Source organism: Allorhizobium sonneratiae, assembly GCF_023700755.1.
GTDB lineage: Bacteria > Pseudomonadota > Alphaproteobacteria > Rhizobiales > Rhizobiaceae > Allorhizobium > Allorhizobium sonneratiae.
Genome location: NZ_JAMKOJ010000010.1, coordinates 113,578 through 198,996, shown reverse-complemented (window position 1 = coordinate 198,996; position 85,419 = coordinate 113,578). Strand labels below are relative to the sequence as shown.

Annotated in this window: 75 protein-coding genes and 1 pseudogene (1 of these 76 only partly in view); 48 read left to right on the top strand and 28 right to left on the bottom strand. The window is 58.6% G+C overall.

The window, feature by feature from the left end; genetic code table 11:
- Positions 1-2,586: beta strand repeat-containing protein (locus tag NAC44_RS17685; protein WP_250942877.1), on the bottom strand; the 2,586-nt coding region annotated here is incomplete at its 3' end.
- 64 nt (positions 2,587-2,650) lie between these two features.
- On the opposite strand from NAC44_RS17685, the gene NAC44_RS17680 reads away from it, so the two are divergent.
- A complete protein-coding gene (locus NAC44_RS17680) occupies positions 2,651-2,965 on the top strand; it encodes a hypothetical protein (protein ID WP_250942876.1) in 315 nt (104 codons plus the stop codon).
- A 73-nt stretch (positions 2,966-3,038) separates the two neighbouring features.
- Here the strand turns inward: NAC44_RS17680 and NAC44_RS17675 are convergent, their stop codons facing one another.
- The 3 genes from NAC44_RS17675 to NAC44_RS17665 all read right to left on the bottom strand — a co-directional run bounded on the left by NAC44_RS17675 (position 3,039) and on the right by NAC44_RS17665 (position 5,994).
- Positions 3,039-3,506 carry a hypothetical protein gene (locus NAC44_RS17675; protein WP_250942875.1) on the bottom strand — a complete coding sequence of 156 codons (468 nt, stop codon included), beginning with the start codon at positions 3,504-3,506 and terminating at the stop codon, positions 3,039-3,041.
- Between the two features lie 26 nt (positions 3,507-3,532).
- The gene (locus NAC44_RS17670) at positions 3,533-4,390 is read right to left on the bottom strand and encodes a phage tail protein (RefSeq protein ID WP_250942874.1); all 858 of its coding nucleotides are present in this window, start codon (positions 4,388-4,390) and stop codon (positions 3,533-3,535) included.
- A 938-nt stretch (positions 4,391-5,328) separates the two neighbouring features.
- A complete protein-coding gene (locus NAC44_RS17665; protein ID WP_250942873.1) occupies positions 5,329-5,994 on the bottom strand; it encodes a GntR family transcriptional regulator in 666 nt (221 codons plus the stop codon).
- A 140-nt stretch (positions 5,995-6,134) separates the two neighbouring features.
- Here NAC44_RS17665 and NAC44_RS17660 point away from each other — a divergent pair, with 140 nt between their 5' ends.
- From NAC44_RS17660 to NAC44_RS17625, 8 genes are all read left to right on the top strand, one after another.
- Positions 6,135-7,709, top strand: a complete 1,575-nt coding sequence (locus tag NAC44_RS17660; RefSeq protein WP_250942872.1) for an ABC transporter substrate-binding protein — start codon at positions 6,135-6,137, stop codon at positions 7,707-7,709.
- 57 nt (positions 7,710-7,766) lie between these two features.
- On the top strand, positions 7,767-8,708 hold the full coding sequence (locus NAC44_RS17655; RefSeq protein WP_250942871.1) for an ABC transporter permease: 942 nt from the start codon (positions 7,767-7,769) through the stop codon (positions 8,706-8,708).
- Positions 8,705-9,562 carry an ABC transporter permease gene (locus NAC44_RS17650; RefSeq protein WP_250942870.1) on the top strand — a complete coding sequence of 286 codons (858 nt, stop codon included), beginning with the start codon at positions 8,705-8,707 and terminating at the stop codon, positions 9,560-9,562. Before NAC44_RS17655 ends, NAC44_RS17650 begins: the two co-directional genes overlap by 4 nt.
- Positions 9,559-10,581 carry an ABC transporter ATP-binding protein gene (locus NAC44_RS17645; RefSeq protein ID WP_250942869.1) on the top strand — a complete coding sequence of 341 codons (1,023 nt, stop codon included), beginning with the start codon at positions 9,559-9,561 and terminating at the stop codon, positions 10,579-10,581. The genes NAC44_RS17650 and NAC44_RS17645 overlap by 4 nt, the downstream gene beginning before the upstream one ends.
- Positions 10,578-11,564 carry an ABC transporter ATP-binding protein gene (locus NAC44_RS17640; protein ID WP_250942868.1) on the top strand — a complete coding sequence of 329 codons (987 nt, stop codon included), beginning with the start codon at positions 10,578-10,580 and terminating at the stop codon, positions 11,562-11,564. The genes NAC44_RS17645 and NAC44_RS17640 overlap by 4 nt, the downstream gene beginning before the upstream one ends.
- Positions 11,557-12,183, top strand: a complete 627-nt coding sequence (locus tag NAC44_RS17635) for a GDSL-type esterase/lipase family protein (protein ID WP_250942867.1) — start codon at positions 11,557-11,559, stop codon at positions 12,181-12,183. The genes NAC44_RS17640 and NAC44_RS17635 overlap by 8 nt, the downstream gene beginning before the upstream one ends.
- A gap of 135 nt (positions 12,184-12,318) precedes the next feature.
- Positions 12,319-13,578, top strand: a complete 1,260-nt coding sequence (locus NAC44_RS17630; RefSeq protein WP_250942866.1) for a malonyl-CoA decarboxylase — start codon at positions 12,319-12,321, stop codon at positions 13,576-13,578.
- Positions 13,571-15,085, top strand: coding sequence for a malonate--CoA ligase (locus NAC44_RS17625; RefSeq protein WP_250942865.1), 1,515 nt, complete (start codon positions 13,571-13,573; stop codon positions 15,083-15,085). The genes NAC44_RS17630 and NAC44_RS17625 overlap by 8 nt, the downstream gene beginning before the upstream one ends.
- A 170-nt stretch (positions 15,086-15,255) precedes the next feature.
- On the opposite strand, the gene NAC44_RS17620 is transcribed toward NAC44_RS17625, so the two are convergent.
- Both NAC44_RS17620 and NAC44_RS17615 read right to left on the bottom strand, forming a co-directional pair.
- Positions 15,256-16,014, bottom strand: coding sequence for a GntR family transcriptional regulator (locus tag NAC44_RS17620; protein WP_250942864.1), 759 nt, complete (start codon positions 16,012-16,014; stop codon positions 15,256-15,258).
- Positions 16,014-16,286 (bottom strand): hypothetical protein, encoded by a 273-nt coding sequence (locus NAC44_RS17615; protein WP_250942863.1) that lies wholly within the window; start codon positions 16,284-16,286, stop codon positions 16,014-16,016. Before NAC44_RS17615 ends, NAC44_RS17620 begins: the two co-directional genes overlap by 1 nt.
- A gap of 152 nt (positions 16,287-16,438) precedes the next feature.
- On the opposite strand from NAC44_RS17615, the gene NAC44_RS17610 reads away from it, so the two are divergent.
- The 4 genes from NAC44_RS17610 (at position 16,439) to NAC44_RS17595 (ending at position 21,159) form a co-directional block, all read left to right on the top strand.
- Positions 16,439-17,797, top strand: a complete 1,359-nt coding sequence (locus tag NAC44_RS17610) for a glutamine synthetase family protein (protein WP_250942862.1) — start codon at positions 16,439-16,441, stop codon at positions 17,795-17,797.
- Positions 17,798-19,102, top strand: a complete 1,305-nt coding sequence (locus tag NAC44_RS17605; RefSeq protein WP_250942861.1) for an NAD(P)/FAD-dependent oxidoreductase — start codon at positions 17,798-17,800, stop codon at positions 19,100-19,102.
- A gap of 159 nt (positions 19,103-19,261) precedes the next feature.
- Positions 19,262-19,801, top strand: a complete 540-nt coding sequence (locus NAC44_RS17600) for a hypothetical protein (RefSeq protein ID WP_250942860.1) — start codon at positions 19,262-19,264, stop codon at positions 19,799-19,801.
- Complete coding sequence (locus NAC44_RS17595) at positions 19,723-21,159, top strand: NAD-dependent succinate-semialdehyde dehydrogenase (protein ID WP_250942859.1); 1,437 nt, start codon at positions 19,723-19,725, stop codon at positions 21,157-21,159. Before NAC44_RS17600 ends, NAC44_RS17595 begins: the two co-directional genes overlap by 79 nt.
- Before the next feature lie 166 nt (positions 21,160-21,325).
- Here NAC44_RS17595 and NAC44_RS17590 read toward each other — a convergent pair whose 3' ends face one another.
- The 6 genes from NAC44_RS17590 to NAC44_RS17565 form a co-directional block, all read right to left on the bottom strand.
- Positions 21,326-23,050, bottom strand: a complete 1,725-nt coding sequence (locus tag NAC44_RS17590) for an amidase (RefSeq protein ID WP_250942858.1) — start codon at positions 23,048-23,050, stop codon at positions 21,326-21,328.
- Positions 23,051-23,055: 5 nt separating this feature from the next.
- Positions 23,056-24,096 (bottom strand): agmatine deiminase family protein, encoded by a 1,041-nt coding sequence (locus tag NAC44_RS17585; protein ID WP_250942857.1) that lies wholly within the window; start codon positions 24,094-24,096, stop codon positions 23,056-23,058.
- A gap of 134 nt (positions 24,097-24,230) precedes the next feature.
- Positions 24,231-25,265 carry an extracellular solute-binding protein gene (locus NAC44_RS17580; protein WP_250942856.1) on the bottom strand — a complete coding sequence of 345 codons (1,035 nt, stop codon included), beginning with the start codon at positions 25,263-25,265 and terminating at the stop codon, positions 24,231-24,233.
- Positions 25,266-25,278: 13 nt separating this feature from the next.
- Entirely contained in the window at positions 25,279-26,088 is an 810-nt protein-coding gene (locus NAC44_RS17575) for an ABC transporter permease (RefSeq protein ID WP_250942855.1), read from the bottom strand.
- Positions 26,081-26,914 (bottom strand): ABC transporter permease, encoded by an 834-nt coding sequence (locus NAC44_RS17570; protein WP_250942886.1) that lies wholly within the window; start codon positions 26,912-26,914, stop codon positions 26,081-26,083. Before NAC44_RS17570 ends, NAC44_RS17575 begins: the two co-directional genes overlap by 8 nt.
- A gap of 56 nt (positions 26,915-26,970) precedes the next feature.
- A complete protein-coding gene (locus NAC44_RS17565; protein ID WP_250942854.1) occupies positions 26,971-28,035 on the bottom strand; it encodes an ABC transporter ATP-binding protein in 1,065 nt (354 codons plus the stop codon).
- A gap of 97 nt (positions 28,036-28,132) precedes the next feature.
- On the opposite strand from NAC44_RS17565, the gene NAC44_RS17560 reads away from it, so the two are divergent.
- Genes NAC44_RS17560 through NAC44_RS17550 form a run of 3 tightly spaced genes read left to right on the top strand, consistent with a single transcriptional unit; the run spans position 28,133 to position 30,946 of the window.
- Positions 28,133-28,822 (top strand): TetR/AcrR family transcriptional regulator, encoded by a 690-nt coding sequence (locus NAC44_RS17560; protein ID WP_250942853.1) that lies wholly within the window; start codon positions 28,133-28,135, stop codon positions 28,820-28,822.
- A complete protein-coding gene (locus tag NAC44_RS17555) occupies positions 28,819-30,468 on the top strand; it encodes an amidohydrolase (RefSeq protein WP_250942852.1) in 1,650 nt (549 codons plus the stop codon). The genes NAC44_RS17560 and NAC44_RS17555 overlap by 4 nt, the downstream gene beginning before the upstream one ends.
- Positions 30,458-30,946, top strand: coding sequence for a DUF3237 family protein (locus NAC44_RS17550; RefSeq protein ID WP_250942851.1), 489 nt, complete (start codon positions 30,458-30,460; stop codon positions 30,944-30,946). The genes NAC44_RS17555 and NAC44_RS17550 overlap by 11 nt, the downstream gene beginning before the upstream one ends.
- Positions 30,947-31,509: 563 nt before the next feature.
- On the opposite strand, the pseudogene hutC (NAC44_RS17545) reads toward NAC44_RS17550, so the two are convergent.
- Positions 31,510-32,283 (bottom strand): annotated as a pseudogene (hutC, locus tag NAC44_RS17545) (histidine utilization repressor).
- Positions 32,284-32,445: 162 nt separating this feature from the next.
- Between hutC (NAC44_RS17545) and NAC44_RS17540 the strand changes: the two are divergent.
- The 6 genes from NAC44_RS17540 (at position 32,446) to solA (ending at position 38,309) form a co-directional block, all read left to right on the top strand.
- A complete protein-coding gene (locus tag NAC44_RS17540; RefSeq protein ID WP_250942850.1) occupies positions 32,446-33,282 on the top strand; it encodes a transporter substrate-binding domain-containing protein in 837 nt (278 codons plus the stop codon).
- 112 nt (positions 33,283-33,394) lie between these two features.
- Positions 33,395-34,120, top strand: a complete 726-nt coding sequence (locus NAC44_RS17535) for an ABC transporter permease (RefSeq protein WP_250942849.1) — start codon at positions 33,395-33,397, stop codon at positions 34,118-34,120.
- Positions 34,121-34,131: 11 nt separating this feature from the next.
- Positions 34,132-34,851, top strand: coding sequence for an ABC transporter permease (locus tag NAC44_RS17530; RefSeq protein ID WP_250942848.1), 720 nt, complete (start codon positions 34,132-34,134; stop codon positions 34,849-34,851).
- 11 nt (positions 34,852-34,862) lie between these two features.
- The gene (locus tag NAC44_RS17525; RefSeq protein ID WP_250942847.1) at positions 34,863-35,633 is read left to right on the top strand and encodes an ABC transporter ATP-binding protein; all 771 of its coding nucleotides are present in this window, start codon (positions 34,863-34,865) and stop codon (positions 35,631-35,633) included.
- A 3-nt stretch (positions 35,634-35,636) separates the two neighbouring features.
- On the top strand, positions 35,637-37,127 hold the full coding sequence (locus NAC44_RS17520; protein WP_250942846.1) for an HAL/PAL/TAL family ammonia-lyase: 1,491 nt from the start codon (positions 35,637-35,639) through the stop codon (positions 37,125-37,127).
- Between the two features lie 24 nt (positions 37,128-37,151).
- Positions 37,152-38,309, top strand: a complete 1,158-nt coding sequence (solA, locus tag NAC44_RS17515; protein WP_338022099.1) for an N-methyl-L-tryptophan oxidase — start codon at positions 37,152-37,154, stop codon at positions 38,307-38,309.
- Between the two features lie 24 nt (positions 38,310-38,333).
- Here solA and NAC44_RS17510 read toward each other — a convergent pair whose 3' ends face one another.
- The 5 genes from NAC44_RS17510 to hutI are packed head-to-tail and all read right to left on the bottom strand — an operon-like array spanning position 38,334 to position 44,225.
- Positions 38,334-38,936 carry a HutD/Ves family protein gene (locus NAC44_RS17510; RefSeq protein ID WP_274706941.1) on the bottom strand — a complete coding sequence of 201 codons (603 nt, stop codon included), beginning with the start codon at positions 38,934-38,936 and terminating at the stop codon, positions 38,334-38,336.
- A 14-nt stretch (positions 38,937-38,950) separates the two neighbouring features.
- Positions 38,951-40,624: a urocanate hydratase gene (gene hutU / locus NAC44_RS17505; protein ID WP_250942845.1), complete on the bottom strand. Its 1,674-nt coding sequence runs from the start codon at positions 40,622-40,624 to the stop codon at positions 38,951-38,953.
- A gap of 10 nt (positions 40,625-40,634) precedes the next feature.
- On the bottom strand, positions 40,635-41,441 hold the full coding sequence (gene hutG, locus NAC44_RS17500; RefSeq protein WP_250942844.1) for an N-formylglutamate deformylase: 807 nt from the start codon (positions 41,439-41,441) through the stop codon (positions 40,635-40,637).
- A 1-nt stretch (position 41,442) separates the two neighbouring features.
- Positions 41,443-42,978 (bottom strand): histidine ammonia-lyase, encoded by a 1,536-nt coding sequence (gene hutH / locus NAC44_RS17495; protein WP_250942843.1) that lies wholly within the window; start codon positions 42,976-42,978, stop codon positions 41,443-41,445.
- Entirely contained in the window at positions 42,975-44,225 is a 1,251-nt protein-coding gene (gene hutI, locus NAC44_RS17490) for an imidazolonepropionase (RefSeq protein ID WP_250942842.1), read from the bottom strand. The genes hutH and hutI overlap by 4 nt, the downstream gene beginning before the upstream one ends.
- Positions 44,226-44,324: 99 nt before the next feature.
- On the opposite strand from hutI, the gene NAC44_RS17485 reads away from it, so the two are divergent.
- From NAC44_RS17485 to NAC44_RS17470, 4 genes are all read left to right on the top strand, one after another.
- Positions 44,325-45,668, top strand: coding sequence for a formimidoylglutamate deiminase (locus NAC44_RS17485; RefSeq protein WP_250942841.1), 1,344 nt, complete (start codon positions 44,325-44,327; stop codon positions 45,666-45,668).
- Positions 45,669-45,679: 11 nt separating this feature from the next.
- Positions 45,680-46,408, top strand: coding sequence for a histidine utilization repressor (gene hutC / locus NAC44_RS17480; RefSeq protein WP_250942840.1), 729 nt, complete (start codon positions 45,680-45,682; stop codon positions 46,406-46,408).
- Positions 46,409-47,195: 787 nt separating this feature from the next.
- The gene (glpK, locus tag NAC44_RS17475) at positions 47,196-48,695 is read left to right on the top strand and encodes a glycerol kinase GlpK (protein WP_250942839.1); all 1,500 of its coding nucleotides are present in this window, start codon (positions 47,196-47,198) and stop codon (positions 48,693-48,695) included.
- Between the two features lie 391 nt (positions 48,696-49,086).
- Positions 49,087-49,863, top strand: a complete 777-nt coding sequence (locus tag NAC44_RS17470) for an MIP/aquaporin family protein (RefSeq protein WP_250942838.1) — start codon at positions 49,087-49,089, stop codon at positions 49,861-49,863.
- A 69-nt stretch (positions 49,864-49,932) separates the two neighbouring features.
- On the opposite strand, the gene NAC44_RS17465 is transcribed toward NAC44_RS17470, so the two are convergent.
- Positions 49,933-50,634, bottom strand: a complete 702-nt coding sequence (locus NAC44_RS17465) for a L,D-transpeptidase (RefSeq protein ID WP_250942837.1) — start codon at positions 50,632-50,634, stop codon at positions 49,933-49,935.
- Between the two features lie 53 nt (positions 50,635-50,687).
- Positions 50,688-51,470, bottom strand: a complete 783-nt coding sequence (locus NAC44_RS17460) for a L,D-transpeptidase (protein ID WP_250942836.1) — start codon at positions 51,468-51,470, stop codon at positions 50,688-50,690.
- 79 nt (positions 51,471-51,549) lie between these two features.
- Between NAC44_RS17460 and NAC44_RS17455 the strand changes: the two genes are divergently transcribed.
- Positions 51,550-51,711 (top strand): hypothetical protein, encoded by a 162-nt coding sequence (locus NAC44_RS17455; RefSeq protein WP_250942835.1) that lies wholly within the window; start codon positions 51,550-51,552, stop codon positions 51,709-51,711.
- A gap of 40 nt (positions 51,712-51,751) precedes the next feature.
- Entirely contained in the window at positions 51,752-52,384 is a 633-nt protein-coding gene (locus NAC44_RS17450) for a DNA-3-methyladenine glycosylase I (protein WP_250942834.1), read from the top strand.
- Between the two features lie 331 nt (positions 52,385-52,715).
- Here the strand turns inward: NAC44_RS17450 and groL are convergent, their stop codons facing one another.
- Entirely contained in the window at positions 52,716-54,350 is a 1,635-nt protein-coding gene (groL, locus tag NAC44_RS17445) for a chaperonin GroEL (protein ID WP_250942833.1), read from the bottom strand.
- Positions 54,351-54,420: 70 nt separating this feature from the next.
- Positions 54,421-54,717: a co-chaperone GroES gene (groES, locus tag NAC44_RS17440; protein WP_250942832.1), complete on the bottom strand. Its 297-nt coding sequence runs from the start codon at positions 54,715-54,717 to the stop codon at positions 54,421-54,423.
- A gap of 269 nt (positions 54,718-54,986) precedes the next feature.
- On the opposite strand from groES, the gene NAC44_RS17435 reads away from it, so the two are divergent.
- From NAC44_RS17435 to NAC44_RS17345, 19 genes are all read left to right on the top strand, one after another.
- Positions 54,987-55,838, top strand: a complete 852-nt coding sequence (locus NAC44_RS17435) for a TIGR01459 family HAD-type hydrolase (protein WP_250942831.1) — start codon at positions 54,987-54,989, stop codon at positions 55,836-55,838.
- 12 nt (positions 55,839-55,850) lie between these two features.
- Entirely contained in the window at positions 55,851-56,831 is a 981-nt protein-coding gene (locus NAC44_RS17430; RefSeq protein WP_250942830.1) for a bifunctional riboflavin kinase/FAD synthetase, read from the top strand.
- Between the two features lie 155 nt (positions 56,832-56,986).
- On the top strand, positions 56,987-57,238 hold the full coding sequence (locus tag NAC44_RS17425) for a hypothetical protein (RefSeq protein WP_250942829.1): 252 nt from the start codon (positions 56,987-56,989) through the stop codon (positions 57,236-57,238).
- A gap of 187 nt (positions 57,239-57,425) precedes the next feature.
- Positions 57,426-57,623, top strand: coding sequence for a DUF3311 domain-containing protein (locus NAC44_RS17420; protein WP_250942828.1), 198 nt, complete (start codon positions 57,426-57,428; stop codon positions 57,621-57,623).
- Entirely contained in the window at positions 57,616-59,088 is a 1,473-nt protein-coding gene (mctP, locus tag NAC44_RS17415) for a monocarboxylate uptake permease MctP (protein WP_250942827.1), read from the top strand. Before NAC44_RS17420 ends, mctP begins: the two co-directional genes overlap by 8 nt.
- Before the next feature lie 293 nt (positions 59,089-59,381).
- Entirely contained in the window at positions 59,382-62,357 is a 2,976-nt protein-coding gene (ileS, locus tag NAC44_RS17410) for an isoleucine--tRNA ligase (protein ID WP_250942826.1), read from the top strand.
- 138 nt (positions 62,358-62,495) lie between these two features.
- A complete protein-coding gene (locus NAC44_RS17405; protein WP_250942825.1) occupies positions 62,496-63,119 on the top strand; it encodes a hypothetical protein in 624 nt (207 codons plus the stop codon).
- 15 nt (positions 63,120-63,134) lie between these two features.
- Positions 63,135-63,623 carry a GNAT family N-acetyltransferase gene (locus NAC44_RS17400; protein WP_250942824.1) on the top strand — a complete coding sequence of 163 codons (489 nt, stop codon included), beginning with the start codon at positions 63,135-63,137 and terminating at the stop codon, positions 63,621-63,623.
- Position 63,624: 1 nt separating this feature from the next.
- Positions 63,625-64,173: a regulatory protein RecX gene (locus NAC44_RS17395; RefSeq protein WP_250942823.1), complete on the top strand. Its 549-nt coding sequence runs from the start codon at positions 63,625-63,627 to the stop codon at positions 64,171-64,173.
- A gap of 81 nt (positions 64,174-64,254) precedes the next feature.
- The gene (locus NAC44_RS17390) at positions 64,255-65,001 is read left to right on the top strand and encodes a 4'-phosphopantetheinyl transferase family protein (RefSeq protein WP_250942822.1); all 747 of its coding nucleotides are present in this window, start codon (positions 64,255-64,257) and stop codon (positions 64,999-65,001) included.
- Positions 65,002-65,148: 147 nt separating this feature from the next.
- Positions 65,149-67,830, top strand: coding sequence for a winged helix-turn-helix domain-containing protein (locus NAC44_RS17385; RefSeq protein WP_250942821.1), 2,682 nt, complete (start codon positions 65,149-65,151; stop codon positions 67,828-67,830).
- A gap of 380 nt (positions 67,831-68,210) precedes the next feature.
- Positions 68,211-69,893, top strand: coding sequence for a hydantoinase B/oxoprolinase family protein (locus NAC44_RS17380; RefSeq protein ID WP_250942820.1), 1,683 nt, complete (start codon positions 68,211-68,213; stop codon positions 69,891-69,893).
- 4 nt (positions 69,894-69,897) lie between these two features.
- Positions 69,898-71,961, top strand: coding sequence for a hydantoinase/oxoprolinase family protein (locus NAC44_RS17375; RefSeq protein WP_250942819.1), 2,064 nt, complete (start codon positions 69,898-69,900; stop codon positions 71,959-71,961).
- Position 71,962: 1 nt separating this feature from the next.
- The gene (locus NAC44_RS17370) at positions 71,963-73,042 is read left to right on the top strand and encodes an ABC transporter ATP-binding protein (protein ID WP_250942818.1); all 1,080 of its coding nucleotides are present in this window, start codon (positions 71,963-71,965) and stop codon (positions 73,040-73,042) included.
- A 45-nt stretch (positions 73,043-73,087) separates the two neighbouring features.
- Positions 73,088-74,266 carry an ABC transporter substrate-binding protein gene (locus NAC44_RS17365; RefSeq protein WP_250942817.1) on the top strand — a complete coding sequence of 393 codons (1,179 nt, stop codon included), beginning with the start codon at positions 73,088-73,090 and terminating at the stop codon, positions 74,264-74,266.
- A 74-nt stretch (positions 74,267-74,340) separates the two neighbouring features.
- Positions 74,341-75,201, top strand: a complete 861-nt coding sequence (locus NAC44_RS17360) for an ABC transporter permease (RefSeq protein WP_250942816.1) — start codon at positions 74,341-74,343, stop codon at positions 75,199-75,201.
- 11 nt (positions 75,202-75,212) lie between these two features.
- Entirely contained in the window at positions 75,213-76,004 is a 792-nt protein-coding gene (locus NAC44_RS17355) for an ABC transporter permease (protein WP_250942815.1), read from the top strand.
- A gap of 278 nt (positions 76,005-76,282) precedes the next feature.
- Positions 76,283-77,380, top strand: a complete 1,098-nt coding sequence (nspC, locus tag NAC44_RS17350) for a carboxynorspermidine decarboxylase (protein WP_250942814.1) — start codon at positions 76,283-76,285, stop codon at positions 77,378-77,380.
- Positions 77,381-77,418: 38 nt separating this feature from the next.
- Entirely contained in the window at positions 77,419-78,657 is a 1,239-nt protein-coding gene (locus NAC44_RS17345; RefSeq protein WP_250942813.1) for a saccharopine dehydrogenase family protein, read from the top strand.
- 125 nt (positions 78,658-78,782) lie between these two features.
- Here the strand turns inward: NAC44_RS17345 and NAC44_RS17340 are convergent, their stop codons facing one another.
- Genes NAC44_RS17340 through NAC44_RS17325 form a run of 4 tightly spaced genes read right to left on the bottom strand, consistent with a single transcriptional unit; the run spans position 78,783 to position 83,041 of the window.
- Positions 78,783-79,673 carry a dihydrodipicolinate synthase family protein gene (locus NAC44_RS17340; protein ID WP_250942812.1) on the bottom strand — a complete coding sequence of 297 codons (891 nt, stop codon included), beginning with the start codon at positions 79,671-79,673 and terminating at the stop codon, positions 78,783-78,785.
- Positions 79,674-79,696: 23 nt separating this feature from the next.
- Positions 79,697-80,827, bottom strand: coding sequence for an iron-containing alcohol dehydrogenase (locus NAC44_RS17335; RefSeq protein WP_250942811.1), 1,131 nt, complete (start codon positions 80,825-80,827; stop codon positions 79,697-79,699).
- Positions 80,824-81,876: a 4-hydroxythreonine-4-phosphate dehydrogenase PdxA gene (gene pdxA / locus NAC44_RS17330; protein ID WP_250942810.1), complete on the bottom strand. Its 1,053-nt coding sequence runs from the start codon at positions 81,874-81,876 to the stop codon at positions 80,824-80,826. The genes NAC44_RS17335 and pdxA overlap by 4 nt, the downstream gene beginning before the upstream one ends.
- Positions 81,866-83,041: a four-carbon acid sugar kinase family protein gene (locus NAC44_RS17325; RefSeq protein ID WP_250942809.1), complete on the bottom strand. Its 1,176-nt coding sequence runs from the start codon at positions 83,039-83,041 to the stop codon at positions 81,866-81,868. Before NAC44_RS17325 ends, pdxA begins: the two co-directional genes overlap by 11 nt.
- Before the next feature lie 416 nt (positions 83,042-83,457).
- Here NAC44_RS17325 and NAC44_RS17320 point away from each other — a divergent pair, with 416 nt between their 5' ends.
- Positions 83,458-84,237, top strand: coding sequence for a FadR/GntR family transcriptional regulator (locus NAC44_RS17320; protein ID WP_250942808.1), 780 nt, complete (start codon positions 83,458-83,460; stop codon positions 84,235-84,237).
- Positions 84,238-84,325: 88 nt separating this feature from the next.
- Here NAC44_RS17320 and otnC read toward each other — a convergent pair whose 3' ends face one another.
- Both otnC and otnK read right to left on the bottom strand, forming a co-directional pair.
- Positions 84,326-84,964 carry a 3-oxo-tetronate 4-phosphate decarboxylase gene (otnC, locus tag NAC44_RS17315; RefSeq protein ID WP_250942807.1) on the bottom strand — a complete coding sequence of 213 codons (639 nt, stop codon included), beginning with the start codon at positions 84,962-84,964 and terminating at the stop codon, positions 84,326-84,328.
- Positions 84,961-85,419, bottom strand: the 3' portion of a protein-coding gene (gene otnK / locus NAC44_RS17310; RefSeq protein ID WP_250942806.1) for a 3-oxo-tetronate kinase. 804 nt of this gene lie beyond the right edge of the window; only the last 459 of its 1,263 coding nucleotides appear in the window; the start codon falls outside the window, past its right edge — the gene reads right to left on this strand; its stop codon occupies positions 84,961-84,963. The genes otnC and otnK overlap by 4 nt, the downstream gene beginning before the upstream one ends.

Genomic DNA, 85,419 nt, shown 5'->3' with positions numbered 1-85,419 from the left:
TGATGTGTTGAGAGACAGGCCCGCCGGCAGACTTCCGCTGGTCAGTGCATAAGTGTAGGGGGCTGTGCCGCCGGATGCCGCTATGGATTGGCTATAGGCGTTGCCCACTGTGGCGTTTGGCAGCGTTCCGGCAGCAGGTGTCAAGGCGATAACGGGGGCCGCATTGACGGTCATGGCATAGCTTGCCGAGCCGCTTGCCGTGTTGGCATCCGTTGCGGTTATGGTGAAGTTGAAGCTGCCGCTCGTTGTTGGCGTGCCGGAGAGTGCGCCGGTTGATGTGTTGAGAGACAGGCCCGCCGGCAGACTTCCGCTGGTCAGTGCATAAGTGTAGGGGGCTGTGCCGCCGGATGCCGCTATGGATTGGCTATAGGCGTTGCCCACTGTGGCGTTTGGCAGCGTTCCGGCAGCAGGTGTCAAGGCGATAACGGGGGCCGCATTGACGGTCATGGCATAGCTTGCCGAGCCGCTTGCCGTGTTGGCATCCGTTGCGGTTATGGTGAAGTTGAAACTGCCGCTCGTTGTTGGCGTGCCGGAGAGTGCGCCGGTTGATGTGTTGAGAGACAGGCCCGCCGGCAGACTTCCGCTGGTCAGCGCGTAGGTGTAGGGGGCTGTGCCGCCGGATGCCGTTATGCTCTGGTTATAGGCTGTGTGGATGGTCGCCGCTGGCAAAGATCCTGATGCCGGAGAGAAGCTGAAGCTTGGTGCCGAAATGGTAATGTTCACTGTGGCTGCTGACGATGTTCCTGCTGTATTGCTTGCCGTGTAGGTAAAGCTGTCGGAACCGGAAAAGCCTGATGTGGGTGTATAGCTGATTGATGTGCCTGATGCCGTTGCTGTGCCATGGCTGGCTTGGGTTGCTATGGCAACCGAATTGGCTGTCCCGCCCGTAATGTTCAGCGTGATGGGATTGGAGGATGAGTTTGCCGCAACTGTTACGGAAACGGAATTGGCAACCGGTGCCTGAACCGCAGCCGTTGGCGTAACCGTGTTGGACGCAGCCGAAGCACTGCCGGTTCCGGCGCTGTTTGTGGCGGTGACGGTGAAGCTATAGGTGACACCATTGGTCAGGCCTGACACCGTGATCGGACTGGTTGTTCCGGTTGCCGTGATGCCGCCGGGGCTTGAGGTGACGGTATAGCCGGTAATGGTGGTGCCGCCCGTGTCCGTCGGCGCGGAGAAGGTGACACTGGCTTGTGCATCCCCTGCGGTGGCCGAACCGATGCCGGGCGCACCGGGAACGACTGCATTGACGGTGAATGTTTGAGAAACTGTGCTTGCCGCAAGATAGCTGGCATTGCCCGCCTGATCTGCATTGATGGTGCAGGAGCCCGTTGAAATGAAGGTCAGAAGACCGCCACTTGTGACGGTGCAAATGCTGGTGGTTGATGAGCTGAAGGTGGGCGTCAGGTTTGAGCTTGCCGAGGCGGTCAATGTCGGTGTCGTGCCGAAATTTTGTGCGCCGGGATTGTTGAACGTGATGGTTTGGCTGCTTTTGGGCGTGACCGTGTTTGACGCAGCCGAAGCACTGCCTGTTCCGGCGCTGTTTGTGGCGGTGACGGTGAAGCTATAGGTGACACCATTGGTCAGGCCTGACACCGTGATCGGACTGGTTGTTCCGGTTGCCGTGATGCCGCCGGGGCTTGAGGTGACGGTATAGCCGGTAATGGTGGTGCCGCCCGTGTCCGTCGGCGCGGAGAAGGTGACACTGGCCTGTGCATCCCCTGCGGTGGCCGAACCGATGCCGGGCGCGCCGGGAACGACCGGACTGACGGTGATCGAATAGGCTGCCGAGCCCTGAACATTATTCTGATCGGTCGCGGTGATGGTGATATTCGAGGTTCCTGCCGCCGTTGGGGTGCCGGTGATCGCGCCTGTTGACGCATTCAACGAGAGCCCGTTGGTCAGGGCGGGGGAGACACTATAGGTATAAGGTCCTGTGCCGCCGGAGGCAGACACATTGGCATTATAGCTTGCGCCGACTGTGCCGTTCGTCAATGCGCCAGCCGAGGGAGATAGCGTCACGACGACTGGCGCTGCCCTGTTAACTGTAATCGTATAGCTCCGGGTTGTCGTGCCATCCTGAGCGGTTACCAGAACTGTGATCGTGTTATCGCCGGTGGTGAGTGAAATTGAATTCGACGCCGAACCGGACGCAACAGAATTGCCTTCGACCTTGATCGAGGCATTGGCGTCGGCAACTGTAGGCGTGACCTGGATCGACGTGACGGAGTCAGCGACGGAAGCGGAATAGCTGGTGGTTGCCGGGTCAAAGGAGGGGCTCAGCGTACCAGTGGAAAGGGTGAGGTTGCTGAGGCTGGCATTTGTTGATGCGCTGCTGCCCGATGTGCAGGTGATCGTGGCCGTTACGCTACCAGAACCGCTACGTCCACCCCAAGCGTATAGAACATAGCCGTTGTCCGGCGTCGCTGGAACCGTGAACTGACTATGCATATTCAATTCATTACCGCTGCTGGCGTATGTTTCGGGAATGATATAGCTCCCGCCATCACTTCCATAGATGACAAAGCCTGCGCCATTGGTTGTGCCGGTATTTGTGCTGCCTGACGTGGTTACCGTATAGGTCACGACATCCCCTGGGGAAAGCGCAATGCCGTCATCATAATTCTCGGTACCTGCAACATAGGTAACGTTGTTCCATGTGGAATTTATACCAGAACAAGTTCCTGATACCGCAAAAGCCTCTGATGATAAGAATATAAAAAGAATTATTGAAATAAGAATGTGTTTCAGAGTAAATGAAAATCTCATTTCATTAAGTATAGCGCATTTAAAGCATGATAAAATATTGGAATTGTTGGTGGAAGAAAACTTCATTTTCTCTGAAGGCCCCGGTGTTGTTGTCCGTTGCAGAAAACCGTTCTTCCCCACGAAGGACGATATCCCCTGTATCGGGCCTGCCGCTATGAAAGCGAGCATTGCCCTATTTTCGTTCTACGCAAAGTAATAAAAAACAACCACTGCTACATTAGAATGAAGCAGTGGTTAAAATACATTTCTTATTGGTTGTGGCGTATTAGTCACACCTGATTGTCTGGGCTGCTCCCTGGCACCGTATCCAGGCTGACATAGCAGCCGCTGGAACTGGAAAAGCTGACATACATATCCTTGTCGGAACCATCGATTCGCAAGAGAACATTGCCGTCATCGCTGGAGCTGATGTAGCAATAGAAATTGCCTTTGCAGCTATAGACCGTACCGTTCGACAGAACGAACTTGATCCACCAGTAATCGAAGGGACTGCCCGCGCCTGTGGTATAGGTAATGGGCATTGGTCCAACTTTGGCACCGGCCGGAACATTGTTGAAGGTCATTTCCTCCTGCTTGTTTGGATCGTTGCTCCGGCGATGGCGAATCGTGGCGGAATATAGCTCTGCCCCCCAATCGTTCTGGAGATAAACCTTGCCGGCATGATCGGTGCCTGTGATGGCGTCTTCGCCGATCTTTGTCTCATGACCGCATTTTTCGTTGGTGAAGCCGTCTTTCATCATTGAATCTCCTTTGTGTTCAAACGTCATGGTCTGGAGGGATAAAGGCCGTTCGTCGCTATGCAGGCGGTCATGCCCAATCCGGGTGACTGCGTCGATACGGGCGTTGATGGATAAATCGGTGCTGATGCCGCGACCGTGACGTTGCCTCCGGTAATGCCGGTGTTAACGGTAAAATTGATCGGGCCATTACCAGCCTCACCGGTCAGTTTCGCTTCAAGACCGGAAAGATCGAACTTGGTGCCCACGCTGCCGCTTGGAACGTAAATCGGGGCCTGGAGGGGGCCGGTCTGACCTTGGCCCAGATAAGCGTCGTTTGTTATGGTATTCTGACCGCTGGCCGAGGTTCCCTGCAATTTGGCCGTGATGCCGAGACTGCCGGCGTTGGCTGGAATCTTGATTGTCTGGCTGCCACCGCCCGTGGGGCTGAAAACCGCTAAATGCGTGTGCGGTATCAGCGGAACCTGGGACATATTCAATGTTAACTGTTGCTGGCCCACCTTTTGCGCCAGATTGATGTTGATCAAGCCTGGCCCCTGACCCTGACCGATGACGGATCGCCCCCGCAGATCCGGCAAGTTGAAAACATTGACGTTGTCTCCGCCATATTTAAAGCCAATCAGGGCAAAGAGTGCCTGGTACTCTCTAAGGTTCACTTGCCTGCCATCTGCGGGGAGGAAGTCGCGCGGGCACCAGTCGAATGAAAAGGTACAAATTTCGCCGATATAGGTATCCGGACCACAGGCGGCGGCTGGTGTGGCACTGGCGACAACGGCGATCCCCGTCATCAAACCCAGTCCGCCTGTCAAACCCAGTCCGCTTGTCAATCCAAGGCTGGCGACCCCCGCCGTCAGACCTCTGGCTATTTTCTTGACGATGTTCATATTTTCTCTCCTTGCAACAGTATTGAAAAGCCCCGGTAAAAGATTGGCATAGTGAAACGACCCGGCTGTTTGTCTCAGCAGGCTTGGTGGTGTCTTACGGCGTGGTTGTAAAAAAACAGCGCGCCTGGATAGGTAGAGGTATGGTGGTCAGAAACCTCATTTTCTGAGGTGTATTAAGTTGAAACCCCGTGAAGCGGCGATCTCTTCGGCATCAAAGCAAGAGAGTGCCTATCTCATTCATCAGCTGACGATTAAGTTGTATCACAATGAAAAGTTGTTAGAACCTTGTTTTGAGATGCGACAGTATCAATCTTTGATTGTAGTAAATGATGTGCTAATTTATGTTAGGTTGTATCATTTTGAATTGTCGCTTACGGTTTTAGCGTGTCAATCGCACAGGCGCGCGCACTTCAGGGCGCCAATGGCTTCATCCATGACAACATGTCGCGGTTTATTGTCCTCGATGAAGCGATAGCGCATATGCGGAAACTGAAATGCTCTAATTCCTTGTTTTTAGGCATTTCCAGACAGAAAAGTGGGCAGCGGTTTTCCGTCCGTCGATGACAGGCTGCGGCAAGCGTTCACGGGTCGAGATCGGGATCGACCCTTCTACATGATGATGGGTCGTCGGCTGCAGGCACGAATATTGGCTGGGCAACAGATGCAAGTTGCCACCGGCTGTGCAAGCCTCAATCGAGTGCTGGCATGCGCATATCCGCACTCCGTTCCCGGCAAGGTCGCTGCCGTATAAGCAGCATCAAAGATGGAAATAGCTTGTTGCCTGACCCCTGGCCCCTGACCCAACACCGAAGACCGCGCGAATGATACGATGTTGACCAGATCGATGAGAGGCCCCGATATTGCTTTTGCTATTCCAAGCGATCCCGGCTGACCTAGACGGGTCAGCTCATCCGGCGATGTTTAGCGAACTGTCGTGTTCAGATCTTTGTGCTTCTTTCCAGCCCGGCCAGAAAGTCGTGGAAGCGGTCCGCCTGTATCGTAACATGATCCCAGAGCGCCTGCTCCGCTTCCTGACTATCGCCGGTGAACAGTGCCTTTACGATCCGCTCATGCTCGGAAAAAGAGTGCTCAATGCGGTTCAACGAACGCAACTGAATGCGGCGATACGGTTTAAGACGTCGATGCAATGCACGGGCTTGCTCTTCAAGAAACGGGTTGGCACTTGCGCGGTAAATCGCCATGTGGAACCGCTCGTTCTCATAATAATATGCGTCCGAGCCATTCTTGACTGCTGCTCTGCACGCTTCATGAATTTCCTGAATTTCCTCCTTGGATTTCTCATCGAGCCTGCGGGCCGCCAGACGACCGGCAATGGCTTCCAGCCCGCCCATTACCTCGAACATATGAATGAGATGGGTCGGCGTCACCACGCTGACGGCTGCCCCCCTGCGCGGTTTGATCTCGATGAGGCCCGCCTCCTGCAACTGCCTTAACGCTTCCCTGACAGGGGTTCGCGAGACCCCGTACTGTTCCGCGAGTGTGACTTCTTCAAGCCGGTCTCCCGGACGAAACTGCCCGGAGACGATCGCCTCCTCAATGCGGTCACGTAGTGAAGGTCCTGAATTTGCTAGAATTTTCGCCATGCGGATACCTTGATGGTTTTCATGTATGCAAAATATTGACACCTGCATACAAAAGAAGCTATTAACACTTAGCATTTTTGATACGCTGCATGCAATCACCGAGGAAGATCAGTGTGGCGTAGGTTCATGGGAGGGACCAGATGTTCTCGAAAGCCTTTAAGACGCTCGCCGCCGCAACCGTGCTTTCGGCAGCGATGACTTTTGCCGCGCACGCCGAGAGCGTTCTGCGCATTCGCGATGTTGGCGACATTCAGCAAATGGATCCGTTGCTGAGCACGAACTATCCTATGCGTGACATGGCATATCTGATCTGGGACACGCTTTTTGCCATGGACGATAAATTCCAGGTGCAGCCCCAGATGGTTGACACCTACACCATCAGTCCGGACAAGAAGACCTATGATTTCACGCTGCGCAAAGGGCTTCTTTTCCATGACGGAACGCCCGTTACCTCGGATGATGTCATTGCGTCTATACAGCGCTGGATGGGCAAGGATAGCCTGGGTCAACAGATTGCGCAGCGCCTCGACAAACTCGAGGCAACCGGTCAGACTTCGTTTCGTATTGTTCTGAAGGAGCCGTTCGGGCAATTGCTGAATGGCCTTGGCCGGATGACGGCCTATCCGCTTTTCATTATGCCCGCGCGCATTGCCAGGACACCCATCGGCCAGAAGTTGCCGGCCCTGATCGGCTCTGGCCCTTTCAAGTTCGTCGAATGGCAGCCGGGTGTCAAATTTGTTGTCGAGAAGTTCAAGCGCTACATTCCGCGCAATGAACCTCCCAGCAATCTGGCTGGAGGCAAGATCGCGAAAGTCGATCGGATCGAACGTATCACCATCCCCGATGACACAAGTGCGGTGAACGCGCTTCTGGCCGGAGAGATAGATTATATAACGGAGGTGCCGTACGATCAGCTTCCTCTTGTCGAGTCTGATCCGAACTTAACCGACGCAGCCAAGCCTCAGCTCGGCAAGAGCCTCCAGATCGTTCTCAACCACTCGCAACCCCCGTTTAACAATATCAAGATCCGCCAGGCGGTTCAGCTTTCCCTGAACCAGCAGGATTTCATGGCCACGCTCCTTGGCGATCACAAGGATCTTTATCAGCTTTGCCCTGCAATCTTCATGTGCGGCGGGCCGTATGAGACAGACGTTAATAGCGATCGGTACATGCACCCGAACATAGAAAAGGCAAAGGCCTTGTTGAAAGAGGCCGGATATGACGGCACCCCCATCACTTTTCTGCACCCGACAGACCAGCAGTTTCAGCGCGACATGGGAACGATCCTTGTTCAGGCTCTCCGCAAGGTTGGCTTCAATGTGAATGATGTGCAGATGGATCTGGCAACAATGTTCTCGCGGCGCAACAACAAGGGCACACCCTCTGAGGGGGGGTGGAGCATGTTCCTCACCGCTTTTGGTGGTGATGCGATGATGGACCCCTTGACCAATCCTTACGTTACGGGCGCCTGTGACAAAGCTTTTGTCGGCTGGCCGTGCGACACCGAACTCCAGAACCGGTGGAAGGCCTTTCTGCTTGCCGATAGCCCGGAGGCGCGCAAGGAAGCAGCCATCAAGATCCAGGAGCGGTCAAACGAGATCGTGACCTTCATTCCGATGGGGCAGTATTACGGCAAGTCGGCCTGGAATAAGTCTCTCAGTGGAATGATCAAGAGCCCCTTGCAGATTTACTGGAATATCGAGAAGAAGCAGTAAAGATGAAACAAACGGCGCCGTTTTGGCAATGGCGTTGTTTGCCATCAGGAGACATCCATGTCTAATTTTGTTTTCCGTCGGCTCGTATCGGTCATCCCCATTGCATTGATCGTACTGATTACCGTGTTTCTTCTGCTCCATATTGGTCCGGGAGATCCGGCAACCCTGATTGCCGGCGAGAATGCCACGCCCGCGCAAATTGAACAAATCCGCGAACGGCTCTTCCTTGATCGCCCTTTGTGGGAACAGTTTTTTCTCTATATTTCTCACGTCGCACGGCTCGATCTCGGCAAATCCGTTTATTCGGGTTTTCCTGTTTTGACCCTGATTATGCAGCGTGCCGAGCCGACGATCGTGCTGGCTGTGTCAACGCTGACGCTTTCCGTGCTGATTGCAGTGCCGACTGGCGTTTGGGCCGCCTGGCGCTCCGGATCGGCGGTTGATACCATGCTGATCATTGCCTCTGTTCTCGGATTTTCTGTTCCGGTCTTCATCATAGGCTATATTCTTGTCGATGTTTTTGCCCTGCGTGCTGGCTGGTTCCCTGTTCAGGGTTACAAGCCCTTATCGTCCGGACTCTGGAACTGTTTCCGAAGCATCCTCCTTCCGTCTGTCAGTTTGTCGCTGCTCTTTTCCGCGCTTGTCGCACGCATCACGCGCGCCACTATGATTGAAGTTCTCTCCGAGGATTACATACGGACAGCCCGCGCGAAAGGTGCTGCGAACGGTCGAATTCTCATGGTGCACGCCCTGAAAAATATTGGCGTTCCGGTCGTTACTGTTGTTGGCACCAGTTTTGCCGCCCTGCTGGGTGGCGTGGTTATTACAGAATCCGTTTTCAACATTCCCGGCATGGGGCGGCTAACAGTTGATGCCATTCAGACCCGTGACTACCCGGTCGTGCAAGGTGTGCTCATCGTGTTTTCGTTCGTTCTCATCTCTGTCAACCTTCTGGTTGACCTGTCCTACGCGCTTTTTGATCCCAGGGTTCGTCAATGACTGTCAGGTTGCTGAAAATGCTCGCACCGATGAGAGTGGCGCGCCAGGGTATTGCCGTGCCGCTCAGTGTGCTGGTGCTGATCGCTATCTTCCTGATGGCCATCTTCGGTCCGCCGCTTCTCGGTCTCGGGAACGATATAAATCCAATCATGCGTCTCAAGCCACCCAGCGCGGCTGCGTGGTTCGGCACCGATAATCTCGGGCGCGATGTCTTTATCCGTACGATTTCCGGCGCCCGCAATTCAGTGATGGTTGGCCTGTTTACCGCGGCTGTCGTCCTGATCATTGGCGGTTCTCTCGGGGTCCTTGCCGGCTACTTCAGATGGGTGGACCGTATTGTCATGCGGCTTGCGGATGGATTGATGGCCATTCCCGGTATCCTTCTTGCCATCGCGCTGGTTTCCGTGCTGGGCGGCGGGTTGTCGACGGTCATTATCGCAATCTCCGTGCCTGAAATTCCCCGCACCGCTCGCTTGATGCGCAGCGTTGTTTTGAGCATCCGGGAATTGCCGTTCATCACCGCAGCCGTTTCCGTCGGCTCATCCACGCCCAAAATCCTGTTGCGCCATGTCGTGCCCAACGCCATCGGTATGCTGAGCGTTCAGGCAACCTATGTCTGTGCGGCAGCAATCCTCGGCGAAGCGGCGCTGAGCTTTCTCGGTGTCGGCACACCACCCGATGTGCCCAGCTGGGGCAATGTCATTGCCAGCGGCAAGGAATACTTCCGACTGGCGCCGTGGATCATTGCGTTCCCTGGGACCCTGCTGTCCATCATGGTTCTCTCCATCAACATCATTGGCGACAGACTGCGCGACCGTTTTGATCCGCGTCTCGCGGCAAGGAAGGCATCATGATCGCCCAGCAACCGTTTCTCAGTGTCCGCAATCTGTCGGTCGGTTTCGGCCCGCAGGGCGCCGTAAGGGCTGTGCGGGACGTCTCCTTCGATCTCGAAGCCGGCAAGACGCTGTGCCTTGTCGGTGAATCCGGCTCCGGCAAGAGCGTGACAGCGACATCCATCATGGGCCTGCACAAGCCCGGAAGCGCCGTGGTGACGGCCGATCGTCTCCGTCTCGACGGGATCGATCTTCTCTCCTGCGACGAGGCGCACCTGACAGCCTTGCGTGGTTCCCTGATGGCGATGATCTTTCAGGACCCGATGTCCTCGCTCAATCCGGCGCTGACCATCGGCTTTCAGCTGCGCGAGGCGCTTCAGTTGCATGAGAAGGTCAGCCGTAAAGCTGCCGATGCGCGTGTTCTGGAAATCCTGCAATGGGTTCGCATCCCCGACGCCGCGCGCCGCATGAGCGCCTATCCGCACCAGCTGTCCGGGGGCATGCGCCAGCGTATCATGATCGCCATGGCGCTGATCTGTCGCCCCCGCCTGCTGATCGCCGATGAACCGACAACGGCGCTCGATGTGACGGTGCAGGCCCAGATTCTCTGGCTGCTTTCCGAATTGCAGCGCGAGTTCGGCACGGCGATCATCTTCATCACCCACGATCTCGGCGTGGTCGCCGAAATCGCCGATGACGTGGCGGTCATGTATGCCGGCACACTGGTGGAGCGCGGCTCGGTTCACGATATCTTCGAACGGCCCTCGCATGGCTACACGGCCGGTCTCCTCCGGGCGACGGCCGAATTCGTGCCGGGCGAGGAAAGTCCTGGACGGCTGGAGGAAATCCCCGGCAATGTCCCGAGTTTTTCCATGCTTCCCAAGGGATGCAGCTTTGTCGAGCGCTGTCGCTTCGCTGCGCCAAGCTGCAGCGCGCGCACACCTGACTGGCGCCGCATCGCCGACGGTCATGACACACGCTGCGACCAGCCGATCGACAATGCCAGAAATGCCCCGGCCCTGCGGGAGACCTTGATATGACGGACACATCTCCTCTCCTCGTCGCGGAAAATCTGGTCCGCCACTTTCCCACCGGCAAGGGCCAGATCGTCCATGCCGTCAACGATGTGTCCCTTTCCATCGCGCCCGGCGAAACGCTGGCGCTGGTGGGCGAAAGCGGCTGCGGCAAGTCGACACTCGGTCGCATGATCATGGGCCTCGATCGCCCGGACAAGGGCTCGGTACGGCTTCTGGGGCAGGATCTTGCGCGCATGGGCCGGAAAGAACTTCATGCGGCCCGGCGCTCGGTGCAGATGATCTTTCAGGATCCCTCAGCCTCGCTCGATCCACGATGGTCTGCGGAATCAATCGTGCGCGAACCGCTTGACAATTACCGGATCGGCACCCCGGCCGAACGTCGGGACCGGGTGCTCTATCTGCTGGAAAAGGTCGGTCTGCGCCCCGATCAGGCAAAACGGTTTCCCCATGAGCTGTCCGGCGGACAGCGCCAGCGCCTCGGCATTGCGCGTGCGCTTGCGACACAGCCACGGTTGATCGTAGCGGATGAGCCGGTTTCGGCGCTGGACGTCTCAATCCGTGCGCAGGTCATCAATCTGCTGTGTGATCTGCGCGACGAGATGGAGCTGTCGCTGCTTTTCATTTCTCATGACATTGGTGTCGTGTCGCATATCAGCGACCGCATCGCCGTGATGTATCTTGGGCGCATCGTTGAAGAGGGCGAAACTGCGGCAGTTCTCAACGCGCCACAGCATCCCTACACGGCCGGACTTCTGGAATCCGTTCCGCGTCCGCGTCCCTCCCAGCGCCGTCAGCGTGCGCCGCTGGAAGGCGATCCGCCGAGCCCGATCACCTTGCCCTCCGGCTGTGCCTTCCGTCCACGCTGCCCGATTGCAGTCGATCTGTGCCGCCAAGCCGTGCCTCTGCTGGCAGCGACGGCAACAGGGCGCAGGACGGCCTGCCACCGCGCAGGCGAAACGACCATTCAGGAGACTGCCCATGTTTGATTTTCCCGCACCGCTGGCCACCAACCGCTTCGAAGACGATATCGTCGCCATTCTCGCGCGCCTTCAGCGTGGACCTTTGCCGAAGACGCCGATCGCCTTCTACGGCTCGTCCTCCTTCCGCCTCTGGGGGACGATGGTGCAGGATCTTCAGTGCCTGGATGTGGTCAATCTCGGCTTCGGCGGCGGCACGAACCTTTCCGGCCGTCACTATCTGGACAAGCTGCTCCTGCCGCTGAAGCCGGAGCGCGTTGTCCTTTATTTCGGCGAGAACGATATCGCCAATGATGGCCTGACGGGGCTCTCGACATTCCGCAATCTCGAGGCGCTTGTCGGCGATATCAGCAACGGGCTTCCGCAGGCGCAGATATTCATCCTGTCCACCAAGCAAAGCCCGACCCGCTGGATCTACGCCGATGAGGTGGATCGCTACAACAGCCTCACCGCCGACTGGTGCAGGACATCCGGGCAGGCAACATTTGTCGATGTCGCCACGGTTCTTCTGGGTGAGAATGGCAGGCCTATGGGCCGCTATTACCAGTCTGATTTCATTCACCTGAATGCCGGCGGCTATGCGCTTTGGGCCGATATCCTGCGGCGGACGGCGGGCTTGCTGTCCTGAGCCCGTCGCCCGCACACCCGTCAAGCGGATTTGCCGTGACGTTATGCGAGACAAAAAAGATGCAAGGCGTGCGCGCGGTTCGAGATCATCGCGACAGGCCGATTCCATGCCAGACACATGCAAGAGTGTGACGCCATGAGTGTATTGTCAGATGTTCTGGATCTGGTTTTCCGTCGAGCGATGAAGGGCCCGGTCACGCCTGCGCGTGAGAGCCGCTCGATCCCATCTCTGGTCGAGGAACTTCTATCCTCCAAGGGGGAAATTTCCGGCCTCGTGACGGCGCAGCGGATCCTGGATGCTTATGCGGCCATGAACGACACCGAAAAGCTCGATTTCTTCAGCTACCTCGCCGAGGATCTCGACATTGACCCTCTCCGGGTCGAGCAAACGCTTGAGGTTCTGAAAGCCGTGCCCGACCAGCGTAGCTACGATGTCTTCCTGAAGGCTGTGGAGCCGCGTCGGCAGGAACTTGCGCGCCGGCTCAACCGTGTACCGAACGCGACGCGGCAACTGGTCGACATGCGTGCCGACCTTCTGCGGCTTCTGCCATCGAACGATCCCCGCATGCGGATTGACTGTGATTTTCGCCACCTCTTTGCCAGCTGGTTCAATCGCGGCTTTCTGGTTCTGCGGCGGATCAACTGGGAAAGCCCGGCCAATATCCTCGAAAAGATCATCCGGTACGAAGCCGTGCATGCCATTTCCTCGTGGGAGGATCTGCGCCGGCGCGTCGCTCCCGAAGATCGCCGATGCTTTGCCTTTTTTCATCCTGCCATGCCGGACGAGCCGCTGATTTTCGTGGAAGTGGCCTTGACCAAAGGCATCGCGCGTTCCGTTCAGGCACTGCTATCGGACGAGCGCACGCCGCTTGCCGCGCATCAGGCGGATACGGCGATCTTCTATTCGATCTCCAATTGCCAGGCCGGACTTGCTGGCATCTCCTTCGGCAATTCGCTGATCAAGCAGGTGGTGAACGATCTGGCGGCAGAACTGCCGGACCTTGCGACATTCGCAACGCTGTCGCCCATGCCGCTCTTCAGCCGGTGGCTCGCTGAGCAGCACCTTTCGCCCTCGCGCCTGACGAAGCCGCAATTGCTGGCCGCTGCCGCTCATTATCTGACGTCGGCGCGTCGTGACGCAGGACAACACTACGATCCCGTCTCGCGCTTTCACCTTGGCAACGGCGCTCTCGTCCACGCCGTCCATGCCGATGCAGACCTGTCTGACCGCGGCCAGAGGGAAAGCTGCGGCGTGATGACGAATTATCTCTACGATCTGGCAAGCCTTGAGCAGAACCACGAGAGTTTTGCCAATCAGAAGCAGGTCATCGCATCCCCTCAGGTGCGAACGCAGGCACAATCATTTCAGTCTATCGAGGGTCTTCAAGATGCCTAATCCGCTTTACGACACACTGTTCGCCCCGGGCCGCGAGAGTGACCGTGCCTTTCTGATCAAGGCTGACGGCGCGACCTTGACCTATCGCGACTTTCACGCCCTTGCCGCGCGGCAGGCCAATGTCCTGAAATCCGCCGGGCTTGTTGCGGGCGACCGGATTGCCGTTCAGGTGGAAAAGACGCCGGAGGCGCTGGCACTTTATGCGGCCTGTGTCATGTCTGGTATCGTCCTGCTGCCGCTGAACACGGCCTATACGCTGGCGGAACTGGACTATTTCATCACCGACAGCGGCGCGCGTGGCGTCGTTTGCGATCCCGCCATCGGCCCTCAATTGCAGAAGCTTGTGGGTGCGGGACGGGTAATGCTGACGCTGGATGCCGCCGGCGCTGGAAGCCTTTCGCACCAGGCAGCGCAACAGCCTTCGGATTTCCCGATCGCAGACAGACAGGGCAATGACCTCGCGGCACTGCTTTACACATCCGGCACGACGGGCCGTTCGAAGGGGGCGATGCTCACCCATGCGAACCTCCTTTCCAACGCACAAACGCTTGCGGATCTCTGGCGCTTCAATAGCGACGATGTTTTGTTGCACGCACTGCCGATCTTCCACACGCACGGGCTTTTTGTGGCGTGTAATGTCACGCTGATGGCCCGGTCATCGATGATTTTCCTGCCGAAATTCGACCTCGCAGCGATGCTGCGGCTTATGCCGCAAGCAACGGTTCTGATGGGGGTTCCCACCTTTTACACGCGCCTGCTGGGCGAGCAGAGCTTTAACCGCAAGCTGGTGGCCCACATGCGCCTGTTCGTTTCCGGATCAGCACCGCTTCTTGCGGAAACGCATATGGAGTTCGAGGCACGCACGGGCCACCGCATTCTGGAACGCTACGGAATGACGGAGACGAACATGTCAACCTCAAACCCCTATGAAGGCGAGCGCAGGGCAGGAACCGTCGGCTTCCCCTTGCCGGGGGTTGATCTTCTGATCACCGATCCGGAGACCGGTGTGCCGCTGAAGCAGGGCGAGACCGGCATGATCGAAGTGCGCGGTCCCAATGTGTTCCAAGGATACTGGGGCATGCCCGAAAAAACAAAGGCCGAATTGCGCGAAAACGGCTTCTTCATCACCGGCGACATTGGCCGCATCGATGACGATGGCTATGTCCATATCGTCGGTCGTGCCAAGGATCTGATCATCTCGGGCGGCCTGAACATCTATCCCCGCGAAATTGAGCTTCTTCTCGATGAGCAACCGGGCGTTCTTGAAAGTGCTGTCGTGGGTGTTCCTCATCCAGACTTCGGCGAAGCCGTGCTCGGTTTCATCGTTCCCAGAAGCGGCGCTCGACCTGATGTTATCGCGATCAGGGATGTTGCAGCACAACACCTCGCACGCTTCAAGCAGCCGCGCGAACTCATTCTCCTTGAAGAACTTCCCCGCAACACGATGGGAAAGGTCCAAAAGGCGGCTCTACGGGAGGCATACAAAAGTCGTTTCATGGCAGGTTAAAGCATGTCGCGTTCAATTGCCGTCAATTGAACGATAACATACATGCGACCACACAAGAGCGACAGCGCGTGCGCCCAATAAGGCGCACAAAATCGCTGTCACACGTTTCATCTGCTGCATCATTTTCACCTTAAATCCTACCCGATTTCAGGAATGATGCAGGTGAGGCGTCATGCTGACGGCTTGGCTCCGCCTTCTGGTGAGCGCGGCTTGAGCGGTGTTGCGGGATGGTCGATCTTGGACTTTGCGACATCAAGCAAGCGTTGACGTCCGGCTTGCCCTGCGCCGTCCTGGATATCGGCGGTGATCGCCTCCCGCAGCGCTTGGGCGTCCCGGCGCTTGATCGCTTCGATTGCCTCTACATGCCGGTCAACCTGATAGCTTTGTTCGAGATGTGCGACGGCTTCGCGCATGAAAGGCCCCATGCGCAGCCAGACGGATTCGATCAGCGGCAGCAGCACGAATGACGGCCTGACCTCATACATACAGCGGTGAAAGGTGAAATTGCGCTCAATGCCAAGCTCGATATCGCCGGCCTGATAGGCTTCGTCGATCATGCCATCAAGCAGCATCAGCCGTTCGATCCTGATGTAGTCGATGAAATGCATGGCCCGTTCGGCGGCCACGGTTTCAAGCGCGATCCGGGTCGCGATCAACTCGTCGAAGCGTTCGGGTCCGATATCGGGAACGCGCACCCGCCTGTTGTCGAGATATTCGAGCGCGCCGTCAGCGATCAGCTGGTCCAGCGCGCCACGCACCGGCATGGTGCTGACCCCCAGACTTTCCGAGAGACCCGAAATGGTGACTGGCAGGCCGGGCGGAAAGCGGCCTGACATGATCGCCCGGCTGAGGGATCGGTAAACCCATTTCTTGGTGGATTCGCCCTTCTGCTTTGGCTCGCTGACGAGTGAGACCTGCCTTACGTCCATCAACCAGATCCTGCTCTTTCCCTCGATGCTGAATGTCCACAGATCCTGGAGCGTTCCAGTGTTTCGTGTATACGCTCTAACTCTTTGTTCTTACGCATTTCCAGATGGAAAACCGCTACGCATTTTTCTCGGAATAAACCTCTAGCATAGCGAAAACGGCTTTGCAGGTAATTTTTCCGGTTTACAAACATGATCATAACAAATAAAAATATGATCATATTAAGGAGCTGATGATCAAATTCAGCCGGGGAGACTTCGATGCGATGCTGCATGAAGATTGATGAAGGGCCGCTGGCCGCTTTCTAAACCATGTTCCGCGCAGGCCATGTGTCGGCGCAACTCATTTTAGCCTGATTTGATAATTCGGACCCGATTTTGCGGCGCATCCGCGCTTCTATCGCCGCGTCTGAAGCCATGGTGATGTATGATCAATGAACAGGAAGCGCGGGATTTCCTCGACCGGAATACCGATATCGAAGTGCTGGAAGCCTTTGTGATTGATGTGAACGGCGTGCCGCGTGGAAAATGGATTCCGCGTGAACGCGCTGTGGACGTGCTGGTCAAGGGCATGGCGATGCCGCGCTCGGTCTATGCACTGGATATCTGGGGTCGCGATGTCAATGAGGCTGGCCTCGCCGAGGGCACCGGCGATCCCGATGGCGTCTGCCGCGCCGTGCCCGGCACGCTGGCCCGCGTCGGCTGGCTGAAGCGGCCGACCGCACAGGTGATGCTGAGCATGCAGAACGCCGCCGGCGAGCCGTTCCATGCCGATCCGCGTCATGTGCTGAAGACTGTTCTCGCCCGTTTCGAGCGCCTGAAGCTCAGACCGGTGGTGGCGACCGAGCTTGAATTTTATCTGATCGATCCTGTGAGATCGGCGCTTGATCCTGTGCGTCCCCCCAATACGCGCGAAGGCCGCTGGCATACGGGCCAGACACAGGTTCTGTCAATCGAGCAATTGCAGGACTTCGAGGATGTCTTCATGGAGATCGCCGCCGTCTGCCGCGAGCAGGGCGTGCCAGCCGACACCACGCTGCGTGAGAACGGCCCCGGCCAGTATGAGATCAACCTCAACCATCTTCCCGATGCCATGCGTGCCGCTGACAATGCGGTGCTCTTGAAGCGCATCGTCAAGGGTGTCGCGCGCAAGAATGGGCTCGACGCGACCTTCATGGCCAAGCCTTACGGTACTCAGGCCGGCAGTGGCATGCATGTGCATTTCTCGATGATCGATGATCAGGATATGAACATCTACGCCGATGATAAGGGGCCGTCGGAAGCGCTGATGCATTCGGTCGGCGGTTTGTTGAAATATATGCATGAAAGCACGGCGATCTTTGCGCCGCATGCCAATTCCTTCCGCCGGTTGACGCCCAGCGAGCATGCGCCGACCTATGCCTCCTGGGGCCTCGACAACCGTTCGGCGGCTGTGCGCGTCATCACCGCCGGACGGTCCGCCACGCGCATCGAACATCGCGTCGCCGGTGCCGACACCAATCCTTACCTCGTTCTCGCGATGATCCTGCAGGCGGCCTATATGGGCATGATCGAACGTGTCGATCCGGGCGGCCCCGTGACAGGCGACTATCATTCCCCCGATCTCGAGCCCTTGGAGCGCAGCTGGCACGCTGCGGTGCATAGCTTTTCCCATTCCGGTTTCGCCTTTGCCGCCTTCGGTCCGGAGTTCCGCCAGCTTTACGCCGCCTGCAAGCGACAGGAATTGCAGGAATTCGCCCTCAGAGTCACTGACGTCGAATATGACGCTTACATCAGGACGGCTTGAATGACCCTCTCGACAGCACAACACAATCCCGGCCATGTCGCCTCCTGGTATGCGGCCACGGCACACGACAAGACCATCCGCCCCGTGCTCGATGGCGCGATTGAGGCGGATGTCTGCATCATCGGCGCAGGTTTCACTGGCGTCTCTGCTGCGCTTGAACTGGCCGAGAAAGGCTTCAGCGTCGTGGTTCTCGAAGGCGAGCGCATCGGCTTCGGCGCCTCGGGCCGCAATGGGGGCCAGATTGTCAACGGCTATAGCCGCGATTTCGAGACCATCGAAAGACGCTTTGGTCCCGCGATTGCCCACACACTCGCCATGATGTCGCGCGAGGGTGGCGAAATCATCCGCAACCGTGTGGCAAAGCATGGCATTGACTGCGACCTGCGCCAGGGCGGCTTCTTTGCTGCCTTCACGCCGAAACAGTTGCGCGAGTTCGAAGCCGTCAAGAAAAGCTGCGAGAGCTACGGCATCAGCGGCATGGAAATGGTGTCCAAGGCGGATGTCGGCCGCTATGTCGCAAGCCAGCGCTATGTCGGCGGCATGATCGACACCCGCGGCGGTCATATCCATCCGTTGAATCTCGTGGTGGGCGAAGCCCGTGCCGCCGAAAGCTTCGGTGCCCGCATTTATGAGAACTCTCGCGTCGTCCGTGTCAACATAGAAGGTAAGCGCGCCGTGGTGAACACAGCCAAGGGCCGCGTGGAATCCCGCTACCTGCTGGTCTGCGGCAATGCCTATCTCGGCAATCTCCTGCCCAGGATCACTGAACGCATGATGCCGGTGTCGAGCCAGGTCATGGTCACGGAAAAGCTTGATCCCGCACTTCTCAACCGGCTGCTGCCGGCAGATTACTGCGTCGAGGACGCCAATTACGTTCTGGATTATTACCGGCGCACCAGCGACAACCGCCTGCTTTATGGCGGCGGCATCGGTTATGGCGGCCAGGACCCTGCCAATCTCACCGGCATCATCCGTCCCAACATGATCAAGACGTTCCCGGAACTCGCCAACACACGAATCGACTATGCCTGGAGCGGTAATTTCGCCTTGACGCTAACCCGTATTCCGCATGTTGGCCGTCTCTCGGATACCGTCTATTTCTCGCATGGCGATAGCGGCCATGGCGTCACGACCACCCATCTCCTCGGCAAAATCCTGGGCGAAGCGGTGGCGGGCCATGCCGAACGCTTCGATGTCTGGGCCTCGTTGCCGAGCCTGCCTTTCCCGGGTGGACGAGCCTTCCGCGTGCCGCTGACGGCGCTTGGGGCCTGGTGGTATGGACTGCGTGACAGGCTTGGCGTGTGACGCCATGGGCATCGGCATTCTTCAGACGGGACCCGCTCAAGCCGCAATTCGGTGATTGTGATCTTTTCTTCCGGGGGCTTGGTTGCAGGCACGAGTGCCCTATCGCAGTCAAGATGGCGAAGAGGATCGCATACTCCTCGCTTGGCATAGGAGCAGGTTTTGAAGCTGCCTGATGACGGTGCCCAAATCCTGGCAGGGTCGCAAACCTGTCCCTTCGCGATCTTGAGATATGGCGCCGCCGCCCTTATTTATCAGGCTCATCGGGAATTTACCGCCGACTTCATCCGGGGGCTGGTCGTCACACGTGGTCAGGGGCTTTCAGAAGAGATCAAGGCACGGGTTAGAGCAGTATCCCGAGAAAAGTGTGAAACGGTTTTCCGACCGGAAATGCGGAAAAAACAAAGCGTGAGAGCATTTCACTGTTTCCGTGAAACGATGAAATGCTCTAACGCCGCAAACGAGGCCGATATCGCCCGTGCCCGGACCGTCGCAGACGTCACCGCCTGTCTGAAGGTCGGCGACCTGGTCGACGAAAACATGTTTTGCTGGCGTCCATCCTCTGAGGGGTCGCCTTTTGACGTGATCGCTTTGGCGCCGCGTTCCATGAACAGGAGTAGCAGATGCAGAATTATCCCGACGTCAAACTTTTCATCGACGGCGAATGGCGCGATGCGATGGCGGGCGAAACGATCCCGGTGATCGATCCCGCGACCGAAGAGACGATCGGCAAGATCGCCCATGCCCGCCATGCCGATCTTGATCTCGCGCTCGCCGCCGCTGACAAGGGCTTCAAGCATTGGCGCGACGTATCCGCCTATGAGCGTTCCAAGATCATGCGCAAGGCCGCCGATCTCTTGCGTGAGCGGGTCGATGCCATCGCCTATATGATGACCCGCGAGCAGGGTAAGCCGCTCGCCCAGTCGAAAGGCGAGATCCTCGCCGGCGCGGAGGTGATCGAGTGGTTCGCAGAGGAAGCCCGTCGCACATACGGCCAGATCATCCCCGCCCGCTCCGGTCGGGTCGCGCAGATGGCGATCAAGGTTCCGGTCGGCCCTGTGGCGGCCTTCACACCCTGGAATTTTCCGATCAACCAAGTCGTTCGCAAGCTCTCTGCGGCGCTGGCCACCGGCTGCTCGATCATCGTGAAGGCACCCGAGGAAACCCCGGCGTCGCCGGCTGAACTGATCCGCGCCTTCGCCGATGCCGGCATACCGGCTGGCGTCATCAACCTCGTTTATGGAACGCCTGCCGAGATTTCCGAATATCTGACCGCCCATCCGGTCATCCGCAAGATTTCCTTCACCGGCTCCACGCCGGTCGGAAAGCAGCTTGCTGCGCTGGCAGGGACCCATATGAAGCGGGCAACGATGGAACTCGGCGGCCATGCGCCTGTGCTCGTCTTCGATGACGCTGATATTGAGAAGGCGATTGCCGTGTCCGCGCCGTCGAAGTTCCGCAATGCTGGCCAGATCTGTGTCGCGCCGACCCGTTTTCTGGTGCAGGATGCGGTGGCCGACCAGTTCCTCGACGGCTTTGCCGAGGCCGCGCGGAAAATCGTGGTGGGCAACGGCCTCGATCCAAATTCGGGAATGGGTCCGCTGGCCAACGAACGGCGCATTCCTGCGTTGGAAGGCTTCCTGCAGGACGCCGTCGCTCAGGGCGGTCGTATCGTCACTGGCGGCAAGCGTATCGGCAACAAGGGCTATTTCTTCGAACCGACTGTCATCGCCGACGTGCCGATCACTGCGCGGGTGATGAACGAAGAACCTTTCGGTCCCCTCGCGATCGTCAACCGCTTTTCGAGCTTCGACGACGCGGTCGTCGAGGCCAACCGCCTGCCTTTCGGGCTCGCAGCCTACGCATTTACCCGCTCTGTAGAGACAGCGCATGCGCTGGCGGCCCAAGTGGAAGCCGGTATGCTGACCATCAATCACAATGGTCTGGCGCTGCCGGAAGTGCCATTCGGTGGCATCAAGGATTCCGGATACGGCACTGAGGGTGGTTCGGAGGCGACGGAAGCCTATCTGGAAACCCGTTTCGTGACCCAGATGAATTGATCGCACGATGCTCTAGAGCATATCCAGGAAAAGTGCGTAGCGGGTTTCCGTCCGGAAATATTTGAAAACAATGAGTTAGAGCGCTTCGATGTTTCCGTCAAACAATGAAGCGCTCTGGCGGAAATTCCGGTTCGGCTTCTTTTCGTGTCTGGCACCCGCTTCGATGTCAGAGCCGTGGCGTGCGCGGTGGTGGCGTCCGGCGCTGGCCGGTCTTTTCGAAGGCGGCGGCGAGCGCCAGCAGTCTGTTGTCGTCATAGGCGCGGCCAGCAAAGGTGAGGCCGATGGGCATGCCGGTGTCAGTCATGGTTCCCATGGGCACGGTGACCGTGGGTATGCCGAGGTGACGAATGACGAGATTGCCGTTTGCGACCCAGACGCCGTTGCGCCATCCGAGATCGGCATGTTCGAGGTTCACATCCATGTCGGCATGGCCGATATCGGCGACGGCGGGAAAAAGCACCGCGTCGAGTCCGAGCTCATACATCCACAGTTCCAGATCCTGCCGCCGCGTTTCTTCAAGGCCAGAGAGCCCTTCTTCGAGTGTCGGGATATCAACCAGCGAGCGATAGGACAGGGCGCGGGCAAGAGCCGGATATTGCGTGATATCGTCGGAAAAGCCGGTATAGCGGTCCGGCAATGCGCCAGGCGGGCGCGGGAAAATGCGTGTCCCGTCAACATCGACCAGCCTGTTGAGCGCAGGATCGCCATTCGCCTGAAGAAAGTCATCCCAGCTCCAGGCGGAGAGATCGTGGATTTCATAATGCAAGAAATCGGGACTGACGAGCCCGCGGGTGAGGATCGATGGCGCTCCGGGCCTATCGGCCTCATAGTTGGTCACGACAGGGAAGTCTACCAGGATCACCTCTGCGCCGGCGCTTTCGAGGTCGTGTCTGGCCTTGCGCCAGAGGTCGAGAATCGAAGCGCGGGTTTCGATCGGCTTGCCGGTCGAGCCGCCGATGCCCCCGTCGGGATTGGAGCCTGCCTCTGGATCCTCATTGATATACATCCTGGGGATACCAAGGCGCTTGCCTGCCAAGACCTGCCGAGCCGCCTGTTCGTCCGAAGGTGCGAGAGCCTGATACGACGTCGGGCGGATTGTCGAGGCTTTTGGAAGCGAAATCCAGGGCTGTGCGCGCCAGAAATCGCCGCGTGTTTCCGCATCGTCAGCAACGATGACATCAAGAACGTCGAGCAAATCCGCCATGTTGCGGGTATGCGGCACGACAACATCCATGGTCGGCACCAGCGGCCAGTTGCCGCGAACGGAGATGACGCCGCGCGAGGGCGTGTAGGCGCAGAGCGCGTTGCAGGAGGCGGGAGCACGGCCACTCGACCACGTCTCTTCGCCCAGACCGAAGGCGGCGAAAGATGCAGATGTCGCCGTGCCTGAACCATTTGAAGAGCCCGAACCAAAGGCGCTGGTCAGCCAGGCCGCATGATAGGGGCTTTCGGCGCGCCCATAGAGGCCGCGTTGCATGCCGCCATTGGCCATGGGCGGCATGTTGGTCAGGCCGAGGCAGATGGCGCCTGCGCCGCGCAGGCGCTCTATGGTAAAGGCGTCGCGCTGGGCGACGAGATGTTCGAACGCAGGGCTTCCGGCGGCGGCAGTCAGTCCGCGTACCAGATAGCTGTTCTTGGCGGTGTATGGGATGCCGTCCAAAGGTGAGAGACGCTCGCCCTTCTTGCGACGCGCATCGGAGGCTTCCGCTTCCTTCAGCGCATCCGGGTTCATCACGACCATGGCATTGAGAGCCGTGATTGTCCCCGCAGCATCATAGGCCTGGATGCGGGCGAGATAGGCTTCGACCAGTTCCACACTCGTCAAAGCCCCGGCGTCAAGCGCCGAACGTAATTCGGCAATGGATTTTTCGACGACGTCGAAGCGGCTCATCCTTATTACGCCTTCGTATCAACGGCTGGCTGCTGCTGGGTGATGCAATGAATGCCGCCGCCGCGCGCGAAGATGGGCCGGGAATCGATGGTCACCACTTTTCGACCGGGATAGGCCTGCTGCAAGACGTCTGCAGCAGCGGCATCCGCTTTCTCATCGCCAAAGCCGCAGGCGATCACGCCGCCATTGACGGCGAGGTGATTGACATAGCTGAAATCGATGAAACCCTCCTCATCGCGGATCTGGGCGGGCGCTTCGAGGTCGAGAATGGTAAAGAGCCGGCCAGCGGCGTCAGTCGCCTCGGCCAGGAGAGCGCGGAGGTCGAGCATCACCTGGTGGTCTGGATGCTCAGGATTGGGCTGCTTGTGCAGCAGCAGCACGCCGGGCGAGGCGATGGTCGCAACGATGTCGACATGGCCGCTGGTGCCGAATTCCGCGTAGTCGCGGGTCAGGCCGCGCGGCAGCCAAATGGCCTTGGTTGCCCCCAGTGTGCGCGCGAGTTCTGCTTCGACGCGGGCGCGGTCCGCATAGGGATTGCGGCGTGGATCGAGTTGCACCGTGTCGGTGACGAGCACTGTGCCGTCGCCATCGACGTGAATGCCGCCGCCCTCATTGACCAGTGCACTGGAGATCAATTCCGCGCCCGTCATGGCGGCGATCCGCCGCGCAATCCCGTTTGCCTTTTTCCATTCGGACCATGCGTGATCGCCCCAGCCGTTGAAGATCCAGTCGACGGCGCCGAGAACACCGGGCCTCTGATCGTCGAGGACGAAGGTTGGGCCGATGTCGCGCATCCAGAATTCATCAAGCGGTGCTTCGATAATGTCAACATGGCTTCCCAGCATGCGCCGGGCACGGCCAAGCTGGGATGGATCGACCACCATGGAAACCGGCTCGAATTCGGCGATCGCGTGGGCCACGGCTGTCCAGGCGGCGTAGCCCGTTTCCTTCCATGCTTCTCCTTCACCGAGCGTCGCACCTTCACATGGAAACGCCATCCAGGTCCGGTCATGGCGTGCGGTTTCGGAGGGCATGCGCCAGGTCATGATCAAGGTCTTTCGTTTACGGTATATGCCTTAAATCGGAATCGATTCACGGAATTATACAGCAGATTTGGAGAGATATAGCGGTATGTCAGCAGAGGTCGCCCGACGGTGGAGTGACGTCGGGCGTTGTCGCATCATTTCGTCAACTCGGTCCAGATCTTTGTATAGATGTCCTGGACGTAAGCAGGGCATGTCGTCAGGGAATGCGCCGAGGTCTTGAGTGCGGCAGGAATGTTCATTTCCGGCGCCTTCAGCAGTTCGGGATCCATGAAGGCTTCCGATCCCTTTATGGCGTTGCCGTAGCGCGTATAGTTCGAGATGAGCGCTGCGTTTTCCGGGGCCATGACGAAGTTCAGGAAAAGCTTGGCGTTTTTCACATTCTTGGCGTCGGCGAGAATGGCGATGTTGTCCTGCCAAAGCGTATATCCTTGCTTTGGATAACCATAGGCGAAACCGGGGTTTTCGGCCCGGATGCGCATGGCAGCGCCACTCCAGAAGATGGAGGCCTGAAGATCTTCCTTGATGAACTTCTCGAAGCTCGGATAGTCGATCGACGCCCAATAGGGTTTGGCCGCCATCAGCTTGTCGCGCGCCGCCTTGAGGATCTTTTTATCAGATGTGCAAGGCTCACCTCCGACATAGCCGATCGCCATGTTGATGACTTCATTGATGGAAGGTATGACGTTAATCTTGCCCTTAAGCTCTTCCGGCGGATCGAAAATGATGGAAGAGGTGTTGAGATCACCCTTGTATATCTTGGTGTTGACCATCACCCCTGTTGTGCCCCAGACCCAGGGAGCTGTGTAATGGCGGCCTTTGTCCCAGTCGACATCGACCCATTCGGCTTTGACATTCTTGAAGTTCGACATCTGATCAGGCTCGCTCTTCATGAGCAGACCCTTTTTAATGTAAATCGGCACCACATACGCCGAGGGCACGATGATGTCGAAGCCATGGCCGCCAGCTTCGATCTTGGCCATGGCGGTCTCGTTGGAATCGTATTCGGTGACCGAAACCTTCACGTCATAGGTCTTTTCGAATTTTTTGATCAGGTCGGGCGGGGTATAAAGGCCGAAATTATAAATATTGAGCTGGCCCTCGGCGAGGGCCGGAAAGCTGACGGCGACGAAAAGCGCCGTTGATACGGCCAGGCGGTAAGCGTATTTCATCAAAGTTCACCTCTTATGTTTCTTTTTTGTTGCGCGTTGCGACCCATGACCCCGCGACGATCAGCACGCTGATCAGGAGAATAAGCGAAGAAATGGCGTAGATTTCCGAGGTCAGGTTCCGCCGCAATTCGCCCATGAGATAGGTCGGCAGGGTCTCCTGGCCCGGAGATTTGAGAAACTCGGTCATCACGAAATCGTCGAGCGACACGACGAAAGCCAGCATGAAGCCCGCCATGATCGCCGGCGCGAGCAGCGGCAGGGTAACCCGGCGGAACGTGTAGAAGCGGCTGGCGTAGAGATCGGCTGCTGCCGTCTCCAGGCTGAGGTCCATGCCCTCCAGCCGGGCGCGGATCGGGAGATAGGCGAAGGGAATGCAGAAGGTCGTGTGCGCTGCGATCAGGAAGCCCAATCCGGTATAGCCCGTGGCTTGCTTGATCTGGCCGATGATGATCATGAGCGCAATCGCCAGCACGATTTCCGGCACCATTAGCGGCTGGTTGAGGATCATGTGGACGATACCTTCGCCCGTCAGACCGTCACCGCGTGTGGTGGCCAGCGCAGCCATCGTGGCCAGGATGGTTGCGATCACCGCCGCTGAGGTCGCCAGGATCAGCGAGTTCATGGCGGCGTCGAGGAAGGCTGTGTTCTTGAGCGCCATGACATACCAATGGACGGAAAACCCCTCCCAAGTGCCAATTACCTTGCCCTTATTGAAAGAATAGGCGACGAGGATGATCATTGGTACGTAAAGAATGACGAAGCAGGTTATGGCGAGCACGGCCGTACCGGGCAGGCGTTTGACGTCGAAGCCGCGTTCAACCATGATTGCGCTCCTTGTGTCCCGAGGTTATGCGCGTGTACCAGACCAGCGCAGCAAGCACCAATATCGTCAGGGTTATGGCCAGCGCTGCCCCGAGCGGCCAGTTACGGCCCTGACCGAACTGCATTTCGATGAGGTTTCCGAGCATCATCGACTTGCCACCGCCCATGATGCGTGGCGTCACATAGGCGCCGAGCGAAGGTACGAACACAAGGATCGAGCCGGCGATGATGCCGGGGCGCACCAGCGGCAGGATCACGCGACGGAGACAGTAGAGCCGCGAGGCGTAGAGATCATAGCCGGCTTCTGCGAGGCGGAAATCGAACTTCTCGATTGCCGCATAGACCGGCAGCACCATCAGCGGCAGGAAGACATAGACCATGCCGAGCAGCACCGCGAAATTGGTGAACATCATCTGCAGCGGTTCGTGAATGATCCCGAGCGCGAGGAGAACGCGGTTGATTATACCTTCCGAGCGGATCATTTCCTGCACGGCGATGGTGCGGACGAGAAGATTTGTCCAGAAGGGAATGGTGATCAGGAAGAGCCAGAATCCGCGCTGGGTGGGCGCCCGCGTGGCGATGAACCAGGCCGTCGGCAGGCCGAAGGCCAGTGTGATCAGCGTGGTAACCAGCGAAAGGCCAAGGGACCGGCCAAGGATGACCAGATTGGCGTCCGACAGGCTGACGGTGTTATCGAAAATGTCGCGCTCGAAAAGAACCGAAAACCAGCCGTCGGTGGAGAAGATCCATTTGACGTTGCCGAAGTCGCCCGGCGTTAGGAACGAGTAAATCATGACCACGATCAGCGGCAGGATCGAAAACAGCATGATGATCGTGATTGCCGGCAGAACGAGCCCCCAGCGTCGCCATGTCTCGGAAGAGCTCACGCTTTTTCCTCCATGTCGACGATGGCGCGCAAGGCTTCAGCAGGGAGCGCCACGGGAATGGTTTCCCCTTCGGTGAAGCTTTTGCCTCCATGCAGCGCGTTCTGCATGCGCGCGACCAGCGCTGAACCGTCTGGCAGCACCAGATGAACATGCGTGTCCGTGCCGAAGAACACGGATTGCCTGACCGTGGCGGTGAGATTGAGCCCCTCGGGAAGTGTGGCGGCGAGCGCCACATGTTCGGGACGGATCATCAGCGTGACAGGCCCCTCGGCGACGCCCTTCATCGCGATCTTCGCCTCACCGAGGGTGACGATGCCCGACGCGGCGCGAGCAGACAGGAAATTTGACTCCCCGATGAAGCCCGCCACGAAGCGATTGGCCGGTTGATCATAGAGTTCGCGTGGTGTGGCGATCTGCTGAACGCGACCGCCGCTCATCACGGCAATGCGGTCCGACATCGTCAGGGCTTCTTCCTGGTCATGGGTTACGAAGATGAAGGTAAGACCGGTTTCGCGCTGCAATCGCTTGAGTTCGATCTGCATGTCCTTGCGGAGCTTCATGTCCAGCGCAGACAGCGGCTCGTCGAGCAGCAGAATGCGCGGCTTGGCCACCAAAGCGCGGGCAAGCGCGACACGCTGCTGCTGGCCGCCCGAAAGCTCTGAGCTTTTGCGGTACTTGAGATGGGCGAGCTGAACCAATGTCAGCATGGCGTCCACCGCCGGTTCCACTTCAGCTTTCGGTTTGCCCTGGGCGTCGAGGGCAAAAGCGACGTTCTGGGCAACTGTCATATGCGGGAAGAGCGCGTAGTTCTGGAAGACCGTGTTGACCGGGCGGCGGTTGGGCGGCATCTGCGCGATGTCCTTGCCGTCAAGGATCAGCGCCCCGCCACTCGGTGCGCTGAAGCCGGCGATCAGTCTCAGCAGGGTTGTTTTTCCGCAACCGGACGGACCGAGAAGGGTAAAGAATTCTCCTTCTGCGATGGAGAAACTTACCTCATGCAGCGCTGTCACAGTACCATTGCCGTAACCGTAGCGCTTAGAAAGTTTATCAATGTCGAGCATCAGCCTCTTATCCCCAAAGGTCTTCAATATGCGTATTGACAAAATAACTTTAGTCAACCAAAAATTTTATCAAGACAAAAATTATAGCGTGTAAAAAATGAATGATGTGGCTATCGACGACGACCAGGCCGAGCCGGGACTGCGCAGCCGAAAGAAAGCGAAGCGGCGGGATGAGATCATCTCGGCCGCCAAGGAGCTGTTCGCACGCCAGGGGATCGACGCGACGACGATGGCAGACATTGCCGCAGCGTGCGGCATATCCGCACCGACGGTTTTCAATTATTTCGGCTCCAAGGATGGAGTGCTGATCGCGCTGATCAGCGAAGGCACCACCGAAGCGCGTGAAAACGATCGTCCGCTGCACTGGACCGAAAACACCCCTCTTGAGACGCTGATCATCAACCTGTTTTCCCTGATTTCTCGCCGCACACTTGAAATTGCGGGCAAAAGAGTATGGCGTTACGCTGAATCCGCCGCCATTCGCCACCCGCAGACGGAACTCGCCGCACAATATGCCAGCGTTTCGAAAGCTCTGATTGATGAGGTCTCGGAGTTCTTCGCCGAACTCGATCTCAAGCTTCGTGCGCAAATCGCGCCGCAGCCGAAAGTGCTGGCGCAACTGTTTCACGATGTCTGGATCCAGACCTTCCTGAGCCTGATCACCAATGTGGACCAGACCCTCGAAGAGCATGAAGTCATTCTCAGGGAGCGTATCGTTCCGCTCGTCCACTTGCTGTTTGAAGACGACAGCATCGCAAAACCCCGCCGCAAAGGTTCAGCCGCATGAACGCTTCGATCATCTTTATCAACGCCCATGTGCTGACCATGGACGATGACGTGCCGCGTGCGCAAGCGCTGGCGGTCGAGGAAAATCGCATTCTCGCCGTGGGCGACCACGACCTTGTCATGAGACATGCCGGTCCTGACACCCGTATCGTGGACGCCGCCGGTGCAAGTTTGATGCCCGGTTTCGTCGAGAGCCACCTGCATCTGTTTTCCGGAGCCTATGGCCAGACCTTGTTGCAGCTCGCCGATATCAAGGGTTTTGAGCCAATGAAGGCCGCCGTCGAGGCGTTTTCCGCCAGTCGACCTCATGAAGGGTTGCTGTTTGCCCAGGGCGCGGATTACGAAATTCTTGGCAAGGGCAGGCGGCTTGATCGCCATGCCCTCGACGCCATGTGCCCGGATCGTCCATTGGCGGTGATGGCCTATGACTTCCACACGCTCTTCGCCAATACGGTGGCGCTGAAGGCGGCGGGTCTGCTGCATGGCAAGGCGCTCCCCATCGGCAATGAAGTGGTGATGGGTGAGGACGGTCTGGCGACCGGAGAATTGCGCGAAAAATTCGCGCTGCTGCCGGTTCTCGATCTTCGCACGTCGGGCGGTCGCGAAATGCTGGGCATGTCCGGGATCGAGCCGCCGCAGACGCCGACGCCGGAGGAATGGCGTGAGGATATGGAGACGCTGAAGGCCGGGATGCGCTTTGCGGCATCCAAAGGCATTACCTCCATGCACAATATGGACGGCAACCGACATCTCCTGGAGCTTCTTCGCGATGTGGAGAAGGAAGGCGATCTCCTTGCCCGCATTTCCGTGCCTTTCCATTTGACGCGGGAAATGCCGCTTTCCGAACTCGAGCGCGCCTCGGCCATGACCCGGGATTTCACCGGCGACAAACTCACCTGCGGCCGCGTGAAGATTTTCGTTGATGGCGTCATCGAAAGCGGTACTGCGGCGATGCTCGCCGATTATTATGATCAGCCGGGCCTGCGCGGCAGCCCGATTTTCGATGCTGAAAGCTTCAGGCAAGCCGCCATCGAAGCAGATCGACGCGGCCTCCAGATCGCCGTCCACGCCATCGGCGATGCGGCCGTGCGCATCACGCTCGACGGTTATCAGGCCGCGCGTGAGGCCAATGGTGCGCGTGACAGCCGCCATCGCATCGAACATGTGGAGATGGTCGATCCTGCCGATATTTGCCGTTTCGCGGAACTCGGCGTGATCGTCTCCGCCCAGCCCTTGCATGCGCCGGTGGGAGAAACGCTGACCGCGCGCCGCATCGGTCCTGATCGCGCACCCTACGCCTATGCCTGGCGGATGCTGCATGAGGCCGGCGCCACGGTCGCCTTTTCCTCAGACTGGCCGATCGTCCCGATCGATCCCCTGCTTGGCATCCAGGCCGCTCTGACGCGCAAGCCACATCTTCCGGGGTTGCCGGATCAGCGCCTCGGCTTGCACGAAGTGCTCGCGGCTTTCACGCGCAACGGGGCCTATGTCGGTCACATGGACGACAAGATCGGAACTTTGAAGCCTGGCATGCTGGCTGATCTCGTGCTGCTCTCCGGCGACATTGAAACCACGCCACCGGAAGACATCATCACGCTCAGCGTCAGAATGACGGTTTGCGACGGGAGGATTACCCATGAAGCCTGAGGCCTTTTCCTGTGACATGACCTCGCTTGGTGCAGCGACGACACTTGGCGAACCCTTGATGCGCAAGGCCTGCGTCATCCGCGCCGATATCGGCCCGGCGCTGGAGTTCGAAACGGCGCAAGGTCACGTGCGCGCCATGTTTCCCATCATCGGCGGCGAGGCGCGTGGCGATGGCTGGAGCGGACGGATCCTTCCCGGCGGCGCCGATTTCGCTCTTCGTCTTCCTGACGGCTCCTACGCCATTGAAGCGCGCTATTGCCTTGAACTTGAAGACGGTACGCCGGTCATGGTTCTGAATGCCGGCAAGATGGCGCTGCAGCCAGATGGCAGCTATCATGGTCGTACGCGCGCCAGTCTCGAAACCCCCGACGGTCCGCACCGCGCCCTCGGTGATGCGGTCTATTTTGGCACGGCGCTGGCTGAGGCCAATGACCCCGACCATGTCTATATTGAGCTGTGGGAAGCCTTCACGTCGTGAAACAGCATTGAAAAAGGCTTTGGTGCTGGGATCAAATTCAGCATCATGGATTTATTTATGCGATTGAGGTCGAAAATCGGTTGATTGAGCCCGAATGGCCCGCAAGCATAGCGCAGGCTCACGCATCACATCGGCAAGATAACGTTCAGGTCACGAACGGAGTACAGCGTAAGACAGGCTGGTTCACCCTTCTGGCTGCGGCTGGAGCCTTCTCTCCTGAAACCGTTTCACACTTTTCCTGGAACTGCTCTAAGCCAAACGGTTTCCGGAAAACGCGAGGCGGCTCAACTGCATCATTGCTGAAATCGGGTAGGATTGAAGGTGAAAATGATGCAGCAGATGAAACGTGTTACAGCGCGTTTTGTGCGCCATATTCGGCGCAAGGCGCTTTACGCGTGCCGCATCGGCTCGATCGACCCAGTGTCTCTGTGATCAGAAAATCCTGTGGTGCGTCTCGGCGTGAACAGCGACGGGCCGGAAGAAGGAATTGATCATTCACAGCGATCACAATAATGCGTCCGCAGGTGAGCAACAAAGGCCATGGAGCCTTCCATATACAACCATCAGGTTTCGACATCTTTGACACTGCGTGTTTGCAGCCTGTAACGATTGCCGGGATAGACGAGACGGACGGTGGAGACCGCGCCTTTGCCGGACTAGGTGCGGCGGCGGATAGCGAGGCAGGGTTCGGTGCGCAACATCATCAGAAGCTTGCATTCCCAGGCGTGCGGCATGACGGCTTCGACGATGTGTTCGGAGCTGCTCAGGGGTGCGGCCTGCATCAGATAGGCATTCGGCGTTTGTGTGGTAAAATCCTGTTCAAGATAGCCGGGAGCTGCTGCGGGATTGACATAGCGGTCTTCAAGCTGCACCGGAACGTCGTTTTCATGATGGACGATGAGGGAGTGGAAGACTGGGCAGCCGATCGTAAGCCCCAGGCTGTCGGCGATAGCCGGCGAGGCGGGTTCTTCGGCCAGAACGACAACGATGGCCTTGTGTTGATGGCCGCGTTCGGCAATTTCCTCGGCGATGTTGCGCACTTCGAAAAGGTCCGAATGGCCCTTCCGGTCGGCAACGAAGGAGCCGACGCCCTGAATACGCACCAGCTCGCCCTCATTGGCCAATTCGCGCAGCGCCCGGTTTGCTGTCATCTTGCTGACGCCAAGCTCGGCAACCAGTTCGTTTTCTGAGGGAACACGCTGTTTCGGCGGCCATTCGCCGCTATGGATCTTGTCCAGAATAAGCTGCTTGACGCTGGCGTAAAGCGGTGCACCGTCTGTATCGGTCCGCAGTCTGCCACGATCGCTCAGCGGCTTTGCCGCCCATTCCTTGCTCATGTCCGGCCTGTGTTTAAGATTCCAACTTTCTCATTGCATCTTACATGAAAATATCTATGGTGCCATATACAACTTGACGGGTCTTGGCATGTTGCCGCAAAGACCACCGAAAAAACCGGCGGCAAGACCGGATCAAGGTTTAAACCGGAGTGGAGAACAACAATGCATCTGAAAACACTTATTGTGTCAACCGCTGTGGCGCTGGCCGCAGTGACAATTCCTGCCATGGCGAAGGATTGGAAAACCGTTACCGTCACCACCGAAGGCGCCTATGCCCCTTGGAACATGACGGATTCAAAGGGTGAGATTGTCGGCTTCGAGCCCGATCTCCTGAAAGTGCTTTGTGCCCGGGCCAAGCTTGAGTGCAAGCTGGTTGCATCCGATTGGGATGGTATGATCCCGGCGCTGAACGCCGGTAAATTCGACGTTATCATGGATGCGCTGTCGATCACTGACGAGCGCAAGAAGGTGATCGACTTCACCGTTCCCTATGCTGCCACGCCAGCCGTTTTTGCTACCGCAACCGACAGCGGTCTGATGAAGGCGCCGGGCACTGGCGAAACCATCAAGATGACCCCTGGTGAAAAGGGTGTGAAAGAGATCGAAGCGCTCCGCAAGGTCTTCAAGGGCAAGACCATCGGCATTCAGGCCGCGACCGTCTATGCCAAATTCATCTATGATAATTTCGGCGACATTGCCACCATCCGTGAATACAAGACCGGCGCCGACCGCGATCTCGATCTGAAAAGCGGCCGTATCGATCTCGGCTTCGATGATGCGACCTATTTCAGCGATGCCTTCAAGGCGGCCAAGGGTGCGCTTGCCTTTACCGGTCCGGAAATTGCCGGGACGATCTGGGGTGAGGGCGAAGGACTTGGCATTCGTAAGTCTGATCCGGAGCTGCGTGACAAGTTCAGCGCAGCCATCAAGTCAGCGATTGCCGATGGCACGGTGAAAAAGCTGTCGATGAAGTGGTTCGACACGAACGTTACCCCTTAATCGTCCATCCTGTCGAGGCGGCAGGACGGATTGTTCGGATTATTGCCAATAAGGCCAGCGTCAATAAGGCGCGGCCTACCATCTTGCATGGGGATGCAAGGGGAACAAAACCATGGCATCACTAGACCTTCTTGGCTTCGGCGCAAATGGCTGGGGCGCTTTGCTGGTCATTGCAACGCTGATGACGCTGGCGGTCACCGCGACAGCGCTTGCCATTGGCGCGGTGGTCGGCACGGCGGTCACCGCCGCCAAGCTTTCCGGCCATCTGCCCCTCCGGCTACTTGGCAATGCCTATACCACGGTGTTTCGCGGTGTGCCGGAATTGCTGATCATCTATTTGATCTATTTCGGCGGCTCCACGGCGGTCAGCGCCCTAGGCCGAATGATGGGTTATGATGGCTTTCTCGGTCTGCCATCCTTCCTTGCTGGTGCGCTTGCCGTCGGGCTGATTTCGGCCTCCTATCAGGCGGAGGTGTTTCGTGGTGCCTATTATGCCATATCCAAAGGTGAAATAGAGGCGGCGCACGCCATTGGCATGTCCGGTTTCTTGCGGCTCAGGCATATCATCATCCCGCAGGTCATCCGCTTTGCCATACCCGGCCTGGGCAATGTCTGGCAGCTCAGCCTGAAGGATTCGGCCCTCATTTCGGTCACCGGTCTGGCCGAGCTGATGCGCACCAGCCAGGTGGCGGCGGGCTCGACCCGACAATATTTCCTGTTCTTCATCGCTGGTGGCTGTCTCTATCTGCTGCTGACCAGCCTGTCCGATCAGGTGTTCAACTGGTTCGAGCGGCGCTCCAATCGCAGCATGCCGACGGCAACCATGGGCAAGGCCTGAAGGAGGGCGGCATGGATATCGATTTTCTAACCTCCACCTTCATTACGCTTTTGAAAGCCCTTCCGACGACTCTTGCGCTGTTTTCGCTCTCGGTCCTGATCGGCGGCCTTATGGCGCTGGTCCTCGTATGGATGCGCGTCAGCGGCAATCCGGTGCTTTCAGCTTTCGCCAAAGTCTATATTTTCATCTTCCGCGGTTCGCCGCTTTTGATCCAGATGTTTCTGGTCTTTTATGGCCTGGCCCAGTTCGGGTTCATCCGTCACAGCTTTCTCTGGTCTTATCTGAGGGAGCCTTTTGACTGCGCCGTGCTGTCATTGGCCTTGTGTACCGCAGGCTATTCCGCCGAGATCTTTCGAGGTGGTATCCGTGCCGTTTCCCCCAAGGAAATCGAGGCGGCCAAAGCTGTCGGCATGTCGGGTTTTCTTCTGGTGCGGCGCATCCTTGCCCCCATTGCCTTTCGCCATGCGCTGCCAGCCTACTCCACAGAGGTGGTGCTGATGATGAAATCCACAGCGCTCGCCAGCCTCGTAACCGTTTGGGAGGTGACCGGGGTGGCGCAGCGGCTGATTTCGCAGACCTATCGCACCATGGAAGTCTTTCTCTGCGCCGCTGTGATCTATCTCGTGCTGAATTTCATCCTTTTGCAGGGGTTTGCCCTGCTTGAATATGTCCTTTCGCGCCATCGCCGCATGCCTTCGCTGGCACATGTGGACGCGGCCAAGACCATCTGAACGGAAACCTCATGTCCGATGCGCTCCCCTTGTCTGTCCGCAACATCCGAAAAAAATTCGGGACACATGAAGTCCTGAAAGGCATATCGCTCGATGCGCATCAGGGTGATGTCATTTCACTGCTGGGTGCATCCGGTTCGGGCAAATCCACTTTTCTACGCTGTATCAATCTTCTGGAGATTGCCAATGAGGGCGAGATCTGGGTGGATGGTGAACAACTGCGCTGGCATCACAAGGCGGGAAAAACCCGGGTCGAAAGCCAGAAACAGGTGGACCGCATCCGTTCGGAACTCGGCATGGTGTTCCAGTCCTTCAATCTCTGGTCCCATATGACCATCCTGCAAAATGTCATCGAAGGGCCGGTGCATGTGCTGAAGCGCCCGAGAGCCGACTGTATCGCCGAGGCTGAGGCATTGCTGGAAAAGGTCGGCATTGCCGACAAGCGTCATGCCTATCCGGCCCATCTGTCCGGGGGGCAGCAGCAGCGCGCCGCCATTGCCCGTGCCCTGGCAATGAAGCCGAAGGTCATGCTGTTCGACGAGCCGACCTCGGCGCTCGATCCCGAACTGGTGGGCGAGGTGCTGCGCGTGATGCGGGCGCTGGCCGAAGAGGGCATGACCATGCTGGTCGTCACCCATGAAATGAGCTTTGCCCGCAATGTTTCCAACCGGGTCGTGTTCATGAAGGAGGGGCTCATCGAAAGCGCCGGTACGCCCGATGACATGTTCGGCGAAGGTGCATCGGCGGCCTTCCGACAGTTCATCGGCAATTTCGGACATTAAACCGTGACCATTCTGCTGGACGACAGGCTTTCATGGCATGATGTGGCCGCAATTGCTGCGGGCGCTCCGCTCGGTCTTTCCCCTGCCGCCTGGAAGCGGATCGACGGGGCAAGCGCCATTGTTGCGGCGATTGTCGAAAAGGGTATCCGCGCCTATGGGGTCAATACCGGTGTCGGGGCGCTTAGCGACACGGTCGTCAATCGGGAAAGCCAAAGCCGGCTTTCCCGTAAGATCGTGCTCAGTCACGCTTGCGGCGTGGGACCGCTGTTGGGCAGGGCTGAAGTGCGCGCCATCATCGCCGCGCAAATCGCAAATTTCGCCCATGGTTATTCCGGTGTGCGGCAAGACATCGTCAAATACCTGCTGGCTTTGTTATCAGCCGATTGCATCCCTTGTGTTCCGTCTCAAGGGTCGGCGGGCTATCTTACCCATAATGCCCATATCGCGCTGGTGCTGATCGGCGAAGGGCAGGCTGAGATCCGCGGCTCCATACATACCGGTCTTGACGCGCTGAAGATGATCGGACTGGAGCCGCTCACACTTCAGGCAAAGGAAGGTTTGAGCCTTGTCAATGGCACGGCCTGTTCGACCGGACTGATGAGCCTTGCCCTGTTCAGGGCAAATCGTCTGCTGGACTGGGCTGACGCCATCGCGGCCCTGACGATGGAGGCAAGTGGCTGCCAGATGCTGGCCTATAGCGCAGAGGTTCTGGCGCTGCGACAATCCAGGGGCCTTGAGAGGGTTGGGCTTTCCTTGCGCGCCCGTCTCGATGGCAGCGGCCTCATTGCAGCAGCCGAGGGGCGGCGCACGCAGGATGCACTCAGCCTGCGCGCAGTGCCGCATGCCCATGGCGCGGCGCGCGACATGGTTGATTTTGCCAGCGATGCCGTGGATCGGGAACTTGCCTCCGTCACCGACAATCCCGCCATTTCCGGTACGCCGGAAGAGCCGCTTGTCTGGTCCGAAGCCCATGCTGTTTCTCCTGCCCTTGGCCAGGCGGCGGATGGGCTTGCACTGACGCTTGCTCAGATCGCCATGATGAGCGAGCGGCGCACAGACCGGCTGGTCAATCCCCTCGTCAGCGGGCTTCCGGCCTTTCTGGCCGCCGATGCCGGAGAAAATTCCGGCTTCATGATTGCGCAATATACGGCAACGGCGCTGAGCAATGAAAACCGCCGTCTGGCCGCACCCGCCTCCACCGATGGCGGTATTACATCCGCCCTTCAGGAGGATTTTCTCGCCCATCCGGTGGCGGCGGTGAATAAGCTGAACGCCATGATTGCCAATCTGGATTACATCCTTGCCATTGAACTGATGGCGGCCGCACAGGCGCATGATCTGATCAGGGAGAAAGCGCCGCGTGCTGCTGGCACAAATGCGATTTTCATGGCCGTGCGTCAGAATATCGGCCCATATCTCGACGATCGCCCACTGGGGGCGGATATCGAAAGGCTTCGGCACATGGTCCGGAACAGCGATCCGCCGGGATTTTGATCGATCGGATTTAAGGAGATGAAAGTGCAGTATTTTGATGTTGCTGTCGTCGGCCTTGGCGCCATGGGCAGTGCCGCACTTGCCTTTCTGGCCCAAAGAGGTGTGAAGGTTATCGGCATCGAGGCGGCATATCCGGCCCATGCGCTGAGCTCCTCCCATGGCGATAGCCGTCTGATCCGGCTTGGCTATTTCGAAGACCCCTCCTATGTGCCGCTCTTGCTGCGGGCCTATGAAAACTGGCATCTGCTGGAGGCGCAGCTTCGCACAGAGATCCTGACGATATCCGGCGTGCTGCAAATCGGCGCGCCGACAAGCGCAATCGTTACCGGCTCCAGAGCATCCTGCCAGATGCACGGCCTTGCCTATGAGGAACTGGACAGCCGGATGCTGGCTCGTCGCTATCCGCAATTTTCCGTTGATGCCGAGGATGTGGCGATTTTTGACCCGGAAGGCGGATTTTTGCGACCGGAGCTGGCGATCATGGGCTATTTGAAGCTGGCCGCACAGCATGGCGCGATCATGCACTTCGGTGAAAAGGTTACGGCCATCGCAGCAGATGATGCCGGTGTAAGCCTTGCCTTTGGCGAAAATCGTTGCCGTGCCCGCAACGTCATCGTCGCCACGGGCCCATGGATTGGCGAACTTGTGCCGGAACTGGCTGCGCATGCCAATCCGATCCGTCAGGTGGTGGCCTGGTACAGGCCGGGCGCGGCTATCAAAGCCGGACCGCAAGACATGCCCGCTTTCCTCTACGATCAGGAAGACGGCTCCTATTTCGGCTTTCCCGCCTTTGTCAAGGATGGCATCAAGCTTGGCCGTCATGCTCATTTCTATGAACCGCTCGATCCGAATGCCGCCAATCCGCCCGTCAATCGGCGCGACACTGACCTGCTCGACGATTTTATCTCCCGCCACATACCTTCGGCCGCAGGCCAGAGGGTCAATGCCATAACCTGCCGCTATACCATGCTGCCGGATGAGAATTTTCTGCTCGACCATCTGCCGTCAGAAAAACGCATCATTGTCGCCTCGCCCTGTTCAGGCCATGGCTTCAAATTCGCCAGCGTCATCGGCGAAATTCTGGCCGATCTCGCCGTCAAGGGGGAAACCTCCCTGCCGATCGACGCCTTTTCTTTTGACGCTTTGCAAAAGAGGGTGCAGGGCGCTGAAAACCTGGTCTGAGAAAAGGGTACCCGGTTTTCCAGATCAAGATAAACGAAAACAAGAAATCGAAAGACAGGTGACGAACAGCTTGCCCCCATCAGACACCGTGAGGGAAAGTGGGCCGTTGGTCTCAGCCTCGATCCGGGCGGTCTCACCCATGGCGAGGGCGTCTTCGGTGCCATTCCAGCCGATTGTGGCCTCACCCCTGAAGCAATAGGCAAGAATTGTGTCTGCCTGCGCCATCATGAGGGAATGATGACCTGTCTCAAGCACCTCCACATGGTGGTCGCAGGCCCCACGCCGGGTCATCACGTTGAAATCCGTGACCGGGCCGTCCAGCAGTCTGGCATGGGTCGGACTGTCGGCGGGAAAGCGATGCGGCTTGGTTGTCCGGGTGAGTTGAACCGACGCTTCGCCCGCGACGGCAAGCTCCAGCCCGGCACCGTCGAGAATGGAAAGCGTGCGGTCGATGCCGGTAAAGCAGGAGAAGGCCCCGTCCTCGACCACACTTGCCATGCTGATGCGCCAGTCAAACGCATCGAGTGCGGCCCCTTCCGGGAAAACCGCAATTTCAATGGTGACGCCCATGCCGTTTTTCCACGGCATGGAGCGATAGTCTTGCGGGCGCAATAGAGTTATCGACATCGCCGGTGACCGGATCAGTTGCCGAGAATGCCCGGCAGCCGCAAGCCATGTTCGCGGGCGCAATCGAGCGCGATATCATAGCCCGCATCGGCATGGCGCATGACGCCGGTGGCCGGATCGTTCCACAGCACCCGGCCAATCCGTTCCGCGGCATCGTCAGAGCCGTCGCAGCAGATGACCATGCCGGAATGCTGGGAAAAGCCCATGCCGACGCCGCCGCCGTGATGCAGCGACACCCAGGTCGCGCCGGAGGCGGTGTTGAGCAGCGCATTGAGCAGCGGCCAGTCGGAGACGGCGTCCGAACCGTCCTTCATCGCTTCCGTCTCGCGGTTGGGCGAGGCGACCGAGCCGCTGTCGAGATGGTCGCGGCCAATAACGACCGGCGCTTTCAGCTCGCCATTCCGGACCATTTCGTTGAAGGCAAGGCCAAGGCGATGGCGGTCACCCAGCCCCACCCAGCAGATGCGGGCGGGCAGGCCCTGAAAGGCAATGCGTTCACGCGCCATGTCAAGCCAGGTGTGCAGATGGGTGTTGTCGGGCAAAAGCTCCTTCACTTTGGCGTCGGTCTTGTAGATATCCTCCGGGTCGCCGGAAAGGGCGGCCCAACGGAACGGGCCGATGCCCCGGCAAAACAGCGGGCGGATATAGGCGGGCACGAAGCCGGGAAAGTCGAAGGCGCGGGCAAGCCCCTCATCCTTGGCGACCTGACGGATATTGTTGCCGTAATCCAGCGTCGGCACACCGGCATCCCAGAAGGCCAGCATGGCCTCGACATGCTCGCGCATGGCGGCGCGGGCGGCAGCTTCCACCGCCTTCGGGTCGCTTTCGCGCTTTGCCCGCCATTCCGCCATGGTCCAGCCCTTCGGCAGATAGCCGTTGATCGGGTCATGGGCCGAGGTCTGGTCGGTGACGATATCCGGGCGGATGCCACGGCGCACCATTTCCGGCAGCAGTTCGGCGCAATTACCGAGAAGACCGACGGATTTTGCCTCGCCCGCTTTGGTCCAGCGGTCGATCATCGCCATAGCCTCGTCCAGCGTTTCGGCCTTTTCATCGAGATAGCGGGTGCGCAGGCGAAAATCGATGCTGTCGGGATTGCATTCAATGGCAAGGCAGGAGGCGCCTGCCATCACGGCGGCCAGCGGTTGTGCGCCACCCATGCCGCCAAGCCCGCCGGTCAGGATCCATTTGCCCTTGAGACTGCCGTTATAATGCTGGCGGCCCGCCTCGACAAAGGTTTCATACGTGCCCTGCACAATGCCCTGACTGCCGATATAGATCCACGAACCGGCGGTCATCTGGCCATACATGGCCAGACCCTTTTTATCCAGCTCGTTGAAATGATCCCAGTTGGCCCAATGCGGCACGAGATTGGAATTGGCAATCAGCACCCGTGGCGCGTGGCTATGGGTTTTGAAAATGCCGACCGGCTTGCCGGATTGCACCAGAAGCGTTTCGTCTTCGCGCAAATCCTTGAGGCTGGCGACGATGCGGTCAAAATCCGCCCAGGTGCGGGCCGCCCGGCCAATGCCGCCATAGACCACCAGTTCATGCGGGTTTTCCGCCACATCCGGGTCGAGATTGTTCATCAGCATGCGCAGCGGCGCTTCGGTCATCCAGCTTCGTGCAGTAAGCTCCGATCCCCGGGGTGCGCGAATGTCGCGGATATTATGGCGCGGATTGGTCATGGCGGTTCCCTTATGATGTCTGTTTCAGGCTGGGCGCGATCGCTTCGATGCGCTCGAGAATGTCCTTGAGATGATGGCGAAGCCGTTCGGCCTTCTCCGTGTCATAGGCAAAGGGCAGCGCCTCGCTGACCAGATGGGTGGCCTGCGCCAGCTCCATCTGGATGGCATGAACGCCCGTTTCCGGCCTGCCGTAATGGCGCGTGGTCCAGCCGCCCTTGAAACGGCCATTGAGCACGGCGCTATAGCCCTCAGCCGCCTCGGCGCCTTTGACAGCGGCCTGTTCGATGGCCGGGGCGCAACTGCGGCCGCTATCGGTGCCAATGTTGAAATCCGGCAGGCGTCCCTCGAACAGAAACGGAATATGGGCGCGGATCGAATGGCAATCATAGAGAATGGCGACGCCATGGATTGCCTTCACCCGTTCGATTTCTCCGGCAAGGGCGGCATGATAGGGGGCATGAAAGGCGGCAAGCCGGGCGTTGATATCGGCCTCGTTCGGCTCCTCGCCGACATTCCAGATCGGCAATCCGTCGAAATCGGTCAGTGGCACCAGCCCGGTGGTGTTCTGGCCGGGGTAAAGGCTCACCCCTTCCGGGTCGCGATTGGCATCGATGCAATAGCGGTGAAAGGTGGCGCGCACCGTGGTGACGTCTTGGAGCAGCCCGTCATAAAGCTTATGAATATGCCAGTCGGTATCGGCCAGCATCTTGCCATTGTCGTTCAGGCGCTGCCAGATCTCCGGCGGCACGTCCGTGCCGGTATGCGGCAGACCGAGAATGACCGGCGATGCGCCGCGCGTGATCTCGAAAACAGTCATATCAGCCCTCCAGAACCGGCAGAATGCCGGGCGTGATGGCGGCAATCAGCGCGCCGTTTGCAATCAAGGCGCCTGCTGCGGCAAGATCGCCCGCCATATAACGGTCCTCCTCCAGCGTCGGCACGCTCTCCCGCACCGCGGCCATGGCTTTGGCCAGTTCCGGGCTGGTGGTGAGCGGTGCGCGAAACTCAATGCCCTGCACTGCGGTCAGCGCTTCGATGCCGATGATCGAAAACAGATTGTCGGTCATCGGCAGCAGGCGGCGCGCACCATGGCAGGCCATGGAGACATGGTCTTCCTGATTGGCCGAGGTGGGGGTGGAATCCACAGAGGCCGGATGGGTCATCTGCTTGTTTTCGCTCATCAGCGCCGCAGACGTGACCTCGGCGATCATCAGGCCGGAATTGAGCCCCGGCTTTTTCGCCAGAAAGGCCGGAAGACCGAAAGACAGGGCGGGATCGACCAGAAGCGCGATGCGGCGCTGGGCAATCGCGCCGATTTCCGCAATGGCAATGGCAATCTGGTCGGCGGCAAAGGCCACGGGTTCTGCATGGAAATTGCCGCCGGAGACCACGCTGTCATCGGAAAGAACCAGCGGATTGTCCGTCACCGCATTGGCCTCGATTTCCAGCGTGCGGGCCGCCATGCGCAAAAGATCGAGGCAGGCGCCATCCACCTGCGGCTGGCAGCGGATGCAATAGGGGTCCTGCACCCGCTCGTCGCCATCGAGATGGCTGTTGCGGATCACTGAGCCGTCGAGCAGGCGGCGCAGCGCATTGCCCGCATCGATCTGGCCCTTGTGACCGCGCAGCCGGTGAATATCGGGATGGAAGGGGGCGGAAGAGCCCATGGCGGCATCGGTGGACAAGGCCCCGGTGACCAAGGCGCTTTGCGCGGCGCGATGGGCCCGGAAAAGACCGGCCAGCGCCAGCGCCGTCGAGGTCTGGGTGCCGTTGATCAGCGCCAGCCCTTCCTTGGCGGCGAGGGTGACGGGCGAAAGCCCGGCGGCTTCGAGTGCTTTCGCACCGTCCATGCGCTCACCGTTATAAAAGGCCTCGCCATGGCCCATCATCACCGCCGCCATATGGGCAAGCGGGGCAAGATCGCCGGAGGCGCCGACCGAGCCTTTTTCGGGGATCACCGGAATGACGCCCTTGTCCAGCATCGCCTCGATCAGCGCGACCACCGTCAGCCGGACACCGGAGGCCCCGCGGCCAAGCGAAATCAGCTTCAAAGACAGGATCAGCCGGACGATGTTTTCATCAAGCGGCGCGCCGACGCCGCAGCAATGCGACAGGATGAGATTGTGCTGCAAGCGCGCCACATCCGCCGCATCGATGCGGATCGAGGCCAGCTTGCCGAAGCCGGTATTGATGCCATAGACCGGCTCGTTTCCAGCGGCGATGGCGGCAATGCGGGCGGCGGCTTTCTCAATGCCCGGATGGAAGGCGGGATCGAGCCGGGCAGGCTCCCCCGTCCAATACATGGTTTCAAGCTCTGCGAGCGTCACATGGCCCGGTTTCAGCACAATCGTCATTTTGCGACCCACTCTCCCTTGAAAATCCGCGCATGAAGCGGGTTGTATCCTATCCGGTAGACAAGCTCCGCCGGGCTTTCGGCATCCCAGATGGCCAGATCGGCGGATTGTCCCGATGCGATCATGCCGCGCTCACCGTGTAGACCAAGCGCACGGGCGGCTTCCCGCGTGACGCCCGCAAGGCATTCGCCAACCGTCAGGCCAAACAGCGTCGCCGCCATGTTCATCGTCAGCAGCAGCGAGGTGAGCGGCGAGGTGCCGGGATTGCAATCGGTGGCGATGGCAATCGGTACGCCTGCTGCGCGTAAGGCGGCAACCGGCGGCTTCTGCTTTTCATTGAGCGCATAAAAGGCTCCCGGCAACAGCACCGCAACCGTGCCTGCCGCCGCCATGGCCTCTGCGCCTTCGGCATCGAGATATTCCAGATGGTCTGCCGAAAGCGCCCCATAGGCGCTGGCAAGCTTGGCCCCGCCCAGATTGGACAATTGCTCGGCATGAAGCTTGACCGGCAGGCCAAGTGATTTTGCCAGATCGAATACGCGGGCGATCTCCTGCGGGCTGAAGGCAATGCCCTCGCAAAACCCGTCCACCGCATCGACCAGCCCTTCGGCATGGGCCTGCTTCAGCCCCGGCAGCACCACCTCGTCGAGATAGGCAGCGTTGCGGCCCTTATATGCGGCGGGCGTGGCATGGGCGGCAAGATAGGAGGTGGCGACGCGCACCGGACGCTGATCCTGCAAGGCGCGCGCGGCACGCAGCATGGCAAGCTCGCTTTCGATATCAAGCCCATAGCCGGATTTGATCTCGACGGTGGAAACACCTTCGCGCAAGAGGTGGTCAAGCCGGGGAAGGGCCGCCTCCACCAGTTGCGCAACGCTCATGGCGCGGGTGGCCTTGACCGAGGAGACGATGCCGCCGCCCGCGCGGGCGATCTCTTCATAGGTCGCGCCCTCGAGCCGCATCTCGAATTCACGGGCGCGATTGCCGCCGAAGACGAGATGGGTGTGGCAGTCGATCAGCCCCGGCGTCACCAGCCGCCCCTGCAGATCGACGACAGCGCCACCGTTGAATTCAGCAGGCACCTCCGCTTCGGGTCCAGTCCAGATGATTTTGCCGACGGCCACGGCAATGGCGCCTTTTTCGATCAGGCCGATGCCGCCGCGCCGCGCATCCATGGTTACGACGCGGGCATTGCGCAATATGGTCGGCATACGAAGAACGACAGTGGTTTTTTCGTTGTCCGTCATGGGTTCCACCTTTTCTTTGAGGAAAACATGTATATACATAATAAACCCGATGCAAGCGCTTTTTCAGCCGCCTGCAGGCCAGATCAAGGAGAGAAAACCGTGCATCTGTTTGCGCAAAAAGCACTGCTTCAGGATGGATGGGCTGAGAATGTCCGCCTCACGCTTGCGGCCGGAAAGATCGCTGCCATCGAAAAGGGCGTTGCGCCCGCGCCGGGGGATGAACGGCATGATATTCTTGTGCCCGGCATGGGCAATCTGCACAGCCATGCCTTTCAGCGCGCCATGGCCGGGCTTGCGGAAGTGCGCGGCCCCTCGGCTGACAGTTTCTGGAGCTGGCGCAATCTGATGTATCGCTTTGCCCTGTCGATCCGCCCGGATCAGGTCGAGGCCGTCGCCGCCCAGCTCTATATGGAAATGCTCGAAGCGGGCTTTACCCGTGTGGGTGAATTTCACTATCTGCATCATGACAGGGATGGCAGCGCTTACGCAAACCGCGCCGAGCTGGCCGAACGCATTGTTGCCGCCAGTGCACAAACCGGGCTTCACCTCACCCTGCTGCCGGTATTTTACGCCCATTCCGGTTTCAGTGGTCAAGCGCCTGTTGAGGGCCAGCGCCGGTTCATCCATTCGCTTGACGGTTTTGCCGCCCTGATGGAGGCAAGCGGTGATCTTGTCGCACGTCTGCCGGGGGCGAAACTCGGTCTTGCACTGCACAGCCTGCGCGCCGTGACACCGGAAGAATTGCGGCATCTGCTTGCTCTCTACCCAACCGGCCCGGTGCATATGCACATTGCCGAGCAGGTGAAGGAGGTGGAGGATTGCCTTGCCTGGAGCGGTCAGCGCCCGGTGGAATGGCTGCTGGATCATGCACCGGTCAATGAGCGCTGGTGCCTGATCCATGCCACCCATATGACGCCGCAGGAAACGGCAGCCATGGCGGCCACAGGCGCGGTTGCCGGGCTTTGCCCGATCACCGAGGCCAATCTGGGCGACGGCATTTTTCCGGCAACACCTTTTCTCGCCGCAGGCGGGCGTTTCGGCATCGGATCGGATTCCAATATTGTCATTTCTGTTGCCCATGAACTGCGTCAGATGGAATATTCGCAGCGCCTCCACGAGCGCGCCCGCAATGTGATCGCCGATGCCGGACACTCAACCGGGCGGCGGCTCTTCGATGCCGCCTTGCAAGGTGGTGACGCGGCCCTTGGCGCGGGTTCTACCCTTCAGCCCGGTGCGGATGCCGATCTCGTGACGCTGAAGGCCGATGCCGCCTTCACGAAAAACCATGATCAATGGCTCGATCATTGGCTGTTCACCGATGCCGTCAGGGTGGATTGCGTCTGGACGGCCGGGGTGAAGCGGGTTGCCGATGGTCGTCATCTCGGGCGCAAAGCCATTGTGGAGCGTTTCCGGTCCACCCTGCAAGAGCTGGTCGCCGAGTGATAGAGAAGGGGATGACCAGCAAAACCACTCAGCGCTCGACATTGCACCAGACCATTCTTGCCGATCTGGAGCGCAAGATCGTCTCCGGCGAATGGCCACCGGGCTACAGGCTGCCGTTTGAGGTGGATCTGGCAAAATCCTATGATGTTTCGCGCATGACGGTGAACAAGGTCATGACGCAATTAACCAAGGCGGGGCTGATCGAGCGGCGCAAGAAATCCGGCAGTTTTGTCGCCCATCCCCGCGGCCAGTCGGCCATTCTCGAGATCACCGATGTCGAGGCCGAGGTGCGGGCGCTGAACCTGCCCTATGCGTACAGGCTGCTCGTCTCCGCTGTCCGCAAGGCGGACCGGCAGGATGCGGCTTTGCTCGATGTGCCGGAAAGAACACATATTCTGGCTCTCTCGGCGCTGCATCTGGCGGGCGACGAACCCTTCTGTCTTGAGGAACGGTTGATCAATCTTGAAACCGTGCCGGAGGCGGCAAATGCGCCTTTTGAGGATGGCCCGGCGGGGGCATGGCTCGTTCAGCAGGTGCCGTGGAGCGCGGCCGAACACAAGATTTTCGCCCTGTCGGCCACAGGTGAAACGGCAAAACGGCTTCAGGTGCCAAACCGCACCGCCTGCCTCTTCATCCAGCGTCGCACCTGGAGCGAGGCCGGTCCCGTTACCTTTGTCGGCTTTACCTATCCCGGAGAAAAACACGCGATTATCGCCAGCTTCACCCCTGCTGCGGTCTAGAGCAGTATCCCGAGAAAAGTGTGAAACGGTTTTCCGTCCGGAAATGCTGAAAAACAATGAATTAGAGCGTTTCACTGTTTCCGTGAAACAGTGAAACGCTCTAAAGCATCCGTTCGTTTCCCATTTTCGGACGAACAATCAGTTTCCGCTTTTCTGAAAACGCTCCAACTGAAATTGTAAATATTTTCAGAGACTCAACTGTTGATGGTGGCCATTTCAGTTTATGTGAGACTGTGCGAAAAATTTTCGTTTAAGTGCTTTTTTCTTTTTTTATTTTCGTTTGCGAACTTTTTATGTCTATGCTAGATCTCATGAGGGAGCAGGACAAGGACTCATAAAACGGTTTCGGATATGTGGATGTGCCTGTCCTTGATGATGGCGCAAGAGGTTCGCCGTGTCTGGAGGAGAATGATGAAGGCCTTTTCTCACGGATGAATTCTGTAGCAGATTAAAATTGTTGCAGCGTCTTTATGCCTTTTTGCAGGGCATGGCGTTGCGATGATAGCGTGAACATCGAAATTGGTTTGGAACGAAACGAACAAGACTGGCTTCTATCTGGCGACAAAACATCAAGACGGGGCTTTGCCTGTTTTACAGTGTCTCAAGGGTGCGGGATCGCAGGCGCACTAGATGCTGTATAGCTTTGAAAATGCCGCATATTTTCTCTGGAATGTTGCGCTTCGGAGATCTGTGCGGCGGCCTGGTCGAGAGGGATGTAGCTGGACAAAATTCGCAACAACAGATTTTCGCATGAGAAATATGCGAAACAGCAAAAGGAGGAGAGCCTATGTCCCGATATGTGGGAGCTATCGATCAGGGTACGACCAGTTCGCGATTTATCGTTTTCGACAAGGGAGGCAAGATCGTTTCGGTTGCGCAAAAAGAGCACAGCCAGATCTATCCCAAGCCGGGCTGGGTTGAGCATGATCCGCTGGAAATCATGTCCAATACCAATGAGGTGATCGGTGCGGCACTGGCGCGCGCCAATCTGACTGCTGCCGATCTTGCTGCTGTCGGCATCACCAACCAGCGTGAAACCACGCTTTTGTGGGACAAAACCACAGGCAAGCCCCTGGCAAATGCTGTTGTCTGGATGGATACGCGCACGGATCAGCTGGTGCAGCGCTTCACCAGAGACGGTGGGCAGGACCGCTTCCGCGCTAAGACAGGTCTGCCGCTGGCAACCTATTTTTCCGGGCTCAAGCTCTTGTGGCTGCTTGAAAATGTCGAGGGTGCTCGGGCAAAAGCGGAATCCGGCGAGGCTCTCTTCGGCACCATCGACAGCTGGTTGACCTGGAACCTGACCGGCGGCCCGAATGGCGGCGTGCATGTGACCGATGTTACCAATGCCAGCCGCACGATGCTGATCAATCTTGAAACCTGCGACTGGGATGACGAAATGCTGACGCATTTCAACATTCCGCGTGCCTGCCTGCCGAAAATCGTCGCTTCCTCCGCCGTTTATGGTGAAATCAAGTCTGCTCCGCTCACCGGAACCAAGCTTGCCGGCATGCTCGGCGACCAGCAGGCAGCCCTTGTCGGTCAGACCTGCTTCTCTCCGGGTGAAGCGAAAAACACCTATGGCACCGGCTCCTTCATGCTGATGAACACCGGAACCGAGGTTGTGCATTCCAAGGCGGGTCTTCTGACGACACTTGCCTATAAATTCGGCGATGAGGCTCCGCGTTATGCCCTGGAAGGCTCGATTGCCATTACCGGTGCGCTGGTTCAATGGCTGCGCGACAATATGAAACTTTTCGATGTTGCGGCCCAGATCGAGCCTCTGGCCCGCTCGGTACCGGATAACGGCGATGTTTATTTTGTGCCGGCCTTTTCCGGTCTTTATGCTCCGTACTGGAAAGACGATGCGCGCGGCGTGATTGCCGGGCTTACCCGTTTTGCCACCCGCGCGCATCTGGCCCGTGCAGCACTGGAATCGACCGCCTATCAGGTGCGCGATGTTGCAGAGGCAATGGAGGCGGATAGCGGAATCCAACTGTCCACCCTCAAGACGGATGGCGGGATGGTGGCCAACGAACTGCTGATGCAGTTTCAGGCCGACATTCTCAATTCTCCGGTCGTGCGCCCGCAGATGACGGAAACCACTGCGCTGGGGGCGGCCTATGCTGCCGGTCTTGCCGTAGGCTACTGGACCAATCTTGATGATCTTCGCGCCAATTGGGGGGTCGATAAGACCTGGGAGCCGAATATGAGCGAAGAGGTTCGCAGCCATCATTACAAATCCTGGAAAAAAGCAGTCCAGCGCTCTTTTGCCTGGGTTGACTGATCGAGCGCTGCCGCAGAAAGCCCGGATGATCGGGTGATGATGTTTCATCGCCCAATCGTCTTTATGGGCAAAGTTTTGTCCGGGGGAAAATTCAATCCAGATTTTCCGAAAAGGCAAACGATATCAAAACAATCGACAATCTGTCTGGTTCAAACTGAACCAGACAGATTCTAGGGTCAGGGCGGGTCTTTTTGACCTCTGTTCGACGGGGTGGGCACGGGTCTTTCATTCAGCTCCGTGTTCCATGCAGCTTCATCGGAACACGCTTCGTCGCATAACCATTAAACGTGTTGCGAAAAACCATGAAAGGCAATGCGTCTCAAGAGATGGCAGCAACGAATGGATGTCTGCGCAATGGTAGCGCTTTCCTTTCGGTGCGTCAGGAAATGGGTTGAAAATTGAACATCGCGCTCAGGCGGGCGTCGATGAGTGGGAGGACATAATGTCGATTTTCGTGGGTGAGTTTCTCGGTACGGCAACGCTGATATTGTTCGGCGACGGTGTCGTTGCCGGCGTATTGCTGAAGAAGTCCAAGGCGGAAAATGCAGGGTGGATGGTGATTACCACCGGGTGGGCCTTTGCTGTTCTGATCGGTATTTTTGTGGCCAAGGCTTGTGGTAGCCCGGCGGCCTACATCAATCCGGCCTTTGCCATTGGCATGGCGGTGAAAAGTGGCGACTGGACTGGACTGGGACCAGCCATTGCCGGAGACATGTTGGGCGCTATTTTTGGTGGTCTGCTTGTTTACCTGCATTATCTGCCACACTGGAAAGAAACAGAGGATGCTGATCTGAAGTTGGCTGTTTTTTGTACCGGTCCGGCAATTCGCAATGCTGGGGCCAATATGATCAGTGAAATCATTGGCACATTCGCGCTGACTTTTGCGATCGGCTCGATCTTTTCAAAGGGCGCTGCGCCGCATGGCATTGGCGATGGAATGGGGCCGTATCTGGTTGCTGCCCTGGTATGGGGACTTGGTCTTTCATTGGGCGGCACCACCGGATATGCGATCAACCCGGCGCGTGACCTGGGCCCTCGTATAGCCCATGCTATCCTGCCCATTCCAGGGAAGGGCAGCTCGGATTGGGGCTATGCGCCAATTCCAGTCATTGGCCCGATCATCGGCGCGGTTCTGGCCGGTTTGGCTATGATCGCTGTGGGGATTTGACGTCAATCCTGTGATTTCGCAAGCAATGTCGCGCGGATCCTCAAGTGATCTGCGCGACATTCTCTTTGTTTATCCGCCAAAAATGGTGCGCAGCAGATCGATCCCCCGATCGTCATAGCTGACATCGCCCTGTTTGTTGCCGGGGCCGACGACCACGACACGGGTGCCGACATCGACCCGGCTATAAAGATCCTCGACATCCTTGTTGTTCATGCGGATGCAGCCGGAGGAGAGATTGAGGCCGATGGACCAGGGCTGGTTGGTGCCATGGATGCGGAAAATCGTATCGCGATTGCCCTGATAGAGATACATGGCGCGGGCGCCGAGCGGGTTGTTGGGTCCGCCTTCCTGCACGACAGGCAGAACATGGCCATGGCGGGCCTCGCGGCTGCGCATTTCTGCTGGCGGATGCCAGCTTGGCCACTCCACCTTGCGACCGATGCGGACAATACCCGACCAGCCGAAGCCGTCGCGACCAACGCCCACGCCGTAGCGGATGGCGCGACCATTGGCTTCGACCAGATAGAGAAACTTGTTATTGGTGTCGATGATGATCGTGCCGGGCGCTTCGCTGGTTTTCAGGCGCACGAGACGGCGCTGGAATTTTTCCGGCACCTCACGATGCATCATCTTTTGGGTGACGACGCTGCTCGCCGTCGTGTCCGGCAGTTTCTCCCGGGCTGAGACGGTCTGAACCGCAGCCAATGTGGACAGCAGCGCAACAGAAAAGAGCAGACCCTTACGCCCCGATTTCGGTAATTTTATCCCCATATGCGATATGTCCCCCTTCGAGATTTCACAGGCAATGAAGGTGTATTGGCGATTTACATGACCACGACCTTGGTCCCCACCGGCACGCGGTTATAAAGATCGATCACATCCTGATTGCGCATGCGGATACAGCCGGACGAGACGCCATAACCGATGGTCCAGGGCGCATTCGTTCCATGGATGCGATAAAGGGTGGAGCCGAGATAAAGCGCACGCGCGCCAAGCGGATTGCCCGGCCCGCCTTCCATGCGGGCAGGCAGATAATGGCCCTGGGCCGCCTCGCGCGTGATCATTTCCTTCGGCGGTATCCATTCCGGCCACTCGGCCTTGCGGGTCACATGATGTTCTCCAGCCCATTCAAAGCCCGGCTTGCCGACGCCGACGCCATAGCGACGGGCCATGCCATTGGCCATGACCAGATAGAGAAAGCGGTTTTCCGTATCGATCACCAGCGTTCCGGGCTTTTCCCGCGTTTCGTAACGCACGACTTGCGGCAGGAATTTCGGATCGAGCGGTTTTACCGGCTGGCGCACCGGCGTGATGGCGGCCTGATGAACCCATTGCGGTTCGCCGGGGAGGGGCGCTTCCTGCTGTGGGGCGCCTTGCACTCGCACGCCCACCGGTCGGCCAATGGCGCGCGGTGCTGGCGGATAGACCTGTTGCGGCTCAACCTGTGATGGGCGTGGCTGGGCCCCCAGTTGCAGCAGCCAGGGGGCGGTCAGGTCCGGGCTGACGATCACCGGCGGACGGGCGCTATAGCGATCATTGGCGATGGCGGGCGCCGAAAGCGTGAGCAGAGCCATAAAGGTGGGCGCGAAATATCGGAACGGCAGCATTGATCCTCACAGCCATGGAACGAGTCTGGCCCGACTTGCGTCTCAGGCCTAATCTCAGAACAAAGAGGGGAGGCGGGCCATGCGCGCAGAACTCTCGGCAAGAGGCATGAAAACCGGCTTTCCCCAGTTCTCGCAACCTGCCATTGCTCCACTGGGCAAAGGGTTAACACGACATCATGAAAATTCGAATGATGTTGAAAAGCTTTTTGTAAGGTTAGCAAAGTGTTTGGCAATGAAGTGAACAAATGGTAAACATTGGCAAACAAGGGAGGCGCGCGCGGATGAACGAGACAGGCCTGATTGCCGATGAGGAAGGAAAGCTGCGCTGTTTCTGGCATGGCGGGCTTGCCGATTATCGCGCCTATCATGATGAAGAATGGGGCCATCCCGTTCGTGACGATCATCGACTGTTCGAGAAAATCTGTCTGGAAGGTTTTCAATCCGGCCTGTCCTGGCTAACGATCTTGCGCAAGCGGGAGAATTTTCGCGCGGCTTTTGCCGGGTTCGATTTTGAAAAAGTGGCAGCGTTCGACGATCAGGAGGTCGAGCGCCTGCTTGCCGATCCCGGTATCGTCCGTCATCGAGGCAAGATCGTCTCAACCATCAACAATGCCAGACGGGCTTTGGAGATGAAGGCAGAATTCGGCTCTCTCGCCGCCTATTTCTGGCGCTTTGAGCCGGACGCGCAAGAGCGGCCTGCACGGATGGACTATGTCACGCTCAAGGCCAATCCCACCTCACCCACCTCGATCCGCCTGTCGAAAGACCTGAAAAAGCGCGGCTGGAGCTTTGTCGGTCCAACGACGGTCTATGCCTTCATGCAGGCAATGGGGCTGGTCAACGACCATATCGAAGGCTGCATGTGTCGGCAGAGAGTGGAAGGGCTGCGCTCGGCTTTCGAGCGCCCGCGTTGAATCACTCAAAATCAAGGGCAGTCCCTGAAATGAAAAGGGCAGCCCGATTGGACCGCCCCCCATTCGAAAGAGCTCGAGACTTCTTAGAAGTCCACGCCGCAGTTCAGTGCGCTGGTCGCACTGAACCACTCAAAATCACGGGCGGCCCCTGAACCGAAAAGGGCGGCCCGATTAGACCGCCCCCCATTCGATAGAGCTCGAGACTTCTTAGAAGTCCATGCCGCAGTTCAGTGCGCTTGTCGCACTGAACCACTCAAAATGATGGGCGGCCCTTGAAACGAAAAGGGCGGCCCGATTGGACCGCCCCCCATTCGAAAGAGCTCGAGACTTCTTAGAAGTCCATGCCGCCCATACCGCCGCCCGGCATGGCCGGAGCAGCAGATTCCTTCTTCGGCAGTTCGGCGATCATGGCTTCCGTCGTGATCAGCAGCGAAGCAACCGAGGCAGCGTTCTGCAGAGCGGTGCGAACAACCTTGACCGGGTCAACGATACCCATGGCTATCATGTCGCCATATTCAGAGGTCTGGGCGTTGTAACCGTAGTTGTCGTCGTTCTTTTCGAGGATCTTGCCAACAACGATGGAGGCTTCGTCACCGGCATTGTCAGCGATCTGGCGAACCAGAGCTTGAAGGGCGCGGCGAACGATGTTGACGCCAGCTTCCTGGTCGTCATTGGCGCCCTTGGCCTGGATCTTCGTCGAGGAGCGGAGCAGGGCAACGCCACCACCGGGAACGATGCCTTCCTGAACGGCAGCGCGGGTTGCGTTCAGAGCGTCGTCGATGCGGTCCTTGCGTTCCTTGACTTCGACTTCCGTTGCACCGCCGACGCGGATAACGGCAACGCCGCCAGCGAGCTTGGCAAGACGCTCCTGCAGCTTTTCTTTGTCGTAGTCCGAGGTGGTTTCTTCGATCTGAGCCTTGATCTGGGCAACGCGGCCTTCGATATCGGACTTCTGACCGGCGCCATCAACGATGGTGGTGTTTTCCTTGGAGATCGAGACCTTCTTGGAACGGCCGAGCATGTCGAGGGTGACATTTTCGAGCTTGATGCCGAGGTCTTCGGAAATCACGGTACCGCCGGTGAGGATGGCGATGTCTTCCAGCATGGCCTTGCGGCGATCGCCGAAGCCCGGAGCCTTGACGGCAGCAATCTTCAGGCCGCCACGCAGCTTGTTGACCACGAGCGTTGCCAGAGCTTCGCCTTCAACATCTTCAGCGATGATGAGGAGCGGCTTGCCGGTCTGAACGACGGCTTCGAGAACCGGCAGCATGGCCTGCAGGTTGGAGAGCTTCTTCTCGTGCAGGAGAATGTAAGCATCTTCCAGATCGGCAACCATCTTTTCCGGATTGGTGACGAAGTAGGGCGACAGGTAGCCGCGGTCGAACTGCATGCCTTCAACGACTTCCAGTTCGGTTTCAGCGGTCTTGGCTTCTTCGACGGTGATAACACCTTCGTTGCCGACCTTCTGCATGGCTTCGGCAATGTCCTTGCCGACCTGCGCGTCGCCATTGGCCGAGATCGTGCCGACCTGGGCAACTTCTTCCGAAGTGTTGATCTTCTTGGCCTTGGCGGCGAGGTCCTTGACGACTTCGGCAACGGCCAGATCGATACCGCGCTTCAGATCCATCGGGTTCATGCCGGCGGCAACGGCCTTCTGGCCTTCGCGCACGATGGCCTGAGCCAGAACCGTTGCGGTGGTGGTGCCGTCACCGGCGATGTCGTTGGTCTTCGAAGCAACTTCGCGGACCATCTGTGCGCCCATGTTCTCGAACTTGTCTTCCAGTTCGATTTCCTTGGCGACGGAAACGCCGTCCTTGGTGATGCGCGGAGCGCCGAAGGACTTGTCGATGACGACATTACGACCCTTCGGGCCGAGGGTGACCTTGACGGCGTCTGCGAGAACATCGACGCCCTTGAGCATCTTTTCGCGGGCTGTGCGGCCAAACTTGACGTCTTTAGGTGCCATTTTTAAAACTCCCGGGCGTTATGGCCCATTGGTGAATTTTCAGATTGGGGAAAAGGGGCGATCCGGCAAATCAGCCGATGATGCCCATGATGTCGGCTTCCTTCATGATCAGAAGGTCCTGGCCGTCGATCTTCACTTCCGTGCCGGACCACTTGCCGAACAGGATGCGGTCTCCGACCTTAACGTCGAGCGCGACAACCTTGCCTGCATCGTCACGGGCGCCGGGGCCAACAGCGATCACTTCGCCTTCAGCCGGCTTTTCCTTTGCGGTGTCCGGAATGATGATGCCGCCCTTGGTCTTTTCTTCGGACTCAACGCGCTTGACAACAACGCGGTCGTGAAGGGGGCGGAAATTGGTGCTTGCCATTGTCTAATCCCTCGATCAAATGACATGAGCAACCCTGAGGGGCTGCATGAATGATGTTAGCACTCATATGCTTCGAGTGCTAGCGGCAGAGAGATAAGAACGGGAAGACGGCGAGTCAAGAATGGCGCATCAAAAAATTGCGCTTTTTCTTCTGCCGGTCAAATGGGCCGGGTTTAAGGCTCGGGCCTGCGAAAAAACTTGCCATTGCGGGCGTCCTTTGCCATGTGACGGCTGCTATCTCTTTTGCAACGCCGTTCAGGAAGTTTCGCATGATCCAGCGTCTTAACCGCTTTCTCGATGTCGCCGGCCAGTATGACCTTGCTCTTTGCGATGTCTGGGGCGTGCTGCACAATGGCGTCGATGCCTTTCCGGCGGCCGGAAAAGCCCTGTCACAGGCGCGTGCAGAAGGCCTTTGCGTCGTGCTGATCACCAATGCGTCGCGTCCGTCGCCCCGCGTCAAGGCGATGCTCGATCAGATCGGCGTGCCGGAAACAGCCTATGACGCCATCGTCTCCTCCGGCGATGTGACCAGAAAACTGATTGAAAAAGCCCCGCGCCGCGCCTTCCTGATTGGCCAGAGCCAGGATCTTTCGCTCTTTGACGGGCTCGATATCGAGCTGGTTGCGGCAGAAGAGGCGGACAGCATCATCTGCACCGGTCTCTTCAATGATGAAGAGGAGCAGCCGGAAGAGTATCGTGACCTTCTGGCGGGCCTGCGCCAGCGCGATCTGCCGATGATTGTCGCCAATCCCGATCTGATCGTGGAGCGCGGCCACCGGCTTGTGCCCTGCGCCGGTGCTCTGGCCGCCATCTATGCCGAAATGGGCGGTGAAACCCGCTATGCCGGCAAACCACACAGCCCGATTTACGAAGCAGCCCTTATAAAAGCCGCCGAGATCAAGGGCACTGAGATCGACCGCAGCCGCATCATCGCCATCGGCGACGGCATGCCGACCGATGTTCGCGGCGCGGCCAATGCCGGTCTTGACCTTCTCTATGTATCTGGCGGCATCCATGCGGGTGAATATACCGTCAATGGTGACACCGACGAGTCGGCCCTGAAGGCCTATCTGGCGCGTGAAGGGGTTTCACCACACTACTTTATGCCGCGCCTGGCCTGACGGAACATCGCCATGACCGTTTTTCACCGCAATGAAATGAAAATGCAGCTGCCGGATGCGCTGAAAGGCGGTGTGGTGGCGATCGGCAATTTCGATGGCGTTCACCGTGGGCATCAATCGGTGCTCGAGCGGGCATTGGCTATTGCTGCGGAAAAGCAGGTTCCGGCGCTGGTTCTGACCTTCGAGCCGCATCCGCGCTCGGTGTTCAATCCGGCAAAGCCGGTGTTTCGCCTGACGCCCGCGCCCTTGCGGGCAAAATTGCTGGAGGCCATGGGCTTTCAGGCGGTGATCGAATATCCCTTCGATCTCGATTTTTCACGCCGTTCGGCCGAGGATTTCGTCCGCTCTATCCTGATCGACTGGATCGGGGCGTCCCATGTGGTGACCGGCTTCGATTTTCATTTCGGCAAGGGGCGGGAAGGGGGGCCTGCCTATATGATCGAGGCGGGCAAGCGCTTCGGTTTCGGCGTCAAATTGCTCGATGCTTTCCGTGATGAAAATGCCGAGGTCGTCTCTTCAAGCCGTATCCGTGCATTGCTCGCAGATGGGGCAATCGGCGAAATCAACGGCCTGCTCGGCTATCGCTTCACGGTCGAGGCGGAGGTGATCAAGGGCCAGCAGCTTGGCCGCACGCTGGGCTTTCCAACGGCCAATATGGCGCTGCAAGCCGAATCGACTCTCCGGCCCGGTATCTATGCCGTGCGGCTGCGTCGCCCCGATGGCGTCATCCGCGACGGTGTTGCCAGTTTCGGCTATCGCCCGACCGTGACGGAAAGCGGCGTGCCACTGCTGGAAACCTTCGTCTTCGATTTTTCCGGCGATCTCTATGGCGAGGTCTGCGCCGTCTCCTTCTTCGGCCATCTGCGCGACGAATGGAAATTTTCCGGGCTCGATCCGCTGGTCGCCCAGATCCGAAAGGATGAAGAGGAGGCGCGGGCGCTGCTCTCAGGTGTTACGCCACTTGGTGCATTGGATGAGGCGATTGCTTTTTGAAAGCGATTTCCCGGCCATGCACTTAATGCAGGGCAGTCCTGCCGAATGACCACGGGTGTTTCAGGGGGATTTCTGTATGAGAAAACCCCCGTCCATTTTGCCGAAAGATCTTTGTCGCGCGAAAAGCCTGTCACTTGAAATAAGGAGTACGTGTCATGAATGAATTTGTCGATCAGCGTTCGCTTTTCCGGTCCGTTCCCCGTTTTACCATTGGCCGCGATCAACATGGCTGCTGGGTCCTTCAGGACACGACCGAAAAGCTTGGCGGATTGTTCGCCAGCGAGGAAGCCGCGCTGAAATTCATTTCGAAGGAATGCAAGGATCACCTTGAGGATATTCGCCGCGCTCCCGCATCCATGACGGTCGAGCTGATGAGCGGCGAAGCGCATTTTTCCTCCGCAGCCTGAACATCTTCCCCGATTTCAATCAAAAAGGGTGGTTCATGCCGATGAAAAGGCCGGGCCATCCTTAATTTTTTGTGGTTAATTTGCTGAAAGTCATGTTTTTGCCGGGTTTTGTGTTGCGGGCCGGAAAGCTTTGCGAAAAGCTTAAGGCTGGCGGGGGAGCCGTCAGAGATGAGCCCGGGAGGCTTTTATGCAAAAACCTGTGTGGACGACGGCCTGCTGGCTGTTGATCATTCCCTATATCGGCCTGTTATGGGTTCCGTTTTACAATTTCCGGGAGCCGTCCCTTTTCGGCTTTCCGTTTTTCTACTGGTATCAGCTCCTGTGGGTGCCGATCACCTCGCTCCTCATCTATGTTGCCTATAGGAGCCTGAAGAGCGATGACTGATATCAATGTGACCGCGCTGTCTGTTTTTATCTTCTTCTTCCTGCTCGTCACGGTGATGGGCTTTATCGCCGCCCGCTGGCGCAAGCCCGAAACCCTTGCCCATATCGATGAATGGGGCCTTGGCGGGCGCAAATTCGGCACCTGGATCACCTGGTTCCTTGTTGGTGGCGATTTTTACACCGCCTATACGGTGATTGCCGTTCCGGCGCTGGTCTATGCGGTTGGCGCCTACGGCTTCTTTGCGCTGCCCTATACGATCGTCGTCTATCCTTTCGTCTTTCTGGTGATGCCGGTTCTGTGGAAGCGCGCCAAGGAGCATGGCTATGTCACGGCGGGCGATGTCGTGCATGGTCAATATGGCTCGCGCGCGCTGGAACTGGCCGTGGCGCTGACCGGCGTTCTCGCCACCATGCCCTATATTGCGCTTCAACTCGTCGGCATGGCGGCGGTCTTGAAGGCGCTTGGCCTGCATGGCGAAGTGCCGCTGATGATCTCCTTCCTGATTCTGGCGCTTTATACCTATTCGGCAGGGCTTCGCGCCCCGGCGCTGATTGCCTTCGTCAAGGACATCATGATCTATATCGTGGTGCTGACGGCGGTGGCGGCCATTCCGCTGAAACTGGGTGGCTATGCCAATGTCTTTGCCATGGCTGATGCCGATTTCCACGCCAAGGGCGCGGGCGGGCTGCTGCTGGGGTCAAATCAATACGTGGCCTATGCGACACTGGCGCTCGGCTCGGCGCTTGCCGCCTTCATGTATCCGCACACGCTGACCGGTATTTTCGCCTCCAATGGCGGCAACACCATTCGCAAGAATGCGGTGCTTCTGCCGGCCTATACGTTGCTGCTCGGTCTTCTTGCCCTGCTCGGCTATATGGGCCATGCGGCGGGGCTGAAACTGTCGGGACCGAATGAGGTGGTGCCGCAACTGTTCGCCACGCTCTTCCCCAGCTGGTTTGCCGGTTTCGCTTTCTCGGCGATTGCCATCGGTGCGCTGGTACCGGCGGCGGTGATGAGCATTGGCGCCGCCAATCTCTTCACCCGCAATTTCTGGAAGGCCTATGTCAACCCGAATGTTTCCCATGCGGGTGAGGCGCAGGTGGCCAAGATTACCTCGCTGGTGGTCAAGGTCGGCGCGCTTCTGGTCATCCTGTTCCTGCCGACGCAATTTGCCCTTGATCTGCAATTGCTGGGCGGGATCTGGATCCTGCAGACGCTTCCGGCGCTGATTTTCGGCCTGTTTACCCCGTGGTTCCGTGCGCCTGCGCTGCTTTCGGGCTGGATTGTCGGCTTCTTCGGCGGCACCTGGTTCGTCTGGATGGACGGGTTGAAGCCGCTCCATGCCGTCAGCTTCGGCGGCGCGCCGGTTACGGTCTATACCGGCCTGCTGGCGCTGGCGGCCAATGTCATCGTTGCCGTCGTGGTCAATCTCGTCACCCCGGCCAAGGCCGTGGCGCGGGCCTGATTACCGCCTTTACTCCGAGGATTCGGGCAGCCGTAGCAATCAATCGCTACGGCTGCCTTTTGCTTCTGTTTTTTCGCTTCTCTTTCGCCGGGAAAACGCTTAAACAATCGCCACCATGAAAACACTCCGGTCGACCATAGCCTTTCGAATTTCTGGGCGAATTATTGGCCCGGCCTTCCGCGCTTGAGATGTAGCCGGAGGGTCCGGGTTTTTGGCGTGGCATCAGCGCCCGCCCTTTCAGCGACCGTGTTTTTCTATCCGGCGCGCCTTCGCGCCCATTCCATGGCGAGATCATGACCGATACCACTGATAAGCAAGACTATTCCAAGACCCTTTACCTGCCCGAAACCGATTTTCCGATGCGCGCTGGCCTGCCGCAGAAAGAGCCGGAACTGGTCCAGCGCTGGCAGGAGATGGGGCTTTACAAAAAACTGCGCGAATCCGCCGCCGGTCGCGAAAAATTCGTGCTGCATGACGGCCCCCCTTACGCCAACGGCAATATCCATATCGGCCATGCGCTGAACAAGATTTTGAAGGACGTCATCACCCGCTCCTTCCAGATGCGCGGGTTTGATTCGAACTATGTTCCCGGCTGGGATTGCCACGGTCTGCCGATCGAATGGAAGATCGAGGAAAAATACCGCGAGAAGGGCAAGAACAAGGACGAGGTGCCGATCAACGAATTCCGTCAGGAATGCCGTGATTTCGCGAGCGGCTGGATCAAGGTGCAGTCGGAGGATTTCAAACGCCTTGGTATCGAAGGCGATTTCGACAATCCCTATACGACGATGAATTTCCACGCTGAGGCGCGGATTGCCGGTGAGCTGCTGAAAATCGCCAGGTCCGGCCAGCTCTATCGCGGCTCCAAGCCTGTGATGTGGTCGGTGGTCGAGCGCACGGCGCTGGCTGAGGCCGAGGTGGAGTATCACGAGGTCGAAAGTGATACGATCTGGGTGAAGTTTCCGATTCCAGAGTCGAGATTTGCCGCGCCCTTTAGTTCAAGGGAGGCACCTGCGTCATCACTACCTGAATCAGTGATGACTCAAGATGATTTTGCCGGTGCTTTCGTCGTCATCTGGACGACAACCCCTTGGACCATCCCGGGCAATCGGGCGATTTCCTTCTCGTCCAAGATCAGCTATGGACTCTATGAAGTCACCGCAGCTGCCAATGAATTTGGCCCGCAGCCAGGTGAAAAGCTGATTTTTGCAGACAAGCTTGCCGCTGATTGCTTTGCAAAGGCAAAGTTAGAATACATTCGTCTGCAAGATGTAACGGCTAGACAACTTGCAGCCATAACATGTGACCATCCCTTGAAGGGATTGGGCGGCGGCTACGAATTCCCTGTTCCCCTCCTCGATGGCGATCACGTCACCGATGACGCCGGTACAGGCTTCGTTCACACCGCTCCCGGCCATGGTCGCGAAGACTTCGATGCCTGGATGGACAATGCGCGTGCGCTGGAAGCCCGTGGCATTTCCTCCACAATCCCCTTCACCGTCGGCGATGACGGTTTTTACACCGAAGACGCTCCCGGTTTCGGCCCCTCGGCTGAAGGCGGTGCTGCCCGCGTTATGGACGACAACGGCAAGAAGGGCGATGCCAACAAGCGTGTGATCGAGGCGCTGATTGCCGCCAACAATCTGTTTGCCCGTGGCCGGATCAAGCATGAATATCCGCATAGCTGGCGCTCGAAAAAGCCGGTGATCTTCCGCAACACGCCGCAATGGTTTGTCCATATGGACAAGGATTTCGGCGATGGCTCGACGCTGCGGTCCCGCGCCCTGAACGCCATTGACGAGACCCGTTTCGTGCCCGCTGCCGGGCAGAACCGTCTGCGCGCCATGATCGAAAACCGCCCGGACTGGGTGCTTTCCCGTCAGCGCGCCTGGGGCGTTCCGATCGCCATCTTCGTCGATGACAAGGGCGAAATCCTCGTCGATGATACGGTCAATGCCCGCATCATCGAGGCCTTTGAGGCTGAAGGCGCGGATGCCTGGTTTGCAGACGGCGCGAAGGAGCGTTTTCTGGCTGGTCGTGACGATCAGGACCGCTGGAGCCAGGTGCGCGACATTCTCGATGTCTGGTTCGATTCGGGCTCGACCCACACGTTTACGCTGGAAGACCGGCCCGATCTGAAATGGCCTGCCGACGTTTATCTCGAAGGCTCAGACCAGCATCGCGGCTGGTTCCATTCCTCGCTGCTGGAAAGCTGCGCCACCCGTGGCCGTGCGCCCTATAATGCTGTGGTCACCCACGGCTTTACGATGGACGAGCAGGGCCGCAAGATGTCGAAATCGCTCGGCAATACGGTTGTGCCGCAGGATGTCATGGCGCAGTCGGGTGCGGATATCCTGCGTCTTTGGGTGATGAACACCGATTACGGCGAAGACCAGCGCCTCGGCAAAACCATTCTGCAAACCAATATCGACGCCTATCGCAAGATCCGCAACACCATTCGCTGGATGCTCGGCACGCTTGCCCATGATACGGGCGATGACTTTGCCTATGCCGATCTGCCGGAGTTGGAAAAGCTGATGCTGCACCGGCTGGCCGAGCTGGATGAACTGGTGCGCAAGGCCTATGACGATTTCGATTTCAAGCGTATCACCCGCGCCTTGACCGATTTCGCCAATGTCGAGCTGTCGGCCTTCTATTTCGATATCCGCAAGGATGCGCTTTATTGCGATGCGCCGTCTTCGCTGCGTCGCCGCACGGCGCTTTACGTCATCCGCAAGCTTTTTGATTGCCTTGTGTTGTGGTTTGCGCCGATGATGCCGTTTACCACCGAAGAGGCCTGGCTGTCGCGCAATCCGCAGGCGGTTTCGGTGCATCTCGAACAGTTCCCGGAAATCCCGGCAGACTGGAAGAACGAGGCGCTGGCGGAAAAGTGGAAACATGTGCGCGTCGTGCGCCGTGTCGTCACCGGTGCTTTGGAAGTGGAGCGCAAGGACAAGCGCATCGGCTCCTCGCTGGAAGCGGCACCTATTGTGCATATTGCTGACAAAACCCTGATGGCATCGCTTGCCGGACTGGATTTTGCGGAGATCTGCATCACCTCCGGCATCTCGATTGTCGAAGGTGAGGGGCCAAGCGGCGCCTTCCGGCTGGAGGATGGCACGAAGGTGGCCGTCGAGCCGACGCTGGCAAAGGGCAAAAAATGCGCCCGTTCCTGGCGGATGACCGATGATGTCGGCTCCGATCCGGATTATCCCGATGTGTCGGCCCGCGATGCGGCGGCGCTGAGAGAACTGGCAGCCGCGCGCTGAGGCTTTCTCTGACGCATGATTTGCGCTTTTGCTGCTAATCCGGTAAAAGCTGCCTGAAATTGGCCGGAATTGTCTTTCAGGCGAGAAGTGTCGCCTGAAAGATACTGGGGGGACGGTCGGAGAGGCTGGAAGGAATTCATGGTGAAGGCACGGATAGTTCGCACAGGGCTTGCTTTTTTTGGCGTCGCTGCCGCATGTACGGCCTTGAGTGGTTGTGTCAGCAGTCCAACCTACGGAACGGACAAGACCGCCTTCGAGCAGTTGACGGATGACCTTGGCTCGACGGTCTCCCTGTCCAGCAAGCCGACAGATGCGGGAGTGAAATACAACCCGCGCCCGGATCTCGTTCTGCCGCCCAAGGGCGATGACAGCGATCTGGTCAAGCCGCAGCAGTCGCTGGCCAGTTCGAACAACCCGGAATGGGTGGAATCGCCGGAAGACACCCGCAAGCGTCTTGTCGCCGAGGCCGATGCCCATTCCAATGACCCAAGCTACCGTTCGCCGCTGCTTGAAGGCTATGGCAAGAACGGCACAATGACCGAAGAGCAGAAGTGGGAAGCCTTCCGTCAGGCGCGCAAGCTGCAGCAGGGTTCCTATATCGATCAGCGCCGGCTTTTGTCCGATCCGCCGACCGCCTATACCGAGATCGATCCTTCCAAGCTGAACGATCTGGGCGTGCCGGAAGAAAAGAAGGAAAAAGCGCGCAAGAAGGCCGCCGAAGTTTCCGGGACCGGTCGATCCTGGTGGCAAGCCTTCGAATAAGCTGCCGGTATGATCATGACTGATGCCTTTAGCATCCGGCCTGCAACGGCTGAGGATACGGATGTTATCTTTCGCTTCGTTGTCGATCTTGCCCGTTACGAAAAGGCGGAGCATGAGGTGGTGGCAACGCCAGCCAGTTTGCGTGAGAGCCTGTTTGGCCCCGGCAGCGTGACCGAGGCGGCCATCCTGGAACAGAATGGCGATGCTGTCGGCTTTGCCGTCTGGTTTTACAGCTATTCGACCTGGCAGGGACGCAAGGGGCTTTATCTCGAAGATCTTTATGTCGATCCTGCCGCGCGCGGCAGCGGTGGCGGCAGGCTTTTGCTGCGCTATCTGGCAAAACGCGCGGTGGAAACGGGTTGTGGCCGGTTTGAATGGTCGGTTCTCGACTGGAATGAGCCTGCCATCCGCTTTTATCGCTCGGTCGGTGGCGAGCCGCAGAGTGAATGGGTGCGCTACAGGCTGGCGGGTGAGGCGCTGAAGGCATTTGCCGACGGAGCCTGAGATGGATGAGAGCGAAACGGCGGCTGTGAGCGAGCGGATGTTGAGCTGGGCGCGAAACTCTGCCGCCTATCGGCTCAGTCGCCGGATGATGAGCGAAAAGCAGCTGCGGGAGGCCATCTCCCGCAAGGCGGCGCAGAAATTCGAAGGTCTCGATCAAGAGGCGCTTGCCGTTCTTGCCGATGAGGCCGTCTGCTTTGGCAAGTCGATGGGCGCGATCGATGACAGGACCTATGCCGACGTCAAGGCGCGCTCCGCCATGCTGGGGGGAAAGTCCCGCCGGGCTGTTGCGCAGATGCTGGGGATCAAAGGCATTGAAACCGATCTTGCCCGATCAGCCGCCGAGGATGTGAACGAGCTTTGGGCCGCCGTGCTTTACTGTCGCAAGCGCGCCTATGGCGCCTTTCGCCGGGAGGAGGCCGACCCAACCCGCCTCAATCGTGAAATGGCGGCGCTGGCCCGGCAGGGCTTTGGCTTTTCCCTGGTGAAGCAGGTGCTGGAGATGGACAGGCAGGAGGCCGAAACCATTATTGCAGCAGCCCGTCAGGGCTGAAATTGTAGCGGGGATGATTGACGGAGCGTCTGTAACGCTGAATTTTATCTGTGATCGGCGGTGATGAGATGGTCTTGTCGCGTGTTCGATCTGGTTTCACCTGCTTCTGGATGGTCTATGAGTTTTTTCAGTTCGCTTGAGATTGCTCCCTTTTTTCCCGCCACGGTGAAGGCCTCGGCGCTTCAGTTCGATCCTCAGGCATTTCGGGATGGCGATGCCGCTGCAGAGGGGATCGCTTTGCCGGAAAAGATGAAAAATGCCGTGGCCAAACGCAAGGCAGAATATGTGGCCGGCCGGCTGTGTGCCATGCGCGCGATTGAAGGGCTTTGCGGCGTCGCTGGTCATCAGGTTGCAGCAGGCGAGAGGGGGGAGCCCGTCTGGCCTGACGGGCTGATCGGCTCGATCACCCACACAAAGGGTTTTGCTGCCGCCGTTGCCGCACGAAATGAAGATTGGGAAGGTCTTGGTATCGATACCGAAGAAATCATGACGGAAAACGTCATGCAGACCGTAAAAAACAAGATCTGCCGACCGGAAGAATGGGTGTTCAAGCCAGAAAATCTGAACCCGCAAACCTTTGCAACCTTGATTTTTTCCGCCAAGGAAAGCCTTTTCAAGTGTCTTTATCCACTCGTGCGGCGCATGTTCTGGTTTGAGGATGCGCGAATTGTTGCGCTCGATGCAGAGTATAAAAGTTTTTCGATTGAACTACTTTCCGATCTTGGTTCAGGTTTTAAAAGAAAAGACTGTTTTAGTGGATTTTATTATGCAGATGATGTCAAGATACACACATTTATTGGCTTGGTTAAGCGCGCCTGTCCTTCATAAATAAATCCCTATATATTTATGGGTTTCGCAAGTTCTGTTTATTTTGGTGGTCTTTTCAGAAAAAATACATATAGATCGTGTCAAAACTGGCCGATTGCTGTAAGTTGAACTCGCTGCATAACAAAGGGTGGCAGAGCGTATCGCGACATGACCTTGAACAGACGATTCCAGCCGCCGGAAAGCGCGCCCCATGCCATAGAGCGTCGTGCTCTTGTGGAACGTCTTGAGAGTTTCGGTCTCAAGCGTGTCACGGCCATTGTTGCGCCAGCCGGATACGGCAAGACATCGCTTGCTGTGCAATGGTATGAGCATCTGAAGCGGCTTGGCCTGTCTCTTTTATGGCTGTCGCTGGATCAGGAACATGGCGACCAGATGGCGTTTCTGCTGCTGATGCTCGATGGCCTTGCCTCTTTGCAGAATGAAAGCGCTGGCGTGCTGGATGTCGGCTCCATGACGACGGCCTCGGTTCTGTCTGTGCTGTCAACACGGCTGCGGCGCTGGAGCGAGCCGTTGATCCTGTTTCTGGATGACTATCATTTCGCCCAGACGGATGCCACGGAAACCATTCTGGCCAAACTTCTGGCGGACCGCAGCCTTGAGCATGTCAAGCTGGTGCTGGTGTCGCGCACGCCGCCCCGGTTTCCGGTCTCTTCCTTGCGGTTGAGAGAAGAATACAAGCAGATCGGTATCGAGGATCTGAGCTTTACCGATCAGGAGGTCGCGGCCTTTTTTCAAGGCCGTGAAGCGGGGCTGAGCCGGGACAAGATCATCGAACTCAACCGGCGCACCGAAGGCTGGGCCGTGGCGTTGCAGATGGTGCGGATGCTGATTGCCGAAAAAGGCGATGGCGACCTTTTGTTTTCAGCTTTCGATGGGCGCAATGCCGAGATGGGCAGCTATCTTTCCGAGCAGGTTTTTACCAATTTACCGGAAGATGTGCAGGCCTTTCTGATCCACACATCGCCTTTTCCCGCCTTCAGCCGGGGACTGCTCGAAGGGGTGAGTGAGTGCCCGGCGGCAGGGGCGATGATTGCGCATCTGGGCGAATTTGCCCTTCCGGTAACCTATCTTGGCGGGGATGAGGGCTGGATCCGCTATCATCCGGTGTTTCACAGTTTTCTCAAGGAAGAAGCCGCCCGCCGCGGTCTGGCCGATCGAACAGTGCTTCAGGCGGCAGCGCGCTGGTTTGAGCAGAGAGAGGATTTCGATGCTGCCGTGCGCCATGCGCTTTTGAGCGGCGATGCCAATATGGCAGCGGCGATCGTCGAACGGGCTGGCGGCTGGCGGCGCGTTTACAAGACGACGCGCGGCGGCACCAATCTGTTCAACACCATTCTCGGCAATGCCGCCTCAATTGAGCTGAACCGGTTTCCCCTGACGACGCTGGGCCTTGCAGTTGTCAACGCCAAGGCGGGCCAGCTTGATGCCGCCAACCATTACATGGCGTTGGCTGAACGGTCCACGATCGTCGGGACGGGCGATTATGCTGAGGATCTGCGGGTGGTTCGGGTGCTTCTGGCGCTTTATTTCGACCGCGCCGCCAATCTGGAGGATCTCTCAGCCCTCGAACATGATCTGACCGGGGCGGCGTGCCGGGAACTGGTGCACCGGGCGCTGGTTCTCAACATGCTGAGCTATAATTTTCTCGATCGCAGCGAGCTGGATCGGGCACTGCATTATGGCCAGCGTGCCATCAGAACTTTTCGCGATGGCGGGGCTGATTTCGGCGCCATGCATCTTTACACTCATATCGGCCAGGCCTTCTTTTTCAACGGGGATTGCGCCCAGGCGGAAGAGGCTTACGACCGGCTGATCCTCGAGACGCAAACCCATATCGGCCGGCATACCGATCTGGATGCTGTCGGCCATGTGCTGAAGGCGGAGCTTCTGGCCGCGCGGTGCGATTGTACCCTGGCGCAGGAGGCGCTGGATTGGGCCTTGCCGCATCTGGAACGTCATGATGCCTGGTTCGATCTTCTGGCTGCCGGCTTTTGCGCCGAACAGATTATTTGCCGGTTGAAGGGCGATCTGGACCGGGCCGACGAGGTGATTGGCCGGATGAAATTCACGGCACGGCGGCGCGGGTTTGACCGGTTGAGCCGCCTGACCGATAGCGGCAGAGCACGCTGGCTGATTGAGACGGGTGCAGTGGATCACGGTATCCGTTATGCCGAGGCCCATGGTTTTGCCCGTGCGACAGCCTTTGACGAAAAATACAACAATTTTTCCGTGCAGTTGCGCGGCAGCACGCCTGCTCTGTTGTGGACCCGTATCTATCTTGGCCAGGGTGAGATTGCCAAGGCGCGCGAAATCTATGAATGGATGATGTCCCTTCAGGCCAGCAAGCCGCATGTGCCGCGTTCCATTGAGCTTGTGCTTCTGGATATCCGGTTGCTGGCTGCGGAAAACCGCGAGTCCATGATGTTGAGCCGTTTGACCGATTTGATGCTGACCACGCCGATTGAACAGTATCGGGCGCTGATCTGGATGGAAAACAAGGATTTTCTGGCCAAGCTCCGTCAGGCTGCCCAGACGCTTGGCAGCTCGGGTGGGCTTGGCAGCCGGCTGTTCCGGCTGATGGAGCCATCGAAAGCAGGCTCTGTGGCAAGCGCCACCCCTGAGCCGTCGACCGTTGAAATCCTGACAGACAGGGAGCAAGACGTAATTGCCTTGCTCAGCGCCGGTTTCAGCAACAAGGAAATTGGCCGAAAACTGGATTTGAGCGATAACACCATCAAGTTTCATTTGCGCAACATTTTTGTCAAACTCAACGTCGGCACACGGACCGCCGCCGTCACCGCCGCCCGCAAGGCGGGGTTGATCAGTTGAGCATCAGGCGGGTCGAAAGGCGGATTGAAACGTCTGGCCGTCAACGCTGACCCTGCTGTAGCATTGATGCAACCGGGATTGAATGCCGCATTTGGCAAAGCAGCGCGCACGACGCCATAAAGCCCGCCGTGGCAAATAGGCTTCACTGTGACAGGCTCCAGCATATAAGCGATTGTTTATGATGGCGTTCGCTTGAAATCGATTTCAGTGGTCCGCCGCTTTGATTGCAACGACAAGAGCCTGAAACCATCCGCGAAAAGACGGAAAGCGCCTACCCATTCGGGTGGGGTGGTGCGGCACACGGCTACCCATCCGGCAGGCTGGTCGCTCGCAGGTTGCAGGCGTAATCTGACCTGACATTTGAGAGGGCGGACGAACTCATGCTGACCAGTGCTTCTTCTTTCGATCCTGTGGTGCAGGAGATCATCGAAGGCAAGCTTATCGCCATTGTCGACGAGATGGGCATCGTCATGGCGCGCACGAGCATGAGTCCGGTTATCTATGAGATTCTCGATTTTGCCTGCGGCCTGTTGACGGCAGAGGGTGATCTGGTGGCGCAGATGAACGGCATCACGCTGTTTACCGGCACCTTCGACCGCCAGGTAAAAAGCCTGATTGCCCGCTTTGGCAATGCGCTGGAAGAAGGTGACATCCTTCTGACCAACGATCCTTATGCCGGCGGAACCCATGCCTGTGATTTTGCCATCGTCAAACCGATTTTTGCAGATGGCAAGGTGCTGGCCTATGCCATCAATGTTGCGCATTATCTCGATGTCGGCGGTTCGGTTCCAGGCAGCCTTGCGCCGAATGCGACCTCGGTGTTTCAGGAAGGTTTGCGTTTGCCGGGCGTGAAGATTGCCCGTAAGGGCGCACTCGCCAATGATATCCTGCATATTCTCGCTGAAAATGTCCGTATGCCGGATATCGCTCTGGGCGACCTGACGGCGCAGATCGCCACCGTACGGGTCGCCTCGCGCCGGCTGGATGAAATGGTGGCAAAATATTCGGCCTCTGTTGTTGAGGGGGCGTTCCAGCATCTGCTCGACACAAGCGAAAGGTTGAGCCGGGCGGCAATTTCGGCCCTGCCGGATGGCGTCTACCGGGCCGAGGATGTCATCGACGGCGATGGGATCAGTGATGCGGCGATCACGGTTCAGGTTGCCGTGACCATCGAGGGCGACAGTCTGACGGCGGATTTCACCGGCTGCCCGAAAGCGGTCCAGGGCCCGATCAACTGCGCCCGAGGCGCGCTGGAATCGGCAGTGCGCACCATTCTCAAGGCGCTTGTTGGCCCGCAGGCGCCCTCGAATGCCGGCTGGTTCCGGCCTTTGACGGTCATTGCCCCGGACGGCACGATTTTCACTGCGCAAAAACCGTCACCGACCGGCTGGTATTATGAAGGCTCCGTTCACGCCTCCGAACTGGTGTGGAAAGCGCTGGCACCGATTGCGCCCGCCCGCTTTTCCGCCGGTTCCTATTCCAGCCTGTGTGTCGTTTATATCGCCGGCCAATCGGATGACGGGCATGACTTCATTCATATCGAGCCGCAGCATGGCGGCTGGGGGGCAAGTGCTGAGCGTGACGGCGCCAGCGCCCTGATCGCCCTCACCGATGGCGATACCTATAATTACTCGGTCGAGGTGATCGAAGCCCGATTTCCGATTCGGGTTCGCCGCTATGCGCTCAATGTCGAGGGCGGTGCGGGCGCTGGCCGTCAGCGCGGCGGCTTCGGCATTGTCCGCGAATATGAAATTCTCAGCGGCACGGCATCGGCTTATTGCAGCTTTGGCCGCACCAGAACCCGGCCCTGGGGCATGGATGGCGGCGAGGAGGGTTCGCTCAACCGCCTTGAACGCCTGTCACGAAAGGGCGCTGCGGATGCTTATGGCCGCGAGGCCCATATCCCGCTCGTGCGGGGCGATATCGTGCGCATCGTTACCGGCGGCGGCGGTGGCTGGGGCCCGCCCGGGGAGCGGTCCGCCGCTCTGGTTCTCAATGACTTGAAAAATGGTTTCGTCACCCCGGAGATCGCTGCCGATCTCTATGGTTTCACAGGGAGGTAATCACATGATCCGTTTGGCAACTGATGTTGGCGGTACATTTACCGACCTCGTCGGCTATGATGACAGCACCGGCGAAATCTTCACGGCGAAAAGCCTGACAACAACCCATGATCAATCGGAAGGCGTCATGTCGGCCATCGACATGAGCGAGCGTCAGGATGGTCTGCGCATCCGTGACGTTACCTTCTTCGCCCATGGCGGCACCACGGTGATCAACGCCATCACCGAGCGCAAGGGGGCAAAGATCGCGCTGGTGACGACCGCCGGTTTCCGCGACGTGCTGGAGATTGGCCGAGGCAATCGCCCCGATCTCTATAATCTGCAATTTCAAAGCCCTGATCCCTTCGTGCCGCGCCATCTGCGCTTCGAGGTGCGCGAGCGCATGGATGCGAGCGGCAATGTCGTCGAGCCGCTGGTGCTGAACGATCTGAAGCCGATCATTCGCGCTTGCGAGGAGGAAGATGTCGATGCCATCGCCATCCTCTTCCTCCACAGCTATGCCAATCCCGAGCATGAAAAGCTCTGCGCCTGCATTCTGGCCGATGCTCTGCCTTTCGCCACCATCTGCCCCAGCCATCAGGTGTCGCGGCAATGGCGCGAATATGAACGCACCAATACCACGGTGCTGAATGCCTATGTGCAGCCGATCATCCAGAACTATTTCGAGCGGCTGGAATTTGCCCTCAATCGGCACGCCCTGACCTGCCCCTATTATGCCATGCAGTCGAATGGCGGCATTTCCACCTTCGATCAGGCGATCAGCAATCCGTTGACGCTGGTGGAATCAGGGCCAGCCGGCGGCATTTCCGGTGCGGCGCGCATCGGCAAGGCGCTGGCCGAAAATGATGTCCTCTATTTCGATGTCGGAGGCACCACGGCGAAATGTTCGCTGATCCAGGACAGCCGTCCGCGCCTCAACAGCGATTACCGGCTGGAGCATACCCGCATTTCACCCGGTTATCCGGTGCAGGTGCCGGTGGTCGATATCGTCGAAATCGGCTCGGGCGGCGGCTCGATTGCCTGGATCGATGCGCGCGGGGCATTGCGGGTCGGACCGGAAAGTGCCGGTTCCCAGCCTGGCCCCGCCTGCTATGGCCGGGGCGGGGATAAGCCGACACTGACCGATGCGCTGCTGACGCTCGGTATCTTCGACCCGGAGAATTTCGCCGGCGGTTCGATGCCGCTGAACAAGGACAAGGCGCGGCAGGCCATTGCCACCATTGCCGGACCTCTCGGCATGTCTATCGAGGATGCGGCTCGCGCCATTACCGATATTGCCCATGCCAGCATGATCAATGCGCTGAAACTGGTGACGATCCAGCGTGGCCATGATCCGCGCGAGGCGGCTCTGGTGATCAGTGGCGGGGCAGGTCCAGCACTTGCTGCCCATCTTGGGCGGGATTTGCAGGTCAAATCCGTTGCCGTGCCGCCGCATCCGGGCATTTTCTCTGCCTGGGGGATGCTGGCTGCCGAGCCGCGGGCCGATTTCCGTGAAACCTGGTTTTCTGTCCTGTCCGAGGATGTGATGGATGACTTGCGTTCCCGTTTCAAGGCGATCGAGCGTCAGGCGGTGGCCTATTTCTCTTCCGGGCCGGAAGCCGATATTCGCTTCACCTATCAGGTGGAGGCGCGTTATCAGGGGCAGGAACACGGGGTTTTCACCGACTTCCTGCTGGACGACACAGCAGAAAGCTTTGCCGAGCGCTTTCATGCCGCCCATGAACGAGCCTACAGTTTCCGTCTCGATCACGCCACGCTGGAAGTCACGACGTTACATCTGGAAAGCGTTCTGACCGGCCATGTGATCTCCCTGCCGAAGATTGCCCGCAAGGAATGCGACCTGGAGAGCGCCAAAAGCGGCACACGATCTGTTTATTTCGGCGCAGACGCCGGCTGGCTTGCCTGCCCCGTGTATCAGCGTCCGCTATTGCCAGTTGACATTGTCGTTGCAGGACCGTTGATTGTCGAGGAAGCGACGTCGACAACTCTTGTTCTGGCCGGACAGGAACTGGTGCAGACGGAAGCAGGCATACTGATCATCCGGGAAGCGGCAGGAACGGACGTCTGACATGGCCATCGCGATTGCAATCGACAATGTCAGCCGGCGGTTTGGCGAGGTTCAGGCCGTGGACGATCTGTCGTTTGAGATTGCGGCAGGCGAATTTTTTACCCTGCTGGGTTCGTCCGGCAGTGGCAAAAGCTCGCTGTTGAAGATGATCGGCGGCTTCGATCGGCCCGATCAGGGCCGCATCCTGTTCGACGGCAAGGATATGGCGGGAATTCCCGCCAATCTGCGTCCGGTCAATACGGTGTTTCAGGGACTTGGCCTTTTCCCGCATATGAGTGTTGCGCAAAATGTCGGTTACGGCCTGAAGTTGAAAGGGTTGGGGCGGCAGGCACTGCAAGCCCGGGTGGACGACGCGCTGGAACTGGTCGATCTTGCCGGCTTTGGCAATCGTGATGTCAATCTTCTCTCGGGCGGCCAGCGCCAGCGTGTGGCCTTGGCGCGAGCTCTGGTGATGGAGCCTGGAATTTTGCTGCTCGACGAGCCGCTGACCGGGCTCGATGAACGTCTGCGCCAGCAGATGCGCGACGAATTCGGCCGGCTGCACAAACGCACCGGCGCGACCTTCGTGCTGGTCACCCACAATCAGGATGAGGCGCTGAGCCTCTCCGATCGTATGGCGATCATGCATAAGGGCCGGATCGAGCAGATTGACCGGCCCGAGCAGTTTTTCAAAAACCCTGCCAATGCCTTCGTTGCCCGCTTTGTCGGCATGGACAATATTCTGACGCCCGAGCGGATCGAGACGGCTGGGGATGGCGGGGTCAGGGCGATTGTTGCCGGTCAGCCCATCGATATCACGCCCGGTTTATCCGCCACGCCGAAAGACCGGGCGCAGATTGTGCTGCGCGCCGACCGCATGGTCTGGCCGGCGTTGGATGTGCCCGGCAGGACGCTGAAGCTTGCCGTTAAGACAACGGCCTTTCGCGGCCTCTCGCGCGATATTTCCCTTGCTTTCGCAGACGGGCAGACGGTGACGATGACGCTTTCGGGCGACGCACCCGCCTTTGCCACCGGACAGGAAATCGAGATTGCGTTGAAACCGGAGGCGGCCCTCCTGACAGGGGAGCAAGCCGTCTCGTGACGACGTTAAAAATTCATGGGGTAAACTTGAAAAGGGAAGGATAGCATGACGAAATATTTTCCAGGTGGGTTCTCCGCCGACCGCAGCAATCTCCAGCGTCGCTCGTTTTTGAAGCTGGCAGGGGCGGGCGGTCTGGCGCTGACGGCAGGCGGGCTTTCGCTGCCGGGGCTTTCGCGCGCAGCCGATCAGAAATCCGTTGCTTTTTGGGCAACAGCGACCCTTGATATCGGCGATAAATGGGCGGAATTTGCCAAGCAAACCGGCGTCATGCCGCAATTTACCGATAATGGTAACGATCTCGGGCCGATCATTGCCCGTCTTGCCGCTGGCAATGCCAACGATCTTTTCGACGTCGGCGGCTTTCAGGGCGGCGCTGAAAAGGAACTGGCGCGTCAGGGCAAGATCATTCCCTGGGATGTCAGCAAGATCGCCAATTTTGACGGCTTGTGGCAATGGGCGCGTGACATTCCTTACCTCAAGCAGAATGGCAAGCAATACAGCATTCCAACCGTGGTCAATGCTGATTCGATCATCTACCGCCCTGACAAGCTCGGAAAAGTCGACAGCTACAGCGTGATCTTCGATCCGAAGCTGAAGGGCCGGGTGGCCATGGAAGATGCCTGGATCAACAGCGCTATCTTCACCGCCATCTATCTCAAGGAAGGTCTGAACAAGCCGATCAAGGATCCGGGCAATCTCTCCGAATCCGAACTCGGCATGGTCATGGAATTCCTGATCAAGCACAAGAAGGACGGTCAGTTCCGCACCTTCTGGAATGGTTGGGAGCAGGGCGTTCAGCTGATTGCCAATCAGGAAGTCGACGCCATGACCGGCTGGGAGCCGATCGTTTATGAAGGCCGCAAGCGCGGGCTTCAGGTCGATTATGCCGTACCGGTCGAAGGCTATGAAGGCTGGGCCAACAACACCGTGCTGCTCAAGGGTGCGGAAGAACGCGGCGTGACCGATGCCGCCCACCAGTTCGTCAACGGGTTGCTCGACGGCTTCTATGGCTGCGAACTGGGCAAGACGCGCGGCTATCTGGTGCCGACCGACAAGAATGTCGATTATGCCAAGGCCCATCCGGACGAATACAAGGTGGCCGATGTCAAGGGCCTGGCCGACCACGTCAAGGCCAAGTTTGCCGGCAAGGTGTTCTGGCAGAATGCCCGCCCGGACAATTTCCAGCTCTATGAAGAATGGTGGCAGAAGCTGCGCAATGCATAATCAGTAAATCAGATAAGGCCGCGGATCCTCTTTCTGCGGCCTTCTTCCCTTCTATTTCATGACCGGATGACTTCATGCCTTCGCGATCTGGCCTGTTTCTGATGCTGCCGCCGCTTGTGGCACTCATCCTGTTCGGCTTGCTGCCGCTGATGGTGGTGGTGAACTGGAGTTTCTGGACCTGGGACCCGGTGACCTACTGGATCAAGCCGGATTTCAGTGTGGCCGCCTATGGCGAAATCCTGCAGGCGGGCCGCTGGAGCGTGATTGTCGCCACGTTGTTCAAGGCGGCGCTGACGGCGATCATCTGTCTTCTGCTTGCCTATCCCGCAGCCTATGCCGTGCATTTTCTCGGCAGCAAGCGTTGGGGTCCGCTGCTGCTCGGCCTGATGACCATCCCGTTTTTCACCTCCTATCTGATCCGCGCCTTTTCCTGGCGGCTGGTTCTGGGGCGAACGGGGGTGATCAACACGCTGTTGCAGGAAAGCGGCCTGACCCATGCGCCGATCGACTGGCTGCTGTTCAGCGATTTTGCCGTGATTGTCGGGTTGATTGCCTCCTATCTGCCCTTCGCCACCTTTCCGCTGCTTTTATCCATGCGCCGGGTCGATCAAACGGTGCTGGCAGCGGCTGAGGATCTTGGCGCCGGTTTCTGGCGCCGGTTTTTCACCATTCTCCTGCCTTTGACCCGCTCAGGTCTGTTTGCCGGGTTTCTGTTCGTTTTCGTCATGGTCTGCGGCTCCTCGACCGAGGTGCAGATGCTGGGCGGCGCGGGGGCTTCCATCGTGACGGTGATGATCAATGACGTGATGCGGGTGGCGAATTATCCGCTCGCCTTTGCCATCTCGACAGTGGTTCTGGTGGTGATTTTCGCGCTGGTGCTGATCGGCAACCGTCTCTTCGGTCTGGCCGCCCTGTTTGAGGATCGTTCGGCATGACACAATCGGCGATGAGATCGTCTGATGGGCTCTTAAACCGGCTGCTGATGTGGGTCATCACCGGGATCGGGCTGGTGCTGATCTATGCGCCGCCGCTTTATCTGCTGGCTGTCTCGTTCAATTCCTCGCTGCAACCCGGCCTTCCGGGTCTGTCACAACTGACGCTGAAATGGTACCGCGACCTGCCCGCCGATCATGCTCTCACGGCAGCGCTGCAACAGTCGGTGATCGTGGCGCTGATCACAGCGGTAGCCGCTACCATGCTGTCGTTGCTTGCGGCTCTTGCCTATTTCGAGTTTCGCCGCCGCCGGTCCATCTGGTTCATGGCGATGATCCTGCCGATGTTCGTGCCCGGGGTCATTCAGGGGCTGACACTGTCAACCGTGTTTTTCCGCTCCGGTGTCAAAGCCTCTGTCCTGACGCTCGCCTGCGGCCATCTGCTCTGGGCCATGCCCTTTGCCTTCATCGTCATTCTCACCAGTTTTTCCGCCGTCCGGCCTGCCTACCTGATGGCGGCAGCCGATCTGGGCGCCAGCGGCTGGCGGCAGTTTCGCGATATCACCCTGCCTTTGATCCGGCCCGGTCTCACCAGCGCCTTCATTTTCTCCTTCCTGCTGTCGCTGAATGAATTTACCCGCGCCTATTTTCTCGCAGGACGGCAAAATACCCTGCCGGTGGTGCTGTTCAGCCAGATGAACAGCGGAGCGTCGCCCGTGATCTACGCCGTCTCCGGCAGTATTTTTATCCTGTCGGTGTTCATCGTCATGCTGATTGCGGTGTTTGCTCGGCCCAACGGAGCCTGAAATTCTTTAGGATTTTGTTTCCACATCGGTTGTTTCCGAAAACCGGTTCCTACTTTTCGGCCGATGATCTAAATGAAGATTTTTACCAAAAATGACCGGATGGCTTGCCTTTGACAGGTAAATTTCATAGAGCCATGCCAAGATAGGTTTTTGTCAAACCGGATCGCGGTTTCGACATAGACAATGAATGACAGGGCGATCTGTATACGTCATCTCCGGGCGTGTGCAGGTCGCTTTTGCGTCGATATGACGATGATGCTTGGCAAAGGGGTTCGCCTGTGATCCAGACACCATATTACCTGATCGACAAGAGCAAGCTTTTGCGCAACATGGAAAAGATTGCCGAATTGCGGCAGAAATCCGGGGCAAAGGCACTGCTGGCGCTGAAATGTTTCGCCACCTGGTCGGTCTTCGATTTCATGCGCGACTACATGGACGGCACGACCTCCTCCTCGCTCTATGAAGTGCGTCTTGGCCGGGAGAAATTCGGCAAGGAAACCCATGCCTATAGCGTGGCCTATGGCGACAATGAAATCGACGAGGTGATTTCCCACGCCGACAAGATCATCTTCAATTCCATCGGTCAGCTGGAGCGTTACGGCGACAAGGCCTCCGGCATTGTGCGCGGTTTGCGGCTCAATCCACAGGTCAGCTCGTCGAGTTTCGATCTTGCCGACCCGGCCCGCCCCTTCAGCCGGTTGGGCGAATGGGACAGTGGCAAGGTGGAAAAGGTGATGGACCGCATCACCGGCTTCATGATCCATAACAATTGCGAAAACAAGGATTTCGCCCTGTTCGACCGGATGCTCTGCGACATTGAAGAGAAATTCGGCCCGCTGTTGAAGAAGGCAGACTGGGTGAGCCTTGGTGGCGGCATTCATTTTACCGGCGAGGATTATCCGCTCGATCAGTTTGCCGAACGTCTGAAGCGGTTTTCCGGTGATTATGGCGTGCAGGTCTATCTGGAGCCGGGCGAGGCTTCGATCACCCGCTCGACGACGCTGGAAGTCTCGGTGCTCGATACGCTTTATAATGGCAAGAACCTCGCCATCGTCGACAGCTCCATCGAGGCGCATATGCTTGACCTGTTGATCTACCGCGAAACCGCCAAGATCGAGCCGAATGTGGGCGATCACCCCTATATGATCTGCGGCAAATCCTGCCTTGCGGGCGATGTCTTCGGCGAGTTTCGCTTTGACGCACCGCTGAAGGTTGGCGACCGGATTTCGGTCCAGGATGCCGCTGGCTACACAATGGTGAAAAAGAACTGGTTTAACGGCGTGAAAATGCCGTCAATCGCCATCCGCGAACTGGATGGCAGCATCAGGACGGTCCGTGACTTTACCTATACGGACTTTGAACAAAACCTCTCCTGAGGTTTCTGACGATTGGACAAAAGGAGCAGATCCGCAACATGAGAAAGAACGTCCTTATCATCGGCGCCGGCGGCGTCGCGCAGGTCGTGGCGCATAAATGCGCGCAGAACAACGACGTGCTCGGCGATCTTCACATCGCCTCCCGCACCAAGGCCAAGTGTGATGCGATCATCGCCTCGGTTCACGAGAAAAAGGCGATGAAGCAGGCGGGCGTTCTTGAAGCCCATGCGCTCGATGCGCTCGATATCGAGGCAACCAAGGCGCTGATCAAGACGCTTGGCGTCGAGATCGTCATCAATGTCGGCACGGCCTTCCTCAACATGTCGGTGCTGCGCGCCTGCATGGATACGGGGGCTGCCTATATCGACACCGCCATTCACGAAGAGCCGAACAAGATCTGCGAAACTCCGCCATGGTACGGCAATTATGAGTGGAAGCGTGCCGCCGAATGTGAAGAGAAGGGCATTACCGCCATTCTCGGCGCCGGTTTCGATCCGGGCGTCGTCAATGCCTATGCGCGCCTGGCCAAGGACGAATATCTCGACAAGGTCACGGATGTCGATATCGTCGATATCAATGCTGGCAGCCACGGCAAATATTTCGCCACCAATTTCGATCCGGAAATCAATTTCCGCGAATTCACCGGCGTCGTCTATTCCTGGCAGAAGGGCGAATGGCAGGTGAACAAGATGTTCGAGATCGGCAAGGATTACGATCTGCCGGTCGTCGGCACGCGGCGCGCCTATCTCTGCGGCCATGATGAGGTTCACTCGCTGTCGAAGAACATGGATGGCGCCGATGTGCGCTTCTGGATGGGCTTTGGCGACCACTATATCAATGTCTTCACCGTGTTGAAGAATCTCGGTCTGCTCTCCGAACAGCCGGTCAAGCTCGCCGATGGTTCCGAAGTCGTGCCGCTGAAGGTGGTCAAGGCCTGTCTGCCTGATCCGGCCTCGCTTGCCCCCAATTATGAGGGCAAGACCTGCATTGGCGACTACGTCAAGGGCTTCAAGGACGGCAAGGAAAAGACTGTCTTCATCTACAATGTCGCCGACCACAAGGACGCGTATAACGAAGTGGGCAGCCAGGGCATTTCCTACACCGCCGGCGTACCGCCAGTTGCCGCCGCCATGCTGGTTGCCACGGGTGAGTGGGATGTGAAGAAGATGGCGAATGTGGAAGAACTGCCGCCGAAGCCCTTCATCAACCTGTTGAACAGGATCGGCCTGCCGACCCGCATTCAGGATGAAGACGGCGACCGCGCTGTCGCGTTCTGATTGACCTTGCAGCAGATATAAAACCTGTCAGCTTCAGCGTTAGAGAGCGTTTCCGTGTGTCACGGAAACGCTCTACAGCGCCATGCTGACCGAAAAGGTCGAGGTCTTTGGCCCATCTCTGTTTTTCAGTGAACGGCCTCGACATAGGTCTTTGAAACCTCAGCCACCTTGGCCGCGACATCATCGGTGACGATGGCCGGGCCGCGGCTCTTGCCGACATCCGGCATGGCGCTGGACAGCGCCCGCTTCACCATGGTTGGCGGGAAGCCGTGGGCGTAGAGATCCTTGCGCAGATTGCCATAATGGGCCTGACGCGCTTCGGCGGTGTCGAGATCGCCGGCGGCAAACGCCGTATAGATGGCGTTCAGCGTGACGGGCGCGATGTTGCCGAGGCCGGAAATGCAGCCCGCCGCACCATTCTTCAGGCCATGCAGGATCAGGTGATCGGGGCCGACCAGCACCGAGAAATCCTCCCGGCCTCTGGCAATGGCGAGATAGCCGTCCAGGCTGTCCTGCGAACCGGCGCTGTCCTTGATGCCGATGATGTTCGGGTGGCTGGCAAGGGTTGCCGCCGTTTCCGGGGCGATCGTGTTGCCGGTGCGCGCCGGGATATTGTAGAGATAGACCGGAACCGTCAGCGCATCGGCCACGCGGGTGTAATAGGCGATGAGTTCGTCCTGAGAGCAGGCGATGAAGGAGGGCGTGACGACTGAAACCGCCTTGACGCCAAGCCCCTGGACAGCGCGGCCGAGCGCAATCGTCTGATGCGTCGAAATCTCGCCAATATGGGCGAGCACCGGCACACGACCGGCGGCAGCCTCCACCGAAATGGCCGCAACCTTCATCTTTTCCTCAAAGGACAGCGTGTAGAATTCGCCATTGGTGCCGGCGCAGAACACGCCGTTTCCGACCTTGGCCTGGCGCTCGACCTGGGCGGCGAGTGCCTGCGGGTTCAACTCCTCATCGGCGTCGAACGGCGTGACGATGGCGGCGAAGGGACCTGTGATCTTGGACATGGGCTTGCTTTCGTTTCTTGATATCAGGCGGCGGCGCGATAGATGGCCAGAATGTCGGCCTCGGAGAGGTCGCGCGGATTGTTGTCGAGCAGGCGGCGGATCGCATGGGCTTCGCGGGCCATGACCATCATGTCGCTTTCCGTAACGCCATAGGCGGAGAGCCGCATTTCGCAGCCGAGATCGCGACACCAGCCATGGGCGGCGGCAAACACCGCGTCCTGATCGCAGGAGGCGGCAAGCCCCAGCGCCGAGAGAATGAGCGCGGTCTTTTCCGGCGCGACCGGCGCGTTATAGGCCAGCACATGCGGGAAGATCAGCGCATTGGCCGCACCATGCGGCACATGGAAGCGCGTGCCGAGCGGATAGGCGACCGCATGACCGGCAGCCGTATTGACCGGGCCAAGGCAATAGCCGCCATAAAGCGAGGCCAGCGCCAGACCGGCGCGGGCTTCGCGATGATGGCCATCCTGCGCAGCGACCGGCAGCCAGCGGCCGACGAGCCGGATGCCTTCCAGCGCGTAAAGATCGATCAGCGGATGCGCCTTCTTGTTGGTGAAGGCTTCAACGCAATGGGCCATGGCATCGACGCCGGTGGCAACCGTCAGCGCCTTTGGCATGCCAAGCGCCAGATCCGGATCGACAACGGCAAGATCGGCCAGCATGTGCAGGCTCTGGACGGCGCATTTCGCCGAGGTTTCAGGATCGGTGACGAGGGCGCGGGTGCCGATTTCGCTGCCTGTTCCGGCAGTTGTCGGCACCTGCACCAGCAGCGCGCCCTTGCGCCTGACCTTTTCCGGGCCGACAACCTCCATGAAGCTCTGGCCCGATTTGGGCAGCACCGCCGCCAGCTTGGCCAGATCCATGGCGCTGCCACCGCCGAAGCCGATTACGGCCTCCGCGTCGACGCTTTCGGCAAGCTCCAGCACGGCGGCGAGATGGCCTGTATCCGGCTCGCTTCTGAGATCGGACCAGACAGTCGGCTGAACGGTGAGGCCAAGCACTTCGATGCGTGCTGCATTATGCGGATCGGAGACCACGAGCACACGGCTGATGCCGCGCTCGGCAAGCCAGCGTCCGACGTCTTTCACCGTGCCGGCGCCGAAGATGACGCGGGCGGGCTGGGGCAGGTCGATGGGGGTGATGAGCGTGTTCATGCGGCCTCTCCCTTGCTGGCGGCGCGTACGGAAGCGAGCTTCAGGGCGTAATCGATGGCTTCGAGCAGGCTCGATTCGCTGGCAATACCCTTGCCGGCAATGTCGAAGGCCGTGCCATGATCGACGGACGTGCGGATGATCGGCAGGCCGAGCGTGATGTTGACGCCCGACAGCGCATCCCAGGTGCCGGTTTCCGGATTGACGTTGAAGCCCAGAAGCTTCACCGGGATATGACCCTGATCGTGGTACATGGCGATGACGGCGTCATACTGACCGGCGCGCAGCTTGACGAAGACGGTATCGCCCGGCACCGGCCCGACGACATCGAAGCCTTTGGCGACGAAATCCGCAATCACCGGCTCGCTGACATCGATATCCTGACGGCCGAAGAGGCCGCCTTCTCCGGCATGGGGATTGAGAGCGGCAACGGCGATGCGCTTGCGCGTCAGCCCAAGGCCGCTCAGCGCCTCATGCGTCAGATTGATGACATAGGAAAGCCGCTCCGGCGTCAGGCGTTTCGGCACATCCTCCAGCGCCACATGGGTCGAGACATGGCTGACGCGCATATTGCCATGCGCCAGCATCATCACCGAGCCTTTCGATCCCGTCAGATGCGCCAGCATTTCGGTATGACCGGCAAAGTGGAAACCCGCCTTGTTGAGGCTTTCCTTGTTGAGCGGTGCGGTGACGATGCCGTCGATGCGGCCAGCAAGCGACAGCGTCACGGCCTGCTCGACGGCGTGATAGGCAAAGCGGCCGCCATCTTCCGACAAGACACCCCACTCGATCGGCGTGCCCTCGGGGCAGGCCTGCAGCGCCGACAGGGCTGGCCATTCGGCGTCATCCGCCGTGACGGTCGGGAAAGAGACATCCGAACCCAGGGCGACGCGGGCCTTTTCCAGCGCGGCATTGGAGCCGATCACGGCGAGCTTGAACGCGCCCGCCTCAAGCCGCGGTTTCAAGGCCGCCGCAGCCTTGACGATGATTTCAGGGCCGATCCCGGCGGGATCGCCCATGGTAATGGCAAGTTGCGGAGCCTTATGTGTCATTTTCCACCTTTTGGGTCTGAAATTCGGGCTTCAGGAGCCGCTGAAAAAGATCGGGCGCACCAAAGGCGCCGGATTTCGAAATCACGGTCACGCCATCGAAACGGCCTGCCGAAATGCGCGAGACCGGAATGCCGGGCATGATCTCACCCTTCACGACAAGCTTGTCGGCCTGCAGGGAGCGGCAGAGCGCCATCAGCGTTTCGCCGCCGGACACGATGAGCGTTCCGGGCGGATCAAGCTGCCTTGTCAGCGCATCGAGAAGAGAGGCGATCTTTGCCGCCGCCACGTCCCGGGGCAGACCCTCGGGCAGGGTGGGCCAGACCAGCGCCACGCCGCGGCTTGCCAACCTGTCGCCGATCCTCTCGGCCAGATCGGGGTCGCCGGGCATTGCGGCCAGCACATGCTCCGGGCAGGACTGCAATTGCGCCTGTGTCACCGGATGACCCGTGCCGAACAGGCCCAGCACCGGACGGGAAAGCGCGGCAAGCGGTGCGGCAGACGGTCTTGATGGCGACAGCGCTTTGGCGAGACCGGCACTGCCGACCCACAGGACGCGACCTGTAAACCTGTTGCCAGCCGCGACGATCTTTGCAAGATCCTCATCACTCTCGGCATCGACAATCGAAAGCCCTGACGGGATTGGCCCGCCCGGCTGACAGTGATTAAAGGTGCGGTCACGGCCTGCAAAGTCCTTTGCCAGGCTGGTGGCGCAGGCCGTGGCTCCGTCTGCGCCGAGAACATATTGCCGCCCGCTGCGCGTCACGCGGCCCTGCGCCGGAAAGGCAGGCGCAATCACGGTGGCATCGGGGCGAAAATGGTCGATTGCCGCGAGAATTTCCACTGCCGGATTGCCGCGCAGCAGGCTGTCAATTTTGATAAAGGCCTGATCCGGCAAGATATTACCCGCAGCCTGTAGCATGGCCGTGACCGTGGTGGACGCGGTTCTGGCATCGACCTCACGTGTGCCTGTCGTCAGGGCGATATCGCTGGAAACCGGCGCGGAGGGCCTGTCCCATCGCACATCGATCGGGCGGTCGGCTGAGGCAAATTGCGCTGCCGTATCGAGGGCGCCAGTCAGATCGTCGGCGATCAGAAACAGACGGTGACGGCCCGGTTGCGGCGCATTCATCGGTTTGGTCACGCTTGTTTCGCGCTCAAAGCACATGTCTGCCTCACTCCTCCTGGCGCCCCAATGCCGGGGAGGATATAAGGCCGACAGCAAAAACTTGTCAATATGTTGTAAATTAAAAATGACAACTCACTCTATCAGCTTTTGGCTGTGTAAACGGATGGGCCGACTATTTCATCTCCTGTCGTTGCTCTTTCCGGTTGGCCTGTGAGAACGTATGTGAATAAAATCTATAAAAATCAATAGAATGAATAGAATTTTGTGGAGCTTCGTTTGTAGCCCTGCGGCTCCGCTCAAAACAGATGTTTGTGCAGACTGTCGCAGAATAACAGCCGGACTGGTCCGGAATTGTCAGCTGTAATTTACATGTTGACAAGATGGCTCCATGCTTGTTTAGCTGTGTTCACATCATCAAGTGAGAAATGTATATGGACCGGCCAGTGGCAAAAGAGGTGGAACCAGCAGCCGCTGATGCTGAAGACAAGACAGGCGCAGGACCGCTTACAAGCCCGCTTACAGGCACGTTGGCCAGTCCGTTGGTCGAGCGCGTCTATCGCCGGTTATTGAACGATATTGAGCAGGGTGTTTTTCCCGTCGGTCGGCGGCTGCCGGGAGAAAATGAGCTGGCAACACGGTTTTTCGTGTCGCGACCGATCGTGCGGGATGCGCTGCAACTGCTTCGCGACGGCGGCATCGTGTTTTCGCGTCGTGGATCAGGCACTTATGTTCATAAAGTGCCGGAGAAGGAAACGCCCGTTCAGGGGCCGGCTTTCGCCCCGGTCGAGACGATTGCCGATATTCAGCGCTGCTATGAGTTCCGCCTGACGATTGAGCCAGATCATGCCTATTGGGCAGCCAAACGCTGGAATGAGGAGCGGTTGACGGCAGTTGAGACGGCGCTTCACCAGATGCAGGCGGCGACCCAGGCGCATCAGCACCGTGAAGATGCCGATTTCAGCTTCCACACCGCGATTGCGGCTGCGTCCAACAACCATTATTACGTCACGGCGATGCTGGCGCTGCGTGACCATGTCGGTGTCGGAATGAAATTTCACGGTCTGGCGCTCAAAGCCCCCGGCGACGGGCTTGAGCATGTCTTCCGCGAGCACAGTTCGATCTATCAGGCCATCCGTGACCGCGACGCCGAGCGCGCCCGCTCGCTGATGCGGCTGCATCTGGAAGGCTCGCGTGATCGTGTGTTCGGCGGCCAGATGATCGATCTCAAGGCATGACAACCGCAGGCTGGATGGTTCTAAACGGGTGATCTCATTGCGCTGAACGTTCTGCCGGACGTTACCGGTCATGCGAGAGCAGCATGCCTCAGATCGTGCCGGGAAAACGCCGGTTCAATTCGGTGGTTTCCTCGCAGGTGAGCGGTCTGGTTTTTTCGCCGCGCAACATCAGAAACAGTTTCGCCGTCTCCTCCAGCTCTTCCGCCGCGTAGACAGCCTCCGCCAGAGTGGCGCCAGCCACCACCGGCCCGTGATTGGCGAGCAGCACGGCATGGGCATCTTGCGTTTTCGCTGCCACCGCATGGGCGAGCGCCTCGTCGCCGGGCGGATAATAAGGCACCAGCGGCAGCCGCCCCACCCGCATGACGTAATAGGCGGTCAAGGGTGGCAGCACGTTATCGGCATCGAGATCGCACAGGCAGCTGACGGCAACGCAATGGCTGGAATGCAGATGCACCACCGCGCCCGCCCTGGGTCGGGTTCGGTACATCACCCTGTGCAGAAAGGCTTCCTTGGTCGGCGGGTCACCCGCGATATGGCGGCCCTCCGCATCCAGTCTGGCAATTCGGGCCGGATCGATATTGCCCATGGAGGAGCCGGTCGGCGTCATCAGCCAGCCATCTTCCAGCTTCAGACTGATATTGCCGGTGGAGCCTGCGGTCAGACCGCGATCGAACAGGGATTTGGCGAAGGCGGCGATCTCGTCGCGCTGCTTGGTATCACTCATCCGGCAATCTCCAGCGCGCGTTCAAAGAAATCGGGTCCGCCGAAATTGCCGCTTTTCAGCGCCACCTGCAAGGGGTTGACGGCAAGCGTCCTGGTCCACGGCACGCCGGGGGCGATTTCCGTGCCGATGGCCAGACCTTCGATCTTCAGGGCGGAGATCACCGCGCCCGAGGTTTCACCGCCTGCCACCAAAAGACGGGCCGTGCCGTCAGCGACCAGAGCGCTTGCAATCTGAGCCAGCGTCTGTTCCATCATCTCGCCTGCGCGTTCTCGTCCGTAACGCTGCTGATTGGCTTCGACCTCTGCCGGATCGGCCGAGCCGTAGATGACCACCGGCTGCCCCGGCGCCTGCTGGCGGGCAAAGGCGCGGGCGTCTTCCACCACCGGCTTGCCCTCTGCCACTGCGTTAAGATCAATCCTGAGGCTTGGCCACAGCGCCTTGGCGCGGGCAAGCTG

Bases quoted from the DNA above. Each gene is read 5' to 3' on its own strand.
- groES (WP_250942832.1), bottom strand. From the start codon at position 54,717: ATGGCAAGCACCAATTTCCGCCCCCTTCACGACCGCGTTGTTGTCAAG.
- NAC44_RS17375 (WP_250942819.1), top strand. From the start codon at position 69,898: ATGATCCGTTTGGCAACTGATGTTGGCGGTACATTTACCGACCTCGTC.
- NAC44_RS17450 (WP_250942834.1), top strand. From the start codon at position 51,752: ATGAACGAGACAGGCCTGATTGCCGATGAGGAAGGAAAGCTGCGCTGT.
- NAC44_RS17595 (WP_250942859.1), top strand. From the start codon at position 19,723: ATGCAGAATTATCCCGACGTCAAACTTTTCATCGACGGCGAATGGCGC.
- pdxA (WP_250942810.1), bottom strand. From the start codon at position 81,876: ATGACACATAAGGCTCCGCAACTTGCCATTACCATGGGCGATCCCGCC.
- NAC44_RS17555 (WP_250942852.1), top strand. From the start codon at position 28,819: ATGAACGCTTCGATCATCTTTATCAACGCCCATGTGCTGACCATGGAC.
- NAC44_RS17340 (WP_250942812.1), bottom strand. From the start codon at position 79,673: ATGTCCAAGATCACAGGTCCCTTCGCCGCCATCGTCACGCCGTTCGAC.
- NAC44_RS17455 (WP_250942835.1), top strand. From the start codon at position 51,550: ATGCGCGCAGAACTCTCGGCAAGAGGCATGAAAACCGGCTTTCCCCAG.
- hutU (WP_250942845.1), bottom strand. From the start codon at position 40,624: ATGACCAATCCGCGCCATAATATCCGCGACATTCGCGCACCCCGGGGA.
- NAC44_RS17605 (WP_250942861.1), top strand. From the start codon at position 17,798: ATGACCCTCTCGACAGCACAACACAATCCCGGCCATGTCGCCTCCTGG.
- NAC44_RS17510 (WP_274706941.1), bottom strand. From the start codon at position 38,936: ATGTCGATAACTCTATTGCGCCCGCAAGACTATCGCTCCATGCCGTGG.
- NAC44_RS17650 (WP_250942870.1), top strand. From the start codon at position 8,705: ATGACTGTCAGGTTGCTGAAAATGCTCGCACCGATGAGAGTGGCGCGC.
- hutG (WP_250942844.1), bottom strand. From the start codon at position 41,441: ATGACTGTTTTCGAGATCACGCGCGGCGCATCGCCGGTCATTCTCGGT.
- NAC44_RS17395 (WP_250942823.1), top strand. From the start codon at position 63,625: ATGGATGAGAGCGAAACGGCGGCTGTGAGCGAGCGGATGTTGAGCTGG.
- NAC44_RS17405 (WP_250942825.1), top strand. From the start codon at position 62,496: ATGGTGAAGGCACGGATAGTTCGCACAGGGCTTGCTTTTTTTGGCGTC.
- NAC44_RS17615 (WP_250942863.1), bottom strand. From the start codon at position 16,286: ATGCAGCATCGCATCGAAGTCTCCCCGGCTGAATTTGATCATCAGCTC.
- NAC44_RS17530 (WP_250942848.1), top strand. From the start codon at position 34,132: ATGGATATCGATTTTCTAACCTCCACCTTCATTACGCTTTTGAAAGCC.
- NAC44_RS17640 (WP_250942868.1), top strand. From the start codon at position 10,578: ATGACGGACACATCTCCTCTCCTCGTCGCGGAAAATCTGGTCCGCCAC.
- otnC (WP_250942807.1), bottom strand. From the start codon at position 84,964: ATGAGTGATACCAAGCAGCGCGACGAGATCGCCGCCTTCGCCAAATCC.
- NAC44_RS17625 (WP_250942865.1), top strand. From the start codon at position 13,571: ATGCCTAATCCGCTTTACGACACACTGTTCGCCCCGGGCCGCGAGAGT.
- NAC44_RS17335 (WP_250942811.1), bottom strand. From the start codon at position 80,827: ATGAACACGCTCATCACCCCCATCGACCTGCCCCAGCCCGCCCGCGTC.
- NAC44_RS17580 (WP_250942856.1), bottom strand. From the start codon at position 25,265: ATGAAATACGCTTACCGCCTGGCCGTATCAACGGCGCTTTTCGTCGCC.
- NAC44_RS17570 (WP_250942886.1), bottom strand. From the start codon at position 26,914: ATGCTGTTTTCGATCCTGCCGCTGATCGTGGTCATGATTTACTCGTTC.
- NAC44_RS17630 (WP_250942866.1), top strand. From the start codon at position 12,319: ATGAGTGTATTGTCAGATGTTCTGGATCTGGTTTTCCGTCGAGCGATG.
- NAC44_RS17400 (WP_250942824.1), top strand. From the start codon at position 63,135: ATGACTGATGCCTTTAGCATCCGGCCTGCAACGGCTGAGGATACGGAT.
- NAC44_RS17465 (WP_250942837.1), bottom strand. From the start codon at position 50,634: ATGGGGATAAAATTACCGAAATCGGGGCGTAAGGGTCTGCTCTTTTCT.
- NAC44_RS17660 (WP_250942872.1), top strand. From the start codon at position 6,135: ATGTTCTCGAAAGCCTTTAAGACGCTCGCCGCCGCAACCGTGCTTTCG.
- NAC44_RS17560 (WP_250942853.1), top strand. From the start codon at position 28,133: ATGAATGATGTGGCTATCGACGACGACCAGGCCGAGCCGGGACTGCGC.
- NAC44_RS17590 (WP_250942858.1), bottom strand. From the start codon at position 23,050: ATGAGCCGCTTCGACGTCGTCGAAAAATCCATTGCCGAATTACGTTCG.
- NAC44_RS17535 (WP_250942849.1), top strand. From the start codon at position 33,395: ATGGCATCACTAGACCTTCTTGGCTTCGGCGCAAATGGCTGGGGCGCT.
- NAC44_RS17360 (WP_250942816.1), top strand. From the start codon at position 74,341: ATGCCTTCGCGATCTGGCCTGTTTCTGATGCTGCCGCCGCTTGTGGCA.
- NAC44_RS17670 (WP_250942874.1), bottom strand. From the start codon at position 4,390: ATGAACATCGTCAAGAAAATAGCCAGAGGTCTGACGGCGGGGGTCGCC.
- hutC (WP_250942840.1), top strand. From the start codon at position 45,680: ATGACCAGCAAAACCACTCAGCGCTCGACATTGCACCAGACCATTCTT.
- NAC44_RS17575 (WP_250942855.1), bottom strand. From the start codon at position 26,088: ATGGTTGAACGCGGCTTCGACGTCAAACGCCTGCCCGGTACGGCCGTG.
- NAC44_RS17655 (WP_250942871.1), top strand. From the start codon at position 7,767: ATGTCTAATTTTGTTTTCCGTCGGCTCGTATCGGTCATCCCCATTGCA.
- NAC44_RS17430 (WP_250942830.1), top strand. From the start codon at position 55,851: ATGACCGTTTTTCACCGCAATGAAATGAAAATGCAGCTGCCGGATGCG.
- NAC44_RS17540 (WP_250942850.1), top strand. From the start codon at position 32,446: ATGCATCTGAAAACACTTATTGTGTCAACCGCTGTGGCGCTGGCCGCA.
- NAC44_RS17365 (WP_250942817.1), top strand. From the start codon at position 73,088: ATGACGAAATATTTTCCAGGTGGGTTCTCCGCCGACCGCAGCAATCTC.
- NAC44_RS17635 (WP_250942867.1), top strand. From the start codon at position 11,557: ATGTTTGATTTTCCCGCACCGCTGGCCACCAACCGCTTCGAAGACGAT.
- NAC44_RS17665 (WP_250942873.1), bottom strand. From the start codon at position 5,994: ATGGCGAAAATTCTAGCAAATTCAGGACCTTCACTACGTGACCGCATT.
- NAC44_RS17550 (WP_250942851.1), top strand. From the start codon at position 30,458: ATGAAGCCTGAGGCCTTTTCCTGTGACATGACCTCGCTTGGTGCAGCG.
- ileS (WP_250942826.1), top strand. From the start codon at position 59,382: ATGACCGATACCACTGATAAGCAAGACTATTCCAAGACCCTTTACCTG.
- NAC44_RS17585 (WP_250942857.1), bottom strand. From the start codon at position 24,096: ATGACCTGGCGCATGCCCTCCGAAACCGCACGCCATGACCGGACCTGG.
- NAC44_RS17435 (WP_250942831.1), top strand. From the start codon at position 54,987: ATGATCCAGCGTCTTAACCGCTTTCTCGATGTCGCCGGCCAGTATGAC.
- mctP (WP_250942827.1), top strand. From the start codon at position 57,616: ATGACTGATATCAATGTGACCGCGCTGTCTGTTTTTATCTTCTTCTTC.
- NAC44_RS17460 (WP_250942836.1), bottom strand. From the start codon at position 51,470: ATGCTGCCGTTCCGATATTTCGCGCCCACCTTTATGGCTCTGCTCACG.
- NAC44_RS17355 (WP_250942815.1), top strand. From the start codon at position 75,213: ATGAGATCGTCTGATGGGCTCTTAAACCGGCTGCTGATGTGGGTCATC.
- NAC44_RS17325 (WP_250942809.1), bottom strand. From the start codon at position 83,041: ATGTGCTTTGAGCGCGAAACAAGCGTGACCAAACCGATGAATGCGCCG.
- groL (WP_250942833.1), bottom strand. From the start codon at position 54,350: ATGGCACCTAAAGACGTCAAGTTTGGCCGCACAGCCCGCGAAAAGATG.
- NAC44_RS17565 (WP_250942854.1), bottom strand. From the start codon at position 28,035: ATGCTCGACATTGATAAACTTTCTAAGCGCTACGGTTACGGCAATGGT.
- NAC44_RS17525 (WP_250942847.1), top strand. From the start codon at position 34,863: ATGTCCGATGCGCTCCCCTTGTCTGTCCGCAACATCCGAAAAAAATTC.
- hutH (WP_250942843.1), bottom strand. From the start codon at position 42,978: ATGACGATTGTGCTGAAACCGGGCCATGTGACGCTCGCAGAGCTTGAA.
- NAC44_RS17610 (WP_250942862.1), top strand. From the start codon at position 16,439: ATGATCAATGAACAGGAAGCGCGGGATTTCCTCGACCGGAATACCGAT.
- NAC44_RS17380 (WP_250942820.1), top strand. From the start codon at position 68,211: ATGCTGACCAGTGCTTCTTCTTTCGATCCTGTGGTGCAGGAGATCATC.
- NAC44_RS17645 (WP_250942869.1), top strand. From the start codon at position 9,559: ATGATCGCCCAGCAACCGTTTCTCAGTGTCCGCAATCTGTCGGTCGGT.
- NAC44_RS17370 (WP_250942818.1), top strand. From the start codon at position 71,963: ATGGCCATCGCGATTGCAATCGACAATGTCAGCCGGCGGTTTGGCGAG.
- NAC44_RS17620 (WP_250942864.1), bottom strand. From the start codon at position 16,014: ATGGACGTAAGGCAGGTCTCACTCGTCAGCGAGCCAAAGCAGAAGGGC.
- glpK (WP_250942839.1), top strand. From the start codon at position 47,196: ATGTCCCGATATGTGGGAGCTATCGATCAGGGTACGACCAGTTCGCGA.
- NAC44_RS17385 (WP_250942821.1), top strand. From the start codon at position 65,149: ATGACCTTGAACAGACGATTCCAGCCGCCGGAAAGCGCGCCCCATGCC.
- NAC44_RS17345 (WP_250942813.1), top strand. From the start codon at position 77,419: ATGAGAAAGAACGTCCTTATCATCGGCGCCGGCGGCGTCGCGCAGGTC.
- NAC44_RS17425 (WP_250942829.1), top strand. From the start codon at position 56,987: ATGAATGAATTTGTCGATCAGCGTTCGCTTTTCCGGTCCGTTCCCCGT.
- hutI (WP_250942842.1), bottom strand. From the start codon at position 44,225: ATGACGGACAACGAAAAAACCACTGTCGTTCTTCGTATGCCGACCATA.
- NAC44_RS17420 (WP_250942828.1), top strand. From the start codon at position 57,426: ATGCAAAAACCTGTGTGGACGACGGCCTGCTGGCTGTTGATCATTCCC.
- NAC44_RS17675 (WP_250942875.1), bottom strand. From the start codon at position 3,506: ATGAAAGACGGCTTCACCAACGAAAAATGCGGTCATGAGACAAAGATC.